Origin of the sequence: Paenibacillus sp. RUD330 (assembly GCF_002243345.2) — a bacterium.
Taxonomy (GTDB): Bacteria; Bacillota; Bacilli; order Paenibacillales; family Paenibacillaceae; genus Paenibacillus_O.
The window spans coordinates 2517071-2632413 of sequence record NZ_CP022655.2 but is presented as its reverse complement, the minus strand read 5'-3'; the positions used below and the strand labels follow the sequence as shown (position 1 = coordinate 2632413).

General features: G+C 59.9%; 107 protein-coding genes (2 of these 107 running past the window's edge). 23 read left to right on the top strand and 84 right to left on the bottom strand.

Going from position 1 to position 115343, the window contains the following annotated elements; translation table 11 throughout:
- Nucleotides 1-546, bottom strand: the 5' portion of a protein-coding gene (locus tag CIC07_RS11970) for an AraC family transcriptional regulator (protein WP_159442430.1). 357 nt of this gene lie to the left of the window's left edge; only the first 546 of its 903 coding nucleotides appear in the window; the start codon lies at nt 544-546; the stop codon falls past the left edge of the window.
- A gap of 167 nt (nt 547-713) precedes the next feature.
- Here CIC07_RS11970 and CIC07_RS11965 point away from each other — a divergent pair, with 167 nt between their 5' ends.
- Nucleotides 714-1757, top strand: a complete 1044-nt coding sequence (locus CIC07_RS11965) for a Gfo/Idh/MocA family protein (protein ID WP_076356037.1) — start codon at nt 714-716, stop codon at nt 1755-1757.
- Between the two features lie 30 nt (nt 1758-1787).
- On the opposite strand, the gene CIC07_RS11960 is transcribed toward CIC07_RS11965, so the two are convergent.
- The 5 genes from CIC07_RS11960 to CIC07_RS11940 all read right to left on the bottom strand — a co-directional run bounded on the left by CIC07_RS11960 (nt 1788) and on the right by CIC07_RS11940 (nt 7188).
- Complete coding sequence (locus CIC07_RS11960) at nt 1788-2951, bottom strand: Ger(x)C family spore germination protein (RefSeq protein ID WP_076356039.1); 1164 nt, start codon at nt 2949-2951, stop codon at nt 1788-1790.
- Nucleotides 2952-2954: 3 nt separating this feature from the next.
- Nucleotides 2955-4433 carry a spore germination protein gene (locus tag CIC07_RS11955; protein ID WP_076356041.1) on the bottom strand — a complete coding sequence of 493 codons (1479 nt, stop codon included), beginning with the start codon at nt 4431-4433 and terminating at the stop codon, nt 2955-2957.
- Complete coding sequence (locus CIC07_RS11950; protein WP_076356043.1) at nt 4423-5505, bottom strand: endospore germination permease; 1083 nt, start codon at nt 5503-5505, stop codon at nt 4423-4425. Before CIC07_RS11950 ends, CIC07_RS11955 begins: the two co-directional genes overlap by 11 nt.
- A 217-nt stretch (nt 5506-5722) precedes the next feature.
- Nucleotides 5723-6661 carry a tyrosine-type recombinase/integrase gene (locus CIC07_RS11945; protein WP_234992916.1) on the bottom strand — a complete coding sequence of 313 codons (939 nt, stop codon included), beginning with the start codon at nt 6659-6661 and terminating at the stop codon, nt 5723-5725.
- Nucleotides 6662-6768: 107 nt separating this feature from the next.
- On the bottom strand, nt 6769-7188 hold the full coding sequence (locus CIC07_RS11940; RefSeq protein ID WP_083687993.1) for an ArsR/SmtB family transcription factor: 420 nt from the start codon (nt 7186-7188) through the stop codon (nt 6769-6771).
- A gap of 193 nt (nt 7189-7381) precedes the next feature.
- Between CIC07_RS11940 and CIC07_RS11935 the strand changes: the two genes are divergently transcribed.
- The 3 genes from CIC07_RS11935 to CIC07_RS11925 all read left to right on the top strand — a co-directional run bounded on the left by CIC07_RS11935 (nt 7382) and on the right by CIC07_RS11925 (nt 11496).
- Nucleotides 7382-9685, top strand: a complete 2304-nt coding sequence (locus CIC07_RS11935; protein WP_076356047.1) for a heavy metal translocating P-type ATPase — start codon at nt 7382-7384, stop codon at nt 9683-9685.
- A 204-nt stretch (nt 9686-9889) separates the two neighbouring features.
- The gene (locus tag CIC07_RS11930; RefSeq protein ID WP_076356049.1) at nt 9890-10774 is read left to right on the top strand and encodes an ATP-binding cassette domain-containing protein; all 885 of its coding nucleotides are present in this window, start codon (nt 9890-9892) and stop codon (nt 10772-10774) included.
- A 2-nt stretch (nt 10775-10776) separates the two neighbouring features.
- Nucleotides 10777-11496 carry a hypothetical protein gene (locus CIC07_RS11925; RefSeq protein ID WP_076356051.1) on the top strand — a complete coding sequence of 240 codons (720 nt, stop codon included), beginning with the start codon at nt 10777-10779 and terminating at the stop codon, nt 11494-11496.
- Between the two features lie 39 nt (nt 11497-11535).
- On the opposite strand, the gene CIC07_RS11920 is transcribed toward CIC07_RS11925, so the two are convergent.
- Nucleotides 11536-12042, bottom strand: a complete 507-nt coding sequence (locus CIC07_RS11920) for a hypothetical protein (RefSeq protein ID WP_076356053.1) — start codon at nt 12040-12042, stop codon at nt 11536-11538.
- A gap of 218 nt (nt 12043-12260) precedes the next feature.
- Between CIC07_RS11920 and CIC07_RS11915 the strand changes: the two genes are divergently transcribed.
- Both CIC07_RS11915 and xerS read left to right on the top strand, forming a co-directional pair.
- Nucleotides 12261-13394, top strand: a complete 1134-nt coding sequence (locus CIC07_RS11915; RefSeq protein WP_076356055.1) for a metallophosphoesterase — start codon at nt 12261-12263, stop codon at nt 13392-13394.
- A 156-nt stretch (nt 13395-13550) separates the two neighbouring features.
- Entirely contained in the window at nt 13551-14636 is a 1086-nt protein-coding gene (xerS, locus tag CIC07_RS11910; protein WP_076356057.1) for a tyrosine recombinase XerS, read from the top strand.
- Nucleotides 14637-14681: 45 nt separating this feature from the next.
- On the opposite strand, the gene CIC07_RS11905 is transcribed toward xerS, so the two are convergent.
- A complete protein-coding gene (locus CIC07_RS11905; RefSeq protein ID WP_076356059.1) occupies nt 14682-15188 on the bottom strand; it encodes an ADP-heptose synthase in 507 nt (168 codons plus the stop codon).
- A gap of 156 nt (nt 15189-15344) precedes the next feature.
- Between CIC07_RS11905 and CIC07_RS11900 the strand changes: the two genes are divergently transcribed.
- Complete coding sequence (locus tag CIC07_RS11900) at nt 15345-16322, top strand: YpdA family putative bacillithiol disulfide reductase (RefSeq protein ID WP_076356061.1); 978 nt, start codon at nt 15345-15347, stop codon at nt 16320-16322.
- A 116-nt stretch (nt 16323-16438) separates the two neighbouring features.
- Here the strand turns inward: CIC07_RS11900 and CIC07_RS11895 are convergent, their stop codons facing one another.
- From CIC07_RS11895 to CIC07_RS11880, 4 genes are all read right to left on the bottom strand, one after another.
- Nucleotides 16439-17092, bottom strand: coding sequence for an MOSC domain-containing protein (locus tag CIC07_RS11895; RefSeq protein WP_076356063.1), 654 nt, complete (start codon nt 17090-17092; stop codon nt 16439-16441).
- 232 nt (nt 17093-17324) lie between these two features.
- Complete coding sequence (locus CIC07_RS11890) at nt 17325-18941, bottom strand: amino acid permease (RefSeq protein ID WP_076356065.1); 1617 nt, start codon at nt 18939-18941, stop codon at nt 17325-17327.
- A gap of 111 nt (nt 18942-19052) precedes the next feature.
- Nucleotides 19053-19661 carry a DUF3298 and DUF4163 domain-containing protein gene (locus tag CIC07_RS11885; protein ID WP_076356067.1) on the bottom strand — a complete coding sequence of 203 codons (609 nt, stop codon included), beginning with the start codon at nt 19659-19661 and terminating at the stop codon, nt 19053-19055.
- A gap of 68 nt (nt 19662-19729) precedes the next feature.
- Nucleotides 19730-20452, bottom strand: coding sequence for a phosphonate ABC transporter ATP-binding protein (locus CIC07_RS11880; protein ID WP_076356069.1), 723 nt, complete (start codon nt 20450-20452; stop codon nt 19730-19732).
- Nucleotides 20453-20629: 177 nt separating this feature from the next.
- On the opposite strand from CIC07_RS11880, the gene CIC07_RS11875 reads away from it, so the two are divergent.
- The gene (locus tag CIC07_RS11875; RefSeq protein WP_076356071.1) at nt 20630-20848 is read left to right on the top strand and encodes a hypothetical protein; all 219 of its coding nucleotides are present in this window, start codon (nt 20630-20632) and stop codon (nt 20846-20848) included.
- A 291-nt stretch (nt 20849-21139) separates the two neighbouring features.
- A complete protein-coding gene (locus CIC07_RS11870; protein ID WP_076356073.1) occupies nt 21140-21889 on the top strand; it encodes an HAD family hydrolase in 750 nt (249 codons plus the stop codon).
- A gap of 93 nt (nt 21890-21982) precedes the next feature.
- Here CIC07_RS11870 and CIC07_RS11865 read toward each other — a convergent pair whose 3' ends face one another.
- The gene (locus CIC07_RS11865; protein WP_076356075.1) at nt 21983-22177 is read right to left on the bottom strand and encodes a hypothetical protein; all 195 of its coding nucleotides are present in this window, start codon (nt 22175-22177) and stop codon (nt 21983-21985) included.
- 202 nt (nt 22178-22379) lie between these two features.
- On the opposite strand from CIC07_RS11865, the gene CIC07_RS11860 reads away from it, so the two are divergent.
- Nucleotides 22380-24176 (top strand): ABC transporter substrate-binding protein, encoded by a 1797-nt coding sequence (locus CIC07_RS11860; RefSeq protein ID WP_076356077.1) that lies wholly within the window; start codon nt 22380-22382, stop codon nt 24174-24176.
- 81 nt (nt 24177-24257) lie between these two features.
- Here CIC07_RS11860 and CIC07_RS11855 read toward each other — a convergent pair whose 3' ends face one another.
- The 9 genes from CIC07_RS11855 to pdhA all read right to left on the bottom strand — a co-directional run bounded on the left by CIC07_RS11855 (nt 24258) and on the right by pdhA (nt 36517).
- Complete coding sequence (locus CIC07_RS11855) at nt 24258-26792, bottom strand: DNA topoisomerase 3 (RefSeq protein WP_076356078.1); 2535 nt, start codon at nt 26790-26792, stop codon at nt 24258-24260.
- 45 nt (nt 26793-26837) lie between these two features.
- Complete coding sequence (locus CIC07_RS11850; protein WP_076356079.1) at nt 26838-27962, bottom strand: glucosaminidase domain-containing protein; 1125 nt, start codon at nt 27960-27962, stop codon at nt 26838-26840.
- 236 nt (nt 27963-28198) lie between these two features.
- Entirely contained in the window at nt 28199-29686 is a 1488-nt protein-coding gene (locus CIC07_RS11845; protein ID WP_076357014.1) for a glutamate synthase subunit beta, read from the bottom strand.
- Nucleotides 29687-29895: 209 nt separating this feature from the next.
- Nucleotides 29896-30390: a dihydrofolate reductase gene (locus CIC07_RS11840; RefSeq protein ID WP_076356081.1), complete on the bottom strand. Its 495-nt coding sequence runs from the start codon at nt 30388-30390 to the stop codon at nt 29896-29898.
- Nucleotides 30387-31181 (bottom strand): thymidylate synthase, encoded by a 795-nt coding sequence (gene thyA / locus CIC07_RS11835; RefSeq protein WP_076356083.1) that lies wholly within the window; start codon nt 31179-31181, stop codon nt 30387-30389. The genes CIC07_RS11840 and thyA overlap by 4 nt, the downstream gene beginning before the upstream one ends.
- Nucleotides 31182-31556: 375 nt before the next feature.
- A complete protein-coding gene (gene lpdA / locus CIC07_RS11830) occupies nt 31557-32972 on the bottom strand; it encodes a dihydrolipoyl dehydrogenase (RefSeq protein ID WP_076356085.1) in 1416 nt (471 codons plus the stop codon).
- 3 nt (nt 32973-32975) lie between these two features.
- Entirely contained in the window at nt 32976-34316 is a 1341-nt protein-coding gene (locus CIC07_RS11825) for a dihydrolipoamide acetyltransferase family protein (RefSeq protein WP_076356087.1), read from the bottom strand.
- Nucleotides 34317-34433: 117 nt separating this feature from the next.
- A complete protein-coding gene (locus tag CIC07_RS11820) occupies nt 34434-35411 on the bottom strand; it encodes an alpha-ketoacid dehydrogenase subunit beta (RefSeq protein WP_076356089.1) in 978 nt (325 codons plus the stop codon).
- A gap of 41 nt (nt 35412-35452) precedes the next feature.
- The gene (pdhA, locus tag CIC07_RS11815) at nt 35453-36517 is read right to left on the bottom strand and encodes a pyruvate dehydrogenase (acetyl-transferring) E1 component subunit alpha (protein ID WP_076357016.1); all 1065 of its coding nucleotides are present in this window, start codon (nt 36515-36517) and stop codon (nt 35453-35455) included.
- A gap of 402 nt (nt 36518-36919) precedes the next feature.
- Between pdhA and CIC07_RS11810 the strand changes: the two genes are divergently transcribed.
- Nucleotides 36920-37651, top strand: a complete 732-nt coding sequence (locus CIC07_RS11810) for an alpha/beta hydrolase (protein WP_076356091.1) — start codon at nt 36920-36922, stop codon at nt 37649-37651.
- A 94-nt stretch (nt 37652-37745) separates the two neighbouring features.
- Here CIC07_RS11810 and CIC07_RS11805 read toward each other — a convergent pair whose 3' ends face one another.
- Nucleotides 37746-38258 carry a low molecular weight protein-tyrosine-phosphatase gene (locus tag CIC07_RS11805; protein WP_076356093.1) on the bottom strand — a complete coding sequence of 171 codons (513 nt, stop codon included), beginning with the start codon at nt 38256-38258 and terminating at the stop codon, nt 37746-37748.
- Nucleotides 38258-38902, bottom strand: a complete 645-nt coding sequence (locus CIC07_RS11800) for a trimeric intracellular cation channel family protein (protein WP_076356095.1) — start codon at nt 38900-38902, stop codon at nt 38258-38260. The genes CIC07_RS11805 and CIC07_RS11800 overlap by 1 nt, the downstream gene beginning before the upstream one ends.
- Nucleotides 38903-39036: 134 nt before the next feature.
- Here CIC07_RS11800 and CIC07_RS11795 point away from each other — a divergent pair, with 134 nt between their 5' ends.
- The gene (locus CIC07_RS11795) at nt 39037-39696 is read left to right on the top strand and encodes a thiamine diphosphokinase (RefSeq protein ID WP_076356097.1); all 660 of its coding nucleotides are present in this window, start codon (nt 39037-39039) and stop codon (nt 39694-39696) included.
- A 52-nt stretch (nt 39697-39748) separates the two neighbouring features.
- On the opposite strand, the gene CIC07_RS11790 is transcribed toward CIC07_RS11795, so the two are convergent.
- The gene (locus CIC07_RS11790; protein ID WP_083688113.1) at nt 39749-41854 is read right to left on the bottom strand and encodes an endonuclease MutS2; all 2106 of its coding nucleotides are present in this window, start codon (nt 41852-41854) and stop codon (nt 39749-39751) included.
- 573 nt (nt 41855-42427) lie between these two features.
- Between CIC07_RS11790 and CIC07_RS11785 the strand changes: the two genes are divergently transcribed.
- A complete protein-coding gene (locus CIC07_RS11785; protein WP_076356101.1) occupies nt 42428-44173 on the top strand; it encodes an ABC transporter ATP-binding protein in 1746 nt (581 codons plus the stop codon).
- Nucleotides 44157-45989 carry an ABC transporter ATP-binding protein gene (locus CIC07_RS11780; RefSeq protein WP_094248027.1) on the top strand — a complete coding sequence of 611 codons (1833 nt, stop codon included), beginning with the start codon at nt 44157-44159 and terminating at the stop codon, nt 45987-45989. The genes CIC07_RS11785 and CIC07_RS11780 overlap by 17 nt, the downstream gene beginning before the upstream one ends.
- 75 nt (nt 45990-46064) lie before the next feature.
- Here CIC07_RS11780 and CIC07_RS11775 read toward each other — a convergent pair whose 3' ends face one another.
- Genes CIC07_RS11775 through CIC07_RS11760 form a run of 4 tightly spaced genes read right to left on the bottom strand, consistent with a single transcriptional unit; the run spans nt 46065 to nt 49143 of the window.
- Nucleotides 46065-46874 (bottom strand): MBL fold metallo-hydrolase, encoded by an 810-nt coding sequence (locus tag CIC07_RS11775; protein WP_076356105.1) that lies wholly within the window; start codon nt 46872-46874, stop codon nt 46065-46067.
- Nucleotides 46874-47542 carry a GNAT family acetyltransferase gene (locus tag CIC07_RS11770; protein ID WP_076356107.1) on the bottom strand — a complete coding sequence of 223 codons (669 nt, stop codon included), beginning with the start codon at nt 47540-47542 and terminating at the stop codon, nt 46874-46876. The genes CIC07_RS11775 and CIC07_RS11770 overlap by 1 nt, the downstream gene beginning before the upstream one ends.
- A gap of 34 nt (nt 47543-47576) precedes the next feature.
- Nucleotides 47577-48251 carry a GNAT family N-acetyltransferase gene (locus CIC07_RS11765; RefSeq protein ID WP_442953338.1) on the bottom strand — a complete coding sequence of 225 codons (675 nt, stop codon included), beginning with the start codon at nt 48249-48251 and terminating at the stop codon, nt 47577-47579.
- 31 nt (nt 48252-48282) lie between these two features.
- On the bottom strand, nt 48283-49143 hold the full coding sequence (locus tag CIC07_RS11760) for a carbon-nitrogen hydrolase family protein (RefSeq protein ID WP_076356111.1): 861 nt from the start codon (nt 49141-49143) through the stop codon (nt 48283-48285).
- A 197-nt stretch (nt 49144-49340) separates the two neighbouring features.
- Between CIC07_RS11760 and CIC07_RS11755 the strand changes: the two genes are divergently transcribed.
- On the top strand, nt 49341-49823 hold the full coding sequence (locus CIC07_RS11755) for a C40 family peptidase (RefSeq protein ID WP_076356113.1): 483 nt from the start codon (nt 49341-49343) through the stop codon (nt 49821-49823).
- 97 nt (nt 49824-49920) lie between these two features.
- On the opposite strand, the gene CIC07_RS11750 is transcribed toward CIC07_RS11755, so the two are convergent.
- The 15 genes from CIC07_RS11750 to metH all read right to left on the bottom strand — a co-directional run bounded on the left by CIC07_RS11750 (nt 49921) and on the right by metH (nt 69170).
- Complete coding sequence (locus tag CIC07_RS11750; protein ID WP_021877466.1) at nt 49921-51294, bottom strand: HAMP domain-containing sensor histidine kinase; 1374 nt, start codon at nt 51292-51294, stop codon at nt 49921-49923.
- Nucleotides 51291-51989: a response regulator transcription factor gene (locus CIC07_RS11745; RefSeq protein ID WP_049867304.1), complete on the bottom strand. Its 699-nt coding sequence runs from the start codon at nt 51987-51989 to the stop codon at nt 51291-51293. The genes CIC07_RS11750 and CIC07_RS11745 overlap by 4 nt, the downstream gene beginning before the upstream one ends.
- A gap of 148 nt (nt 51990-52137) precedes the next feature.
- A complete protein-coding gene (locus CIC07_RS11740; protein WP_076356115.1) occupies nt 52138-53697 on the bottom strand; it encodes an ABC-F family ATP-binding cassette domain-containing protein in 1560 nt (519 codons plus the stop codon).
- A gap of 177 nt (nt 53698-53874) precedes the next feature.
- Nucleotides 53875-54183, bottom strand: a complete 309-nt coding sequence (locus tag CIC07_RS11735) for a hypothetical protein (RefSeq protein ID WP_139334418.1) — start codon at nt 54181-54183, stop codon at nt 53875-53877.
- Nucleotides 54184-54251: 68 nt separating this feature from the next.
- The gene (locus tag CIC07_RS11730) at nt 54252-55820 is read right to left on the bottom strand and encodes a serine/threonine-protein kinase (protein ID WP_076356120.1); all 1569 of its coding nucleotides are present in this window, start codon (nt 55818-55820) and stop codon (nt 54252-54254) included.
- Nucleotides 55821-55944: 124 nt separating this feature from the next.
- Complete coding sequence (locus CIC07_RS11725; protein ID WP_234992917.1) at nt 55945-56961, bottom strand: SAM-dependent methyltransferase; 1017 nt, start codon at nt 56959-56961, stop codon at nt 55945-55947.
- Nucleotides 56958-57740, bottom strand: a complete 783-nt coding sequence (locus tag CIC07_RS11720; protein WP_076357018.1) for an ABC transporter ATP-binding protein — start codon at nt 57738-57740, stop codon at nt 56958-56960. The genes CIC07_RS11725 and CIC07_RS11720 overlap by 4 nt, the downstream gene beginning before the upstream one ends.
- Nucleotides 57741-57751: 11 nt before the next feature.
- The gene (locus tag CIC07_RS11715) at nt 57752-58123 is read right to left on the bottom strand and encodes a cyclic-phosphate processing receiver domain-containing protein (protein WP_076356124.1); all 372 of its coding nucleotides are present in this window, start codon (nt 58121-58123) and stop codon (nt 57752-57754) included.
- Entirely contained in the window at nt 58120-58959 is an 840-nt protein-coding gene (locus CIC07_RS11710; RefSeq protein ID WP_076356126.1) for a deoxyribonuclease IV, read from the bottom strand. The genes CIC07_RS11715 and CIC07_RS11710 overlap by 4 nt, the downstream gene beginning before the upstream one ends.
- 3 nt (nt 58960-58962) lie before the next feature.
- Nucleotides 58963-59781, bottom strand: coding sequence for an Fpg/Nei family DNA glycosylase (locus CIC07_RS11705; RefSeq protein WP_076356128.1), 819 nt, complete (start codon nt 59779-59781; stop codon nt 58963-58965).
- A gap of 34 nt (nt 59782-59815) precedes the next feature.
- Complete coding sequence (locus CIC07_RS11700) at nt 59816-60655, bottom strand: HAD-IIA family hydrolase (RefSeq protein WP_094248026.1); 840 nt, start codon at nt 60653-60655, stop codon at nt 59816-59818.
- Complete coding sequence (locus CIC07_RS11695; protein WP_076356130.1) at nt 60652-61995, bottom strand: ribonuclease H-like domain-containing protein; 1344 nt, start codon at nt 61993-61995, stop codon at nt 60652-60654. Before CIC07_RS11695 ends, CIC07_RS11700 begins: the two co-directional genes overlap by 4 nt.
- Before the next feature lie 40 nt (nt 61996-62035).
- The gene (locus CIC07_RS11690; protein ID WP_076357022.1) at nt 62036-64282 is read right to left on the bottom strand and encodes a DEAD/DEAH box helicase; all 2247 of its coding nucleotides are present in this window, start codon (nt 64280-64282) and stop codon (nt 62036-62038) included.
- A 458-nt stretch (nt 64283-64740) separates the two neighbouring features.
- Nucleotides 64741-65697, bottom strand: coding sequence for a ribonuclease Z (gene rnz, locus CIC07_RS11685; protein ID WP_076356132.1), 957 nt, complete (start codon nt 65695-65697; stop codon nt 64741-64743).
- 32 nt (nt 65698-65729) lie between these two features.
- Nucleotides 65730-69170 (bottom strand): methionine synthase, encoded by a 3441-nt coding sequence (gene metH, locus CIC07_RS11680; RefSeq protein ID WP_076356134.1) that lies wholly within the window; start codon nt 69168-69170, stop codon nt 65730-65732.
- A 155-nt stretch (nt 69171-69325) separates the two neighbouring features.
- On the opposite strand from metH, the gene CIC07_RS11675 reads away from it, so the two are divergent.
- On the top strand, nt 69326-69868 hold the full coding sequence (locus CIC07_RS11675) for a 1,2-dihydroxy-3-keto-5-methylthiopentene dioxygenase (protein WP_076356136.1): 543 nt from the start codon (nt 69326-69328) through the stop codon (nt 69866-69868).
- 174 nt (nt 69869-70042) lie between these two features.
- Here the strand turns inward: CIC07_RS11675 and CIC07_RS11670 are convergent, their stop codons facing one another.
- From CIC07_RS11670 to CIC07_RS11650, 5 genes are all read right to left on the bottom strand, one after another.
- On the bottom strand, nt 70043-70828 hold the full coding sequence (locus CIC07_RS11670) for an HAD family hydrolase (protein ID WP_076356138.1): 786 nt from the start codon (nt 70826-70828) through the stop codon (nt 70043-70045).
- A 53-nt stretch (nt 70829-70881) separates the two neighbouring features.
- Nucleotides 70882-71397: a hypothetical protein gene (locus tag CIC07_RS11665; protein ID WP_234992918.1), complete on the bottom strand. Its 516-nt coding sequence runs from the start codon at nt 71395-71397 to the stop codon at nt 70882-70884.
- A 96-nt stretch (nt 71398-71493) separates the two neighbouring features.
- Nucleotides 71494-72480: an aldo/keto reductase gene (locus tag CIC07_RS11660; protein WP_076356142.1), complete on the bottom strand. Its 987-nt coding sequence runs from the start codon at nt 72478-72480 to the stop codon at nt 71494-71496.
- Nucleotide 72481: 1 nt separating this feature from the next.
- Nucleotides 72482-72673: a DUF896 domain-containing protein gene (locus tag CIC07_RS11655; protein WP_076356144.1), complete on the bottom strand. Its 192-nt coding sequence runs from the start codon at nt 72671-72673 to the stop codon at nt 72482-72484.
- A gap of 161 nt (nt 72674-72834) precedes the next feature.
- Complete coding sequence (locus CIC07_RS11650; RefSeq protein ID WP_094248024.1) at nt 72835-73299, bottom strand: LysM peptidoglycan-binding domain-containing protein; 465 nt, start codon at nt 73297-73299, stop codon at nt 72835-72837.
- A 210-nt stretch (nt 73300-73509) separates the two neighbouring features.
- Here CIC07_RS11650 and lexA point away from each other — a divergent pair, with 210 nt between their 5' ends.
- A complete protein-coding gene (gene lexA / locus CIC07_RS11645; RefSeq protein ID WP_048745894.1) occupies nt 73510-74133 on the top strand; it encodes a transcriptional repressor LexA in 624 nt (207 codons plus the stop codon).
- Nucleotides 74134-74279: 146 nt separating this feature from the next.
- Here the strand turns inward: lexA and CIC07_RS11640 are convergent, their stop codons facing one another.
- From CIC07_RS11640 to CIC07_RS11630, 3 genes are all read right to left on the bottom strand, one after another.
- The gene (locus tag CIC07_RS11640; RefSeq protein WP_139334419.1) at nt 74280-74852 is read right to left on the bottom strand and encodes a hypothetical protein; all 573 of its coding nucleotides are present in this window, start codon (nt 74850-74852) and stop codon (nt 74280-74282) included.
- Nucleotides 74853-75023: 171 nt separating this feature from the next.
- On the bottom strand, nt 75024-75479 hold the full coding sequence (locus CIC07_RS11635; RefSeq protein ID WP_076357026.1) for a GNAT family N-acetyltransferase: 456 nt from the start codon (nt 75477-75479) through the stop codon (nt 75024-75026).
- A gap of 246 nt (nt 75480-75725) precedes the next feature.
- Nucleotides 75726-76271: a TetR/AcrR family transcriptional regulator gene (locus tag CIC07_RS11630; RefSeq protein WP_076357028.1), complete on the bottom strand. Its 546-nt coding sequence runs from the start codon at nt 76269-76271 to the stop codon at nt 75726-75728.
- A 209-nt stretch (nt 76272-76480) separates the two neighbouring features.
- Between CIC07_RS11630 and CIC07_RS11625 the strand changes: the two genes are divergently transcribed.
- Together CIC07_RS11625 and CIC07_RS11620 are read left to right on the top strand one after the other, a co-directional pair.
- Complete coding sequence (locus CIC07_RS11625) at nt 76481-77419, top strand: SDR family NAD(P)-dependent oxidoreductase (RefSeq protein ID WP_094248023.1); 939 nt, start codon at nt 76481-76483, stop codon at nt 77417-77419.
- Nucleotides 77358-77783 (top strand): cupin domain-containing protein, encoded by a 426-nt coding sequence (locus CIC07_RS11620; RefSeq protein WP_076356154.1) that lies wholly within the window; start codon nt 77358-77360, stop codon nt 77781-77783. The genes CIC07_RS11625 and CIC07_RS11620 overlap by 62 nt, the downstream gene beginning before the upstream one ends.
- Before the next feature lie 247 nt (nt 77784-78030).
- Here the strand turns inward: CIC07_RS11620 and glnA are convergent, their stop codons facing one another.
- The 27 genes from glnA to CIC07_RS11485 all read right to left on the bottom strand — a co-directional run bounded on the left by glnA (nt 78031) and on the right by CIC07_RS11485 (nt 109357).
- On the bottom strand, nt 78031-79359 hold the full coding sequence (gene glnA, locus CIC07_RS11615) for a type I glutamate--ammonia ligase (RefSeq protein ID WP_076356156.1): 1329 nt from the start codon (nt 79357-79359) through the stop codon (nt 78031-78033).
- A 35-nt stretch (nt 79360-79394) separates the two neighbouring features.
- Complete coding sequence (locus CIC07_RS11610) at nt 79395-79808, bottom strand: MerR family transcriptional regulator (protein ID WP_094248022.1); 414 nt, start codon at nt 79806-79808, stop codon at nt 79395-79397.
- 92 nt (nt 79809-79900) lie between these two features.
- Nucleotides 79901-81136 carry a methionine gamma-lyase family protein gene (locus tag CIC07_RS11605; protein WP_076357030.1) on the bottom strand — a complete coding sequence of 412 codons (1236 nt, stop codon included), beginning with the start codon at nt 81134-81136 and terminating at the stop codon, nt 79901-79903.
- Between the two features lie 19 nt (nt 81137-81155).
- The gene (gene hflX / locus CIC07_RS11600; protein WP_175619167.1) at nt 81156-82481 is read right to left on the bottom strand and encodes a GTPase HflX; all 1326 of its coding nucleotides are present in this window, start codon (nt 82479-82481) and stop codon (nt 81156-81158) included.
- Nucleotides 82482-82503: 22 nt separating this feature from the next.
- Nucleotides 82504-83520, bottom strand: coding sequence for an AAA family ATPase (locus CIC07_RS11595; RefSeq protein WP_076357034.1), 1017 nt, complete (start codon nt 83518-83520; stop codon nt 82504-82506).
- 122 nt (nt 83521-83642) lie between these two features.
- Entirely contained in the window at nt 83643-84353 is a 711-nt protein-coding gene (locus CIC07_RS11590; protein WP_083687998.1) for a YdcF family protein, read from the bottom strand.
- Nucleotides 84350-84907, bottom strand: a complete 558-nt coding sequence (locus tag CIC07_RS11585; protein WP_048745902.1) for a ribonuclease FAU-1 family protein — start codon at nt 84905-84907, stop codon at nt 84350-84352. Before CIC07_RS11585 ends, CIC07_RS11590 begins: the two co-directional genes overlap by 4 nt.
- A gap of 230 nt (nt 84908-85137) precedes the next feature.
- Entirely contained in the window at nt 85138-85482 is a 345-nt protein-coding gene (cyoD, locus tag CIC07_RS11580; RefSeq protein WP_076356158.1) for a cytochrome o ubiquinol oxidase subunit IV, read from the bottom strand.
- On the bottom strand, nt 85483-86088 hold the full coding sequence (gene cyoC / locus CIC07_RS11575) for a cytochrome o ubiquinol oxidase subunit III (protein ID WP_048745903.1): 606 nt from the start codon (nt 86086-86088) through the stop codon (nt 85483-85485). It lies immediately after the preceding gene.
- Complete coding sequence (locus tag CIC07_RS11570) at nt 86088-88058, bottom strand: cbb3-type cytochrome c oxidase subunit I (protein ID WP_021879846.1); 1971 nt, start codon at nt 88056-88058, stop codon at nt 86088-86090. The genes cyoC and CIC07_RS11570 overlap by 1 nt, the downstream gene beginning before the upstream one ends.
- A gap of 25 nt (nt 88059-88083) precedes the next feature.
- Nucleotides 88084-89070 (bottom strand): cytochrome aa3 quinol oxidase subunit II, encoded by a 987-nt coding sequence (gene qoxA, locus CIC07_RS11565; RefSeq protein WP_076356160.1) that lies wholly within the window; start codon nt 89068-89070, stop codon nt 88084-88086.
- A 195-nt stretch (nt 89071-89265) separates the two neighbouring features.
- Nucleotides 89266-89520 carry a hypothetical protein gene (locus CIC07_RS11560; RefSeq protein ID WP_076356162.1) on the bottom strand — a complete coding sequence of 85 codons (255 nt, stop codon included), beginning with the start codon at nt 89518-89520 and terminating at the stop codon, nt 89266-89268.
- Nucleotides 89521-89604: 84 nt separating this feature from the next.
- Complete coding sequence (locus tag CIC07_RS11555) at nt 89605-90294, bottom strand: peptidylprolyl isomerase (RefSeq protein WP_083687999.1); 690 nt, start codon at nt 90292-90294, stop codon at nt 89605-89607.
- A gap of 196 nt (nt 90295-90490) precedes the next feature.
- Nucleotides 90491-93130 carry a transglycosylase domain-containing protein gene (locus CIC07_RS11550; RefSeq protein ID WP_076356166.1) on the bottom strand — a complete coding sequence of 880 codons (2640 nt, stop codon included), beginning with the start codon at nt 93128-93130 and terminating at the stop codon, nt 90491-90493.
- 162 nt (nt 93131-93292) lie between these two features.
- Nucleotides 93293-93538 carry an RNA chaperone Hfq gene (gene hfq, locus CIC07_RS11545; RefSeq protein WP_021879853.1) on the bottom strand — a complete coding sequence of 82 codons (246 nt, stop codon included), beginning with the start codon at nt 93536-93538 and terminating at the stop codon, nt 93293-93295.
- Nucleotides 93522-94520, bottom strand: coding sequence for a tRNA (adenosine(37)-N6)-dimethylallyltransferase MiaA (miaA, locus tag CIC07_RS11540; RefSeq protein WP_076356168.1), 999 nt, complete (start codon nt 94518-94520; stop codon nt 93522-93524). The genes hfq and miaA overlap by 17 nt, the downstream gene beginning before the upstream one ends.
- Nucleotides 94513-95295 (bottom strand): class I SAM-dependent methyltransferase, encoded by a 783-nt coding sequence (locus CIC07_RS11535; protein ID WP_076356170.1) that lies wholly within the window; start codon nt 95293-95295, stop codon nt 94513-94515. Before CIC07_RS11535 ends, miaA begins: the two co-directional genes overlap by 8 nt.
- On the bottom strand, nt 95292-97502 hold the full coding sequence (gene mutL, locus CIC07_RS11530) for a DNA mismatch repair endonuclease MutL (RefSeq protein ID WP_094248021.1): 2211 nt from the start codon (nt 97500-97502) through the stop codon (nt 95292-95294). The genes CIC07_RS11535 and mutL overlap by 4 nt, the downstream gene beginning before the upstream one ends.
- Nucleotides 97503-97531: 29 nt before the next feature.
- Nucleotides 97532-100318, bottom strand: coding sequence for a DNA mismatch repair protein MutS (gene mutS / locus CIC07_RS11525; protein ID WP_076356174.1), 2787 nt, complete (start codon nt 100316-100318; stop codon nt 97532-97534).
- Nucleotides 100319-100681: 363 nt separating this feature from the next.
- Nucleotides 100682-102304 (bottom strand): putative amidoligase domain-containing protein, encoded by a 1623-nt coding sequence (locus tag CIC07_RS11520; RefSeq protein ID WP_076356176.1) that lies wholly within the window; start codon nt 102302-102304, stop codon nt 100682-100684.
- 177 nt (nt 102305-102481) lie between these two features.
- Entirely contained in the window at nt 102482-103051 is a 570-nt protein-coding gene (locus CIC07_RS11515; RefSeq protein ID WP_021882315.1) for an outer spore coat protein CotE, read from the bottom strand.
- A 146-nt stretch (nt 103052-103197) separates the two neighbouring features.
- A complete protein-coding gene (locus tag CIC07_RS11510; protein ID WP_083688001.1) occupies nt 103198-104190 on the bottom strand; it encodes an aromatic acid exporter family protein in 993 nt (330 codons plus the stop codon).
- 78 nt (nt 104191-104268) lie between these two features.
- Nucleotides 104269-104442, bottom strand: a complete 174-nt coding sequence (locus CIC07_RS11505; RefSeq protein ID WP_157741899.1) for a hypothetical protein — start codon at nt 104440-104442, stop codon at nt 104269-104271.
- A 244-nt stretch (nt 104443-104686) separates the two neighbouring features.
- Nucleotides 104687-105589 (bottom strand): ABC transporter permease, encoded by a 903-nt coding sequence (locus CIC07_RS11500; protein ID WP_083688002.1) that lies wholly within the window; start codon nt 105587-105589, stop codon nt 104687-104689.
- Nucleotides 105582-106379 (bottom strand): ABC transporter ATP-binding protein, encoded by a 798-nt coding sequence (locus CIC07_RS11495; protein WP_076356178.1) that lies wholly within the window; start codon nt 106377-106379, stop codon nt 105582-105584. Before CIC07_RS11495 ends, CIC07_RS11500 begins: the two co-directional genes overlap by 8 nt.
- Before the next feature lie 86 nt (nt 106380-106465).
- Nucleotides 106466-107464 carry an ABC transporter substrate-binding protein gene (locus CIC07_RS11490; protein ID WP_076356180.1) on the bottom strand — a complete coding sequence of 333 codons (999 nt, stop codon included), beginning with the start codon at nt 107462-107464 and terminating at the stop codon, nt 106466-106468.
- Nucleotides 107465-107839: 375 nt separating this feature from the next.
- The gene (locus CIC07_RS11485; RefSeq protein ID WP_076356182.1) at nt 107840-109357 is read right to left on the bottom strand and encodes a carboxypeptidase M32; all 1518 of its coding nucleotides are present in this window, start codon (nt 109355-109357) and stop codon (nt 107840-107842) included.
- A 123-nt stretch (nt 109358-109480) separates the two neighbouring features.
- Between CIC07_RS11485 and CIC07_RS11480 the strand changes: the two genes are divergently transcribed.
- Both CIC07_RS11480 and CIC07_RS11475 read left to right on the top strand, forming a co-directional pair.
- Complete coding sequence (locus CIC07_RS11480) at nt 109481-109816, top strand: iron-sulfur cluster biosynthesis family protein (protein ID WP_076356184.1); 336 nt, start codon at nt 109481-109483, stop codon at nt 109814-109816.
- A gap of 32 nt (nt 109817-109848) precedes the next feature.
- Nucleotides 109849-110439 carry a beta-class carbonic anhydrase gene (locus CIC07_RS11475; RefSeq protein WP_076356186.1) on the top strand — a complete coding sequence of 197 codons (591 nt, stop codon included), beginning with the start codon at nt 109849-109851 and terminating at the stop codon, nt 110437-110439.
- 79 nt (nt 110440-110518) lie between these two features.
- Here CIC07_RS11475 and CIC07_RS11470 read toward each other — a convergent pair whose 3' ends face one another.
- Nucleotides 110519-111067, bottom strand: a complete 549-nt coding sequence (locus CIC07_RS11470; protein WP_234992919.1) for a DUF309 domain-containing protein — start codon at nt 111065-111067, stop codon at nt 110519-110521.
- Between the two features lie 194 nt (nt 111068-111261).
- On the opposite strand from CIC07_RS11470, the gene CIC07_RS11465 reads away from it, so the two are divergent.
- Both CIC07_RS11465 and CIC07_RS11460 read left to right on the top strand, forming a co-directional pair.
- On the top strand, nt 111262-111693 hold the full coding sequence (locus tag CIC07_RS11465; protein WP_076356188.1) for a hypothetical protein: 432 nt from the start codon (nt 111262-111264) through the stop codon (nt 111691-111693).
- Between the two features lie 6 nt (nt 111694-111699).
- Nucleotides 111700-111978 (top strand): DUF2653 family protein, encoded by a 279-nt coding sequence (locus tag CIC07_RS11460; RefSeq protein ID WP_048749306.1) that lies wholly within the window; start codon nt 111700-111702, stop codon nt 111976-111978.
- A gap of 77 nt (nt 111979-112055) precedes the next feature.
- Here the strand turns inward: CIC07_RS11460 and CIC07_RS11455 are convergent, their stop codons facing one another.
- The 4 genes in view from CIC07_RS11455 to CIC07_RS11440 are tightly spaced (at most 38 nt apart) and all read right to left on the bottom strand, a layout consistent with a single transcriptional unit that may run on beyond the window.
- Nucleotides 112056-113288, bottom strand: a complete 1233-nt coding sequence (locus CIC07_RS11455; protein ID WP_076356190.1) for a beta-ketoacyl-[acyl-carrier-protein] synthase family protein — start codon at nt 113286-113288, stop codon at nt 112056-112058.
- Nucleotides 113285-113749, bottom strand: coding sequence for an SRPBCC family protein (locus CIC07_RS11450; protein ID WP_076356192.1), 465 nt, complete (start codon nt 113747-113749; stop codon nt 113285-113287). Before CIC07_RS11450 ends, CIC07_RS11455 begins: the two co-directional genes overlap by 4 nt.
- A gap of 38 nt (nt 113750-113787) precedes the next feature.
- Nucleotides 113788-115011 (bottom strand): NAD(P)/FAD-dependent oxidoreductase, encoded by a 1224-nt coding sequence (locus CIC07_RS11445; RefSeq protein WP_157741898.1) that lies wholly within the window; start codon nt 115009-115011, stop codon nt 113788-113790.
- Nucleotides 114938-115343: the 3' portion of a methyltransferase domain-containing protein gene (locus CIC07_RS11440; protein WP_157741897.1), read on the bottom strand. It continues 293 nt past the right edge of the window; the window shows 406 of its 699 coding nt (coding positions 294-699); its start codon lies beyond the right edge, outside the window; it ends in the stop codon at nt 114938-114940. Before CIC07_RS11440 ends, CIC07_RS11445 begins: the two co-directional genes overlap by 74 nt.

The following is a 115343-nucleotide window of genomic DNA, read 5'->3' as shown; positions in this document are numbered from 1 at the left end:
GTCCCTTGCCCGGCCCGCCTGGCCAGGAGGCAGATGCGTCCGAGCGAGCAAAGCAAAGGCAAGGAACAAATAGGTTTTGGCGATCATCCGTCCGGAAGCGGAAAACCCCGTCCCGGACTCCGCAACAGCCTTGCCGAGCAAGCGAGACGCTTCTTCTCCGCATTGACCCGGACAGGCAGGCAAGGAGGCTCTTCCTTCCAGATAAGGGACAAGAAACGCGTCATAGTCCTCTTCCTTGGCCCAGTCGCTGAACAGCGCCCCGTTGAACACAATGGAGACATACTCCACCTGCTCCGGACTGCGGCTGAATCCCGTATGCAGATCGCCCGCCTGCACGACGAGCAGCGTTCCCGGCTCCGCCTCGCATACCTGGCTGCCGATATGGAAGACGGCCCGTCCCCGCCTCATCAGGATGAACTCGAAATGTTCATGCCAGTGCAGGAACAGGACGCATTGGCCAGGCTTTGTTTCTCCGGAAGCGTTGAAAAACAGTTTGAACGGATAGCTGCGGTCCAGAGGGTTGTTCTCCCAATGTTCCCGGTTCATCTCCATCGGCTTCACCTGCACAAGATAAGAGTGGTTTTGCGCAATTTTGGATCGAGATTATAGGGGTGAAATGCGTTACAATTCACTTGACAGCGTTTACTATAGCTCAAAATCAGAGTGGATGACAAGCCCGACAGGAAGGGCTTGGCTTGAGGAGGCTGGTACAAATGGAAGAGAAGGCGTTTCGAATTGTCGTCGCCGGATGCGGCGGCATGGCGAATACTTGGGTGGAATACGCAATGGGCAGACAGGATGCGGAGATTGTCGGACTCGTCGACATCCGTCTGGAGTCCGCGGAGCAAATGGCCGAAAGGCATGGGCTAAGCTGCGGGAAGCATGTGTCGCTTGAGGAAGCGATCCGGGAAAACGGAGCCAATCTCGTGTTCGATGTCACCATCCCGGCCAGCCATCACGAGATCGGGACGGCTGCGATGAAGCTTGGCTGCGACGTATTCTCCGAGAAGCCGCTCGCCGAATCGCTCGACGGCTGCCTCGATCTCGTCCGGGTATCGGATGAGACGGGACGATGTCATGCCGTCATGCAGAACAGGCGCTTCGACCCGAATATACGGGCGCTGCGGCATCTGATCGAGGAAGGAACGATCGGCAAGCCGGGCTTCGCCGGAGCGGACTTTTTCATCGGCGCTCACTTCGGCGGCTTCCGGGATGCCATGGAAAGCCCTCTCATTCTGGATATGGCCATCCATACGTTCGATCAGGCGAGGCTTATTCTCGGCGCCGACCCTGTATCCGTCTATTGCCATGAATTCAACCCTGCCGGGTCCTGGTATGCGGGAAGCGCGGCTGCCGTCTGCATCTTCGAAATGTCCGACGGCTCCGTGTTCAACTACCGGGGCTCCTGGTGCGCAGAAGGCGCCCCCACCTCATGGGAAGCCCAGTGGCGGATTACAGGCTCTGCCGGAACGGCGATATGGAACGGCGCGGACCGCCCTTACGCGGAAGTCCTCGCCCCCGAGCAGGAGGAGCAAGCCTTCTTGAAGGCGACGAAGCGGATCGAAGCCTCCCCGGAAGCCGGCGGAGCCTCCTGGCATCACCGCTGCCTGGACGAAATGTTCGCCTCCCTCCTGCAGGAACGCCCCGCCGAAACGGACTGCCGGGACAACCTTTTCAGCATGGCGATGGTGCTCGGCGCTATGGAAAGCTCAAGAAGCGGGCGGAAGGTGCTCCTATCGGAGCTTCTGGGACGCTAGCTGCACTTTCTCTATGATGAGATGGGTCCGTCACCGGGCGACCTCTCCGATCATGGCATTCTTGAGAGCGCCGGAATGGCTGATTCGCGAATTCACCTTGATCTCCACAACCGGGTTCATGTCGAACAGAGACGTATCGTTCCCCAACGCTTTCCACGCACGGTTGGCTTTTTTGTACATCGCATGCTCCAAATTCAGGAGGTCCGTCTTGGTGCGGATGGAGTGCTCGACCATCTGGCGGACCTCTTCTTCAATTTTTATGTTGGAAGCTGCCTCCAGCTGGGACAAGGACAAGTACCTCTCGTTTTGCCGCGACGAAATGTATCCTTTGGTCTGGATTTCGACCTCGAATGTGGGGGTCGGACCCGGGCGGACGGAAATGCTGGATTTCGGATCCAGAAAAATAATCTGCACATCCGTTTTGTCCTCCGAAGGCACAAGCACTGATATCCGGTTCGATTCCTCGGTAAGCCAGCGCATTCCTTGCAGCTGCTTGATCGGAACGAGCGACTGCAGACGCTTTTCCTTGATGAAGTAAGCCCCGCTCACATACGGCTTTTCCTCTTTTCCCTTCTGGTCCTTCCACTGCGTCTTGTTAATGGACACCGCCGGTATATAAGCGGTCTCTCCCGGCTCGAATGCGCTCCGCATCAGCTCGAACAACTGCACGGGCTCAAGCTGGGAATTCTGAATGAAGATGGACTTGGGCTCATGCAAAATCGTATTCAGCGCCGATTGCCGGAAAAATCCGTTCATCATGAGGATATCCTCCATCTTGTCCTTCGTCGCGTATACCCAAGGCGTCAGCCTGATTTCATGGTATCGGGGCAAGCTGTCGAACACATGCTCGAGTCCATGCCGGATAGCCCCTTCGCCGAAAATGACAGCCGTCATATGCGACCAGACAATCATGGATTGGCTCGTTTTATAGATCTCAAACATCGCGTCGTTCAGCGTGGAGCCCTGTCCATGGCCGACCCAGATCATCGGACTTTGGTCGTTCGCGTTCGTTTCCGTCTTGGCGACGGAAGCGAAGTCGAGCATCTGATAATACCCGACGTACCTTCCGTCCACGTAATCGATTCCGATGGCAGTAACATAATTCAGATCCTGGGGATCGACGATATCCGTGCTTCCCGAGCAGGAGGTCATCGTCAGCAGGACCGCGAGTCCGCCCAGCGCGCGCCGCAGCATAAATTATCCCCTCTTCCGTTTTTTCAGCATTGTTGCCGTATAATTGCGCCTTTGGCGCGGGTTCAAGGCCAAGGCGGACATCCATTCCCGGAATCGCAAGGAAGCGATCGGCTCCAGATAGTTGAGGCCGAACGAATCGAGCCGGCAAAGATAGATCAGGATGCCGATGCCGGACAGCATGAATCCGTACACGCCCAAGTAAGAGGAGAAGAGCAGGACGAACAGCCGAATGACGCTCACTGTGCCGGAAAGGGATTGGTTGACGAGCACGAACGTCGCGACGGCCGAGGTCGAGATGACCACGAGCATCGTCGGCGAAGCCAGTCCTGCGCGGACGGCGGCATCGCCGATGATGATGCCGCCGACGATGCCGACCGTTTGGCCGACCGCTTTGGGGAGCCTGACCCCCGCTTCCCTCAGGAGCTCAAATAAGATCAAGAGAGTCAGCGCCTCCAGCGCCAGCGGGAGCGGAATGCCGCTTCGGGAGACAACCACCGTCGCCAGCAGCTGGAAAGGAATTTGGGATACGTTCACCGAGCCTATCGCAACCCAGAAGCCGGGCAGGAAAATGGCGGTCAGAAACCCGACCATCCGGATCAGCCGCTGAAGAATGACGAAATGATACGGGTAATGCACATCCTCCGGCGACTTGAGCACCTCGAAGAAATTGATCGGACCGATGAGCACCATCGGAGACCCGTTGACGATGACGATGAACCTGCCTCTAAGCAGGCATTCCGTGGCGAAATCGGGCCGGGCAATGTAATCGAAGAGAGGAAACAGGGAAAAAGACCGGTCCGACAGCCACTGCTCCAGCTGGCCGCTCCCGATGATGCTCTCCGTCTCGAAGCTGGAGAGCCGTTTCCTAATTTCCTCGATAAGGACCGGATCGGCTTTATGGTCGAGATACACCAGGTATACCTTCGTGCGGCTCAAGGACCCGATATCGAACTGCTCGCTGAACAGATGGGACGTCTGCAGCCTTTTGCGGATCAGGGCCAGGTTCGTATTCACCTCTTCGGTGAAGGCGTCCTTGGGTCCTTTGATGGAAATTTCCGTATTGGACTCCGCAGGCTGCCGCTTCGGAATATCCGCGATGTTGAGAGCGTGGAACCTGCGCTCACCCGCTTGATGAAAGAGGACATAACCGGTGAACAGCAGATCGATCATCCGGCTGGCGGTATCCGCCTCGATGATCGGCGGGGCCGCCGGCGGGCCGCCCTGCCCGCTCCCCCCTTTGTCGAGCCAAGCGATAAGCGGGTTCATATACTCGTTCAGCTCGGCATTATCGATCATTCCATCGCAGTAGAAGACAGCGAACTTGGATGCATAGCTTTCCGGAACGGGAGCAAAAAAAAGATCGGAGTAGACCGAGAGCCCTTGCTTCAGGTCCTCTCCCTTCAGCCCGCCCGCCGCAAGCAGCTCCTCCAGACGCATAATCGCCGGCGGCTGCTGCTGCTTATCCTTCTGCTTATCCTTCATTTCGGCTCATCCCTCTTCCAGGCGGAATGAAGCTGGCGATGAACAAGATCAGCAGCATGGCAAGACCGAATAGGACGAGTCCCGGAAAATAAAGGAACTCCATGAAATGCTGCATCGTGATGTCGCTGATGGGCATCAAGATCATGACGACGAGCGCAAGCGCCACACCCGAAGTCCACCAACGGCGGAATCGGATCGATTTCGTCTCCAGAATATCCGTCAGCAGGAACAGCATGAGAGCGATCCGGACGAGAGAGCCGCTCATCAGCTGCAGGATGGCCAGGAAATCGACATGGGAAATCCGCTTGCCGACAATGAGCAGCCTCCATTGCTCGAAGGCGGGAAAACGCAGGCTTGCGGCCACCGACGGACCGAACGCGGCGAGGCTTCCTGTTACGGGGCCGATGACGAGCCCGCACAGCAAGGTGATCAGGATGACGAGACCGATATAGTTGAGAGGTTTTTTGAGCTTATGCTGCAGCAGGAGCAGCAGCAGCAGATCCGTCGTTCCGCCCACGACGATCATGCTCCCCTTGAGCACTGGACCCGCTCCGTTGGCCAGGACGGGCAGCAAATAGCCGTAATCCTTGGCGTAGAACGTAAACGCCGACACGAAATGGCCCAGCAGCCAGACGATCGGCAGAAGCATCGCCGACATTTGGAACAGCGTGCTTCCTCCCTTGTAGGAGGCGCCAAGGGCGAACAGCATGAACATTACGGTAACAATCCAGATGGGCGTGAAAGGCAGGAAAAAAATCGTCACGACCTCGATCATATCGAAAAGGGCGATGTACCCCGCGAGAAAATAGTTCACAGCCAAAACCGCGATCAGCGGAACGGCGATCCAGATGCCCATCCGCGACTTCAGCCAGCCATACAGCTTCTCCTTGCCGATGGATTTGGATATCCGCACAAAGAACAGGCCCGACACAAGCAGAACTACATAGGCGACCAGGACGCTGATCCAGGAATCCCTGCCGGAAGTCTTCAGCAGCTGCGGCAGAATGAGTACATGATTCGATATGCCCAGAGATAACAGGAGAAGGAAAATAACCTGCGTCCGTGAGTACATGTTGTTTTCGCCTCCTATGCAGCAAGTAACGCTTAGAGTATCCATTTTCATCCATGGATATTCGGCGGCGAACCCGCTTCCTTGCAGGCGAGACGACCATGCCTTCTCGCAGTCGGGCAAAAAAGAACCGCATCTTCGGCCAAAGGCGGAAGATGCGGTCGGCAGGCGTTGCCCGCTGGCACATTCAAGCGGCTATCCCCTTTTCACCCTCAAGCGGCTATCCCCTTTTCACCCACGTCGGTATTTTGCCGGCAACGGAATCCATAGCCTCGCGCAGCTGCTTGTTGTCGATATGCGTATAGATTTGAGTCGTCTCGATGCTGGCGTGCCCGAGCAGCTCCTGCAGCGTCCGGATATCCGTGCCGCTGCGGATCTGCATCGTGGCGAAGCTATGCCTCAGCTTATGGCTCGACAGCTTCTTCATCGACAGCTCCGGCAAGCTGGCCTGCAGCCGGGAGAGCGTGGAATCCGCCATGTTCTGAATCATCCGGATCGACAGGCGCCTGCCGAGCTGGGACACGAACATCGGCTGCTCCTTACCTTGCTTCATCTTGAGCTCGGAGGTTTCCATCATTTGGAGCAGCAGCCGCGCCAGCGACGACGGCAGCGGCAGATAACGCCATTTGCGCCCTTTGCCCAGAACGGACAGCATGCCTTCGGACGTCAGGTCGTGGCGGTTGAGCCTGTGGATCTCTCCGACCCGAAGTCCGGCATAGGACATCAGCAGCAAGATCGACAGATTGCGCTCGCGATGCTTGCCTTCGACATGCTCGAACAGCAGCTGCAGCTGCTCCTCCTCCAGATAGACCGGGATGCGGTTTTTCTGCTGCCTCGATTTGGCCGTCAGCGCGGCCGGATTCACGTTCAGCTGCTCCATCTCGTTGAGCGCCTTGTAAAAGGCGCGCAGAGAGGACAGCTTCCGGTTGCGCGCTTCATCCCCCGCCCCCGCTTCCCGCGTGCGCGACAAATAACGCATAATGTCGAGCTTGGTGGACTGCTCCAGCGGAGCGGGATGCAGCATCGCGAGATATTGGCCGACATCGGCCTTGTAGGCTCTTTCGGTCGAGGCGGTCATGCCCTGGTTTTTCATCCAGATGCCGAACAGCTCAAGTTCCGTTCCATAGGTGTCCAGAAGCTCATGATTCGTTGCGTACAAGTCCTCCAACCTCCCGCTTTGACTGCTTTTATCGCTTTAAAATCGAAGTTGCGTAAAATATGTATTTCACGCCATTTTGAAGGCAAGAAAAATCGGCAATCCTATGGCTAGGAATGCCGGATATGCTGCAGCGTCTGCGTGAATATTTGCTCTACATGGTCGTCGTCCAAGGAGTAGAACACGGTCTTGCCTGCCTTGCGGCGCTTGACGATGCGCATGTTGCGGAGATAACGAAGCTGATGGGATACAGCCGACTGGTTCATATCCAGCAGCACGGTCAAGTCATGCACGCATAATTCGGCATGAAGCAGAGCGCCGACCAGCCTCACGCGCGTAGGATCCGAAAAGGCCTTCATCCAGTCGGCCAGCTGGCCGGCGGAATTCTCATCCAGCATCGAAGCGCGCACCGCATCCAGATTGGCTGTCGACTCTTCCCCGAAGTCCTCGTCGACCACTTCGGCCGTCTCCAACCGCCCCTCGCCGGAATCAGGCCGCTCAGCCGAAGAATAGGATGGTTCATCGGTCATTCTTCATCACTCCGGTTTCTCTAGGGTTGTTTCATTATAACAAACGTGGAGTTAAAGCGGAACTTTTACGGATAATAAAAAAAGACAGCCTTCAAAGGGCTGTTTGCATTGACACCCCATTGGTTTAATCATATTATATGAGCAAGTGATCATATGTTATATTAATTCTCTTACTGGAAAGCAGGTAGCGACGATGACGGAATACCGCGTGAAAGGCCTCAGCTGCGGCAATTGCACGCTCGAGCTCGAACGTGAAATTCGCAAGCTTCCTTACGGCGATACTGCTGCGCTTCATTATTCCTCGGCCCGGCTTGTCATCGACGAGCGGGTGCCGCTCGATAAGCTGCGCAAAATTTTGAAGTCCGACGGAGCGGCTTTGATCGGTTCAGCCGTGCCTGCTTCAAGCCCTGCTGCAGAAGCTTCCTCTTCTTGCGTTTTGCCGGAATCCGGCCAGGATCCCTCCTCGGAGCATGTGCATGGCAGCAGCAGCCATAACCGCTCCGGCTCAAGCCGATCTCCAGGCGATGCGCCGGCTGCTTCCGATGGTTCCCAAGCTGCCGGCCCTGCTGCCGAAGCTGCTCAACCCCTCAGCCATGACCACTCCCATGATCAGAATGGGGATCACCATGACCATGACCATGGAGGCGCAAGCCGCTTGACCATATCTCTATTAGGCGCCTCCTTCCTCCTGTTCGCTGTGGCGGCATGGTCATCGCTTCTCTCCGACACGATGCAGGTCGTCTTTTATGTCGCGGCGATCGTTCTGAGCGGCTGGTCGACGTTCTGGAGAGGGCTCCGCAATCTGCTGCGCTTTCGCTTCAACATCGATACGCTCATGACCGTCGCCTTGATCGGAGCGGCCGCGATTCAGGAATGGAAGGAAGCGACGCTCGTCGCCATTCTGTTCGGCATCAACGAGCTGCTTGAGGGCCTCGGCATGAACCGCGCCCGCCGTTCCATGGACCGGCTGCTGCAGGCGGCGCCGAAGGAAGCCGTGCTGCTGGCCGGCGGCAGCCAGCAATCCGTCCCGGTAAGCCGGCTTCGCGAGGGCGATCTCGTGCTCGTCAAAGCAGGCTCGCAGATTCCATCGGACGGGACGATCGCAAGCGGGCAGAGCTCTGTCAACGAAGCGGCGATCACAGGCGAGTCGCTCCCCGTCGACAAGAGGATCGGCGATCAGGTTTTCGGCGGCAGCCTCAACAACGAAGGCATGCTGACAGTCCGGATCGACCGGGCTTACCAGCAGTCCTCGCTGGCCAAAATCCTGCAGCTCGTGCAGGAGGCCCAGGAATCGAAAACGCCGACGGAGCTGTTCATCAACCGCTTCTCCCGGTATTACACGCCCTTTATCATGCTTGTTTCCCTGCTCGTCATCCTCATCCCTCCGCTGCTGCTCGGAGGTTCATGGAACCACTGGCTTTATGAAGGCCTGGCCGTCCTTATCGTAGGATGCCCATGCGCCTTGATCCTCTCCTCGCCTGTTGCCATTCTGGCCGGAATTACCCGATTGGCGCGCGAAGGAATTCTGGTCAAAGGCGGAGCCTTTTTGGAGCAGCTCGGCAAAATCGATACGATCGCCTTCGACAAGACCGGAACGCTGACCAAAGGCCGGCCGCATGTCGCTGCCGCTGAAATTTGGGATGAGCGGTTCCTGCCGATCGCGGCCGCGATCGAGAGCGGTTCGTCCCATCCGCTTGCGGGAGCGGTTCTGGATTATGCCAGGCAGCACTCCGTGCCTGTCGAGCCGCTGGAATCGGAGACGGCCGCCGGGCGCGGGCTGAAGGCCACGAAGGACGGAACGACCTATACCCTTGGCAGCCAGCAGCTCATCGAGAGTCTCGGACTTGCCGGTTATGACAGCATCAGAACATCGGTCGAAGCATTCCTGAATCAGGGGTATACGCTTGTGCTCGTCGCCGACGATACCCGCGTGCTGGGCATGTTCGGCATATCCGACGAGCTGCGGCCGGAAAGCCCGACGGTGCTGCAGGGGCTGCGGCGGGCGGGCATTCGCCGCACGGTCATGCTAACCGGCGACAACGCCCAATCCGCGGACCGCATGGCCAAAGCAGCCGGCTTGACCGATGTATACGCCGGCCTGCTGCCGGAGGATAAAGTCAAGCGGATCCAAGAGCTCAAGTCTTCCGGCAAGGTGGCCATGATCGGCGACGGCATCAATGACGCCCCAGCTTTGGCGGCAGCCGATCTCGGCATCGCCATGGGAAAAGGCACGGACAGCGCCATTGAAACGGCCGATCTGGTGCTCATGCAGGACAATCTGACGAAGCTTCCCTCTGCTGTCCGGACCGCAAAAACGACGAATCGGATCATCCGCTTCAATCTATCCGTCGCTCTCGGCCTCAAGCTCATCGCCCTTTTGCTCACCATTCCGGGCTGGCTGACCCTGTGGATCGCGATCCTGTCGGATATGGGCGCCACGATCTTCGTGTCGCTGGTCAGCCTGACGCTGCTCATTCCGGCACGAAAAACAAGATAATGCCGCTTCCCAGACATCATTAAAGGCGCCTTTCCCACAGGAAATGCGCCTTTTGCTGTTCCGATTATATGGCAAGGCAAGCGGCTTCGATTCATCCGTTTCCCTATCGGTGGAGCCGCGGAAACTTCCAGACATTGCCTCTCGGCGGTCAAATAAGGTACGCTGGATACAAGCGGAAGCGAAAACTCAAGGGAGGCAAGGCTTGTGGAGCAAGAACCGATCATCACTCTTTCCAATATCTCCAAATCCTATGAAAAGCGAAAAATATTATCTTCGGTCAACTTATCCATTCTTCCTGGACATGTCTATCTGCTGCAGGGGAGCAACGGCTCCGGCAAGAGCACGCTCATCAAAATCGCCGCGAACCTGGTGGCTCCTTCTTCCGGCATACGCAAGGCTGCCGCAAGCAGAGCCATTCGGATCGGTTACGCGCCCGACCATCTTCCCAAGCTGAAATTGTCGTCGTCTGAATACCTCCGATATATGGGACGGATTGCCGGCATGGACAAGCAGGTCTTGGCGGACAAAATCCTCGAGCTCCATCGGCTCTTTCAGCTGGATCCTGATTCCTCCGCCTATCTGCTCCACTATTCCAAAGGAATGCTCCAAAAAGTTAACCTCATGCAGGCTTCGCTGCAGAAGCCGGATCTGCTTTTGCTGGATGAACCGCTGTCCGGCCTGGATGCGGAATCGCAAGCTCATCTGCTGGAAGCGCTGCAGAAGATCCATGGGCAAGGCACAGCGATCGTGGCAGCCGTGCATGATTCCTTGCTGATCGAGGCTCTTGGCGGCACCCTGCTGCAGCTGAACGAGGGCATCCTATCGGCGGAACCGGGCGTCCCGTCAAAACCGGCAGCAGCTGCCCCTGGCAGCCTGGTCGAAGTCAAAGGCAAAGCCGAGCCGGACGTGCTGGCCGAAATTCTGATGAGATATCCGCAAGCCAGGCGCAAGCCTGTCGAGTCCATGGATTCGACCGGTTCCGATGATTACACTGTCCATCTCCCCCATGTACAGTCGCAGGCGTTCCTGCTGGCCTTGCTGCAAGCCGGGGCCGTCGTCGACCGCATGATTCCGATCAAGGAGGGCTGAAAATGCGCCACCTGCTGGCCTACCATTACCGCTGCCATGTTCGTTCTTACCGCTATGCGGCGCCGCTCTCGCTGTTCCTGCTCGCTCTTTTGTTCATCTACGCCCAGGTTCCGAATCCGGTCATGGGCAGCTATGCGTTTTCCTCCTCCTTATTGTTCCTGATTATGATTTGGGTGTGCATCGGAGTCATGGAAGGAGAAGAAGCCAATCAGGACATGATCCTGTCGCTGCAGGCGGGCTCGTTCCTGCGGCTGTTCGCTTCCAAGCTGCTCTACGCTTGGTTCTTTTCGCTTCCCTTGGCAGCATTCGCCGTTTTATATCCCGCCCTGTTCCACAAGTTCGCCAGAGCTCCCGAGCTGTCCGAATTGGCCTTTTCATTCGGAAGCCATATGGTGATGTCCGTGCTCGGCGTCGGACTTGCATCGTTGTTCAACAGCAGATTGATAGCATCCCGTTCGATCTCCTATCTGCTGCTGCTGGCCGCCATTGCCCTGTCTTTCTCGGGACAAGGCATCCGGGACAAGCTTCCGATGCCGGCAAACAGCCTGGCTTGGCTTTCTCCTCCCGCTTGGAGCATGGTTCGCACCCTGACGCAGTACGACGGCGCAGCCCTTGCGGCCAGGATAGCGGCGCTTGCTTATCCTTTGCTGTACGGAGCCGTCGCGGCTGCCTTGGCGGGCCAGCTCATGAACCGCCGCAAGCTCGATCTTCCAGCCAAATGATCCGGAACAAAAAGCCCCGCTCATAGGCGGGGCTTCTCATTAAGGCACGAATTGTTGAACAATCTTCGTTACGACACCGTCCTTGACGGTGATATGATAAGGGAAATAGCTCAAATCCAGCACGTCGGTCTGCGGATAAAGCTTGGCGAATTTCTCGAGCGGGATCGGCTCGTTCCACTCGGTATCCGCCGCGTCGTTTCCTTTGTCATAGATCTGCATCAGGATTTCTGCGTCCGGAGCCACCTCGTAGGTTTTGACGGAAGGATCGTCATTGACGATGTAATAACCGTCCGGAGCTCCGTCCAAGCCGGAATCCGGCTCATGCTTGAGGAATTGCTCATCGGCCTGAGCGCCTTCGTACCAGTCGATCTTATCGGCGGTTATGTACCATTTGCCGTCTTTATGAGTCATTCCATTAATGTAGTCCGTTTGGGTATCGGCGGTCTTCTTCACGGGCTGATAATCGCCGCCGACCGCGTTGGCCGTGGAGATGAAGTAGAATACGATTGCCGCTGCAGCCATCATGCTGAACATCGTTTTTTTCATTGGGGTTCGACTCCCTTTCTCTTCGCAGGCCGATTCATTGGCATATTACCCGTTCTCGTCTCCCCTGAATCATTTGCCCTTGTTCCCTATTATAAACGGCTCATCTCCCCAAGAAGTTGCAACAAAGTTACAAATGGCTGTAACCTGTATCTAAAGACTATGTTCTTGTCCAAAGGGATTTCAGCGCGGACAATGAAAAGGAGCTGCCAGAGGTCAACATGAATGTTAAAAGAAGCGCAGGCGCCGCCGTATTTATCCTCCTCTACGCGGCCATTACCTATTATATCGGGTGGTCCGCATCCGCATTCATGGGATCCTACCATGTCCAGACAGGCTGGATTTGGCTTCCCGTCATCTTCTTCGCCCTTTCCTACTTTGCCGCCATGGGGCTGATCCGCGTGTGGGATTCTGCGCTGGTGCGCGGAGTCAAAGTCGTTTCTTCCTTCTATGTCGCGATTCTAGAATACTTGATTTTACTCCTTCCCGCCGCCGGGTTGATCGGGCTCGTATGGAACGCCGCTGGCGGCGATACGGATGCTTATGTCCATGCAGCCGGGTGGACGGTGCTGGCGCTGCTTGCGATGCTGCTCTTCTGGGGATCCCGCAACGCATGGAGTCCTGTCGTCAGGGAACATACGCTTGAGATCGCCAAATCCGTGCCTGGACGAACCAGCATCCGCATCATGGTCGCATCGGATATCCACCTGGGCAACATCGTCGGCAACAGGCATCTGCGCAAGCTCGTGCGCAAGGCCGAACAACTGAAGCCGGATCTGATCCTGCTCCCCGGCGATGTCATCGACGACAGCGTCAAGCCGTTTTTGCGCAACAATATGGCCGATACGATCCGCGGGCTCAAAGCCCCGCTCGGCACCTACGCCGTGCTCGGCAACCACGAGTATTACGGCGGCCATATCGATGAGTATGCGGCAGCCATGGCACAAGCCGGCATTCCCGTCCTGCAGGACGAGCTGGTCGAGACCGGCGGCGTCTTCATCGCCGGACGCAAGGACAAAACCGCGGAAAACCCGGCCTTCGGCGGCCGTCTTTCCGTACAGGAGCTTGTAATCGGCGCCGATCCATCCGCCCCCTTGATCGTCATGGACCATCAGCCTTACGCCTTCGACAAGGCCGCGGCTGCCGGCGCCGACCTCCTGTTGTGCGGCCATACCCACCGGGGCCAGTTCGCTCCCAACCATCTTGTCACCCGCCGCCTGTTCGAGCTGGATTGGGGATACATGATCAAGTCCCGGATGCATGTGCTCGTTTCTTCCGGCTTCGGAACCTGGGGTCCGCCGATCCGGCTGTTCAGCCGCAGCGAGATTCTTCATATTACCGTTCACTTGGTTTAAGCGTTGACTTGAATACGATGTTCAGGTACAGGCCTTTTTCCGGCCTGTTTTTTTATTCCTTCAATATGGTTTACATAACTATCCTTACAATTAGATGATTGTTGGAAATGTCCGGGCTTGATAAAATAAAGTTCAAGACTGGAGGCCATTCATGCCATGAATATTTTAAAGATAAAAGACCGTCAAGAGCTCGACCGGCGCGTCCCCTCCATGCCCTGGTATGTGGAGAAGTTCATCAACTACAAGCTGCCCGATCTCTCCCCCTCTTCCTTACTTGAATACGTGCGGGATTACGAGACCTTCTTCGGATGGATGATCGCTGAGGGCTTGTCCAACGGCCCCGCCCTTCGGGATGTTGCCTTGGTGGAGCTGGAGAAGCTGCACATGGACAGCATCGACCATTACCGGATGCATCTGGCTTCCCGCCCCGAGCACGCCAATACGCGGACGACGATATCCCGGAAGCTGAGCTCTCTCCGCTCGCTGTTTCATTACTTGAGCCAGATCGCCGAGGATGACGACTTCTACCCGCTGCTGAAGCGGAACATCATGGCCAAGGTCGCGATCAAGCGCACCCACAAGCCCAAGGATACAGCGGCGAAGCTCGAGGGAAAGCTGCTGCAGGAGGAGGAAATCTCCGAATTCCTCCACTATGTCCGTGCCGGCTACGGCGCCGATGTGGCGAACAACAAGCAGGCTTTGTCGGCCTACGAGCGCAATTCCGTCCGGGATGCATGCATTGTCAGCCTCATCCTCCACTCCGGACTGCGTGTCTCCGAGGTCGTCAATCTCAACGTCGATGACATCGATCTCAAGAAAAAGCTCACCTACGTCTACCGCAAAGGGAGCAACGACGACACCTTCAAGACGCCTGTCTACTTCCGCCAGGAGGCGCTCGACGACCTGGACGGTTATATCCAGCTCCGGGACAGCCGTTATAAGGCGCCGCGCCGCGAGAAGGCGATGTTCCTCGCCATCGCGAACGGCAATCAGGAGGGCTCGCGCATGACGAAGAGGGCCATCCAGCAGATGGTCCTCAAATACGCCAAGCGGTTCGGCAAGCCTTATTTGTCCGTCCACAAGCTCCGGCATTCGTTCGCCACCGACTACTATTTGCGCAACGACCTGTACAAGACGCAGGAGCAGCTCGGCCATGCTTCCCCGGACACGACTCAGATCTACGCGCATCTGACCGACAAAACGATGTCCGAGGCGATCGACCGGAACAAAAAAGAGGAATAGCCCGCGCTCCGCGGGCTGTTCCTCTTCGTTGGCGCTTCCGCCCCGTTAAAGCTGCGGCGCCTCTTCCAGCGCATAATCGAAATCCTCGATGTCGAATACAAGCACCGGCACCTCGGCCTCGATCAGCTTATCCTGGAACTCGTACTGATCCGACAAGAGCGGAATCTGCAGCTTGGATGCCGTCAGCAGCAGCTCTGTCTCCACAGGATCGAAATAATCTCCGTAATGCGCATTGTCTACGGCATTCACGACCGTGAATTGAATCCGTTCATCCAATATAAGCGGAGAGCTTTCCCTCCACGGCACTTGGAGAGCCCTCTCGATTTTTTTGCGGTTCAGCGAATCCTCGAAAAATTGGATCAGCTCGGCCACTTTGCCTCGTACGAACACATCCTCGGCCGGATCGTCCATGATCGGCTCCGTGCTGTCCTTCATTTCGTAGAGTTCCAGAATGGTGGAATAAGGCAGCACGAAGTCGACCGGCAGGCTCGGAACGAGCAGCTGTCCGTAGGTCGCTACCATGACCGCTTCAATGACGAATCTCCGCCGCATCCCAGATCCCCCCTCACCCAATAAACTTTTGAAATCAATGAATTCATTATACATGAAATAGAGGCGCCGTACACAGAGGCGCTTGCACAGCTTGCCCCTCCCCGGCTTGAATTGTACAATATAGGTTACAGTTGCAGGATCGGAGGTCGTCAGCAAGTGCAAGAAGAAGAAATCATCATCGTCGGAGCCGGCCCCTGCGGCTTGGCCGCAGCGGTCGAATTCCAGAGCCGCGGCATCGGCTCCTTGATCATCGAGAAGGAGAACATGGTCCATTCCATCTCCCAATATCCTACTTACCTGCAATTTTTCAGCTCTCCCGAAATGCTCGAGATCGGCGGCATGCCGTTCACGACCGCGATGGAGAAGCCCTCCCGTCTGGAAGCGCTGAATTATTACCGGACCGTGGCGCTGCGCAGCGGCGTACGCGTGAATGCCTATGAAACGGTCACATCGATTACAGTCCGGCCGAATGGCGGGTTTGTCCTGGAAACCGATGACCGCTGCGGGGAAAAGCAGGTTTATTCAGCCAAAGCCGTCGTCGTGGCGACCGGATATTTCGATCATCCGAACCGGCTCGGCATCCCGGGAGAGGAAATGGGCAAAGTATCCCATTTCTTCCGGGAAGCCCATCCTTATACCGGCATGGAGGTCGCCGTCATCGGCGGCAGCAATTCCGCCATCGACGCGGCGCTCGAGCTGAACCGCGCCGGCGCCAAGGTGACGGTCGTCTACCGCAGACCGGACTATTCCCGATCGATCAAGCCGTGGGTCCGCCCGGTCTTTGAAGGCCTGGTCGCCAAGAAGAAGATCCGCATGCTGTTCAGCTCCCAGGTCATCGAGATCAAGCCCCGCGCCCTCGTCGTTCAGGATGAGGCCGGCATCCGCGAGCTCGACAACGACTTCGTGCTCGCTCTCACCGGCTTCCATCCCGACCGCGAGTTCCTGATGTCGGCCGGCGTCGCTATCGAGGCAGAGGGCTACCCCCGCTTCGACGAGGAGACGATGGAAACCGATGTTCCCGGCATCTATCTCGCCGGAGTCGTCGCTTCCAAGCATCAGGCCAATGAAATCTTCATCGAGTCGGGGCGTTTCCACGGGCAGCGCATAGCGGATCATTGGCTCCGCACACGCTGAACCAGAGTTTGGACCGTTTTTCGTCTCACCCGGGTTCGATTCAGGGCTGATTTGGATTTTCTTCCTTTTCAGCCCTGGTTTTTTTATTTGGACATATAAGGTTTACATAATTATGCTTACTTGTTCATCTTATCGATTCGCGTCGTCAAGGTTTCTTTCCAGCTGCTGGAAAGCTCGGGGATCGCTGCCAGCCTGCCCATTTCCGCCTCATCGGTTTTGTGCAGGTAATAGATGACATTGGCTGCCGCCACGCTCATCCCGTGTTCCGGCCTGCCGACAAGCGTCAAGATGTCTCCGGCCTGAATGTCCCCTTCCCGAAGAACGCGCAGGTAGAATCCTGTTTTGCCTGTCTGCTGCACCTTCGCCGGCAGGTCGGCTTGTCCATGCCGCAGGCCGAGCTTGAAGCATGGCTGCCGCGGCTGGCTTGCCTGCAGCAGCGCCGTTCCGGCCGCCAGAATATCCCCGATGACGATATCCTGCTCCGTAACCCCTTCCAGGGTGACGTTTTCCCCGAAAGCACCAAACTCGAGCCGCTTGGCCAATTCCTTCTCCCAATAAGGATAATGATCATAAGCATAAACGCATATGGCCTTGTCAGGTCCCCCATGATGCTCAAGATCTCCTTGGCCGTCGCCTTCCGGGCCTGTCCATCCGACTCGGACCGCTCCCTCGCGCGGAGTTTTGCGTATTGCCGTCGTGATTGTCTGCCTGCCGTAGGCCATCTCGACCGGCAGCCCGGTATTGACGGATGCGATTGTTCCCAATTTCATGCAATTCCCCCCTTTTTCAGGCTTCATTATAATGGATTGACGGAGGGAAAGATATGGCTGCGGGCAGCCGAGCTCTCTCGTTTCGACATTCAGGCCGGATTGACGACAACGGCTGTCGAACTTTTCTCCATCTTGTTGCTTTGTGCGCTTCCCCGGGAAATAGAGAGCGGGAAATGAGCCATTTCCCGCTCTCTCGGCGGTCCGCGCCGCGCCTTGTCCCGTTCTGGCTGGGTTATTGGGGATGATACCTCTCCATCCGCAGCAGCTCTTCCTGGCTGAGCCTCATTCCCTTCTCCATGCCCTCGTAGCGACGTCTGCCCAGAAGCAGGAACATGCTTCCGGAGACGAGCAGCCATGCGGCAGCGGCTGCAGCCGCGGCAGGAGCCGCAAATACCGCTGCGGCCATCATCGCGACAAGCGCCGCGACGGCGAGAGGCTTCGCATAGGAGCCCGCTCTCCCGAGCGACCAGAGCGGCTGCATCGCCGCCAGCTTATCCTTCCCTTCCCGCGTCATCGACAAGACGAGCGGAATCAGCTGGGCACCATGCTGAAGCAGGATCGCCAGCGCCAGCAAAAACAGGACGGCGCCCGTCATCGCATTCATCAGCATGCCGGCCGCCAGCGCCAGCAGAGCCGCGCATGCCGCTGCAGCGCATGCTCCCCAGGCGAAGGTCCTGCCCTTGCGAACGATCGAGGACAGCTTCCTGCTGAAGGGCAGCGCCTCGTCACGCGAGAGGCTTCCGGCCAGCCTGCTGGCAGCGAACAGCACCGATCCGCCGGATGCGCAGAGGCTGATCCCCACTGCGGCGGCCGCTGCCGCCCTCCAGCCGCCTCCCCAAGGCGCTGCCGCCTGCAGAAAGAAGTCATGCTCCGCTCCAAGCGGGAGCTTGAGAAGCGCCATGGCAGCCAGCCCAAGCAGGATGAACCCGCTGACGTATACATAAGCCCCCGACAGCACATGCCCCCAAGGAAGCCTGATTCTCGGCTCGACCGTCTCTTCCGGCAGATGCTCCGCCGTCGCCGACCCCATGAACATCCGGTAGAGCAGGAGCAGCCCCATGGTCCATCCCGCTCCTGCGGCTCCCGGTTCTCCGGCTGCCGCGAGCGACCCGGCGGAATAGAGCTTCTCCAATCCGAAGGAGGGCCACAAGTAGGCCGTCATGACGGCGATCACCGCTGCGACCGCTGCGATTTGCAGCAGCGCTGCGTTTTTTTGCAGCATAGAGAAGCCGTAATTGCCGAACAGGCACAGAGACAGCTGGATCAGCATCAGGACGGCAAACAGCATGGCCGCGCCTGCTGCATGGCTCCATCCGTTCCAGGGAGCCAATAAGCCCTGAATCCAGTCCGCTGCCGCCAGATTCACGAACGCCAGCATGCTGATCTGGCCGCCAAGCTGCAGCCAGCCCGTCAGGAAGCCCCTCCCTTTGCCGCCCAGAAGCAGCGCCGCATGATAGCCGCCCCCGGCTGAAGGAACGGCCGACATCAGCTCCGCCTGGGCGGAATGGACCGAGAGCGCCAGCAAGCCGAGGACGGGCCAAGCCCATACGAGCAGCCATTCGCTGCCTGTGTTCCATGCGTAAGCGTAGAACAGCGCCGCTCCTCCCAGCAGCGACAGGGCATTGAACGAGACGCCGAAGGCGGCGAACGGTCCGAAAGCGCGTTTCAGCTGCTGCGGGATGCCTAGCCTGTTGAGCTCCCTCTTGTCCTGCATGAACTGGATATAAGCAGCGTAGCGAGTCATGGAACGATACCCGCTTTTCCTGAGTCCGTTCTCCGCCGCTGCTGCGGCGGCGAGCCAAGCGACCGCCACCAGGCAAAACAAAGCAAATCCCGTCCACATCAGCATGCTCCATGCCCCCTGTCCGTATCGAGTGTCTTTCCGTCGTCTTCAAGCAGGCGCTCGCGGCAAACAACCCGTCGCCTGTCGACAGGCGCGGGCAAGCAGGAATTCGGACCGTTAATTTTCATTCATCACGGATAAGGGGCCTTCGTCGGCGACAATGTCGGACAGGTCATAAACGGAGATCGGAAAATAGGGGAAGCCGTACACGTATGGGGTGATTTCGTAAATGCTGAACCAGATCACGAGGGCGCGGTCCGCGATGTAGTAATCCTGATCGGCCCGGATGCCCTCGAACGGCTGCAGCAGCTCGATCTGCCGGCTCTTGATCTGCGCTGCCACCAGCGCGCTCAGCCTGGCTCTGTAATCGGATCCCGGCTTGAAGAGGCTGGCGAGCTTGCGCGGATGGCCGTCTGCAGCCATGAAGGTAAGCGACTGCTGCAGCGTCAAGCCATGGGCTCCGCCCGTGAAGGCATAGTTGAAGAGAGAAAGGCTGAATACGCCTCTCTCATTGGTTTTGACTTCATAATAAGCGATCATTTGGGAGGACGGGTCGGCCAGGGAGCCTTGATCTTCGATCATCTGGCGGACGGATCTGCGGATGGCGGAATTCATATGCGCCGCAGCCAGCTCCCCGCCTTCCAGGCTGACGACGGGAATGAACAGCTCTGTGCGGAGCCTGGTAACCTTGGTCGTGTGGACCGATACGGGAGGCTCGAATGCCATGGGCGCCACCTGCTTCCTGCATGGGATCTTTGCTCCTATCCTATGCGGAGCCGATCCCCATTCATGCTCTAGAGCAGCATTTTCTCCTTGCTCGTCAGCCGTCTCCCGCTCACTTGCAGCACCAGCTTGCCTCCGCTCAGACCAAGTATCCGGTCGGCGAACCTCTCCGCCCAGTCGCCTTGGTGAAGGACGGCTATGACGATGAGGCCTTGATTTTTGCACAGCTGCTTGAGGTCGGCCAGCACCTGTTCACCGGCATGCGGATCGAGGCCGGAAATCGGCTCGTCCAGCAGCAGCACCTTGGCGCCGTGCACTAGAGCGCGGGCGATCGCGACCCGCTGGCGTTCGCCTCCGCTCAGCTTGTCCGCCTTGCTGTGCGCCTTGTCCAGGAGTCCCACCTTCTCGAGCATGTCCATGGCTCCCATGTAATCGTCATTGCGGACCATGCCCGTGGCGCGGCGCAGAAGCGAAGCCTGTGCGGCCGATCCGATCAAGACGTTTTTGAGAGCGGTCCGGTTGGCGCTGAGGAAAGGCTTCTCTTCGACGAGCGTCACTTCCTTGCGGATGCGCATCCTTCCGATCGCCGATGTCGGTATTTGCCTGCCGTCCATCTTATAAGAGCCCGATGTCCAGCCTTCCTGGAGAGCCAGGCATTTAAGCAGCATCGACTTGCCGCTCCCGCTGCCGCCCTTGATCGCGATGAATTCGCCTTCATCCGCGCGGAAGCTGATATCGTCCAGCACGAGAGGTCCCGCCGGAATCTGTTTCTTGAGATGGGCTATATGGATCATGGAAGTTGAAGCACTCCTTTGGCCGCTTCCGGACAATTGCCGGCAAGCTCTGGGTTGTCCAGCTTATTCCTTCAGTGTACGGGATAAAAATTCCTCTTTCCACCCGAACAAATGTTTGCTATAATAAAAACAGAACAAATGTTCCTAAACCTCTCTTTCCCGAAGGAGTGAGTTCACATGAGCTGCGAGCATTTCCGCTTTGTTGAGCGTCATCGCCCTTTCCGCGATCTGACCTTCAAGTTCTATGACGACGGGCGTCTCACCATTATCGACAACGAATCCGAATCCATCGTAACTCCCAACGACCTTCGCGGCGACAGCCGGGACTTCTATGTCCGCAAGCGGATCGCCTTCATCAAGAAGGATCTGCAGAGCAAGGTGCAGAAGTACGCCTGATTGTTGCCGAGCCTGCGCCGGGATTCGTATTTCAAGCTTCTCACCGATTGAGCTTCCTTTCTTCAATCGTCCTCATAGATCGGCACCATGACCTAGCCCCATTCGGGGCTTTTTTCCGTTCTCCTTCCTTCTATCCTGTCGCTTGCTCGAGCTTGCAGCGGCTTCCCGCGGACAGGGCGGCATCTGCATTCAGGAGGCCATCCCCCAGGCTGGAATTGACTGCGCGCATTCCCTTGCTGTAGATTGGATGAAAATAGATCCACGCAAGCTTACAAAAGGGGTTAGACCATCATGAACGCGCCAATCAGACAAACGATCCTGTTCGATCTCGACGATACGCTCATCCATTGCAACAAATATTTCAATCTGGTCATCGACCAGTTCGTGGATGCCATGAGAACCTGGTTCCACGCTTATCCGGACATGACGGAAGCTGCAATCCGCCGCAAGCAGATCGAAATCGACATCGCCGGCGTGCAGGCATCAGGGTTCAAGAGCGACCACTTTCCGCAATCCTTCCTCGACACCTACGTCGACTTTACCCGGTTGACCGGCAGGCCGGAGGATTCCGACGAGATCGACCTGCTCTGGAGCATGGGACAGAGCGTCTACGAGCAGGAGGCGGAGCCCTATCCCGATATGGAGGAGACGCTTCTGCGGCTGAGGGACGAAGGACATGACCTGCATCTCTATACCGGGGGCGAGCCGGCGATCCAGCGCCGCAAGGTGGACAGGCTTCGCCTGGACCGCTACTTCGGGGACAGGATCTATATCCGCCAGCATAAGAATATCGCGGCGCTGGAGCAAATTCTGGCGGATGGGCAGTTCGACCGCCCGAACACTTGGATGATCGGCAATTCCATCCGGACGGATGTCGTGCCTGCATTGACCGCAGGCATCCATACGATCCATGTGGAAGCGCAGACCGAATGGGAATACAACAACATCACCATCGAGGTCGTGCCGCAAGGCGCTTTCCTGCAGCTCCATCATCTGAGAGATGTTCCGGATGGCATCCAGCGCTACATCCTGGGCAACTAAAAAAACGAAGGGCATGGTTCAACCGGTTTTATCGGTTAAGCCATGCCCTTCGTTTTTTGCTTGCTTTCGCTTCGGCTTGCCGCATGCGGCCGCTCATTTCTTCATGCCCATGAACAAGATCATGGCGTGGACCGGTTTCCATACTTGGCGGCTAGCTTTGCCCATATAATCGGTCCGGTTGGGTTCGACAGCCTGTTTCCAGATCGAATCCGCGTGTTTCCTCTCGTGGTTGGACTGGTGGAATCGTTTGATTTCCAGTTCGCTTCGGTATACCTGCTCGTAATTCATTGTCAGCGACACTCCCTGTTTTCGTTATCGGCCGAATCTGCATCGTTCCTGCCGTTGAATCAAGTATCTCATGACATAACAGGAACAAAAAGTGTACAATAATTTCAAATGACTTCCTCTTTTACAGCTTGGAAAGGGCTTCCATTCCTTGATGCCGCTTGCATGAAGGGTCATATCGAGCGAAAAGGAGAAATCTGCGCGCATGCTCAACGCCGAACGATACTTGCTGCTGCTCAACCGGTTCCAAATCGAAGAGCCTGACACTGAAGCCGAAACCGCTCTGGACGAGCTGGCCGAGCTGTTCCACTGCACCGAGCGCAATGTGAAGCTCATCGTGCGCAAGCTCGAGGAGGAAGGGTGGATCCGCTGGATTCCGGGCAAAGGAAGGGGCAACCTCTCCAAGATCTCTTTCCTGAAAAGCCGGGAACGCTTCCTGCTCGACATCGCCAAAGAGCTTGCTTCGGATGGGGATTACCAGAAAGCCTTCCAGCTGCTTCAAATCCATGGCGAGCATACTTCCGTTCGCGACCGCTTTGTCGAATGGCTCAGCGGACATTTCGGATCGGACCGGATCGAGGAAGGCTCTCCCGCGCAGCGGGATGTGTTCCGTCTTCCCGTCTACCGTCCCCCTTATTCCCTTGATCCCGGGAAGCTGTTCTTCGCCTTCGACTCCCATTTGATCCATCAGATTTTCGACCGGCTGCTCGGATTCGAGGCTGACACCAAATCGCTCGTACCCGGTCTGGCCCATTATTGGGAAAGCAACGACTCGGCGACGGCATGGACGTTCCATCTCCGCAAAGGCGTCCGCTTCCATCATGGGCGGGAGCTGAACGCATCCGACGTCTGCTTCACGCTGAGCAGGCTGGCCGACGGGCAGCCCAACCGCTTCCTTATGGAGTCGGTCGAGGCCATCACGGCTCTGGATTCGCGGACCGTCCGGATATCGCTGAACAAGCCCAATCGCCTCCTCCCCCGCCTGCTGTGCTCCGGGGCCGCTTCCATTCTCCCGGCCGATCTCGTCCAGGAGGACGAAAGCCGCTACTGGACGCTTCCATCCGGCACAGGTCCGTTCCGGGTCGACTGCTGGACATCCGACCGGATCGACTTGTCTGTCCACGAGTTGTACTACCAGGGAAGAGCTTATCTGGACGAGGTTCAGATCGCCTTCATGCCCGAGGACATCCCGCCCGAATTGAGGCTTAAATGGGGGCAGATCATGGCCAGCGATTCCCGCATGGCTTCCAAGGACGAGCAAGGCTGGGGCATGATCAGAACCGTCCATCAAGGATGCACGCTGCTCAGCTGGAACCGGCTCAACGGCGGGCCGCAGCAGTCGCTCGCCTTCCGGCAGGCCGTCGGACTTTCCATGGATCGGGTCGGCATGATCGGCGCCGGCGGCGAACTGAGCTATCCGGCGTATGGCTTTTTCCCTGTTCCAGGCGCAGAGCTGGCGGCAGAGCGCTACGAACCGGATACAGCCATCCGGATGCTGCAGGAGGACGGGTACGACGGCGCTCCCATCAAGCTGCTGACAACGAACCAGCATGCCAAGGAAGCGCTTTGGATCAAGGACCGCTGCGGGGAGCTCGGCATTCCCGTCGACATTCGCTGCGAGCCGCACAAGATCGTGCATACGAGCGATATCGTCAAGGAGGCCGACTGCATCCTGATGAGCCTGGTCATGGCCGAGGAGGAAGTCGGAGAGCTGGAGACCTACCTGCAGGAGCACAGCTATATCCGGCAGCATCTGGATCCCGCACTGGAACGATGGATCCGCCGGGTGACCGATGCCATTCTTGCTTCGGATCGGCGCGAAACGCGGCGAACCCTGTTCAACCAGATCGAGCAGCGGCTGATTCAAGAAGGCCAGGTGCTGTTCCTGCAGCATCGCTCCCTCAACACCTATGTGCATCCTTCGGTCCGCGGAATCGGCATCAATACGTTCGGCTGGATGGACTTCAAGGATATCTGGCTTGTCTCCGATAATCCGGTCTGACTTCACCATGAAAAAGAACCTCATCCCCTCTTCTTGGATCAAGAAGAGGGGATGAGGTTTATTTATGGCCTTAAATGTCCGTCATGTCCATTCCACGACGGTATCGCCGGTGCGGGCATCCTTGATCCGCAGCCGGCCCTTGGCGCTTCCCTCCGGACCGGGGAACGCGGCTGCGGCCGTGCTGCCCTTGGCGAGAAGCGATTGCAGCATGGCCGGCGTCAGCGTCCGGCCATGCTGTTCTTTCCAGAGGACGAACTTGCAGCCGTCCCGGAACCGGGAACAGCCGTAACCCCGCTTGCCTTCGACGATGCTGCCGCCGCAGCTCGGACAAGTTCCGAGCGGCTTCAGACCGGCGGATGAGGTCTGCTCTGGCGAGGAGGCTTGTCCGGATCGGTATGCTTCATTGGAAGAGGCTCTTCCTGCTCCTGACGAAGGACCGACTGCCCCTGCGGGAGCTGCCCGCGCAAATTCATCCTTCGGCAGATATGAATCGGTTGCCGCAGCGGACGATCGGACGGAGACGGAATCCTCCGACTTCCCGCTGCGCCCGGCACCTAAAGACGCTGAGGAGCTTGAGCCCGTCCCGGAGCGGGATGTCCCCGCTGCTGTGCGGCTCGTGCCTGTTCCGGAGCGGGAAGCTCCGGCTGCTGTGCGGCTCGTGCCTGCTCCGGAGCGGGAAGCTCCGCTCCCCGCAGCCGCCTTGCCTCGCCGCGAGCCGCCGCCCTTGCCGGCCGGCTTGCCCCGCTCCGGCTCGGCGAACGTTCCGGCCGGCGCTGGCGCCTGCTCCGCTACCTTCTGGACGATCATCCGGGCGAACTGCTTGACCTGCTCCATGAACTTTTCATCGGAGGCCTCGTCCCTGGCGATCTGGCTGAGCCGGCGCTCCCATTGTCCGGTCATGACCGGCGAAGCCAGCAGCTCCACGCCGGCTCCCCGAATCAGCTCGATGGCCGCGCAGCCTTTCGCTTCGATCTCCAGTTTCTTTCCGCTGGCACGGATATAACCTACCGTCTTCAGCCGCTCGATCGTCGCCGCGCGCGTCGCCGGAGTTCCCAAGCCGCTGTCCTTCATCGTCTCGCGCAGCTCTTCGTCCTCCATAGCCCTGCCGGCGCTTTCCATCGCTTTGAGAAGCGTTCCTTCCGTATAGGACTTGGGCGGCTGCGTCGACTTCTCTTCGGCTTTGGCCTGCCTGCACAGCACCGGCAGCGATTCGTCGACATGGAAGGACGCATCGGTCAGCTCCTGCTCTTCCTCGTCTCCGTCCTCGTCCTGCTTGACCTTGCCCTTGCCGCGCTTGGGCTTGTCCTCCGTCTCGACAGCTCCCTGGGTCACCTTCCATCCGGGATCGAGCAGCTGCTTGATGCGGGTGCGGAACGTCTCTCCCTCCACCTCGGTCAGCACCGTATGATTGAGGTACAAGGCCGGTCCGTAATAATGGGACAGGAAACGGCGAACGATAAGATCATAGATCTTTTTTTCGTCCGGACTCAGCGCGCCTGGTTTTTTGGGTGTCGGCAAAATCGCATGGTGATCCTCCACCTTGGCCGGATTGCAGACGGCTTTGTTGCCTTTATGTACCCGGGACCTGTCCGCCCCGGCGGCAAGCTCCGCATACTCGGTTCCCCGCAGCATGTCGAGCGCCTTGCCCATGACGGGAACCGTTTCTTCCATCACATAGTTCGAATTCGTTCTCGGATAGGTGATGACCTTATGCTTCTCGTATAAGGCCTGCGCCACATCAAGCGTCTTTTTGGCGGGAAAGCCGTATCGCCCATTGGCCTCCCGCTGCAGCAGCGTAAGATCATGCAGGCGGTAAGGATATTCCTTGCTCTCGGCCTTGTCGTAACGCATGATTGTCCCTTTTTTTCCTTTGACCTTGGCTGCGATGGCTTCCGCCTTGATCCCGTCCGCAAGCTTGTCGCCTTGCCAGATCCCGCTGTATTTGGAGCTTTTTTGATCAAAGGAAGCCTTGATCTTGTAATACGTTTCCGGCTTGAACGCCGCGATCTCCTGGTGGCGGTCGTACAGCAGCGCCAGCACCGGCGTCTGAACCCGTCCTACCGACAGCAGCGACTTATGGCGGATCGTGAAGGCGCGCGAGGCGTTCATCCCGATCAGCCAGTCGGCCTCGCTGCGGGCCTGAGCCGCCCTCGTAAGCGGCGCGTACTTCTCTTCGCTGCCCAGCTGGTCGAATCCCCTGCGGATCGTCTCCGGCGTCAAATCGGATATCCACAGACGGTCTACGGGCTGATGGAGCTTCAAATACCGGCGGATCAAATGGAAAATAAGCTGCCCCTCCCGCCCTGCATCGCATGCATTGACGAGACGTCCGCATTTGCGGGCGAGCTCGCCGATGACCTTAAGCTGGTCGCGGGTGCGGGGATTGGGGGACAGCCTGAACGTATCGGGAATGATGGGAAGATCCTGCGCCTGCCATTTTTTGTACCGGGGATCGTAATCATCCGGTTCCGCGAGGCCGACCAGATGCCCGATCGCCCACGTGATGATATAACGCTCGCCTTCGAGATGCGTGCGGCGGTTCGTCGCCCTAGGCTCGATCGCGGACGCGATATTGCGGCCCATATCCGGCTTTTCTGCGATAATCAATGTCTTCAAGGAACCGCCTCCTTTTATTCCGGGTGGTCCTTGGCCAACAATTCGTCAAGCGGCAACCTTTTCCTGAAGCATCGCGAAAATCTGGCGGACGCCGCGGGACCACTTCGGGTCTTCCGCGTATTTGCGGTTGATCCATGTCAAGGGATCGGCATTCTCCGGCCTGTTCTTGCTCAGGTTGACGACGGTCTTGGCTGCGATCCGCGAAGACTCCTCGATGCTCGTGTTGAAATCCTGCCAGCTGTAATGCACATTGAACGGATTGTTGGCCATCTTGGCCGCGCGCTTATGGTCGTCGGGCACGAAGCTCTGTTCTTGGCCGGTAATGGCGAACAGCAGCAGCGGATGCACGTTGTACTGCTTGGCGGCCGCGATAATGGCGTTCATGTAACGGGGCTTGGCCAGCATCGACGAGCGGCTCTCCAAATAAGCCGTCAGGCGCTCCACTTCTATATCGGCATATTGCAGCGACTGTGGAAGCTCGTTCTTGGCTAAAGGCGCAGCAGGCGCGGATTGCGCCTTCTTGGCGGCAGGCTGCGCCTTGGGAGCCGGGACGGCCGCCTCTGCGGCGGCCGCGACGGGAATCGCGGCGGCATGATGATGGAACAGCGACCAGCCATATACAAGTGTACCTCCAAGAAGCATGACGGACAATACCGCCATCATCAGAACCCGCGTGCTGCTGCTTCCCAGCAGGGAGGATTCTCTTTTGGCGGACGGCTCGGAGACGGTCTCCGGCAAGTTGAGATGATCCGCCACGGCCGCCAGCAGCGCTTCTTCGCGTGACGCCGCGAACGGCCTGACGCGTCTGAGAATGCGCTCGAATTCGGCATGCTCGAGCGACACGTCCAGCTTTTTCTCCACCCAGTTCATCAGTGGACGGGCGATGCGCTGATCGCGGAAGTTGAGGTTCAGGCAGGCGGCAAAAATATCGTCGCTTTTGACTATGCCCTCTTTGGAGACAATATGGGTACGGATCAATCTTGCCGTCAGCTCTTTCTTGATGGTTTCGGCGAAATCAGGGAGCTGTTGGAAGATGATTCGGCGAATGGCGTCGGATAGAATTTCAGAACGTTCACTTTGAGGTTTGTCAAAGTATTTCACATCGATAAAGGTTCTGATATGGTGAATATCCGCCGGCGTCAAGACAGATGCGCCTTCGGTTGCGTTCACGGGCAGTCTCTCCTTTAGGTATATAGACTTATGGACAATACGAATATTGTACCATAGGTCCCGCCGTGCAGGCTGCTCCACATTCTGGCTCTTCTCCCGTCTCTCCTCCTGGACACCCGGACGCCATTCCATCTGGCCACTCCATCTGACGCCGGTTTTCTTATCTTCCGTTCCTTTTCGATGGAAAAAGAAAAAGCGCCGGGAAGGCGCTTTTTAAAGCCGTGCAGAGAGAATCATTAAGGCAGCATCGTCGTTCCCATCAAATAACGGTCCACTTCGCGTGCGGCTTCACGGCCCTCGTTGATGGCCCAGACGACGAGGCTTTGTCCGCGGCGCATGTCGCCTGCTGCGAATACCTTGTCCACGCTTGTGCGGTAATCGCCTTTGCGGGCCTTGACGTTCGTGCGGCGGTCCTGCTCGACGGAGAACGCATCCACAAGCGTGGATTCCGGTCCTTCAAAGCCAACGGCGACGAATACGAGATCGGCCGGCCATACTTTTTCGGTGCCGGGAATTTCCTTGTAGATCTTGCGTCCGGTCTCGTCGACCGTGCGCTCGATCTGAACCGTATGCAGCTCCTTGAGCTGGCCGTTCTCGTCGCCGACGAACTTCTTCGTCAGGACGGAGAAGGCGCGAGGATCTTCGCCATAGACCGCCTTGGCCTCCTCATGGGCATAATCGAGCGTGTACACGTTCGGGAACTGTGGCCAAGGGTTGTTGATGCTGTCCCGCTCCAGCGGAGCCTTGGCATGCGTGCCGAACTGGGTGACGGACTTGCAGCCATGTCGCAGAGCGGTCGCGACGCAGTCGGTGCCGGTGTCCCCGCCGCCGATGACGATGACATCCTTGTCCTTGGCCGAGATGTAGTTGCCGTCTTCCAGACCGGAATCCAGGTAGCTCTTGATCGTTCCGTTGAGGTAGTCCATCGCAGGGTGGATGCCTCCGAGGGTGGAGCCTTCGATGTCTACTCCGCGGGCTTTGGTGGCGCCGCCGCAAAGGACGATGGCGTCAAAGCCTTCCAGAAGCTCCTCCGCTCCGATATCCTTGCCGATCTCCGTGTTCGTGACGAAGCTGACGCCTTCGGCTTCCATCAGATCGACGCGGCGCTGCACAATGCCCTTGTCGAGCTTCATCGTCGGAATGCCATAGGTGAGCAGGCCGCCGATCCGGTCCGCGCGCTCGTAGACCGTCACGGTGTGGCCGGCTTTGTTGAGCTGCGCGGCGCAGGCCATTCCGGCAGGTCCGGAGCCGATGACCGCAACTCGCTTGCTCGTGCGCATCTTCGGAGGCTGCGGGACGACCCAGCCTTCATCGAAGCCGCGGTCGATGATCGCCTGCTCGATCGTCTTGATCGTCACGGAGTCGCCGATCAGGCCGACCGTACAAGAGCCTTCGCATGGCGCCGGACATACGCGTCCGGTGAATTCCGGGAAGTTGTTCGTTTTGTGGAGGCGCTCCAGCGCTTCGCGCCATAGGCCGCGGTAGATCAGATGGTTCCATTCCGGAATCAGGTTGTTGACAGGGCATCCGGAAGCTCCTCCGGCGATCTCCATGCCGGTGTGGCAGTAAGGAGTGCCGCAATCCATGCAGCGGGCTCCCTGCGTGCGCAGCTGGTCTTCCGGCAGATGCTTGTGGAACTCTTCCCAATCCTTGACCCTCTCGAGCGGGCTGCGGTCCGCAGGCAGCTCGCGCTTGTATTCCATAAAACCAGTAGGTGTCGACATCTTGCCCATTCCTCCATCCGTAAGGTCCCTATCGTTAAGTCATCTGTCTGTCGGCTCTAAAGGACGCAGCCCCGAATGCCGCTGCCGGAATAAGCATAAAGTTGCATTCCGGCGCATACTTTGTACCTCATCGTAGCATTGTTGACCGGTCGACCATAATGGAGAAAGCGTACAATCATTTGCACTTTGTCGCATGACAGCAATAAAGACTATTCCTTCACCCGTTCATAACGGTTGAAGCGGTAGGCAACTCCCAGCCTCTCGTCGCCCTTGCCGGGACAGGAATCCGCGAGCTTCCATTCTTCCTCGCGGAAGGAAGGAAAGAAAGCGTCTCCGCCCCCGAAAGAAGCGTCGATCTCCGTAAGCAGCAGGCAATCGGCATGAGGCAGCAGCAGCTCGTAGATCTGCTCGCCGCCGATGACCATCAGCTCCTCGCCCTCCGTCTCCAGCTGCAGCGCCGCATCCAGGGAATGCACCGTCTCGGCTCCTTCCGGCTTGAAGCCGGCATCCCGGGTCAGAACGACGTTGCGCCTGTTCTTGAGCGGCCGGCCGCCGAACGACTCGAACGTCCTGCGTCCCATCAGCACCGTCTTGCCCATCGTCCGCTCCTTGAAGTAGTTCATGTCTTCGGGAAGCTTCCACGGAAGGTCGTTGCCGCGCCCGATCAGGCGGTCGCGGTCCATGCAGGCGATCATCGTGATCATATGGCGACCTCGGCCTTGATCGTGGGATGATGCTGGTAGCCTGCGATCTCGAAATCCTCGTAGCGGTAATCGAAGATGGATTCCGGACGCCTCTTCAGCACCAGCTGCGGCAGCGGATGCGGCTCCCTGGTCAGCTGCAGCTTCACCTGCTCCAGATGATTGCTGTAGATGTGGACGTCTCCGCCGGAATAGATCAGCTCGCCGGGCTCCAGATCGCATTGCTGCGCGATCATATGGGTCAGCATCGCATACTGGGCGATGTTGAACGGAAGTCCTAGGAAGGTGTCCGAGGACCGCATCGTGAACATGCAGTTCAGCTTGCCGGCAGCAACCTGGAACTGAAAGACGAAATGGCATGGCGGCAGCTTCATATTGTCCACCTCCGCCACATTCCAGGCGCTCACCATGTGGCGGCGCGAATCGGGATTGGTGGAGATGGATTCCACGACTTTCTGGATCTGATCGTGGACCGTGCCGTCCTTCCCTTCCCATGCCCGCCACTGGGAGCCGTACACAGGCCCGAGATCGCCGTTCTCGTCCGCCCATTCGTTCCAGATGCGCACTCCATTCTCCTGCAAGTAACGGATATTGGTGTCTCCGCTCAAAAACCACAGCAGCTCATGGATGATGGACTTCACATGCACCCGCTTGGTCGTCACCAAAGGAAATCCCTTCGACAGATCAAAGCGGAGCTGCCTGCCGAAGACGGCGATCGTTCCCGTGCCCGTCCGGTCGGAACGCTCCGTGCCGTTGTCCAGGATATCCTGCAAAAGCTCCAAGTAATTTTTCATGCAACCTTCCCCTTTGTCCCAATCTGTCTATAACCCGGCTTTGAAAACCTTTTTCCTATTCTACCATCAGCAGGCGAGTTTTGTCTCCATTATGCAAGGAAAAGTCGCAAGAAAACGATCGAATCGACTTATAATCCTTTGGCGCGGTAACGATTAGGGGCAATAAAGGATTTTTCGCAGGAAGGAATAGCCAAATAAGAAAAACCGAACAAGCAGCATCATGCGCTCCAGGCGCATCGAAGCGTTTTGAGGCAGCCGCCCTCTCGCAGGCCAGGCACATCGCCCTACCCGCCTGCTCCCCGACAAAACAAAAAACAGCCGGCACGCGGGGTGCCGGCTGTTGCTGCATGCCGCCGGAAATCGGCGGCGGTTCGATTACTTGACGAAAACGTGGATTGGGTGGCCGAGAGCCACTTCCGCCGCATCCAGCACGATTTCGCCGAGCGTCGGGTGGGCATGGATCGTAAGAGCGATGTCTTCAAGCGTAGCGCCCATCTCGATCGCCAGGCCGAGCTCGGAGATCATGTTGGAAGCTTCGATGCCCGCGATGTGGGCGCCGAGCACGAGGCCGCTGTCTTTGTCGGCTACGATTTTGACGAAGCCTTCTCCAGCGTTCAGGGAAAGAGCGCGTCCGTTCGCTGCAAACGGGAATTTGCCGACTTGGACGTTGTAGCCTTTGTCCTTGGCTTCCTTCTCCGTCAGGCCGACGCTTGCGCATTCCGGATCGGAGAAGCAGACCGCTGGCATGCACTTGTAGTCGACTTTGCTCGGCTCTCCGCCGATGACTTCAGCCGCGACGCGGCCTTCATACATCGCTTTGTGGGCGAGCGCAGGACCGGCAACGATGTCGCCGATGGCGAAGATATGCGGAATGCTCGTGCGTCCTTCGTCGTTGACTTCGATGAGGCCGCGGTCCGTCATCTTGATGTTGATGAGGTCAAGGCCAAGCTCTCCATCGGTGTTCGGACGGCGTCCGACCGTTACGAGCAGATAGTCGGCAGTGATCTTCTCTTCCTTGTCGCCGACCGTGTACGTGACCGTGACGTCCTTGTCGGTCTGCTCGGAGCTTTTCGCCATTGCGCCGGTGATGATGTCGGCTTTTTTGGCTTTGAGCTTCTTCGCCACGAGCTGGGACATGTCTTTGTCGAAGCCGGGCAGGATGGAGTCGGAGCCTTCGAGGATCGTCACCTTCGTGCCGAACTTGCTGTACATCTGGCTCAGCTCGATGCCGATGTAGCCGCCGCCGATGACAACGAGGCTCTTCGGAATCTCAGGCAGCGTCAGAGCTCCCGTGGAGGACACGATGCGTCCGCCGAACGGGAATGCCTTCAGCTCGATCGGACGGGAGCCAGTCGCGATGATGCAGTTCTTGAACCGGTAGCGCGGCGCTTCCTGATCGTTGAAGACGCGGGCTTCGTTTTCGTTGATGAACATGACTTCGCCGGCAAAGTACTGGACTTTGTTGGCTTTCAGCAGGCTGGCTACGCCGCCGGTCAGCTTCTTGACGACGCTGCCGCGGAACTCCTGGATTTTGGACCAGTCGACCTTCACGTCGGCGGCCGTGATGCCGATCGCTTCGGAGTGGCTGACCGTGTCGTACTGATGGGAAGCCGAGATCAGAGCCTTGGAAGGAATGCAGCCGACGTTCAAGCAGACGCCGCCTACATATTCCTTATCCACGCAGAGGACGCTCTGGCCGAGCTGAGCGGCGCGAATCGCCGCTACATACCCGCCGGGGCCTGCACCAATTACCAGTGTGTCGATATCGAGAGATGGATCTCCTACTACCATGAGTTATACCTCCATAACGAGCAGCTGAGGGTCGCCCAGAAGCTGTTTAATGTAGTTGAGGAAATTCTGAGCCGTCGCACCGTCGATGATGCGGTGGTCGAAGCTGAGGGACAGAGCCATGACGGATGCAGGAACGATTTCGCCGTTCTTGACGACAGGCTTGTCGGAAATGCGGCCTACGCCGAGAATCGCGACTTCAGGGAAGTTGATGATCGGCGTGAAGAACATGCCGCCGGCGGAGCCGATGTTCGTGATCGTGATCGTGCTGCCTTTGAGCTCGGCGCCGGTAAGCTTGCCGTCGCGTCCGCGGATGGCCAGGTCGCGAATGGAATCCGCGATCGTCCATACGTTTTTGCGATCCGCATGCTCGATGACCGGAACGATGAGGCCGTTGTCCGTGTCCGTCGCAATACCGATGTTGTAGTATTTGCGGAGCACAATTTCCTGGGATTCCTCGTCCAGCATCGCGTTCATGATCGGGAACTCGCGGCAGGCCGCTACGAGGGCTTTCACGATGAACGGCAGGTAAGTCAGCTTGACGCCTTTTTTCTCGGCGACAGGCTTCGCTTTTTGGCGAAGCTCGACAAGGGCGGTCACATCGACTTCATCCATCAGCGTGACATGCGGAGCCGTGTAAGCGGACTTCGCCATCGCGCCCGCGATGATTTTGCGGATGCCCTTGAACGGCAGGCGTTCTTCCGGACGGTCTCCGCCTTGGGACGCCACCGGAGCGGCTTTCGCTTCTCCTGCGCCTTTGGCTGCAACGGCCGCATTGTCCGCAGCGGCTGCCGGTGCGGACTTGCCGCCGCCCGCTGCAAACTGCTCGACGTCCTCACGGGTTACTTTGCCGTTTTTGCCCGAGCCTTGGACGGCCGTAATGTCCACGCCTTTTTCGCGGGCGAACTTGCGCACGCTAGGCGTAGCGAGCACGCTGCCCTTGGCTGCGCCTTCGGCCTTGGCAGGCTGGGCGGCTGCGGGAGCGGCATCCTTCGCCGCGACCTCGGCATCGGCCTTGGCTGCGCCGGGAGCGACGCTGGCCGCCTCGTCCTTCGCCACTTCCTTCGGGCTGTCCTCGGCAGGCGCCGCGCCTTCCGGGAGATCGCCTTCGGCATCGATGATCGCGACCACTTCGCCTACATGGCACACCTGTCCGTCCTTCGCGAATACTTCAAGAACGGTGCCGTTGACGGGACAAGGCACTTCCACGACGGCTTTGTCGTTCTGGACTTCCATAATGATGTCATCGTCGGTCACTTTGTCGCCCGGCTTGATATGCATGGTCATGATCTCGCCCTCATGCAGGCCTTCGCCGAGCTCCGGGAACCGGTATTCGAATTTTGCCACGGATGTACCTCCTTTTGCGTTTAGAGCTTGGAGATGGCCGCGGGCGGGACAAGCTCCGGCTGAGCCGGGCCACCCCCTCCCCCGCCATCGGTAACGGCCGCAAGCCGGCCGGATGGATTAGAAGTCGAGAACTTTCTTCACGCCAGCGACGATGCGGGCCGGTGTCGGAAGCCATTGATCCTCGATCTGCGCATACGGGTACACCGTATCCGGTCCGGCTACGCGCAGGACAGGAGCTTCCAGATGGAGAATGGCCTTCTCGTTGATCTGCGCGATGACCTCGGCGGCAGCGCCGGATGTCTTTTGCGCTTCCTGGACGATGATGACGCGGTTCGTCTTCTTGATGGACTCCACGATCGTATCGATGTCAAGCGGCATCAGCGTGCGCAGGTCGATGACTTCGACCTTGACGCCTTCCTTCTCCAGCTCCTCGGCTGCTTTCACGGAGGTGTGGACCATCATGCCGTAGGTGACGATCGTCACGTCGCTGCCCTCGCGGACGACGTTGGCCTTGCCGAGCGGAATCGTGTACTCCTCTTCCGGCACTTCGGCGCGGAAGGCGCGGTACAGGTTCAAGTGCTCCATGAAGAAGACCGGATCGTTGTCGCGGATAGCGGAAATCATGAGGCCCTTGGCATCGTATGGATTGGAAGGAATGACGACCTTGATGCCCGGAGTCTGCATCGCGAGGCCTTCCAGGGAATCCGTATGCAGCTCGGCTGCCTTGACGCCGCCGCCGAACGGGGTGCGGAATACGATCGGCGAGTTGTAGCGGCCGCCGGAACGGTAGCGCATGCGGGCCGCTTGAACGAACATTTGGTCCAGAGCTTCATAGATGAAGCCGACGAACTGGATTTCGGCAACGGGGCGGAAGCCTTGGACGCCGAGGCCTACAGCCATGCCGGCCAGAGCGGATTCCGCGAGCGGCGTATCGAATACGCGCTCCTCGCCGAATTCCTTCTGCAGTCCTTCCGTCACGCGGAAGACGCCGCCGGTATGGCCGACGTCCTCCCCGAACAGCATTACATTATCGTCACGCTTAAGCTCGGTCCGCAGAGCGTCGCGGATTGCTTCAAGCATATTCATTTGAGCCATGTTAACAGGTTCCTCCTTCGGTGGATCGGCCGCTTGGCCGCTTAGAAATCGGCTTTTTGTTCTTCAAGATGCGCAGGCGTGTTCTCGAACATCGAGTCGATCAGGCCGCCGACCGTCATTTTCTCGGTCGCTTCGGCTTTTTTGATTGCATCGTTCACGGCTGCTTTGGCTTCTTCTTTCACGCGAGCCGTATCTTCCTCTGTCCAGAGGCCTTTTTTGTCGAGATATTTGCCGAAGCGGATGATCGGATCCTTTTGGGTCCACTCGCTTTCCTCGTCCTTGGTGCGGTACTTGGTCGTATCGTCGGAGAGGGAATGCGGACGGAAACGGTAGGTCAGAAGCTCGATCAGCGTCGCGCCCTCGCCGTTGCGGCCGCGCTCGGCCGCCTCGGATACAGCCTTGACGACAGCCAATACGTCCATGCCGTCAACCTGCACGCCCTTGATGCCGGCGGCGAGAGCCTTGTGGGCGATCGACTGGGCGGCCGTCTGCTTGGAGTAAGGAGTCGTAATCGCATAGCCGTTGTTCTGAACGACGTAGATCGCCGGCAGCTTGTAGGCGCCCGCGAAGTTCAGGCCCTCGTAGAAATCGCCCTCGGAGGAGCCGCCGTCGCCGGTGTACGTGATCGCGACGCGCTTCTCGCCGCGCTTCTTGAACGCCATCGCAACGCCGGTCGCATGGAGGATCTGCGCGCCGATGATGATTTGCGGCATCAGGACGTTGACGCCTTCGGGAATCTGGCCGCCATGCTGATGGCCGCGGGAGTACAGGAACGCCTGGTACAGCGGAAGGCCGTGCCATACGATCTGCGGCATGTCGCGGTAAGCCGGGCAGATGAAGTCTTCCTTGTTCAGCGCGTATTCGCTGCCGATCATGGAAGCTTCCTGGCCGGATACCGGGGCGTAGAAGCCGAGACGGCCTTGACGGCCGAGATTCACGGCGCGCTCATCCCAAGTGCGCGTGAAGACCATGCGGTACATCAGTTCCTTCAATTGTTCGTCGCTGAGCTCCGGCATGAGATCCGGGTTCACGACTTCGCCCTCCGGCGAAAGAATCGTAAGCGACTCTACGTTATCGCTGTGGACTTCGTAAGAATGCTTGTTCATGAGCTTGCTCATCAGGGAGGTTCACCTCGATTTGTTATTTGAATCTTGATCTGCTCTGTTATAGAATTATTATAAACCTGTTACCTTGAAACGGTCAAAAAAAATTGCGTGAAAGCGGCGCTTTTTCATGATTTTCAAGAAATATGTGCATGAATTGTATGTGTAACAGCCTTGCAATTTCAGTAGTACAGGATAGTACAACAAGCGTTTTCATAAGCGGCGGACGTTCTGAATTCCAAGCAGCGGCGAGAGCCGGCTGCGACGGGATGGGATTTCCAGCCATGGGATCCGCTTTTCAGAAAAATGAAAAACAGCTGCAGGCCGGAACGGCGGGGAGCGGGACATCTCCTTATTGTTTACCCTAAGCTCCGCTTCCCCATGCAGCCCAAGGAGGACATAAGCATGACCGACGACAAATACTTGAAACGGACCATTGTGAAGGAGACGGTGCCGAGCGCCTATCTGGAAACGGGCTCCCGCGATCTGCGGATCTACCTCCCCCCCAGCTACAACGAAGTGCTGAGCTATCCCGTCGTATACGGCCAGGACGGCGAGGATCTGTTCAACTTCGGACGGATCGCCACGCTCGCCAACAAGCTGATCATCGACGGCGACATCGAACCCTTCATCATCGTCGGAGTCGACGTGGACAAGAAAAAGCGCACGGCTGAATATTCTCCGGACGGAAGCCTGCACGAAGCCTACGTCCGCTTCTTCGCGGAAGAGATGCTTCCGTTTGTCGAGGAACGCTACCCCGTCCGGCGCGAGCGCTCGGAGCGGCTGCTCGTCGGCGATTCGCTCGGCGGCACGGTCTCCCTCCATCTCGCGCTCCGCTACCCGGACATTTGGAGCCGCATCCTCTCGCTGTCCGGGGCGTTTTATGCGGCTTCCCAGCAGCTGGCAGCCCATGAGCAGCAGCTGGGCTGGCTGCAGCTGTACCAATATGTCGGCCTGCAGGAAACCGACTACCAGACGGATACGGGCATCTACGACTTCGTCACGCTGAACCGCGAAATGCGAGACCTCCTCGAGGAAAAGGGCGCTTCGATCCGTTATACGGAAAAAGACGGCAAACATCAATGGGGCTTCTGGCAGCGGGAAATTCCCGATGGCCTCAAGCATTTCATCCGCTGATCGGCCGGCACCGCGCAACAAAAAAGGGAAGCGGCATGGAAGCCGCTTCCCTTTTTTGTTGTCATCCGCCCTTTCGCAGGCTGCTGCTCTCTATCTAGCCGCGCGCATGGCCGGCATGCGCGGCCTGCTCGCCCCGAATCCGATACAGCAGCCGGTCGCAGCCTTCGCTCACAAGCCGGAACGTCTCCTCGAAGTCGCCGGTATAATAAGGATCCGGCACGCCGGTACCCTGCCGCCCGGGAAGCAGCTCCATGAACCGCAGCAGCTTGCCGTCCGCTTCCATGGACCACTTCTGGAGCAGTTCCCTTACATCCCGCTCGTTGTTTTCGTCCATGCAGACGATATAATCCGCCTGCTCGAGAGCCTGGCGGCTGACCAGCGTCGAGATCATGCCATCAGAGGATATTCCGGCCGAGTCCAGCATCCGCCGCGTGCCTTCATGAGGGGCATGGCCGAGATGCCAGTCTCCGGTGCCGCAGCTGCAGGCTTCGACGCTGCCGCTCAGCTCCGCTTGCGCGGCCTTGTGCCTGAGGACCGCCTCGGCCATCGGAGAACGGCAGATGTTGCCGAGGCAGACGAACAGAACCGTCGCTTTCTTTTTAGCCATCAGAACAATCCCCCTTTCCTCATGTCGCCGGAGGCGGGACGCAGCGACCTTCTCGGGAGCCTCCACTTGAATAGGACCGAGAACATCCGCATGACGATGATCAGCACGAACAGGACGATCAGCCCGACCGTGCTTCCCGGCCATCCGAGGCCGATCGCGGCGCCGCCGAGAATGGCCCATACCGCATAGATCTCGTCCCGCAGCACGAGCGGCTTGCGACCGGCCAGCAGATCGCGGATGATTCCGCCTCCGATGCCCGTAAGCGTGGCGGCGACCATGACCGCGCTGAGCGGATGCTTCATGCCCGTCGCGTACAGGGCGCCCTGGATGGCGAAGGCCGACAGCCCGATCGCATCGAACAGCGCCTCCATCTTGCGCCAATGCTGGATCCATCCGACCGGCAGCAGGAAGGCGATCGTCATCGCCGCCAGCGCAACCTTAATGAGCAGGCCTTGATTCCATAATGTCGTGACCGGAACCCCGATGAGCAGGTTGCGGATGACGCCGCCTCCAAATGCGGTTACCAGACCGAGCACGAAGACGCCCAGAATGTCATACTCTTCCTCCATGGCGACGATCGCTCCGCTGACTGCGAACGCAATCGTGCCGATAATGCTGAATACGGCAAAAATATCGGTATACAAGTTCTAACGCCCCTTAAGTCTCCATCATCCTACCTATAATAGCCGCGAGGGATGCGGGACGCAACCGTCATTGCGGCATCATCTCCGGACAAGCTATAATGTCGGCAGATTCAATACCGAAAGGATGGAAAACCTTGGAACCGTCAACCTTCTATAGCCGGGTCGTCATCGTATCCGGAGGAAGCCTCGGCAGCTGGGCGCTCGATCTTCTTCGAGAAGACGACTACATCATCGGCGCCGACGCCGGAGCCCTGTTCCTCGTACGCCAAGGCATCAAGCCTCATCTGTCGCTAGGCGACTTCGATTCCGTCAGCCGGGAGGAACGGAACGATATTCAAGCCGGGAGCCGGGAACTGGCTTCCTTCGATCCCGTCGACAAAAACTACACGGACACGGAGCTGGCCTTCCGGCGCGGCCTGGAGCTGAAGCCGTCCTCCCTGCTGCTTCTGGGAGCGACAGGAAGCAGGCTCGACCATACGATGGCCAATGTCCACTTGCTGCGGACGGCAGCGGAAAAGGGCGTCTCCGCCTCCATCGAAGACGCTGCGAACCGGGTCCGCGTCCTTCCCCCGGGCTCCGCGCTGGACGTCCTCGGCAGCCGCTTCGAGCATATCTCGCTGCTGCCGCTCAGCCTGCGCGTGACCGGCATCCGTCTGATCGGATTCCAGTATCCGCTGACCGACGCTACTCTGGATCTGGGCCAGTCGCTCGGCATCAGCAATGCGCTGGCCGCCGAAGCCGGCACCGTATCCACGGCGGATGGCTGGCTCCTCGTGATGGAAAGCATCGGCTGATTCACCGGTCGGCCGAATTCGCGGCTGCTTCCGTCAGCCGCTTCCCGTTCCCTTAATCCTTGACGCCGTCGCCCGGCGTCTCGATTTTCAGCCCGTCCACATGCTTGCGCGACATCAGCTTTCTGGCCTTGCGGTTTTCCTTCGAATCGAACACGATGTCGAGATCGTACTCCCCTCCCGGATAAAGCTGCTCCTTCTCGATGTGCAAGGCCAGCCGCTTGCGGTTGAAGGTTCTCTTCTCCTTTTGGACCTGAACCCCGACCTCTCCCCGTTCATCCGCCTCACGGAAGACGATGCCCGTTCTCCGGAGCGGGTAGATCCAGACGCAATCCCCGACGCGGAGCGGCATCTTCTTCTTCCCCTTGCCTTTTTCCGCCTCCCGATCCGAAGCGTGTTCCGGCTCGCTCCGGCCACTTCCGGCAGTCTCCATTGAAGCGGTTGTCGCAGCGCCATCCTTATGGCCATGATGGAGACGGCCGACTCCTCCCTGCAGGCTGCCGGAATCCGGCCGCTTGCTTCCAACGGGCTCGACTGCAGCCCTTTCCTGCTCCTGTACGGCTGGAGGACGGATGCCTGCCTCCTCCTCAGCGGCCGGATTCTCTGCTCTCGCAGGCAGCCTCTGAAGCTCCGGAGCTCGCTGCGGCCTCAGCTGCTCCGCACGGTCGAGGATGGACTCCGGCAGTCCGTACCGCTTGGCGATCGCCAGCGCATAGCTGTCGCCCGCCTCTCCCGGCTCCAGCCGGTACAGCGGCTGCAGAGATTCCGGATCGAAGGCCATGCGGGCGTTCATGCAGCGTCCGGTGCGAGCGGCGTACGCTTTGATTTCATTGAAATGAGTCGTCACCGCAAGCTTCGAGCCTCTTCGTCCCAGCTCTTCCAGCACGGCGATCGAAAGCGCGATTCCTTCGCCCGGATCGGTGCCCGCAGCGAGCTCATCCAGCAGGACGAGCGTTCTCCGTCCCGCCTTGTCCAGCACCTCGCGAAGAACGGCGAGATGGGCGGAGAAGGTGCTGAGCGACTGCTCGATGCTTTGCCCGTCGCCGACGTCGGCGAGCACGTCGTCGAAGAGGCCGACTGCCGTTCCTGCGGCCGCGGGCAGGAACAAGCCTGCCTGGGCCATGAGCACGAACAGGCCGATCGTCTTGAGCGCCAGCGTCTTGCCTCCCGTGTTGGGACCGGTAATGTACAGCTGATCCCAGCCCAGGCCGAGCTCCGCATCGATCGGAACCGCTTGCTTGCCGAGCAGCGGATGACGCCCGGAGACGATCCTTACGGCGGGCTCGGCTTCCAGAACGGGCGCCGTCCCGTCGTACGAGAGGGCCAGCTTGCCTCTGGCGAGAATGAAATCGAACATCGCCATCGTCTCCAGGTTGATGCCGAGCTGCGGCCCATGCTCCTCGGCCAGAGCCGACAGCCCGGCCAGGATGCGCTGCCGCTCCTGCTCCTCGGCCGATTTCCATGAAGACAGCTCCGCTTGCAGGTCGGCAATGTCGGCCGGCTCCACGAACAGCGTCTGGCCGCTGGCGGATTCATCCCACACGGTTCCCGGCACGAGCTTGCGATGCTCGCGCCGGACCGCCAGGACGAACCTGCCGCTGCGCTGGCTGACGACGGCTTCCTGTAGGGCGTTCCGATATTTGGCCAGCGATGCGTCGAGCTTCCTCCGTATCCGGTCCTCCGTCACTCCATGAGCGCGCCTGATCCTGGACAGCTCGGGCGAAGCCTGATCGTGAAGCCATCCTCCCCGGATGCAGCGGTCCAGCTCCGCCCTCAGCTCCGGACAGTCCCTCATGGAGGAGGCATATCCCGACAGAAGCGGCGAGGCATCGCTTTTCGCCTCCATGTACCGCTTCATCTGCGCCACGGAGCCGAGCCATGCCGACAAGCCCGACAGCTCGCGCTCGTCGTAGATTCTTCCCTTGCCGAGCAGCGCCAGAAAGGGCTCGATTCCTTCCATCGCGGACAGCGGAACGCTGGCTCCGGCCGCCAGCAGCGACTCCGCCTCGGCCGTTTCGCGCTGCCATAGCGACGCTTGCCTCCAGATGGAGCTGGGACGATGCTTCTCGGCCAGCCTCAAGCCGGGAGCCGATACGGTAAATCCGCATAACCGCTCGTGGATGGCGTTGTATTCGAGTCTTGCCATGGATGCTTGATTCAACTTGATTTCCTCCCCGAAAATGCTCATGTCCATATCGACCCAGCCGCAAGAAGGCGTTCAAGGACACAAAAAAAACAGGAGGGAACGCGGAAGCGCTCCACTCCTGTCGGGCTAGGTACCTGCTGCCGTCTTTGCCCGCATACGCCTCCCATGACCGGCTGCCGGAAGCCTCGGTCGAACAGGCTTCAGGCTGCAGGTCATCGGAAACGAAAAAATCCGTGCTCGAAGGAGCACGGAATACCGGTAAGACGATTGTCCGCAGACCATCGCTCAGGGTGAGTATCCACATGTTCTCAACTCTTCATAAGCGCGCCCGAATAACCTCGTGAATGATTCCATTCAAAAGGGTAATGAGTCCGAGAAGCGCCATATAAAATTTAAGAGTTAAGAACACCTGTAATCATCAATAGCTCCCCTTTGGATAAAAGTCGGCTGGAATCGTATAGCTTCCATGAGCATACAAACTAAATCGGCTTTCGTCAAGCGGCTGCGCCCGCCCTTTTTCGTTTAGTAGTGAATTATCCTCAGGGCCCCCTTATAATGGAATCAACGATACATCGCAGGAGGTACGAGATGAAATTAAGGCTGCTGACCCCTTACCTGGCTTCAAGAGGCTGGCTCTACGCCGCCTCGCTGCTGCTTATCGCCGCCGGAAACATCATCCAGTCCTATTACCCGCACATTCTCGGAGAATTCATCGACCGGCTGAAAAACGATGACATCGCGATGAACGACATCCGCATGTACGCGCTCATGCTCGTCGCCATCGCCGTCTGCTACGGCTCCATGGCCGGGTTCGGCCAATACCTGATCATGAGGCTCGGCCGAGGCTTCGAGCGGCTGATGCGCAAGCGGCTGTTCCGCCACTTCACCCGGTTGAGCGAGTCCTACTACGCCAAGCACGGCGTGGGCCAAATGCTGAGCTACGTCATGAACGACGTCACCTCCGTCCGGGAGGCCATCTCGGTATGCCTCAACCAGACGGCCAACGCCGTCATCCTGCTCCTGTCGGCCTTCGTCATGATGGCCGCATCGGGGCTTCCCTGGGGACTCATCGTCCCTTGCGTCTCCCCCCTGCTGCTGATTCCTTTCCTGGTCGTCTACTTCGGACCGCGCATCCGCAAGCGCTCGCGGATCGTGCAGAACGCGCTCGCGCGCATGACCGAATCGGCCGAGGAGCAGTTCGGCGGCATGCGCGTCACCCAGAAATTCGCCGCCGAGGACGTCATGGCGGAGAGATTCGGCGGCACCGTCGACCGGATCAGGGAAAGCCAGCTGGGACTGGTGCGGATGTCTTCCTTTTTCCAGGCGCTGCTTCCGTTTCTCGGCGCCCTGTCGCTTGTCGTCACGATCGCCTACGGCGGCTACCAGGCTCTGAGCGGTGCCATTACGATCGGAATGTTCGTCTCCCTGACGCTCTATGTGCGGCTGATGATCAATCCCCTGCAGCAGATCGGCAACGTCATCAACACGATGCAGCGGTCGCGCGCCAGCCTTGAGCGGCTGCAGGAGCTTCTATCCATCATCCCGGACATAAGCGATGCGGAGCAATCCGTCCCGCTCTCCGGTTCCGGAATCGAGCTGCGCGGACTCAGCTTCAAATACCCCGGCTCGACAATGGAAGCGCTGCATGATATCCGTCTCTCCGTTGAGCCGGGCATGACAGCCGGAATCATCGGCCGCACCGGCAGCGGCAAAACGACGATCGCCAAGCTGCTGCTGCGGATCTACGAAGCTCCCCCGCGCACGATCCGGATCGGCGGGGCAGACATCCGGGAGCTCGGCCTCGGCAGCCTGCGCGAGAATATCGCTTACGTCCCGCAGGACGGCTTCCTGTTCAGCACGACGATGCGCGACAACATCGCCTTCTCCAGGCGCAACGCCGAGCAGAGGGATGTCGAGGACGCCTCCCGCCAAGCCGGCATCTACGAGAGCATCCAGCAGTTCAGCGAGGGCTTCCAGACCCGTCTCGGCGAGCGCGGCGTCACGCTTTCCGGCGGACAGCGGCAGCGCACGAGCCTGGCCAGAGGCCTGATCAAGGACGCTCCGATCCTCATTCTCGACGACAGCGTCAGCGCCGTCGATGCCGTCACCGAAACCGCCATCATCCGCAATATCCAGCAGCTCCGCAAAAACAAAACGACGCTGATCATCGCGCATCGCATCAGCGCGCTCAAGCATGCCGACGTCATCGTCGTCATGGACGAAGGCCGGATCGTCCAGCAAGGAACGCATGAGAGCCTGCTGGCGGAGGAAGGCATCTATGCGGAGCTGTTCGCCCTGCAGCAAGGAGGGACCTCACATGGCCAAATCGGCTGAGCATGCCGAAGCAGCGGAACAGCAGCGGCAAAACCCGCCCCGCTCCAAGGAAGCCCGAAAAGGCATCATGATCTATGCCAAGCCGTACCGAAAGGCGTTCACAGGCGTATTCTTCTGCACGCTGATCGCGGTATTCGCAGACCTGCTCCAGCCCTATCTGGTGAAGATCGTCATCGACGACCATCTGATGCAGGGCAAGACGGAATTCCGGCCGCTGCTGCTCATCGGCGTCCTGTATCTTCTTCTGTCCATTCTCGCCCTGCTGTTCTCCTATCTGCAGAACAACCTGATCCAGCGTACCGGCCAAGGCATCGTGGCAAGCCTCCGCAAGGACTTGTTCCGCCATATATCGCGGCTTTCCCCGTCTTTCTTCGACCGGACGTCGAGCGGCAGCCTCGTGACGCATGTATCCAGCGACACGGAGACCGTCAGCCAATTTTTCACCCAGGTGCTGATGAGCCTCATGCGGGACGGAATGACGCTGCTGCTCATCATCGTGCTCATGTTCCAGCTCGACCCCGTGCTCGCGTCGTACAGCATGGTGCTGCTTCCTGTCATCGGCATCATCGCGTTCTCCTTCCGCAGCTACATGCGCAAGACGTACCAGCTGTCGCGCAGCCGGCTGTCGCGCCTGATCGCCTTCACGGCGGAGAACCTCTCCGGCATGAATCTGGTTCAGGCTTTCCATCAGGAGAAGGAGCAGGAGCGCCAGTTCGCCGAAAAGAACGAAACGTACTTCGAGGCCAATCTGAGGGAAATCCGCACGAACGTGCTGTTCAACCGCTCCTTCGATCTGCTGGGCAACCTGTCGGTCGCCTTCATCGCCTGGCTCGGAGGCCGCGCCGTCTTGGGCGAAAGCCTGGAATTCGGCATTCTGTACGCCTTCATCACCTATATCCGGCAGTTCTTCCAGCCGATCAATGCGATCACCCAGCAATGGAACACGCTGCAATCCGCCTCCGTCTCCATGGACCGGATCTGGGGCCTGCTGAGCACGAAGCCCGAGCTTCCGGATGACGGGGACGCTTCCTTCCCGGCCTTGAACGGCGCCGGCAGTCCGCAGGTCAGCGGCGCCATCGATTTCCGCAACGTGACGTTCGGTTATGGGGATGGCGAGCCGGTCATCAAGGGACTAAGCCTGAGCATCCGTCCCGGAGAGAGGATCGGCATCGTCGGCACGACAGGAGCCGGCAAAAGCTCTCTGATCAGCCTCCTGTGCCGGTTCTACGACGTGCGGAAGGGATCGGTGCAGATCGACGGAATCGACGTGCGGAAGCTCCCTCTCGCCACGCTCAGCCGGACGGTCGGGCTGGTCCAGCAGGAGCCGTACCTGTTCTCGGGCTCGATCATCGACAACATCCGGCTGTTCGACACCCGCTTCAGCCCGGAGCAGGCGATGCAGGCTTGCAAGTTCGTCGGCGCCGACGCCCTGATCCGCCGTCTGCCGGACGGCTACGACACGATGCTGAGCGAAAAAGGCAGCGGGCTGTCCACCGGGGAGCGGCAGCTGCTCAGCTTTGCCCGCATCGTGCTCTATCAGCCTGCCATCCTTGTGCTGGACGAAGCGACGGCGAATCTCGACTCCAGCACCGAGCAGCTCGTCCAGCGGGCGCTGGACGCCGTTGCGGCGGGAAGGACGACGCTCGTCATCGCCCACCGCATATCGACCGTCATGGATGCGGACCGCATCATCGTCATGCGGAGCGGCGTCATCGCCGAGCAGGGCAGCCATGAGGAGCTGGTCAGGCAGCGCGGCTACTACGAGCAGCTGTTCCGCCATTCCCAGGGACGCCCGGAAGAACGCGGAGCCGGCTAGACTATTCGCAGACAATCAAGCAGCCCCCGACGGATGCGTACGCCGCATCGTCGGGGGCTGTTCGATTTTTAGATTCTATTTATCGAGAATCCGGCGCATTCCCGCCTCGGCGAACTTCACGTTGCCCGGCAAGCCGTACTCGCGGTCCAGATCGATATCATGCGACATATGCGTCAGCAGCATTTCGCCCGGCTGCAGCTCCTCCCGCAGCTCCAGAGCTTCCGTGACGTCGTATACGGAGCGTCCGGCGTAAGGATAGGGCTCATGGTAAAAGCTCGTCCCGAGCACGATCAGATCGGCGCCGCGCAGCGGCGCCTTCTGCATCTCGTCCAGGCCGATGGAGTCGGAGCAGTACGCCCAGGCGTATCCGGTCTCGCCATGGTCGAACCGATAGGCGTACGAATAGCCGTTGTAGCCATGATGGACACGCCAGCTTCGAATGCTCCAGCTGCCGATCGCGAGCGGCTCTTCGATCGGCATGAAATCGATCCATCGGTCCAGCCAGGGAAAGCGGGCCAGAATGTCGGGAATGACTTCGGCGGGAGCGTAGGCTTTGCCCCGCTGCTTCGTCCACCTGCATGCATCCGCCCATTCCACGAGGCCGCCGATATGATCGAAGTGGGCATGCGTGATCAGCATTCTCCCGACCGAGCGCAGCCCGGCCGCTTCCATCTGCCTGCCCCAATCGGGTCCGCAGTCGATCAGCGTCACATCGTCCGGAGAGCCGCCGCCTTCCAGGCCGTCAATCCGCACGAGGGAACGCAGCCTCCTGTTCCTGCCCGTCGCCCGCGCTTCCTCGCATACGGGACAGCTGCAATAAACCCGCGGCACTCCAAGCGAATCGCCGGTGCCGAGAAAGGTCAGCACCGCCGGCGAGTAAGCCATCAGAGCGGAAGCAGGGCGATCTTTTCCCGTTCGCGGATGCCCTGGACCATGTCGTACCATTCCTGAGGCTTGCGCTCGATCGCCGAATAGTAGGTTTCCAGAAACTGCGCAGCCAGAGCTCCCGGAATCTCGTCTTGCCGCTCTTCCTTCGGCAGGAAGCCGAGGTCCAGGCCGCTTACCGCTCCGCCCTCCAAATCCCAGGATGGATGGACATAGGCGAGATCCAGCCGCTTGTAGCCGATATGGGACAGCACCTCGCGCCTGACGATCGGATTCATCGGGCTGACGCCTCCGAATTCATGCCCGGTGAGGTAAGGATCGTAGATCTCCGCGAACATGCCGAGCGGCTCCGACCCGGATTGCTCGGCCAGCCGGTCCAGCTCCCGCTCGCGGCTGCGCATCAGGAAGCGCCCGATGCCGAGACCCGGCCTGCCGATGATCGTGAAATCCGTCATGGCGACGCGCATGTCCGGATAATAGCGGAATTCCGTGGCGCCGACCGCCTCGCCCTCATGCAGGGCGACGCAGACATGGATGGAGCGGTCGAGCAGCGGCTCGCGCCACAGGTCGTAGGCGAGCACCTCCTCCGGCGGAAACACCTCCTGCAGCAGGCGGTGGAGCTTGGGGAACTGCGGATCTTCAATGGACATGATGCGGTGGAATTCCATCGTGGTCATCAACTCCTCATCGGTTTCATTACAATCAGTTCTTCGGCTCCCGGATGAGGAACGGATTGCGCCATTCCATCAGGGCGGCATAGTGGCATGATTCCTCATCCTCCAAATAGTTCTCTGCAATTCCGGCCGGCATCCTGCCGCAGCGAAGCAGAAAAGTCAGAACCGGGTCATGGAGGTCGCCCTTCAGCACGGCGTCCACATACTGCTGCGGCTTCAGCTCGGCCGCATGACGATGATAGCCCGGCAGCCGGCCGCCCCCGAGCAGCCGGGCCTTGCCGAGATGCACGACCGTTTCGTACATCGTCTGCATCAGCCACTTGCCGATGCCGCTCTTGCGGTACTCGGGGGTGACGCATATATCCACGACATAGAGGGTGTCCCCCTGCGGATCATGATTCCGGATATAACCGCTGTCGGTGACGGCGGCCCAGTCATGGTCTCCGGCGAGTCTTCCATCCGTCAGCATGCCGGTCATGGACCCGACGATCTCCCCTTCCACGACGGCGCACAGCGCTCCTTCCGGGAAGCGGGCGGCATGCTGACGGATCTGCTCCCTGTTCCAGAGCAGCTCGTGAGGATAAGGAGGCGGGAAGCTCGCTTCCTGCACCCGGATCAACCCTTCGGCATCTTCATCGCCGTAGCGGCGGATCGTCGCTTCCACCGGCTTCCCTGCGCGGATCACATACAGTTTTTTCAGCATCGGATGCATACCTTCCCTTCCCCCGCTGCAATCAGCTCCAATCGCGATACAGATCCGTACGCCGGTCTCTCCACGTCGTCACGGAGCCGCTCCGGCGGACGTCCTCGAGCAGGGACAGGTCAAGGTCGGCCACGATCAGCATATCGCGGTTTTCCGTCCCCTCGCACATGATGCCCTTCGGAGGGAACGGGATATCGTTCGGAGTGATGACGGCGGCCTGGCCGTAGTTGGCTCTCATGAAGTCCACCCGGCGCAAGGAACCGACCGTTCCCGTCGCCACGATATAGATCTGGTTCTCGACAGCCCGCGCATGGCAGCAATAGCGCACGCGGTAAAAGCCGTGGCGGTCGTCCGTGCAGGAAGGGCAGAAGATGACGTCCGCCCCTTTGGCCCGGGCCATGCGCACGATTTCGGGAAACTCGATGTCGTAGCAGGTCAGCATCGCGATTTTTCCGTACGGAGTGTCGAACACCTCCAGGCCGTCTCCGGCGGACATGTTCCATTCCTCCACCTCGGTCGGCGTCAGATGGATTTTGGCTTGCGTGCGCATGCCCCCGTCGGGTCCGAACAAATACGCCGTGTTCCTCAGCTTGCCTTCCGCCGTGCGGACGACGTGGGTGCCTGCGACGATGTGCATGCCGTATTCACGGGCAAGGCCGGCGAACAGCCCTTCGTACGCCTCCGTGAAGTCCGGCAGCGACTGGATGCCCCGCGCCTTGCCGTCCTCCCCTCGGATGCTGAGGAGCTGCGTCGTCATGAATTCCGGGAACAGCACGAACTGGGTGCCGTATTCCGAGGCGTTGCGGACATAATGGGCGGCTTGAGCGGCGAATTCGTCAAAGGAATCGATATCGGCCAGTTCATACTGGACCGCGCTTACGCGGAATTTCATCATTAACCTCCTTTAATAAACTGCCAACCAATTATGAGAGGATTCTCACCGTATTCTCATAAAGCCTTTTGCATCGCGATTTGGTTGGGTTTTCTTTCTTTCTGGAAATGTTTAGGATACAAAAGGTGTGTTATGATCCTTTTTGTAAGCAACACTACATAATCAACGTACACCATGATGGAGGGACACCACAAGACATGCGCACAAGCAAATGGAAAAAGACAATCATGAACATCGGCCTCTGCGCTGTCCTTGGAGTGTCGGGACTCGCTCTTGGCTCTGCATCGACAGCACATGCCGCGACGCCGCAGGCGGAAAAGCTTCTCTCCTACGGCAAGCAGTACTTGGGCGTTCCTTACCGCCTCGGAGCTCCTAGCGGCGTTACATACGCATTCGACTGCTCTTCGTTCACCCAATACGTCTACAAGAAAACCGGCGTCTCCCTGCCGAGGACTTCCAGCGAGCAGGCGGCCAAGGGAGTGAAGGTTACCCGCGGCTATCTCAGCAAGGGCGATCTCGTCTTCTTCACCGGCAGCTCCGGCAAGAGCATCGGCCATGTCGCCATTTACGCCGGCTCCAACAAGATCCTGCACACATACGGCAAAACAGGCGTGACGATCTCCAGCCTCGGCACCTCTTACTGGAACAATCACTACGTCACCGCCAAGCGCATCCTGTAGACGATACCTTACGAATGATGATAAAAGCCGCATCGCCTTCGATATCGAGGGCGATGCGGCTTTTTTGCTTCCCGCGGCGGCCAGGAGGCCGGCGACGCTACCGGCCGCCGTTGCCCTTCAGCGTCTGCGGGAATTGGAGCGTGATCGTCGTTCCCTTGCCCGGCTTGCTGAACACGTCGATCTGGCCTTCATGAAGCTCGACGATCCTCTTGGCGATCGAGAGGCCGAGCCCGACGCCGCCGGTCGTGCGGCGCCGCGCCCCGTCCACGCGGTAAAACCGCTCGAACAGGTACGGAATCTCGTTCTCGGGAATGCCGATGCCCTTGTCCGTCACATGGACGCGCACGGACTGCTTGACCGCGCTCACCGTGACGTCGATCGGTTCCTTGCTGTACTTGATGGCGTTGTCCAGCAGGATGACGAGCAGCTGGCGGATCTTGTCCTTGTCGCCCGACATCTTCAGTCCGCCAGCGGAGGTATGGACCCGGATCGGGCGCTGGAACGTCGCCTGCAGCATGCCGGCCAGCTCGTCGACCATCTGGACGACGTCGAACGTCTCCAGATTGAGCCAATCCTCCTGCTCCGCTTCGGCCAGCATGAGCATCGACTTGGTGAGGTTCTGGAGGCGCTCCGCCTCCTTGGCGATCGCATCGATCGCCTCTTCGCGGATCGCGGCGTCGTCGCGGCCCCAGCGCTTCAGCATGCCCGCGTAGCTGACGATGACGGTCAGCGGCGTCTTCAGCTCATGCGACGCATCCGCGACGAACTGCTTTTGACGGGCGAACGTGCGGTCCAGCCTCTCGATCATCTGATTGAAGGCGCGGAGGAGCTGGAGCAGCTCGGCCGACTCCTCCTTGTCCCCCATCTCGATCTTCCGCAGCTTGCCGCTGCGGTCGATCTCCCTCATCGTCTGCACCATCTGCTGGATCGGGGCGGTCAGCCTCGAGGTGAACCAGTACGTGCCGAAGATCGCGAACAGGATGGCGCCGATGCTGGTCACGGACAAAGCCGCCACAAGCACCTTCATGTAGCTGTCCTGCAGGTTGAGCTTGCGCTCGATCTCAAGCATGCCGATGATTTCGGAATCCTGGTACAGCGGCACCTTCATGAACAGAACCCTCGTGCTGCCGACGAACCTTTCTCCCGACTCCCGGTAGGCGACGAACTTGACCGGCAGCGCCAGCAGATCGGTGTCGGAGCCCTGCAGATTGACCGTCTTGCCCTCCGGACTGATGATCCGGATCAGCTCGTTGACGTTGTAGAACTCCCTCAGCAGCCCTTCGTCCGCCAGATGCGTCTTGTCGTTCAGCTTGTTGTTCTCCAGAATCAGGTTCACCTTGTTCATCATGACCTGCTGCTCGCTGCGCGTCGTGATCTTCGTCATGAACAAGTAGACGAAGATGTTGAACAGGATGAGGATGAAGATGAGCCAGAAGATCGTGAAGAGGGTGAACCGCTTGCGGAGAGTCATGCCTCCGGCTCCTTCATCATGTAGCCGACTCCGCGCACCGTATGGATCAGCTTGTGGCGGAAGCCCTTGTCCAGCTTCTGGCGGAGGTACCGGATGTACACGTCGACGAGATTCGTCTCGCCCATGAAATCGTACCCCCATACTTCGGACAGGATTTCTTCCCGGGACTTCTCTTCGTTCTTATGCTGCGCCAAATAGACGAGCAGCTCGAACTCGCGCGGCGTCAGGTCGATGGCGAGCTCCTTGCGGAACACCTTGCGCGTGCGCAGCTCGACCGTCAGATCGCCGATCTTGAGCAGGTCGGAGCCTTCGGATTCCTTCGGATTCTGCTGGAAGATGCGCAGCAGATTGCGCACGCGCGCCAGCAGCTCCTCCATCGCGAAGGGCTTGGTGATGTAATCGTTGGCTCCGTGCTCGAAGCCGCTGACCTTGTCCGGCACCGTATCCCGGGCTGTGATGAGAATGACGGGGATGGGATTGCCTGCCTGGCGGAGCCGGCGCAGCACCTCGATGCCGTTCAGCTCCGGCAGCATGACGTCGAGCAGGACCAGGTCCCACTCTCCCGAGGATGCCTGCAGAAAGCCGCTGCGCCCGTCCGGAGCATGGCCGACATGATAGCCTTCATGCTCCAGCTCCAGCTGGAGGATGCGCGCGATGCTTTCTTCATCCTCGATAACCAGCACACGTTCATTCATTCTTGGATGTCACCTGCTTTCCGGTAGATTGGCGGCGCCGCCGCCTGGCTGCCAAGACGGCTGTCGAAGATCCGGAGCCGCGCTCGGCGGTTCCTGGCTCCTGACAGCCGGATATTTCATGATGCCCGCTTGAACAGCTTGCCCTATATCAGCTCTGGGCCTGCTGCTCCATCGACCAGGCTTCGACATCCCAGGTCTTCGTCACCCAATCCTCATAGAAATCAGGTTCGTGGGAGACAAGGACGATCGTGCCCCGGTAGGACTGGAGCGCGCGCTTGAGCTCGGCCTTGGCCACGACGTCCAGATGGTTCGTCGGCTCGTCGAAGAGAATCCAGTTGCTCTCGCGCAGCATCAGCTTGCACAGCCGCACCTTGGCCTGCTCGCCGCCGCTCAGCTGGCTCAGGCTGCGGGTGATATGCTCGTTCTTGAGGCCGCAGCGGGCTAGAGCCGCGCGGACCTCATGCTGGTTCATGAACGAGAACTCGTTCCATACATCCTCGAGCGGCGTCAGCCCAGGAGCCTTCGCTTCCTGCTCGAAGTAGGCCGGCAGCAGGTAATCGCCGCGGTACACCGTTCCGTCGAGCGGCTCGATGCGGCCCAATATGGTTTTCAGGAGCGTCGATTTGCCGACGCCGTTGCAGCCGACGATGGCGATTTTGTCGCCGCGCTCGATGAGCATGTCCATCTTCGGAAGAAGCGGGCTGGAATAGCCGATGGAGAGGCCTTTCGCCTCGAAGATCGTCTTGCCGCTCGTCCGCCCTTCGTTGAAGCTGAACGTCGGCTTCGCCGCTTCTTCCGGCTTGTCGATGCGGTCGATCCGGTCCAATTGCTTCTCGCGGCTCTTCGCCCGGCCGGAGGTGGAGGCCCGGGCCTTGTTGCGCTGGATGAAGTCTTCCTGCTTCTTGATGAACTCCTGCTGCTTCTCGTATGCTCCCAGATGCTGGGCTTTATTCATCTCGGCCATTTCCAGGAATTTCTCGTAGTTGCCTGTGTAGCGGGTCAGGCGGGAAAATTCCAGATGGTAGATGACGCTGACGACGGCGTTCATGAAGCCGGTGTCATGGGAGATCAGGATGAACGCATGGGGATAATTGCGCAGATAGTTCGCCAGCCAGGATATATGCTCATCATCCAAATAGTTCGTAGGCTCGTCGAGCAGTAGGACCGTAGGCTTCTCCAGCAGCAGCTTGGCGAGCAGTACTTTAGTCCTTTGTCCGCCGCTGAGCGCCGTGACGTCGCGGTCGAGGCCGATGGCGCTGAGCCCGAGGCCGTTCGCCATTTCATCCACCTTCACGTCGAGCAGGTAGTAATCCCCGATCTCGAGCTCTTCCTGGATCTCGCCCATGCGTTCCAGCAGCACGTCCAGGTCGGCGTCCGGCTCGCCCATGGCGGCCGTCACCTCGTTCAGCTCCTTCTCCAGCTCAAGCAGCGGCCCGAAGGCGTCGCGCAGCACGTCGCGGATCGTCTTGCCCGCTTCCAGCTTCGTATGCTGGTCGAGGTAGCCGTAACGGATCTTGGGCGTCCATTCGACTCGGCCTTCGTCCTTCAGCTGCTTGCCGGTCAGGATGTTCATCATCGTCGACTTGCCGGTGCCGTTCGCACCGACCAATCCTACGCGCTCGCCTGCGAGCAGGCGGAACGACACGTCCCTGAACAGGACGCGGTCTCCGAATGTATGCGATAAATTTTCAACGGTCAGTAAGCTCATGTAAGTTCCATTCTCCATTCCTGTCTTTATGCAGAGAAAATATCCCGATTAGGGTTCCTAATGGGATATTGTATCACATTATGGGGCTGCTTGGCTTCCCCTTCCGCGAAGAGGCGCCGGATCGCCATGCTGGAAGCGGATTACCGTCCGCCGCCTGCGGCGGAACCGGCCGGATGACTAGGCCGCTGCCTTTTTTTTGTTGAAAAAGAACATCATCGAAGCCGCCAGCAGAAGGAGCAGAATGCCGATAGCGACGCTCGCGGTGCCGTTTTCATAGGCAATCATCAGCATCAGCTCCCAATCGTTTCTCGGGCCGGAGTCGGGGCCGCTGCTGTAAGGGTACGCATAAACAGCGGGCAAAAGCCCGAAAACGATCAGGGCTATCCCTAGAGCCGCCATCAGAATGTAGCCTGCTTTCATTTTCCCACCCCCTGCCTCTCTTTTCATTATATTACCATAATATGGATGAATTACGAGCGGATTCATTCCAGGAAACAACCGCGCTCAGCCTTGCCCGAACCGGGCTCGCTTCACGAAGCTCCATGCAGTAATCGTTAGGTCTTCAAACCCGGAAGCATGGCCGCCAAAGCCGCCAGCGCCTGGCGGAGCGCAGCGGCCGATTTCCCCTTTCGCGGCAGCGGCATCCCTCTCCAGAGCAGCGCGTACCATTCGGACGGCTCCAAATAAGGGATTACGATGGCTGGCTTTTCCGGAAGCAGCGCCAGCCATTCGGACCTTTCCGGAAAGGGAGCGTCCTTGCATGCCGCCCACACCGTACGGAGCCCGGCAGCTTCCCTTATCCGCAGCAGCCGGTTCAGGCCGGCGATCCTTGCTTGGCTCCACCGTGCGGGGTTGGGATCCGCGCAGACGACGAGCAGCCCGGAACCGGAAGCCCACTCTTCCGCCAGGGCGGCCTCATGCCAGCGGGACGACCAGTCGACGATGACGGCGCCCTCCCCGCCTCCGGAAGCCATCAGGCGGAAACGCGCATCCTGGTCGGCGGCGGCGGGCGCAGGCTCGGGATGAAGCACCTGCCACGATGCGCGGACGCCTCCGAGACGCCGGTAGCGAGAGTCGGGCCCGTCCGGGGCAGTCGGCAGCGCCGGGCTTCCGATCAAGGCGCAGTATTCCGGCTCTCCCCCGGGAGCCTCGATCAGCTGGAACGGCAGGCCCGTCTCCTCCAAATGCCGCGCAAGCATCAAGCTCAAAAACGTCGCTCCGCTGCCCGGCGAGAGAGACAGCACCGATACGGTTCCGGACAAAGCGCCTCCGGTAAGGCCGAACGCCGATGCCCTGCCCTTATCGGCCGAGCCCGCGCCGGCGCTGTCGGCCCAAGACCGGATCTCCCTGGCCGCCTCCTCCATGGACGGCAGCCGGTCTTCCGGCCGCCGCTCCAGCATGTGCAAGAGCCATGGAGGCAGCCTTTCCCCTGCGCTCTCCGCGTGGAGTCCATCGGGAGACTCGCCGCCCAGCATCAGCCAACGAATGAGACTTCCAAGTCCGTATATGTCGGTACGGGAATCGCTCTGCCCTCCCGATTCCTGCTCCGGAGCCGCAAAACCCGGCGTTCCCAGACGGCGCGTGTCGGATCGGCTGCCCGGCTTGTAGCTGCGAGCGATGCCGAAGTCGATGAGCCTGACCCGCCCCTCCCTGTCGATCATGACGTTGGACGGCTTCAAGTCCCGGTGGATGACCGGCGGCTGCTGGCGGTGCAAATACGACAGCGCCGAGCACAGCTGCAGCGATATCGCCGCCGTTTCATGGGGCTCCAGCCCTCTGCCCCGGGCATGGACCGCTTGCTGGAGCGTCTGGCCGTCGATATAGTCCATGACGAGTATTTCTGCGGAACCCGAGCCCGGAGGATAATAATCCAGCAGCTGAGGCAGGTGGGGGTGCTCGAGCCGCATGAGCATGAAGGCTTCCTCCGCCGTCAGCGCAGCATGGTTGGCCGCATTTATTTTCAATGCCCGTAATTTATGGTTCAGCCGGATATCCTCCACGGCGTACACTCGGCTCATCCCCCCGCGTCCGATTTGCGCCGCCACCCTGTACCGGCCGCCGACCAGGCTGCCAGCAGCCAAGCTCTCCCCATGCGGATGAATATCGGCCGTATCCTCTTCCATACCGCTCCGCCTCCCTCGCTAGGCAGCCTGGAATGCAAAAACCCGGCTATGGCGCAGCCTCTCCAAAGAGAGCCTGCGCATAGCCGGGATGCTTTCCCGCTGCCGCTTCGCATAAATTGATCGGTTATTTCTTCTTCAAATACAGGGTCATTTCCTCCCTGTTGTGGAACAGCTGCCTGGCGCCGAGAATGTCGAAAGCGGCGGACAGGCGGCTCTTCACTTCCCGGATCGTCTGCAGCGGCTTGCGGTGCATCAGCTTGACCGTCACGATCGCCGTCCCGCCCTGTTGCAGAGCCGGAACGAGATCGAGGACGAGCTTCGTCATCTGCATCGGGCTCCAGCTCATATCGCAGACGAGCAGGTCGAAAGCGCCAGGCTGGAAGCTCACTTCGGCCGCGTTTTTGCGGAGCACGGTCAACGTCCGGTAAGCCAGCAGCGACGGATGGAGCTCGGCGGGATCGATAGCGGTCACCCGCAGCCCGCGCTCCAGCAGGAGCGACGTCCACCCTCCCGGAGCCGCGCCGATGTCGACCGCGTTCCGGAAGGAGGCATAATCGAGCCCGAACTCTCTTTCCGCCTCCAGCAGCTTGAACTTGGCCCTGGAGATCTGGCCTTCCTCCTTCTGGAAGCGCACCGCTCCACCCGGCCAATCGGACAGCATCTCGGCAGGCGTTCCGATGCCGGCATACAGCGTATCCCGGGATGCATATACCGCGACTAGAATCTCGGTGTGCTTCTGTTCCGGCTCAGCTCCGCACTGCTCCAGCATCGCGGCCGCGACGGCTTTTGTATCGGCCGCAGAATAGGGATAAGGGCTTCCTTCCGCTTTGCGTACGTGGACGCCCGCGCGCTTGCCCTCGAGCTTGCCGCGGGAGAGCCGGATCCAGTCGCTGAGCCAGTCCAGGTCATCCGCATCGGCCGAGATCGACCGAACCGCGTCCACGGGCTGCAGATGCCTCAGGAAAATCGGCTGCTCCGCCTTGATGGACGCCAGCACCGCCTCTTGCTCAAGCGGCACTTCGAACAGAAAAGCTTCCCCAGGGGAAAGCTGCGTGATGGAGATGCCTTCGAATTGCCTGCGAAGCTCTTCCATCGCATAGGATGCATAACTTTTATTCGCCGTTCCGATCCACTGACTCAACCTGCCGCACCATCCGTTCCTACTTTGATCCAAGGCCTGCCATGGGCCCATTCCACCGCCAACGGAAGCTCATAGGCATCGCCGAGCACGCGTTCCGTCAACACTTCCTTCTTGGGTCCGGATGCGATCAGCCTTCCGTCCTGCAGCAAGGCCACATGAGTGAACATTGGCATGATTTCCTCCATATGATGCGTGACATAAATGACGGTCATGCTGCGGCTTCCGAGCTTGCCTGTCTCCGCCAGCAGCTTCTCGCGCTCGTACAGATCCAGCCCGGAGCAAGGCTCGTCCAGGATCAGGATGGCCGGATCGCTCATGAGCGCTCGCGCGAGCAGCACTTTCTTGCGCTCCCCCTGCGACAGCGTTCCGAACGGCTGCAGGGCGGCATGGCGAAGCCCGCACTCCTCAAGGAGCCTCAGCGCCTTGCCCTGCACCTCTTCCGGGATCTCTTGATAAAAGCGCAAAAAAGCATACTCCCCGGTAGCGACCACTTCCCATACGGGGTCGGCAAGAGCGAGCTTCTCCACGAGCGACTGGCTGATGTAGCCGATTCTCTTGCGCACCTCGCGGACATCGCATTCTCCGTACCGGTTGCCCAGCACCTCGACCGTTCCGGATGTCGGGAACATATAACCCGTCAGCATTTCGAGAAGCGTCGTTTTGCCGGAGCCGTTGCGGCCCAGCACGACCCACTGCTCGCCCGGCTGTACGGTCAGGCTTATGTCCTGCAGAATTTCTCGTTCTTCCCGCTGCAGCCTCAAATGATGCAAGGATATGATTGCCATGCTGCTCACCCGTTCTTCTCTTGAATTGATGCGGCATCGGCCGCTCCGCCGCCTGCCGCTCTGGCAAGCGTCTCTTCCGGCATGGAGGCGTAGGAAAGACGGCTTCCTGCCGGAAGCGAGTCCGACAGGAGCTTGTACATCATCTGCCTGCCTTCCGTACTGGATGAATGCAGATAGGTTTCCTGCGGATAACGGCCGCTCTCCGCGATGTGGCGGGCAACCTCGAGTCCCGTAGGCTGGCCCCAGCCGAGATCGAAATCCAGGGAGAGGATGCCGATGTCCTCGGAAGCGATGAGGGCGATGCACTCCTCCGCATTCCGGGCATGGACGAAGCCTTCCGGACAACGGCGGAAATCATCTAGATAGACATGGATCAAGTCCGTTCCTCCCATGACTTCATGATGTGCAGCTGCTCCCGGTGCGTTCCGTCTGCGCCGGAAGCCGTCTCCAGGACGGCAGGAATGCCGGGAAGCGCTTCAAGCAGCCAGCGGAGTCCGGCTTCCCCTACAACGCCTTCGCCCAGCCGGGCATGACGGTCGCGCCGCGAGCCGCTGCCGTATGCGGAGTCGTTGAAATGAAGGGCGGCGATAGGCTCCAGGCTGCCGGCCTTCTCCGCGTCGGCATGCCACTGCGCGCCGGGATCGCCTTTCCAAATTCCGCTGGCGAACAGATGGCAGCTGTCGAGGCAGAAGGCGATCTTGGCGGGCTCGCGGCAGAGCGAGCGCACTTGCGCCAGCTCCTCCAGCGTCATGCCCATGAAGCCGTGATTGCCGGCTTGATTCTCGATGAGCAGCTTGCATTTTCCGTCCCAGCGGCTAGTGATATCATCCAGCGTACCGATCATCAGCCGATAGCCTTCCAGCGGATCCGAGCCTTTGTAGATGCCGAAATGGACGACGACGCCAAGCGATCCGCATGCCTCCGCGATGTCGAGATCGTTGAGCAGCGATTCGGCTGTCCGATCGCGGACGGAGGCATCCTCCGAAGCCAGGTTGTTCGGATACGGGGAATGGGCGATGGACGACAGTCCATGCTCCCGACACCATTCCTTGCAGCGCTGGGCGTCGCGGCGATCGAAGGCTTTGACGCCGAGACTGCGCGGATTTTTCGGGAAGTATTGAAAAGAGCCGCAGCCGAGGGCCGAAGCCCTTTCCGCCGCGGCCCGATAACCGCCTCTAGTACTGAGATGGCAGCCGATCCGGTTGTCTGGCATGGCTCAGGATTCCTTCTGGCATTCCGGACAAAAGAATACTTTGCGCGAAGACATTTCATGCTGCTCGATCGTCCCGCCGCAGCGGCAGCATTCGCCGCCCGGACGGTCGTAGACTTTGCAATCGTCGTTATAGCCGCCTGTCGCCTCGTCGCCGGTCTGGAACGGATGCTCCATGTAGCCGCCTCGGGTGCGCGCCTCCAGCAGCATGGAATGCATCGCGTCGTACAGCCGCGAGAAGGACTCCTCGCTCAGCCCGCCGAGCTTGGCGTCCGGGCGCAGCTTCGCTTCCCAGGCGATTTCGTCGGAATAGCAGTTGCCGATGCCGGCGATGACGCTCTGGTCCACCAGCACCGTCTTCAAGGCGCTCCGCTTCTTGGCCTGGAGCCTGGCGGTGAAAGCGGCGAGCGTCAGTCTCGGATCGAAGGGCTCGGGACCGAGCGCGGCAAGCTTCCCTTCGGTTTCCTTGGCGGAGAGCAGATGCAGGTAGCCGAGCCTCAGACCGATGAAATACAGGTTGCCGCTGTCGAGGTCCAATTGGACCTGAACGGTTCTGTCGGGCCGCTCCTCCTCGGAGCCGTAGAACATCCAGCCTCCCAGCATGAGATGCAGGAGCAGCCTTTCTCCGTTGTCCAAATGAAAGATCAAATGCTTTCCGCGCCGCTCGACGAACCAGATCGTACGGCCCTCCAGCCGGGAGACGAACTCGCCGGCCGGCAGATTGACCGACTTTTCCCGCTCGACGGCGACTTTGCGGATCCGCTGTCCGGCGACGGAAGCGCCCAGCAGCATCCGATAGTGGTCCATTTCAGGATATTCCGGCATGAAGTCTCGCTTCCTTTCCCTCGTGTTGTTCTTTTTATCGCCCTATGTACTTCAATATATACGATTGCAAATCGGCGAGCGAGCCGCAGACGGCATCGGGCTCGGCATCCGCCGCTTCCGCGTAGCGGGCGTAATTGTCCGGGGTCGTCAGTCCCGTCAGCACAAGAATGGTGCCGCAGCCGCTCTTCTTGCCCGCGGCGATGTCGGTCGCCAGGTTGTCGCCGACGACCGACACCTCGCCAGCCGCCAGACCGATCCTCTCCAGCGAATAATCCATCAGGATCTTCTCCGGCTTGCCGATGACGACAGGCTTCACTCCCGAAGCGGCGGCCAGCATCGCCCCGATGGAGCCCGCCCCCGGAAAGAGGCCTCCATGGGAAGGCAGCAGCAGATCGGGATTCGTCAGGATGTATTCCGCTCCCGCCAGCAGCTCTCTCACCGCCTCGGAAGCCTTGGCGTAGGAGAAGGCGCGGTCGATGCCCTGGACGACGAGATCGGCATCCCGTTCGACCAGCACCAGGCCCGCTTGCTCCAGCTCTTCCGCCAAGCCTTCCTCGCCGATCAGAAATACCTTGCCGCCCGGAAAGCGCTCGGCCGCATACCGCGCTGCCGCCTGGGAAGAAGTGCATACTTCATCCGCTTCCGCATCCACGCCCATATCCCGCAGCCTCTTCGCGACGGCTTCGGGACTGGAGGAGGAGTTGTTCGTCACATATTTGTAGGGAACTCCGGCATCGCGAAGCGCCCTCACAAGAGAACCGGCCCCATCGACAGCCTGCCCGCCCCGATAGATCGTTCCGTCGAGGTCGAGCAGGAGGCCGCCGATCGGCCGGTCCGGCGCCGGCATACCCGGCAAGCTGTATGTCTTCGTCATCTGTCAACCTCCAGCATGGCGCCGCCCCCTCCGCATTTGCGGCGGAGCCTGTCGCGCCGCTTGAGCAAGGCTTCCTGCTCGGCCCGCCGCTTGGCGCTGCGGTAATCATGCGGCCTGCCCGCGAACAGCTCGATCGCTTCCTCCGCATAGGCGAGAGCCGAGTGGACATCCTTGCGCTTGTGCTCGTAGAACATGGCCAGCTCCACATGGGCGTCCACGTTCGGAATAAGCGCCGTCCTCATGCAGGCGGCGGCTTTCTGCCACAATACCACAGCCCGGTCCCAATTGCCAGTTTTCTTCTCCCTCATCGCCAGCGCATGCCAAGCCGATGGAGCCGGCTTCTCCGAGGCTTCCACCAAGGCGAAAAGACGCTCGGCGTCAGCCGTCCGCCCCATCTTCTCCAGCCACAATCCGGTGCGCAGCCGCTCCTCGTTCTCCTCGGGCATCGGCATCCGCTCTCCGACAGCCCCGGCGAGCAGATGGCCGAAGCGGATGCCCAGGCAGGCAAGGGTGATCATATCCTGCTCGTTATGGCGGAATACGCCCTCCAGCACATCGGGATCGCCTTCGGCCAAATATTGGAAATAGAGCGCCGGCGCCAGCGATCCCGGCACATCGTCCGCACGGAAGATGCCGAGACGCTCTTCTTCGACATGGCTGAGCTTGCAGGAGACAAGCGTATTTTTCCATATGCTCCTCGACGGGTGGAGAAAATCCAGATGCAGCAGCTCAGGCGTCCCGCGGAAGCCGTTCATGATGAACCGGGATTGAACGAGCGGCCAGTCGAAGGAGCGCCCGTTGTACGTGCCGAGCCAGCGGAAGCGCGGCAGCAGGAGCAGCAGCTCCTGCAGCATCGCCCGCTCCTCGGCGGGATGGCGGATCAGGAACTGACGCAGGATGAAGGCTCCGTCCTCGAAGTACGCCAGCCCCATCATGAACGGGACGTTGCCCGTCCCGGCCCCGAGGCCGGTCGTCTCCAGGTCGAGGAAAAGGACGTTGCCGGCATGGGGCGCCTCGCCCGCCTCCGGATGGAAGGCGCCGAGCTGACCGGCCGTTCCCGCCCACTCCGCGAGCGAATGATGCCCGCTGCGGTGGCCGAGCGGCAGCAGGAGACGCCTCTCCAGGCAATCGCCGGCTTCGTTCGCGACGAGCTTCACGCCGTGGCGGTCCCATTCCGGTCCGGCGGAGGCGAGCCCGCCCGCTGCCGCTTCGGATGGAGATGCGTCCTGCACCGGCTGTTTCACCGGAAGCTCAGCGGCGGCAGGAAACCCGGCCGCTTGATCCGCCTCTGCGGTCTTGATTCCTTTCAGCCGGTTCATTTTCTCGCGCAGGCTGCTCATGAGCCGCCTCCTCTCTTCTGTCTGGCGATCCCATAAGGTATCACAACCGCTCCAGAAGCCGGATGCTCCTTCGCTTGAGGTCGCTTCCCTCTATTTCCGTGCCGATGCAGGAAGGGCATCCGTCCTTGCACGGGCAGCCGGAAATCATGTTCAGGGCCGCGTCCCGAACCTCGTCGAACCGCTTGTACACCTCGTCCGCCAAGCCGATGCCACCCGGATAGTGGTCATAGACGAATATCGTCGGCAGCTGCGTATGCGCCGCCTTGATCTGCGGCACGACATGGATGTCGTTCCGGTCGCACATCGCCAGCACGGGCACGATATGCTTGAGCACATGGGCGATGCCGAGCAGGAGCTGCTCCAGCGTCTTGGCGCCGATGTCGTCGTCGACCTGCCTGAGCTCGACCCAGGCCGATGACGTATGCAGCTCCTCCTCGGGAAGATGGATCGGCCCCGATCCGATATTCTCGAAGGTCGACATCTTGATCTTCTTGAAGATCGTCGGAATGGCATTGACGGTGACATCTCCGAAGTGCAGGGAGCCCGCCCGCCGCTCCTTCGTCTTGTCGATTTCCAGCACCTTGAGGTTGATGGCGAGATTGGCGTCGGTATAATACTCCACGTCCACTTCGCGCACATAAGCTTTCTTGTGGTCCCAATCGAGCTTCTCCACCTGGAACTGGACGCCCTCATGAAGGTAGATCGCCTCGTCGTGCAGCAGCGTCATGGCGCTGAACCGGTCCATCTCCCCGATGATGCGCACGTTCGCGACGTCGGACTGGTCGACGATGACGACATTTTCCTGGGAAGCGGAGCGCAGGCTGATGCCGCTGGCAGGGAACGACTGGTTCGCCCAGTAGAACGTATCGGCGTTTTTGTGCAGGACGCGCTCCTCGACCAAATACTCCATGATGTCGCCGACATCAAGCGGACCGTACTCCTCGCTTTCCTTGAAGGGCAGCTCGTACGCCGCGCACTTCAAGTGATCGACGAGGATGATCAGATTCTCCGGGTTAATCCGCGCCGCCTCAGGACTCCGCTCGAAAAAGTAGTCGGGGTTGTGCACCATGTACTGGTCGACCGGCGTCGATCCGGCGACCATGACGATGAGCGACTCCCCGTGGCGCCGTCCCGCCCGTCCCGCCTGCTGCCAGCTGCTGGCGATGCTGCCGGGGTAGCCCGTCATGACGCATACCTGGAGCTGTCCGATGTCGACGCCGAGCTCCAGCGCGTTCGTGCTGACGACGCCGAGAATATCGCCGCTGCGGAGCCCCTTCTCGATCTCGCGCCGCTGGTTCGGCAGGTAGCCGCCCCGATAGCCGCGGATCGACTTCGGCCCGATCTCTTTTTTCACGAGCTCCTGGATGTGGCTCAGAATGATTTCGACCCGGACCCGGCTTCTGGCGAAGATGATCGTCTGGATCTTGTTCTTCAGGAATTCCTTGGCGAGGTTGTTGACCTCGACGGTCGCGCTCCGCCTGATGTTGAGCGCTTCGTTGACGACAGGCGGGTTGTAGAAGACGAAATGCTTCCGCCCCCTCGGAGCGCCGTTGTCGTCGATCAGCCGCATCGGGCTTCCAGTGAGATGCTCCGCGAGCTCCCGCGGATTCGCGATCGTCGCCGACGTGCAGATGAACACCGGATTGCTGCCGTAAAAAGCGCATATCCGCTTCAGCCGCCGGATGACGTTGGCGACATGGCTGCCGAATACGCCGCGATATGTATGCAGCTCGTCGATGACGATGAATTTCAGGTTCTCGAACAGGCTGACCCACTTCGTATGATGGGGAAGGATGGCGGAATGGAGCATATCCGGGTTGGTGATGACGATATGCCCGGCCTTGCGCACGAGCTGCCGGATCGCAGGGGAAGTGTCTCCGTCGTACGTATAGCTTTTAATGTCGATGCCCATTTCCCGGATGATTTCGTTCAGCTCGCTCTTCTGGTCCTGAGCGAGAGCTTTGGTCGGGAACAGATACAGCGCCCGGCTGGAATCGTCGTCCGCGATCTCCTGCAGCACGGGCAGATTGTAGCAAAGCGTCTTGCCCGAGGCGGTAGGCGTCACCGCGACGACATTTTCCCCTTTGCGGACTGTCTCGTACGCGCTGCTCTGATGAGTGTACAGCTCCGCGATGCCCCGCTTGCCGAGGGCGTCCTCGATCCGCGGGTCGACGCTCTCGGGCATCGGCCGGGTCCGCGCCTCCTGCGGCTCGATTTCATGCCAATTGGCTATATGTTCATTTCCGCGCAGCTCCTGGATCAGCTCGGAAAGAGTTTTCTTTTTCATCATGATGCCGTCACCTCTTCTAGTGACATTTTAGCGAATATCTGTTCGTTTTGCCAGAACAATAGAAAGAGTTTCCGAGAGAGGCGAGAGCTTCGAGCGTCTTTCCGCGCTCCATACCTTTCGCATCATTTATATTTAATTGCATAAATTATTAATATCGACAAATGCAGACTCGATTTCCGCTTCCCGCAGAACCATCCATGCCTGTTGATGCTGCGTCTCGACAGCCTTCCGCAGCGCGCCTGCGCCGGAACGTCTCGATCCCGCTTGATCCCAGCCGCCTGCTTCCGCTGGCGGTCCGGATCCCGCCCGGCAAGAACAGCACTGCGGCATTCCCCTCCTTCACAGGGGCAGGTGAGCCGCCGCAAGGCAAACAGCCATTTCCCGCCGATACGGAAAATGGCCGTTCTTGGAACTCTATAGATAAGCTCATCGCGGCAGTGCTGCCGCCCTCCGGCTCAAATCCAGCAGGAGCCCTCCGGCTCGTCTTCACCCTGTCTGGGAATAGGGACGGTCAGAAGGTCGGCTCCCGCGTAGGATTCCGCAAAGATGCCGCGCGCCTCGGCGACCAGCGCCGGCATGTCCTCGTCGCGGTAGCGGCTGCTGAAATGCGTCATGACCAGCCTGCGCGCGCCCGCTTCGGCTGCGGCGGCGGCCGCCTGGAGCGTCGTGGAATGCCCGTACGCCTTCGCTTTGTCCGCCATCGCCCCTTCAAACGTCGCCTCGTGGACAAGCAGATCCGCATTCTTGGCCAGGCGTGATATCGCCGGGCAAGGAACCGTATCGCCGAGGACGGTGACGATCCGCCCCGGCAATGCAGGTCCAAGCACGTCGCCGCTGCGGATGACGCGTCCGTCGTCGAGCGTGATGTCCTTTCCTTGCTTGAGCAGCCCGAGCTGAGGGCCGAACGGGACGCCTAACGAGCGCGCCTTGGCGGAGTCGAGGGCGCCGGGCTTGTCCTTCTCGACGATCCGGTACCCCCAGCTCGCCACCCGATGATCCAGCCTGTCCGCTTCGACGGCATACAGCTCATCCTCGTAGACGACGCCGGGCGCCAGCTCGGTGATCTCGAGCTCATAGTCCAGATGCGAGGCTGTCAGCCGGAAGACGGCCTGCACATACTCGCGGATTCCTTCCGGTCCGAACAGACGGAGCTTGCCTGCCCCGGGGTGGTAGGAGCGGCTGCTGAGCAGTCCGGGCAAGCCGTTGACATGATCCCCGTGCATATGAGTGATGAACACGGCTTCGACCTTGCTCATCTTGAGCGGAGTGCGCATCAGCTGATGCTGGGTCGCCTCTCCGCAGTCGAACAGCCACACCGAGCAGCGCGGCTGCGGAAGCGTCAGGGCAACGGAGGTCACGTTGCGCAGGCGCGAGGGCCTGCCGGCGCCGGTTCCCAATAACGTCAGTTCCATTTATGGCGGCTCCCCCTTCCATTCCATTTCCGTTAAGCTTTGTCGACGTTGAAATACTTGGCCTCGGGATGGGCGAACACCATCGCCGACACCGATGCTTCCGGCTCCATCATGAAGCCCTCGGTCAGCTCGACGCCGATATCCGCGGGATGCAGCAGCTCGAACAGCGGGCCCTGATCCTCCAGATTCGGGCAGGCCGGGTAGCCGAACGAAACCCGGATGCCCTGATAGCGGGCGCCGTGGCGCTGCTTCATCGTCATGTCCGGAGAATCCGGAATGCCCCACATATCCCTCATCATATGATGGACGCGCTCCGCCATCCCCTCCGCCACTTCGAGAGCGACCGACTGCAGGGCATGGGAGCGCAGGTAGTCGCCTTTGTCCTTCCATTCTCCGGCCAGATCGCGGACGCCTTCTCCCGCCGTCACGACGAGGAATCCGACATAGTCCATGATGCCGCTGTCCACGCTCTTCAGATAATCGGCCAGGCAGAGGTAAGGCTCGACCTGCTGCCGCGGGAAGCTGAAGCGCTTGAGAACCCGGGAAGGCTCCTGCGGATCGTACACGACGATATCGTCGCCTTCCGATTGGGCCGGGAAAAACCGGTACATGCCGTGAGCCCGGATAATTCCTTCTTTAACCGCTTCATGCAGAATGGAATCGACCGTATCCTTGAGCTGCATCACCTTGGGCTCGCGGGCCGCCAGCAGCTCCTCCACCTTGCCGCGCACGCCGAGATGATGGCCGAGCAGCATCTGCATGTTCACATAAGGAACGATATGCGGGATAGGGACGTTGCGCAGAATATGGCGGTCCAGATCCGGCGGCAAATACACGGGAGCATCGCGGTTGATGGAAGAGCGGACCGCGCGGGTCTGCTGCGGCAGCTCCGGCTTCTCCTCCACGGCGACGGCGCCGCCGGCCTTCGCTTCGGCATGCTCTTCATTCATGCGGGCGCGATGGTCCTTGTCCATCAGCTTGTTGGCGAGGTCGAGGCCTTCCATGGCGTCCTTGGCGTAGAGCACCAGGCCGTCATATTCCGGACCGATCCGCGTTTTCGTGAACTTGCGGGTCAAGGCGGCTCCGCCGACCATGATCGGCACGTCGATGTCGGCATTGCGGAGATCCTGGGCCGTGATGACCATCTGCTGCGCGGACTTCACCAGCAGACCCGAGAGGCCGATGGCGTCCGCCTTTTCCCGGCGCTGGGCTTCGATCAGCTGCTCCGGCGGCACTTTGATGCCCAGGTTGACGATATGGTACCCATTATTGGAAAGAATAATTTCGACCAAATTTTTGCCGATGTCATGCACGTCGCCCTTGACGGTGGCCAGGATGATCTTGCCCTTGACCGACGACTCTGTCTTCTCCATGTGAGGCTCGAGATGCGCGACGGATGCCTTCATGACCTCGGCGCTCTGAAGCACCTCGGCGACGATGAGCTCATTGTTGTTGAACAGCCGTCCGACCTCGTCCATGCCTTTCATGAGCGGGCCATTGATGATCTGCAGGGCGGAGTATTTGCCGAGAGCTTCGTCCAGATCGGCGGACAAGCCTTCCTTGGTCCCTTCCACCACATAGGAAGCAAGCCGCTCTTCCAGAGGGAGACTGGACACCTTCTCCTTCTTCTCGACCTTCTTCTCGCGAAATGCCGCGACGAAAGCGGCCAGCGTCTCGTCGTTCGTGCGGTAGATCAGGTCCTCGGCCAGCTTGCGCTCATGCTCGGGAATGGATGCGTACCGCTCCAGCTTCTCCGTATTGACGATCGCATAATCGAGGCCCGCCTTGGTGCATTCGTACAAATACACGGAGTTGAGCACCTCGCGTCCGGCTTCCGGCAGCCCGAAGCTGATGTTGCTGATGCCTAGGATCGTATGGCATTTGGGCATCGCCTGCTTGATGAGCCGGATGCCCTCGACGGTTTCCTCCGCCGATCCGATGTACTGCTCGTCGCCCGTTCCGACAGGGAACATGAGGGGATCGAAAATGATATCCTCCGGACGGAGGCCGTATTTGTCCACGAGCAAGTCGTAGGACCGCTTGGCGACCTCGAGCTTGTCCTCTCTTGTGATGGCTTGTCCGCGCTCGTCGATCGTGCCGACGACGACGGCTGCCCCGTAACGGTGGATGATCGGCACGACCTGCTCGAATTTCTCCTCGCCGTCCTCCAGGTTGATGGAGTTGATGATGGCTTTGCCTTGGCTGTACTTGAGCGACAGCTCGATGACCGCGGGATCGGTCGTGTCGATGACGAGCGGCGCCTTCACAAGCTTGACGACGATGTCGAGGAACTTCTTCATGTCCTCGCTTTCGTCGCGGTCCGGATCCTGGAGGCAGACGTCGATGACATGGGCGCCCTTCTTGACTTGGGCGCGGGCGATTTCAGCCGCTTCCTCGTATTTGCCTTCCACGATGAGGCGCTTGAACTTGCGCGAGCCGAGCACATTCGTCCGTTCGCCTACCATGTAGGGACGGTTGTCGGATTCGATGTAGACCGTCTCGATGCCGGATACGGCTGGAGGATGGCTGCCGCCGCGGCCGCGCGGGGCGTACCGGCTCATCGTTTCCGCCATCGCCCGGATATGCTCCGGAGTCGTGCCGCAGCAGCCGCCGGCGATGTTCAGCCAGCCGTTCTCGGCGAACGCGCCCATCTTGAGGGCGAGCGACTGGGGAGATTCATGGTAATGGCCGTTTTCGTCCGGGAGGCCCGCATTGGGGTAACAGCTGACGGCCGCCAGCGAGATATCGCTCAGCGTGCGGATATGGTCGCGCATGAATTCCGGGCCTGTCGCGCAGTTGAGCCCGATCGAGATCGGATTGAGATGCTCCAGGGAGATGTAGAAGGATTCGATGTTCTGGCCGGCCAGCGTCGTGCCCATCGGCTCGATCGTGCCGGATATCATCAGCGGCAGCGTCTTGCCTGTCGCCTCGTAGGCGTTGCGGATCGCGATGCTGCCCGCCTTGACGTTGAGCGTGTCCTGGGATGTCTCCAGCAGCATGCAGTCGACGCCGCCCTCGATCAGAGCGACCGCTTGCTCGAAATAGCTGTCCACCAAGCCTTCGAAGGTGACGCCGCCTGTCACCGACAGCGTTTTCGTCGTCGGACCGATCGCGCCCACGACGAAGCGCGGATGCTCGGCGGTGGAGTACTTGTCCGCCGCTTCCCTCGCGATGCGCGCTGCCGCGAGATTGATCTCCCGGGCCCGCTCCGGAATGTCGTACTCGGCGAGAACGATGCTCGCTCCCCCGAATGTATTGGTCTCGATGAGATCGGCTCCCGCCTCCAGGTACTGCTCATGGATGCTGCGGATGATCTCCGGCCGGGTCAGCACGAGCATCTCGTTGCAGCCCTCCAGCTCCTCGCCGCCGAAGTCTTCGGCCGTCAGATCGACCTGCTGGATCATCGTGCCCATGGCTCCGTCCAGTATCAAGATGCGCTTCTCAAGCATTTCCTGCAAACTTGGCTTCGACAATCTTCTGCACCTCTCCGTCAAAAATCGTTATCCTTTAGTCTATCAGATCAACGCTGGAGTGAAAAGAACTGTAATCGACAACCCCCGAAAGTTGATTTATAATAGGAATTAGCGCTATATTCAATTCATTTCAATGGGAAAAGAGGGAATTGCCGATGGCTGAAATCCGCATCCGCAATACGAACGAACGCATTTCCGGCGATGATCAGGTGAAAGCATTTTTGGACTCCCAAGAGGTGCTTTACGAGCACTGGGACATGAGCAAGCTCGACGCGTCCCTGCAGGAGAAGTTCACCCTGAGCGACGACGAAAAAGCCTCCATCCTGGAAACGTTCGACTCCGAAATCCGGGATCTGGCCGGCCGCCGAGGCTATCAGATCTGGGATATCATCACCCTGTCCGAGTCGACGCCGAATCTGGACGAGCTGCTCCAGAAATTCGAGAACGTCCACACCCATACCGAGGATGAGATCCGCGCCATCACAGCCGGCAAAGGCATCTTCATCATCAAGGGCTCCGATGAAGTCGGCTACTTCGACGTCGAGCTTGAAGCCGGCGACGTCATTTCCGTGCCGGAGAACAAGCCCCACTTCTTCACCTTGATGGACAACCGCAAGATTGTCGCGGTACGCCTGTTCATCGAGAAGGACGGCTGGATCGCCCACAACTATTCCGATCCTGAATTCCAACAAGCTTGATTGCCGGCGCCAAAAAAGGCTGCCGCCCGCCGTCTTCGATCGAAGACGGCAAGGGCGGCAGCCTTTTTATTAGCGGATGGTCATTCCTATCGCCGATTTGCGCTGCCGGCCGCATTTCCGCACCGGTCGCTCGGGACGCGGATGATTTGCGTATCGGCACCGGCATGCGGCGCTTCATGCAAGCAGCGGTATGAGCTGATCCAATCTCGTAATTTCATGGCTGGGCACGATTTCCGGATTCTTCGCCTTGCCGCCCCGGTTGATCCATACCGATGTCATGCCGATCGTATTCGCTCCGAGAATGTCGGTCGTAAGCTTGTCTCCGACCATGATGCCATCCTCCGGATCCACTCCGAGCAGCTCAAGCGCATGGCGGAATATGCCGGCATCCGGCTTGCCTTTGCCGTAATTGCCGCTGATGACGATCTCATCGAAGTAGGAGGTCAGCTCGGGCACGCCGAGCAGCTTCTCCTGCTGCAGATCCGGGGATCCGTTCGTAAGCAGAAGCAGCTTGTACTTGCCTTTGAGGGCTTCAAGCACCTCGAAGGTCTCTTCGTATACGATCGGCCGCTCGCGGCGTTCCTTCGGGAAGCGCTCGGCAAGCTCCGCTCCAAGTAACGGATCGTCGATCCCGACAGCCGAGAGGCCGCGGGTCCACGCATCCTTCCGGTAGCCTGGAGCGAGCTGCTCCAGCTTGCGGAACGATTCCAGCTCTCCCTCCGCAAAGCGGGCCCACAGCCCTTCAAGCGGATTGATGCCGATTTGCTGCGTGAACGGGAACGTTTCATAAGAGCTGTACAGCTCTCTCGCCTCCCGCTTCACCTCCGCCTCCAGACGCTTCGGATCTGCGCCGGACTGCTCCTGCGCCCATTCGCAAGTGGCCTGGAAGGCTTCGTCCACGCTCCGTTCGTCCCACAGGAGCGTATCGTCCAGATCAAACAGGACCGCTTTCTTCGCCATCTCTCTCTTCCCCCCGAACCATTATGTCCCTGCTGACGGCTGCAAGCCCGATGTCACTTCTGCGTAAAAGGAATGCCGTTGCGGGCGGCGAACTGCTCCAGGCTGGCCGCCATCCGGTCCGTAGGATATCGGTTCAGCACCCGGGAGAACACCCAGTTCGCCCCTTTGACCTGCTCGATGACGACATAGCTTTTCATGACCGAGATGCCTTTGATGGCTTCTTTATTCAGTCGCTTGTCGCCGGTCATGCGGCGTGTCTGCACAAAATCGGCTCCGACCGCCAAATAGGGGCGCCTCAGGAAGAACATCAGGGCCAGGAAGACGTACATCGCCACGACGATCCAGTTCCAGTTCGTCGCTCCTTCATCTTTTGGAAGGATCAGCACATACAAGGCGACGAACAGCACCAGCATGATCGGGGAGATGTAGTTGCGGCCCTTGAACCGTTCCGTACGATCCCCGGATACCGCGGGCTTGATGGCGGTCTGTCCCCTCTTCTTTCTCGTTGCATTGATCTGCGCCGAATTGCGGCGTACTTTGCGTTCCCAGGAACGAGACAATAGGGTCACCTCTGCGTTTGATTTTGTCGGCCTGGTTAAGGCGGCTTGTCCATATACGTAAGCGGGGCGCCTCCCGTTTCGCGTGGAGACGCCGACGGCCCGCTGTCAGAGAGGCCTGCGGAACTTCTCCAGGAATCGCGCCGGATATTCCGAAGGAAGGCGGCTCGCCTCGTCCAAAGCTTCGAATTGCTCCTTCGTAAGCTCCCAGCCCGCAGCTCCCATGTTTTCTTCGTACTGCGCGTAAGTGCTCACTCCGAAGATCGGCGATGTGATGCCCTTCTGCTGGATGAGCCAGCGGAGAGCCGTTTGCGCCGGCGTCTTGCCGGCTTGCGCAGCGACCTCCATCAAGACGTCCAGGATGCGGAAATTAGAATCCGTATTCCGGTATTGCCAGGAGCTCTCGCCGGCATTCGCGGTCAGCCTGCCTTCTGTCGGCTCCTGGCGCCCGTAACGGCCGGTCAGGAAGCCTCCGCCGAGCGGCGCCCATGGAATGATGCCGACGTTCTCCTCCAGGCAGAGAGGCACCATCTCCCTGTCCATCTCGCGGTTCAGGAGGCTGTATTGCGGCTGCACGCTGATGAAGCGCGACCAGCCCCGGCTGTCGCTCATGGCGAGCGCCTTCATCATCTGCCAGGACAAATAATTGGAGCATCCTATGTATCTGATCTTGCCGGCGGAGACGAGATCGTCCAAAGCGCGCAGCGTCTCCTCCAGCGGTGTCGCGTGATCCCATACATGGACCTGATAGAGGTCGATATAATCGGTTCCGAGCCGCTTCAGGCTCGCTTCCACGTTCTGAACGATATGCTTGCGCGACAGTCCGGCTCCGTTGATATGCTCCTCCGTCTGCATGCGCACCTTGGTGGCCAGCACATATTCGTCCCGATTGCCTGCGATCGCCCGTCCGACGATCTCCTCCGACCTGCCCCCGGCATAAACGTTGGCCGTATCCAGAAAATTGCCGCCCTCGCCGCGAAAATGGTGGATCATGCGTGCCGCCTCTTCTTCGGATGTCGTATTGCCGAACATCATCGTGCCGAGGCACAGCTCCGATACGGCCAGCCCGCTTTTGCCGAGCAATCGGTATTCCATGTTATCGGCCTCCCTTTTTCTCGTCATCCACCCATTCAATGGTGTCCAGCTGCTGCTTGAAATTGCGCTTGAAGTTGGCCAGATACTGCTGTCTGAGCTGCGTCCGTTCTATGACTTCCTCAGGCGTCAGCCCGACAGATTTGTGCTTGCGGGAAAGCTCGTTGATCCTCGCGATCAAGGCATCGATATCCACTAGTCGTTCACCTCTGTTCCTTGACGTTTCCTTCTAACTTTGAACTACGGAGAAGAGCTTGTCAAGAAAGCCAAAAAACCCCGGCGATGTCCGCCGGGGCTGATATCTGCGTAGATGGAATTAGACGCTCATAAGCAGGCCGAAGCTCCGATAGAAGCCGTTCAAGATTGCTTGGGAATGATCAAGGTCTGTCCCGCCTGCAGATCGGAATCCTTCAGCCCGTTGCGCTCCTTGATCATGAAGACGCTGCGCCGGATGTCGTTGGAGAGGCCGGAATTCCCGGCGATGGACCAGAGCGTGTCTCCGCTCGTCACCGTAATGGTAAGCTCGCCTTCCGCTGCGGGGGTGATGTGAGATGAGCTCGCTCCGGAAAATCCCCAGAAGCTGGAGAAGGCCAGAAGGAACAGGAGCGCTGCCGCTGCATAAGGAAGCATTCGGCGCGGACGGCTGCTTCCGGCTGTCCTTGCCGAGACGGAGGAGGAACGGGTGATGAATCTGGAGTCGCCGGCGCCTGCTCCGGGACGGAAGCATTCCTTGAGATAAATATGTTCCTGCTTCTTCTCTTGCCTGCGGACCGTTGCCTCAGAGCCGCGCTCCGGCGTGCTGTATCCAGATAAAGTCATCATGACCGTTCACTCCCCAAACGTTTGTTCTTATTCACAGAATAACACGAACATTTGTTTTGGTCAACGCTTATTTGGAACGTATGTTCGCAGAACGCACCCGCCCTATGCGAACGGCTGTTTCTCGAACTTATGTTTGTACGAACTCGGGTTCTGTGCTATACTTTCCCTACATATTTCTTTCTACTAATTTCTAGTTTTGGAGTGATTGCGATGTCTAAAGTGTCCAACCGCCAGCAGGCCATTCTTGACTTCATCAAGAACGAAGTCCGGGACAAAGGCTATCCACCTTCAGTACGTGAGATCGGCGAGGCGGTAGGCCTGGCATCCAGCTCCACGGTGCATGGCCATCTGGACCGCCTGGAGAAGAAGGGCCTGATCCGCCGCGACCCTACCAAGCCGCGCGCCATCGAGATCCTCGACGGCGACGATGCCGCCATGCTGCCCTTCCCCGTCTCGATCAGCCGCGTTCCCGTCGTCGGCAAGGTGACGGCCGGAGTGCCGATCATGGCGACCGAGAACATCGAGGAGTACTTCCCTTTGCCGGCTGATTATGTCGGCGACCACGAGGTGTTCATGCTGAGTGTCGTCGGGGAGAGCATGATCGAGGCGGGCATACATAATGGCGATTACGTCATCGTCCGCCAGCAGCCTTCCGCCAGCAACGGCGATATCGTCGTGGCCATGACGGAAGATGACGAAGCGACCGTCAAGACATTCTACAAGGAACGCGACCATATCCGGCTTCAGCCCGAGAACGCCTCCATGGAGCCGATCCGGCTCAAGAATGTGACGATTCTCGGCAAGGTTATCGGATTGTTCCGCAATCTTCACTGAGGCTTGTCCCATTCCAGAGAATAGGAAGTCCCTTCCATTACCCCCCTATATTCCGCTTTATTCAGTCATTCGCGCACTCTGACAGAGTGCGCGTTTGTTTTTCAAAGGTTCTTATTTTTCGCTGTTATTCGCTGCTTCTCGCCACGTCAACGGAACTTCTCATGGAAAAATTCGTTCAGGTAAATATGCTTGGAGCCAGGATATTGGAAGCTCATGTAGAACCCCGAGGATTCAAGATGAATTCCGGCCAGGTACCGGCTTCGCACATAGGGCCTGATCAATCGGCGGAACCTTTCCTCCTGCCCGCTTCGAATCAGAACCGCCGCCTCCCTGGCGAAGGCGCCGCTGCCGGCCAGCTTCCGGTAGAGCGGCAGCACGGCTGCCGAAAGCCTGCGGAGCACGGCTGCCGAGAAAGCGAATTGCGCCGTTCCGGGAGGAATGGTCGTCGCATTCGTGTACGCCTGGACAGGCGGCGGATATTTGAAGTCCACGAAAAAGCCGATGCCGTTCGTACTGAACGAATGGACCGGCGCAAGCGGAACCTCCTCCCTGAACAGCTTCAACAGCGTATCGAGATCCGCTGCCCGCACAGCCGCGCTCCATTCCTCGGCGAACGGACGGCTCCGAACAAACCTGGCGTACAGCGGCAGCATGCTGGAGGCCGTCCGCGCGAGCACGATTCCCGACACCCGAGCCCGCGGCTTTGATTGTCTTGCCACGCTCTTCCCCCCTGTGGACCGGATTAGGATCGACATCCTCCGGCAAGATGCCTATGAGTATGAGCCTATGCCCCTCTAAGATTGTCTGAGAACAAGAAAAAACGGCTTGTCCGACAGGACAGCCGCTGATAAAGGCATATTGAACAAGAGCAAAGCACCAGGAAATGTCGTTTATAACGGTTTTGTCATGAATACGCTGTTCGGGTCCTCCACATACTCGGCGAACGGTCCGCATTCCATGAAGCCAAAGCTGGCATACAAATCCCGGGCTGGAATGAAAGCCGCCATGGAGCCCGTCTCCAAGCTGATCCGCCCGTAGCCCCTTCGTTTCGCTTCCGCGATGATATGCTCAAGAAGCTTTCGCGCAACCCCTTTCCTCAGATGCCTCGAAGCCGTCCTCATGGACTTGAGCTCGCCATGACTGTCGTCCAGCTCCTTGAGAGCGCCGCAGCCGAGCAGCTCATCCCCTTCCCATACGCTCCAGAACGTAATTTCCGGCTTTTTCAAACCGCTGAGATCCAAGGCATGCATGCTTTCAGGCGGAGAATTGCCGGCCATCGCCTGGAGATGTTCCCCGATCAAGGCCTGGATTTCAGGTCCGTTCAAGTCGTCCACAGTCATGCGCATCATTCGCTTTCTCCCCCAACCAATCCGTTTACCGTATTATATCGGCGTTCAGCCCAGGAAAAAAGGGAAATGCGGAAACAAAATGTTCCTCTTTTAGGCCTTGCTTTTAGAACGGTTTGGCTGATCATCAACGCCATGTATGCGTTCATTGCCATCCCGGCAGCTTCCGAACGCATCCGAGGTCTCCTTGTATCGTTGTTCCCATTCGCGCTCCGAGCGCCGGCAACCGCATCAGCCTCTGACTGCCTATAGGTTCCTGTCCAAGAGCAGGCCTACTTGTTCGGCAATGCTTTGAGATGAACCGGGTATTTCTTCTTTGAAATATGACTCCACAATTCCGACTACAGCCGCACCAAAAAACTGCAGAACCACCTCTTTGCTCAGACCGGCATTTCTCCCTGCCGCAGCATCCGCTTCGCTTTCCAGTTCCTCGATGACGAAATCATGGAAGCGGCTCCGAAAAAAAGGAGCTCCCTTGCTCGACAGCATCGCGGAAAAGAAGGAATAGTGCCGTTCAAAATAATCGAACCAAAGTGAATTTCCTTCTGCAAATGAAAGATCGGACCCGACTGCGCACAGCTTTCTCAGCTCGCCGATATGCTCTTCAATCAACTGGTCCAGCAAGTCGTATTTGTCCACATAATGATGATAGATCGTTCTGCGGCCGACGTTGGCCCGGTCAGAAAGATCTTGCATGGTGATCTCATCGAAGCTTTTCTCGGAAAGAAGCTGAATGAAAGCATTCTTGATGGCCTCTTTAGACTTTAGTATTCTTCTGTCCACGGTCGACACTTTAGCCATCACCATACTTTTCTTTGAATTTATCGCACCATTCACATCGCCTTGTGCAATAAGGCGCAAACGCCTCCAGATTGATCCTTGCAGACAGTCAGCCGCCATCTTATATTATACACATATGTGCGATATCGCACTATAATGCCGTTTATTGCTCCATTGGCTATACCAGCTTACACAATAAACTAGACCAGGAGGCAGTCGGTATGTCGAAACAAAAAGTATGGTTTATTACAGGTGCAGGACGCGGTATGGGGGTTGATATTGCAAAGGCAGCCTTGGCAGCGGGACATAAAGTCATCGCTTCCGGACGCGATACAGAAAGAGTCAAGCAAGCAATCGGAGATGACGGCAATCTGCTCGTTGTCAGATTGGATGTTACCAGCCTTGAGGAAGCCAACTCAGCCGTCCAGGCAGCCGTTGAGCGTTTTGGCACGATCGATGTCCTCGTCAATAATGCGGCCAGCTTTTATGCAGGCTTCTTTGAAGAGCTGGCCCCGACGCAAATCCAGAAGCAGCTCGACACCAACCTCATCGGACCGATGAATGTCACGAGAGCCGTTCTTCCCGTCATGCGCAAAGCTCGCTCTGGACATATTATTTCAATCTCTTCGCTCGCCGGCATCGTCGGCCAAGACTTTTGCGTGGCGTATTCGGCTTCGAAATTCGGTCTTGAGGGCTGGATGGAATCTCTCCAGCTGGACGTCGCTCCATTCGGAATCCACACCACCATTGTCGAGCCCGGCTTCTTCCGGACCGAGCTGCTTGAGCCGGAGTCGACCATTTGGGCCGAGCTGAGCATTGACGATTACGCCAGCCGCACAGCCGCAACACGCTCCGGATGGGAAGCAATGAACGGGAAACAAAGCGGTGATCCTTCAAAGCTTGCCCATGCGCTGCTGACCATCGCCGGCGAGAAGCAGCCTCCGCTGCGCTGGATTGCCGGCGCGGATGCCGTCGCTGCTATTGAGCAAAAGGTGAATGAGCTCCAGAAGCAGATCGATGCTTATCGCGGGTTGTCCACATCTCTATCCTATGAGCAAGGGAATGAAAATCATCTGAACAGAGGAGACATCGATACCAATGACGGCAAAATACGAAGAAATAAGACATGGAGTCATCTTTCCCGCCGGAGAGAAAAATGAAGCCTATGCAAACTATTTCATAGGCCAAAGCTATCTCAAAACCTTGGTTGCCGATCCTAAAGTGAATGTCGGCGTAGGCAACGTCACCTTTGAACCCGGATGCCGGAACAACTGGCATATCCACCGCGATGGATTTCAGCTTCTGCTCGTTACGGGGGGCGAAGGCTGGTACCAGGAAGAAGGGAAGCCCGCTCAACGGCTGAAAGCCGGCGATGTCGTCGTTACTCATGATGGCGTAAAACATTGGCACGGCGCTGCCAAAGACAGCTGGTTCGAGCACCTTGCCATTACGGCCGGCAAGCCGGAATGGCTGGAGCCCGTATCGGATGAAGCTTACGAAAAGGCATCCCGGCAGAGGCCATAGAGGAACGGGGATCCTATGCTTCGTATTCCCCGCTTGATGGTTGCAGCCATGGATACGAAACGACAAAGCCCGCCGACCATTAGGTCGGCGGGCTTTTGATTTTGCATGGAGAATCCGGCCGCATGGACACCTCGGCCGCAACGATGCGCTCATGGAGCACATAGGCAGCTTGGACGGCGTCATTGCCGCCGCAGCAGTTGGCCTTCGTTGCGCCTTTGGCGCCTTCTAGCGATAACGCGTTCCCGTCTTAGTACAGAGTCAGGTACTGATCGCGTTCCCACTCATGCACTTGCGTTTTGTACATGTCCCATTCGATTTCCTTGAGCTCGTAGAAATGCGCCAAGGCGTGGTCGCCGAGAGCTTCTGTAATGATCTCGCTGCGCAGCAGCTCGTTCAGAGCTTCGCGAAGATCCTCCGGCAAGCTCGGAATGCCGTCCTCCAGCCGCTCTTCGTCTGTCATGACGTAGATGTTGCGGTCGATCGGAGCCGGAAGCGGCAGCTTGTTCTTGATGCCGTCCAGGCCGGCCTTCAGCATGACGGCCAGAGCCAGGTACGGATTCGCGGCCGGATCCGGATTCCGCACTTCGACCCGGGTGCTGAGGCCGCGGGAAGCCGGAATGCGGATCATCGGGCTGCGGTTGCTCGCCGACCAGGCGACGTAGCTAGGCGCCTCGTAGCCCGGCACCAGACGCTTGTAGCTGTTGACGGTCGGATTGGTGATGGCGGTCATCGCGCGGGCATGGCGCAGAAGGCCGGCCATGTAATAACGCGCTGTCGGGCTGAGTCCGAGCTGGTCGTCCTCGTCATAGAAGGCGTTCTCTCCGCCGCGGAACAGCGATTGATGGCAGTGCATGCCGGAACCATTGACTCCGAACAGCGGCTTCGGCATGAAGGTCGCGTGCAGGCCGTGCTGGCGCGCGACAGTCTTGACGACGAGCTTGAAGGTCTGGATCTGATCGGCCGCTTTAATGGCGTCCGCGTATTTGAAGTCGATCTCATGCTGCCCGGGAGCGACCTCGTGATGGGAAGCCTCGATCTCGAAGTCCATCTCCTCGAGCGTCAGCACGATTTCGCGGCGGCAGTTCTCGCCAAGGTCCATCGGCGCCAGATCGAAATAACCGCCCTGGTCGTTGAGCTCGGTCGTCGGCTCGCCCTTCTCGTTCGTCTTGAACAGGAAGAACTCAGGCTCGGGGCCGACGTTCATCGCGGAGAAGCCCATCTCCTCGGCTTCCTTGAGCACGCGCTTCAGGATGCCGCGCGGATCGCCGGCGAACGGCGTGCCGTCCGGCATGTAGATGTCGCAGATCAGGCGGGCGACGCGGTCCTGCGTAACCCACGGGAATACGACCCATGTGCTGAGGTCGGGATACAGGTACATATCGGATTCCTCGATGCGGACATAACCTTCGATCGAGGAGCCGTCGAACATCATTTTGTTGTCGAGGGCTTTCTCGAGCTGGCTGACCGGGATCTCGACGTTCTTGATCGTGCCCAGCAGATCCGTGAATTGGAGACGGATGAACCTGACGTTCTGTTCCTTGGCGATGCGCTTGATATCTTCTTTGTTGTAACTCACCGTATCTACTCCTCACATCATAAAATAGGTTAAAGTTAGCGTTTGTTCGGGAAAAAGCGGCTCAGCTGGCCTTGGATAAGCGAAGCCTTGCCGGGGCGCTTCTCTTGCAGCTGCTGCTTCAGGAGCAGGCGGAGCTGGGAATCGCTGAGCTCTCGGCGCTTCACTTCGGATATCTCCGTCATGATGGTCGCATCCTCGGATTCCTTGGAGACCGGGTTCATCACCTGCTTGATTCCGGCGATGTTGACTCCCTTCTCGATAAGGGATTTGATCTCCAGCAGCCTTTCCGCGTCGTTAAAGGAAAACAGCCTTTGGTTGCCCGAGGTGCGCGCCGGGACAATCAATTCATGCTGCTCGTAATAGCGGATTTGGCGTGCGGTCAGGTCCGTGAGCTTCATCACGATTCCGATCGGAAACAAAGCCATATTGCGGCGTATATCGTCAGCCATGTTCACATCAACCTTCCAATCGCGATAAGTTATGAACCTATTGTAATCGCGCGACATAAAGGTGTCAAGTCATGTTAGGTTCTTGTGTAAGTTTAACTAACAATAATACCCTGCTGCTCCAGTCTTTGAAGCGACTGCAGCAAAGCGTACTTGACATGGGAATAGGTCAATCCACCCTGCATATAAGCGATATAGGGCTCGCGGATGGGCGCGTCGGCAGACAGCTCCAGGCTGCCTCCCTGGATGAACGCTCCGGCCGCCATGATGACCGGATGCTCGTACCCCGGCATGTCCCATGCCTCCGGCACGACATGCGAGTCGACAGCCGCCGCCGCCTGAATGCCTTGCACGAAAGCCGTGAGAGCGTCGGGCGAGCCGAATCGGATCGCCTGAATCAGGTCCGTGCGCGGATCGTTCCAGGCCGGGGACGTTTCGAACCCGAGCTCCTCGAACATCGCCGCCGACAGCACGCTGCCCTTCAATGCCTGTCCGACGAGATGCGGCGCCAGAAACAGTCCTTGATAAATGCCGCGCAGCGTATCCAGCATCGCTCCGACCTCGGAGCCGATGCCTGGCGCCGTAAGCCGGTAGGCGGCCGCCTGGACGGCATCGGCCTTGCCCGCTATGTATCCGCCTGTCGCGGCAAGTCCGCCGCCGGGATTCTTGATGAGCGATCCTGCGATGAGATCGGCTCCGATCTCGGTCGGTTCCGACAATTCCGTGAACTCGCCGTAGCAATTGTCGACGAACACGAGCACATCCGGCTTGATGGATTTTACTCGGCGGACCATCTCTCCGATCTGAGCGACGGTGAACGAAGCTCTCCAGTCGTAGCCCCTCGAGCGCTGTATGCCGATGACGCGGGTCCGCTCCGTGATGAGCGTCTCGACCGCTTCCCAATCGACGCCGCCATCCGGCGCCAGCGCCGCCTCCTTATAGAGGATTCCCCAATCCTGGAGGGAGCCAGTGCCGTCTCCGGGCTTGCCGATGACCTTGTGCAGGGTGTCGTAAGGGCGCCCCGTCATGTACAGCAGCTCGTCCCCGGGACGGAGCAGTCCGAACAGCGCCGTGCTGATCGTATGCGTCCCGGACGCAAAATGAGGCCGCACGAGAGCGGCCTCGGACCGGAAGACGTCGGCATAGACGAGATCGAGCACCTCGCGCCCCCGATCGTTGTAGCCGTATCCGGTAGATCCGTTGAAATGAAAATCGCTGACCTTATGCTTCTGAAACGCTTCGATGACTTTCCACTGATTGCGCTCGGCGACGAGATCCAATTCCGCGAACCGGGATTGAACCTTCGCCTCTGCCGCCTGCGCAAGCTTCATGAGCTTGTCCAACTTGTATTCAGTCTCCTTGCTGTGTCGTAATTCCGGCGCTGGTCCGCGACTGGCGGTATGGCTCCAGCTTATGTCCGTTCACTTCGTAATCCGCGCGGTTGAGCTCCACCGTCAGCCATAGGACGTCGCCGTCCGCTTCCCGCTCCAGTACCTCGCCGCAACGGTAGGCAAGCGCGATCAGGTCCCCGCGGTCGGCCGGCAGGGCAAACGACCGGGTCTCCCCCGAAAGCTCGTCCTGGATCGCCTGCAGCAGGCGGCTCCGGTCTTCTGCGTCGTAGGCGCTGATGAGCAGCTGCCGAGGACCGCTGGACGGAAGCAGGCTTCTGAGCGCTCCTCCGACCAGATCCTTCTTATTATACACGAGCAGGAGCGGCTTGTCCGATGCCCCGAGCTGCTGGAGCAGCTCCTCGACGACGCGCATCTGCTCGCGCCGCATCGGAGACGAGCTGTCCACGACATGCAGGATCAGGTCCGCCTCCGCGACTTCCTCCAAGGTGGCGCGGAAGGCGGCCACGAGATCATGGGGCAGGTTCTGGATGAAGCCGACCGTATCCGTGAGCACGACTTCATTGCCGCTTGGCAGCGCCAGAACCCGGGAGGTCGGGTCCAGCGTCGCGAACAGCCGGTTCTCGACCAGCACGTCGGCGAGCGTGAGCTCATTCATCAGCGTCGACTTGCCTGCGTTCGTATATCCGACAAGCGCGACTTGGGTCACGCCCGTCTTGCGCCGTCGCTCCCGGTGAAGCTCGCGGGTGCGCGTCAGCTCCCGCAGATGGGCCTTGAGATCGGAGATGCGTCCCCGGATATGCCTCCGGTCGGTCTCCAGCTTGCTCTCTCCCGGCCCGCGCGTGCCGATTCCGCCGCCGAGGCGGGACAGATTCTTGCCGTGTCCCGACAGGCGCGGCAGCAGGTAGCTCAGCTGGGCGAGCTCGACCTGGATGATGCCTTCCCGGGTTTTCGCCCTTCCGGCGAATATATCGAGAATAAGCTGGGTCCGATCGATGATCTTGGCATCGAGCGATTCCTCGAGATTGCGCACCTGCGCTCCCGACAGCTCCTGGTCGAAAATGATCGTCGTCGCGCCGAGCTCCTCCTTGACGGCGCGGATCTCCTCGACCTTGCCTTTGCCGACGAGCCATTTGGGATCCGGCGCTTCCTTGTTCTGTATGACGGTGGCGAGCACCTCGACGCCGGCCGTATCGGCCAGGTTGGCGAGCTCTTCGAGCGAATGCTCCGGATCCGAAGGGCCGCGCTTCGCCTCCTGGGTGACCAGGCTGACGAGAACGGCCCTGTCGGGCATGCCGTGATCCGTTCTATAGGTAGTCGTATCCAAACTTCGCGAAGCTCCTTTCGCCCTATCCGAGCTCACCAGGCACCTTGCCCTTCCCCTCCCAGCGCATGTCCTCCGGACGGATGCTCATGAGCTCCTGCCTGCCGGGACTGGCCGACGCATATTGGTTGAGGAGCCTGACGGCCTGGTGGCGGATGGATTTTTCGATGAGATTGCGGACATAACGGGCATTGCTGAAGGAATAGAGCGTAGCGGTCTTTTCCTGCATCAGGTGGCTCCTCAGCTTGAAGACGGTCTGCGGGAGCAAGGAATAGTCCCGGTCCTTGGCCATCAGCTCCGCGATCTGAATGAGCTGGTCCACCGAATAGTCCGGAAAGTCGATCTGGATCGGAAATCTCGAAGGCAGGCCGGGATTCGTCAGGAGAAAATGCTCGATCTCGAGCGGGTAGCCGGCCAGAATGAGGACGAACTGGCTGCGGTAATCCTCCATCGCCTTGACGAGCGTATCGATCGCTTCCTTGCCGAAGTCCTTCTCCCCGCCTCTTGCCAGGCTGTAGGCTTCATCGACGAACAGGACGCCTCCCAGCGCCTTCTTCACGAGGTCGCGGGTTTTCTGAGCGGTATGCCCGATATATTCGCCGACCAGATCCGCCCGCTCGACCTCGATCAGATGTCCCTTGGACAGCAGGCCCATCTTCTGGAACAGCTTGGCGACGATGCGGGCGATCGTCGTCTTTCCGGTGCCGGGATTGCCCTTGAATATCATATGATAGACTTGCGCTCCGCCAGAGAGCCCGGCTTCCGAGCGCATCTGGCTGATCAGAAGCAAGGCATAGATTTCATAGATCAGCGATTTGACCCCTTCCATGCCGACCATATGCTCCATTTCCTTTTGGATCTCGGCATATGGATCGGCAGCGGGGGCCTGCCTGGCCGCCCCCGCAGGCTCGGGATAATCGACCTGCTGCTGGGCGGCTGCAGAGGATGCTCCGAGACCGTACGTCTCATGGCTTCGCAGCACGACATTTATTTGGCGGGAGGGCCTAGCGCCCTGATGTCCCGAAGCGGCGTGTCCGTTCATCCGCGGCATCACCTGTCCTTCCTGCAATTGAATGGCTCTACCAATTGTATTCGGGACAGCAGAGCCATATTAACAGAATCAGACAGACTTCAGATCGGACCTTGACCGGATGCGGACGGACTTCATACCGGCTTGAGACCGACCAGCATGAGCAGCTTGTCCAGCTGCCACTTGCCGTAAGCGAGCGTCTCCCGGGTCTCGTTGGCTGCCGCGTTGAGCACTTTGGATTTGACGGAGCTCACGACCGGATCGGGAAATCCGAGGAAGCGCGCCATGTCGAGCGCCCTGGAGGCATGATACTCATGCGTAATGATGAGATAGGACTTGATGCCGGCGGCCTCGCCGGCTTCCCGGCTGAACACCAGGTTCTCGTAGGTGCTTGTCGCCCGGTTCTCGAGAATGACGGCTTCCTTGGGCACGCCGCGCGAAACGAGGTAGACCCTCATCCCCTGTGCTTCCGTCAGCTTGGAACCGTTGCGATCCAGCCCTCCGGAGACGATCAGCTTCTCCACTCTCCCGGCTTGGTACAGCTTCAGCGCCTGATCCAGCCTTTCCTTCAGTCCAGGGCTCGGCGCATCGTTCCAGAGAGCGGCTCCGAGCACGATTCCGGCCTGCCGCTGCGGCACCGGATTGGGTGGAGAATAATGCGTGATCTGCCAGAACAGGTACCCCGCCGCAAATACACCGAGAGCCCCGACAAGCAGGCAAGCGCGCACAAGGCGGCCCAGCAGGCCGCCATGTCGGTTTTTTTTGCGCCGGGCGGCAGGCTTCTTCGCCGCCCCGGTCTTTTTTGTCGGCTTCGGCTTGTTCGTACCCGCCTCTGCCGCCTTCATGATTCGCTGACCTCGCCCATCCGTTCGGCCAGCGTCTTGCGGTGGCGCAGGCTGAGCGTAAAGTAGCGGAAGCGGCCGTTCTTGATGGCGGCAAGCAGCCTTCCCGCCGTCTTGCGCGCCATCGCCGCTTCCTTGCGCGTCACATCGCCGTCGCGGATCGCATCCTCCAGCTCATCCTCGTCCATCAGGAACACTTCTCCCGTAGGAAGCACGACGATATCCAGATAAAGATCGTCGAACCAGGGAACCTGCTGGTCCGTTAGGCCTTGCGTCTTGCAGATGTCGATGTACCACTGCACGACCTTGCCCTTGTCGTCGAACATGGTCGTGACGACGAAATGCTCGCCGCGGGGAAAATGCTGCATCCAAAGATAGCCCCGGTCGGCCAGGCAGAGCCTCCGTCCGTTGTACTCCTTCCAGAGCGGTTCCCGGAGGTCGTGAATCCGGTAAAACGTGACCAGCCCTCTGAAATCCTCTCCGTCAAGCGTCAGGCATGTGTAGCTTTTGCGCAGGATACGCCGCCAGTTGGCCCGATCCGAAAATTTTCGTTTCATATGGAACGTACCCTTTCCCTTAAGATGCGGCAATGGCGCTGCGACTATGCTCGGTTCGCCCCTGCCTTTCTTCCGTGTTTCCTTTAGTTGACAGCTTACCACATCTTACTGTCCATCTCCAGCGGTAACGCCAAATAAGACCAACCTGCCTTGGCCATGTCAAGTCGGTTCCAACCGCTTGAAAAGAAAATATCCCCGCTCCTGATTGGAGGCGGGGATAGGAATGACGCTTATTGGACGACCGAGTTGAAAGACATGATCCATACGGAGCCGGCAACGATCGTGATGACGATGACGAAGCCGAGGACCAGCGCCATGACGTTGTACCGAGGCTTCTCGCCTTCGTTGATATGCATGAAGAAGAAAAGCTGGACGAGAAGCTGCAGGATCGCTGTGACGAGGATGACGAGCAGTGTCCCCGTCCGGGACATCAGGCCGTTGAATACGACGAGCATCGGGATGACAGTCAGAACGATCGAGATGATGAATCCGATCGTATAGGACTTGAGCGACCCGTGATTATGCTCTTCGTGATGGCCATGTCCATGGCCGTGGGAATCGGAATGCTGGCTCATCTACATCACCCCCATGAGGTAAACGACGGAGAACAGGAAGATCCAGATCACGTCGAGAAAATGCCAGTACAGGCTGAAATTCGAGATCTTGCGCTTGGTTACCGTTGTGATTCCGTGCTTGCGCAGCTGGAAGATCAGGCCGATGCACCAGAAGATGCCGACGGTGACGTGGATTCCGTGGGTGCCGACCAGGGTGAAGAAGGCCGACAGGAACGCGCTCGTGCCGATGTTCGCTCCTTCATGGACGAGGTTCACGAACTCCGTGACCTCGAGGTAAAGGAACGCCGCTCCGAGCAGGAGCGTCATGATCAGCCAGAAAATCATGCCGCTCAGCTTTTTGGCCTGCATCTGGAGAACGGCCAGGCCGCTCGTGAAGCTGGACGTCAGCAGGAGGAACGTCGAGGCGACGAATCCCGGAATCTCGAAGAGCTCCTTGCCCGAAGGTCCGCCGTTCGTATGGCCGACCAGGACGACATAAGTCGCGAACAAGGTGCCGAACAGCAGAGTATCGGATACCAGGAACAGCCAGAAGCCCGCTGTCTTGAGCGACTCCTGTTCCTGGGTATGATGCTCGTGGACCTCAGGAGAGACGATATGCTGCTGCATTAGTACGACCTCCCTAATTTCCGTTCCGTCTCGATGACTTCATCGACCGGAATATAATAATCCACATCGTAGCTGAAGGAACGTGCGAACAGGCTTCCGAAGACGCCCAGCGCGCCGACGATGATCATCCAGGTCCAATGGAACGTGAAGCCGAAGCCCACGAGGAAGAAGAAGCTTGCCATGACGAATGGAATGGCGGAGTTCTTCGGCATATGGATCGGCTCCAGCTGCTGCTTCGGACGCTCGATTCCTTTCGCCTTGTCTTCCTTGACATGGAACCAGTCGTCGGCATGCTTCACCTGAGGCACAACCGCGAAGTTGTATACCGGAGGCGGAGATGGAATCGACCATTCCAGCGTTCTGCCGTTGCCGCCCCACGCATCGCCGGTCGCCCGTTCGCCCTTGCGGACGCTGTAAGCAATCTGCCATACCTGGAACAGGAAGCCGATGCCCATCATGAAGGCGCCGATCGTGCTCGTGAAGTTGAGCGCAGCCCAGCCGCGGTCCCAGCCGTACGTGTAGACGCGGCGCGTCATGCCGTCAAGGCCGAGGAAATACTGCGGGAAGAAGCAGACGTAGAAGCCGATGTTCCAGGTCCAGAACGCCCAGCGTCCGCGCTTCTCGTCGAGCTTGAAGCCGAACAGCTTCGGCCACCAGTAGTAGATGCCGGCGAGGTAGCCGAACACGACGCCGCCGATGAGCACCTGGTGGAAGTGGGCGATCAGGAAGTAGCTGTTGTGGTACTGGAAATCCGCCGGTGCGACGGCGAGCATGACGCCCGTCGCTCCCCCGACCAGGAAGCAAGGAATGAAGCCCATCGTCCAGAGCATCGGGCTCTGGAAGCTGATTCTCCCTCGGAACATGGTGAAGAGCCAGTTGAACACCTTGACCCCGGTCGGGATGGCTATCGCCATCGTTGTGATCGCGAAGAACGAGTTGACGTCCGCGCTCGAGCCCATGGTGAAGAAGTGATGGACCCAGGTGAAGAAGGACAGGACGCTGATGACCATCATCGCGAAGACCATCGACTTGTAGCCGAATATCGTCTTCTTCGAGAAGGTGGCCACGATCTCCGAGAAGATGCCGAAGGCGGGAAGCACGACGATATACACCTCGGGGTGACCCCACATCCAGATCAGGTTGACATACATCATCGACATGCCGCCGCCGTCAAGCGTGAAGAAGTGGGCCCCGAAATAGCGGTCCAGGAACAGCAGCGCCAGCGTGATCGTCAGGATCGGGAAGGCGAACAGAATGGTGATGCACGCCGAAAGCACCGACCAGGAGAACAGCGGCATTTTCATCAGCTTCATGCCTGGCGCGCGCATTTTCAGAATCGTGACGATAAAGTTGATGCCGGTGGCGAGGGAGCCGATACCGGAAATCTGGATGCCCCAGATATAGAAGTCCTGGCCGACGCCGGGACTGCCCGATAGCTCCGACAGAGGCGGATAGCTGAGCCAGCCCGCATCGGGAGAGCCGCCGATGACGAACGATACGTTCAGCAGCATCGCTCCCATCAGGAACAGCCAGAAGCTGAGCGCGTTCAGGAACGGGAACGCGACGTCGCGGGCTCCGATCTGCAGAGGCACGACCATGTTGAAGAGAGCGAACATCATCGGCATCGCCATGAATAGGATCATGATCGTGCCGTGCGTGGTGAAGATGGCGTTATAGTGGTCCGCCTGCAGGAACTCCACGTTCGGGAGCGCCAGCTGCGTCCGCATGAGCAAGGCGTCGACGCCGCCGCGGAACAGCATGAGCAATGAGGCGATCAGGTACATGATGCCGATTTTCTTATGGTCGACCGTCGTCAGCCATTCGCGCCAGAGCCATTTCCACTTCTTGAAGTAGGTCAGGACGAACACGATGGCAATGCTGACGAGAGCGATGGATACATCCGCGCCATAGATGAGCGGATCGCCGGTGACGAAGAAATCGGCGGCAAAGTCTTTTATCGAATCCAACATGGATGAATTTCCTCCCCTTGGCCGCCTAGTGGTTCATTTCGGGCTGCGATAGGCCCGATGTCTGATTTGCTGCATCCGGCTCGGAGCCGGAGCTTTCGTTGTTGCCGTCCTTCACCGGATAGGCGCCGCGGATATCCAGGCCGTTGGCCGGATGGTGATGCCCGCCGTTCTTGATGACGATCGAGTTGAACAGGTTCGGGTCCATGGAGCCGAAGGTCTGAATGTCCGCCGTTCCCTTGACCGAAAGCTTGTTGTAGGCGGCGTTGTCCAGCTTCGCCGTCTCCTGCTGAGACTTGCCGACCCAGTCGTTGAAGTCGTCCTGGGACATCGACTTCACGGTGAAGTTCATCTTGGCGAAGTCGGTGCCGGTGAAGTTGGCTCCGGAGCCGAAGTACTCGCCCGTTTCATCCGCCTGCAGCCACATCCTCATCGCCATGCCCGGCATCGCGTACGTCTGGCCGCCGAGCTGCGGAATCCAGAAGGAGTTCATCGCCGCGCTGGACGTAAGAACGAACTGGATCGGAGTGTTCTCCGGAATGTTGATGTAGTTGATCGTGGCGATGTCCTGATCCGGATACTGGAACAGCCATTTCCAGTCCATCGACGTCACCTGGATCGTCACCGGCGCCACATGGGCGGTTTCGGCCGGCGGCTTGACCAGCTTGTACGTGTCGCGGACCGTGAAGTACCCCAGCAGCACGACGATGACGATCGGGATCCCCCACCAGATCGCCTCCAGCTTCGTGCTGTGAGACCAGTTCGGCTCGTATGGCGCCTTGTTGTCCGGCTTATCGCGGTAGCGTACGATAATGAACGCAAAAATGCCGAGCACAGGCACGATAATGACCGCGCACAAAATGACGGAAATCCAGATCAGGTTTTTCTGAATCTCCGCGACCGGACCTTTCGGATCCAGCACCATGAGGCTGCCGGACCATACCACCACGATGGCCACAGCAGCTATGGCGAGGGCAATCCCGAGCCCCCATAGCCACTTGTGTGAATTTTTCATCGTTTCATCTCCTTTTGGCCATCTCCATACTGCTATTACCCATTAACCGAGTATGCTCTTGACAGAACATTTCCTCTCTCGTGATACAGCATAGCAAAAAGGACGCCTTTCGGCGCCCCCGTTAACGAATCCGTCTTATTTTTGTGCGATTTCCGTAAAATGTTGTTCATTGAATGTCCTTATATTTGCGAAATATTACCGTCGCCTGCCGAAACGCTCCCCGCCTTCGCCGGAATCGCTGCCGATGTACTCGTCCGCCAGCGGAAACATGAAGGACGCGATATAGACGACTGGCGCGGCTATGAGGCAGCCGACGCCTGCCATGAGCGCCATATTCCCGTCGTTGAACGGATAGAGGAAGCCTCCGCACAAAACCGCCCCTGCCGCCAGCACCGCCCAGGCGTAGATCCTCAGCCATCTTCCCATACCCGCCGCGCCATGCTTGCCCATATGAGATCCCTCCTCTGCCAGTACAGCATATGAGGGAAATTCACATCATGTTCACATAATCGGCGGAACCTCAGACAACGGGAATCAGCTTTCCTTGATTTCGACGCTTTGGATGCTCACCGTTCGAGTCGGCTTGCTGGACTCGCCTTGGGCATTGCCCTCGACGGGAGTCGCGGCGATCTTGTCCACGATATCCATTCCGCCCGAAATCTCTCCGAAAATCGTGTAGTTCGGGAGCTGGCTCAAGCCCTCGACGCTTGGACCCGTGCCGATGAAGAACTGGCTGCCTCCCGTGTCGGCTTGTCCCGTATTGGCCATCGCCACGACGCCCTTTTTGTAGGCATGGCCGTTGTCCAGCTCATCCGGTATCGTATAGCCCGGTCCGCCTGCCCCCGTGCCCGTCGGATCGCCCGTCTGGATCATGAAGTCCTGAATGATCCGGTGGAAGACGATGCCGTCAAAAAAATTCTGCCGGGCCAGAAAGACGAAGCTGTTGACCGTTTCAGGCGCATCCTTCGCGAATAGGTCGATCGTGAATTCGCCATCCGTCGTGGTGACGACCGCCTGATAGGTTTTGGAGGTGTCGATCGCCATGTCGGGCTTTTTGCTCCAGCTTTTGGCGGCCGATCCGCCGGCATTCCCCGAAGCGTTGCTTGCCGGCGTATTGGTTCCTGCGCCAGAGGATTCGTTGCCCGCAGACTTCGCTCCGCAGCCAGCCGCAAGAATAGCGGTGCCGAGCAGAAGGACGGACAGGGCTTTGAGGTTCTTTTTCATGGTTGTCATGACTTCCTTTTCCGTGAAGGTTATTGTTGCCGAATGCGGGTTCAGGCGGAACGTGCATCGGAGCCAGCATGGAACGAGGCTCTGACGTCATAGGGAACATACTCCGGAGCCCTCGTGGAAGGCGGCTCTGATCTCAATGGAACGGGCATCGGAGCCAACTTTACCGCAGCTCCGATGCCCGCTTGGACTAAGGTCCGGTCGATTCAGCCGGAACCGAAGGGAGTGCGGCTGCATCGCCGGCGGATGAAGTGCCGGCCGCTCCGTCGCCGCTGCCCGTCCCTCCGGCATCGGCCGGAGTCGAAGTCGGCGTCGGGGTCGGCTGGGAAGTCGGCTCCCCTCCCTGCTGTCCGCCTCCTTGGCCGTTGCCATTGCCGTTGCCGTTTCCGTTGCCATTGCCGTTGCCGTTTCCGTTGCCATTGCCGTTTCCGTTGCCGTTATTTCCGTTCCCATTTCCGTTGCCGTTGCCGTTTCCGTTGCCGTTTCCGTTGTTGCCGCCTTCGTTCCCTTCCCCGCTCCCGTCATTCCAGCCGTCATCGGATGGAGTCGGCGAAGGGCTGATCTCGACCGCAGGAACTTCAATCGCGATCCGGGCCGAAGGGGGTCCTTCCAAGCCGGATTCGCTGTTATAGGCCGTTACGTAATATTCGTACGACATGCCGGGCGCCACGCTCATGTCATCGGCGCTTCCCGCCGCGGCGGAATCAAGCGCGCGGCTGAACTCCGCCTGGGAGGAATCCTTGCGGTAGATCCTGTAGCTGATCCCATCTCCTTCCACAGGAGTCCAGCGCAGCGACACGAGCATCTGGTTCGGATCGTAGGAGCCCGTCAGATTTTTGACCTGTTCCGGCGCATCCGCTGCCGGCGGCGTCGGAGTCGGCTCCGAAGGGGCTTTACCAAACGAGCCTTTCGGCACGTCCTTCATCGCCTTGGTCATGACCTTCGAGAACAGCGCCGCGGCTGCGGAGCTGCTCTTCTTGAGCAGATGCTCCTTGTCGGTCTTGTCATAACCCATCCATACCGCGGCGGTCCATTCCGGCGTATAGCCGACGAACCAGGCGTCGCGGTTGTAGCTGGACTTCAGGCCGCTGATGCCATGCTGCGTCGTACCGGTCTTGCCTGCCAGCGGCCGGTCGATGGCCGCACCCCGGCCCGTGCCGCCCGGACCGACGACGCCCTGCAGGAGCTCCGTCATGTAAGCCGCCGTCTGCTCCTTCATGAGCTGCTTGGGCTTCGCTGCGGCATACTGGTATCTCGTCTCCTGGGAGTGGTCGACGATCTTGACGATCGTATGGGCGTCCACCGACTTGCCGTCATTGGCGAATGCGCTGTACGCTGTCGCCATCTGCAGCGGGGTTACGCCATGAGACAGGCCTCCCAGCGCGATCGCCAGATTGCGGTCGTCCTTGTCCAGCGGCATGCCGAGCTTGCCGGAGAAGCTTACGCCCTTGCCGACTCCAATTTCGTTGAGCAGCCATACGGCGGAGGCGTTGCGCGACTCCATGATGGACTGGCTCATGCTGACAGGACCGATATACTTGTTTTTGTTGGAATCGGAAGGACAATAGCTGCCGTAGCATTTCTTGTCGTCCCGCAGAATCGATCCCGGCGTGTAGTCGCCTGTCTCCAGCGCCGGGCCGTATACGGTGACCGGCTTGAAGGAAGAGCCCGGCTGCCGCGGAACCGTGACGCGGTTGAGCCCCTTGCGCACATAATCCCGGCCGCCGATCATCGCCTTGATCGAGCCGTCGCTATGGTCCATGATGACCATGGCCGCCTGCTGCTTCTGCTCGTCCGGACTTTTCTCGAAGTTGCTGTCGTCGTCGAACTCGTCCTCGATCGTCTGCTGGGCCGTCGCGTTCAGCGACGTGTAGATCTTGTATCCGCCCAAGCGGATCTCATCCTCGGACATATCCATGACCTGCATCGCTTCCTTGACCGCATAATCGACATAGGTCAGGAATTTGTTGCGGTCGCTGCCGGAGTTGAACTCGCCCGGCGGCTTGTAGACGACCGCCTTGGCTTGGTCCTCTTCCTCTTGCGTAATGTAGCCCTGGTCGTTCATCAAGCTGAGGACGACGGCCCGGCGCTGCGTCGAGCGCTCGATGTCATCCTTGGGATTATAATAGCTTGGCGCCTTCGGAATGGCGGCAAGAGTAGCCATCTGCCACAGCTTGAGGTCTTCAAGGCTGCTGTTGAAGTAATATTTGGCGGCGAGCTTCACGCCATAGATGCCGTTGCCGAAGTAGATCCGGTTCAGGTACATCGTAAGGATCTCGTCCTTGGTCATCTGGTTTTCCAGGGCAACGGCAATCGAAGCCTCCGTCGCTTTGCGGAAAAACGTCTTGTCCTGGTTCAGGAACAGGTTGCGCGCCAGCTGCTGCGTGATCGTGCTCGCGCCTTCCTTCGCGCTCCGCGCGATGACGTCCTTGACGAGCGCGCGCCCGATGCCGAGCATGTCGATGCCGGAATGCTCCTCGAAGCGCTTGTCTTCCGTCGCGATGAACGCCTCGCGAAGCTTCTGGGGAAGCTCCGAGAACTCGGCGTTCTGCCGATTGACGCTGGCCAGGCTCGCGATCTTGTTGTTGCTGGAATCATAGACGACGGAAGCCTCCGTCAGGCTGAGCACATCCTTGTTGGCGGCGAGGATCCGCTCGCCGTTGAGGATGACCAGCAGGTAGCCGACAATGCCGGCTACGACGGCGAGAGCTCCCGCGAAGAACAGGCCGTAGAACCATTTCCGCTTGCGGCTGATCCGGCCTTTTTTCCTCTTGCCCTTCTTGGTTGCCGGCTGCGCCGGATGATCCCCTTTTTTTCTCTGGTCTGGCATGTCTCTCGTTCTCCTTCCGGTCGGTCTCTTCTGTCCCGATATAGGTATACCCTGGAAACAGAAGAACAACCCTGCCGGAGAGCGGGTTGTTCTTCGGACCGATATTTCCTTAACGAAGCTGCTGCAGGAAAGGTTTCACCGCTCGCGGCGGCAAGGCCTGTCCTAGGATTCCGAAGAGCTGTCCTGCGGCTGCATGAGCGATACGTTGCGCTGAGGCGTGAACGTCGAGATCGCATGCTTGTACACCATTTGCTGGCGTCCGTCGGAATCGATGATGATCGTGAAATTATCGAAGGCGCGGATGACACCGCGGATCTGGAAACCGTTGGTGAGGTAAACCGTGACCGGGATGCTGTCCTTGCGGAGCTGGTTCAGGAACGTATCTTGAATATTAATGGATTTGTTCATTGGAAGTTACCCCCGTCAAAAAGGATTGGTTAGTGGTATATTCAAGATCGACTGCAAACTTTCCTGCTAGTATAGCATGGATAAGCTCCAAATTGTTGTGAAAATTTTCCCCGGCGTCGATCCAATGAATGTCCTTCATATGCCGGAACCAGCTCAGCTGGCGCTTGGCGAATCTTCTCGTATCCCGCTTGAGCAGCTGGACGGCTTCCTCCTTCGTCGTCCCGCCTTTCAGCCAAGGAACAAGCTCCTTGTATCCCAGCCCCTGCATGGCCACGGCGTTCTCCGGCACGCCTTGCTCCAGCAAGCGGGCGACCTCCTCCGGCAGCCCGGCCTCCATCATGAGATCGATTCTCTCCTCGATTCTCCCGTACAGCTCCGCACGGTCCATTTGCAGTCCCAGAACAACTAATTCGTAGGGAGACTCTTTTTTCTGTCCGGCGAGCTGGCTGCTCATCGTTTCCCCCGTCACATGGAAAATTTCAAGCGCGCGGATGACTCTCCGCACATCGTTGGGATGCAGCTTGGCCGCGGACTCGGGATCGGCGGCCGCCAGCCTGGCGTGCAGGGCATCGACGCCGTCGGCTTCCGCGAGCCTCTGGAGCTCCGCCCGGAAGGCTTCGTCCGATCCCGCCTCGGAGAACTGGTATCCGTAGCAGACCGACTCGATGTAGAGCCCGGTGCCGCCGACAATGAAGGGAAGCTTGCCGCGGGCTGCGATCTCCGGAATGAGGCGGCCGCAGGCTTCCTGGAAATCGGCAGCCGAGTACGGCTCGTCCGGATTCCTGACATCGATGAGATGATGGGGAATCCCCTCCATCTCATCGCTGGGAATCTTGGCCGTGCCGATGTCCATTCCCCGGTATACCTGCATGGAGTCTCCCGAGATGATTTCCGCGTTCCATGCCTTGGCAAGCTCCAGGCTCAGCTTCGTCTTGCCGACCGCCGTCGGCCCGACCAGAACCAGAAGCGGCTGTTTAGTCAATTCGAATCACTCCGTATCCGACAGCGGATGTCTTTTTCCTCGGACAGCGCTCGAAGCCGAGCCGCTGAAACTCCGGGCTGTTGTTTTTTTCCTTGAGCAGCACCGTTCTTCTCGCTACCCGCACAGCTTCGCGGACGGTCTCCGCCGCAAGCGCGCCGTGGTTCGCCAAGCCGCGCAGAGGCTCGATCGAGCTCGATTCCTGAACCGGATCGCGGAACATGGGATCGAAGTAGACGATGTCGAAGCTGTCGTCCGGCAGCGACTTCAAATAGTCGGCATGGCCGGCGAGCACCGGCCTGATGCGCCGGAAAGCTTCATTCACGTCCTCGAGAGGCGTCTCATAACGCTGAAGCCCCTCACGGACAACGGCATGCAGCACCGGCTCGCTCTCCAGCGCCGTCACGCTTCCTTCCGGTCCGGCCGCGTAGGAGAACACGATGGAATCGCCGGCAAGTCCGGCCGTGCAGTCCAGGACGCTGTCTCCCGGACGGCAGCCGGCCAGCTCCACCAGCGGATCGGGCTCTCCCTTGCGCAGCCGCTTTACGCGGACGTAGGCCATGCTGGGATGGAAATAAAAGGGCGGCTCATCGGGGCCGCCGTAAAAACGGAGCTGCATGCTCGTGGCGACCAGCAGCTCCTTGTCGCCGTAATGGGCCGTCAATTGGCCGAGCGTGCGTCCTCTGCGGCTGACGAGCCGCGCGCCCAGCTCCTCCGCAAGGCGGGCGGCATCGTCAAGCATGGCTCCGCTCGGCTGATCCGTCGTCGTGACGATCATGACATCACCCGTTTGAACATTTTCTCTAGCTGATAGTTGGAAATATGAACCAGAATGGGCCTGCCGTGCGGACAAGTATAGGGCTGAGCGCAGGCGGCCAGCCTGGCTAGAAGGGCTTCGCCTTCCTCGCGGCTGAGCCGGTCGTTCGCCTTGATGGAAGCTTTGCAGGAGCACATGATGGCCGCTTCCTCCCTAAGCTTGGCGATGTCCACCGCCCGCTTCTCGCGCAGCACCCACTCCGCCATCTCCTCGACGAGCTGCTGCTCCTCGCCCTTGGGGAACCAATGAGGATGGGAGCGGACGAGGAACGATTGGGGCCCGAAGGGCTCCATCTCGACGCCTGCTTCCGCCAGCAGCTCCAGCCTCCCGGCCAGTTGCTGGGCGTCGGCGCTTGTATATTCGAGCGTGAAGGGAACGAGCAGGACCTGGCTCTCGCTGCCCGGCTCGCCGAACTTGCGGTAGTAGTATTCGTAATTGATCCGCTCATGGGCGGCATGCTGGTCGATCATGTACATGCCTTCCTCGTTTTGCGCGATCAGATAGGTGCCGTGCATCTGGCCGACCCAGCCGAGCTCCGGGAAGCCCGTTCCGCCATCGGGGGCATCGGAGAGGCTGCCCGCCGCTGCAGGGAAGGATTCGGACGGACCGTCCGGACCTCCGGGTTCGGCAGAGCCGGCTTGAGAGTACGGAGCCATGCCGCTGACCGCCGGCTCGGGGACGGAAGCTCCGCCTGCAAGGCCAGCGGGCTCGTCGCCTGCGGGAGCGGGAACGACGCCTGCAGGAGCGGGAACGGCGGCATTGGTTCCGCCTTCGGGAGCGGGAACGGCGGCATAAGCTCCGCCTGCCTGTTCCCGCACGGCTCCGGCGCGGTCTGCCGCCATGCCGGCGGCAGGCGCGTACAGCCGCCGAGCGGCGTCAGGCGGAACGGCGGGGCCGCCCGAGGCGGCCGCCGCCGGGCGCCAAGGCCCCGCCGCCGCGCTGCCCGGAGACAGGCCCTGGCGCCCGCTGCCGGCAGGGCGGGCCTGTGCGGGCCATGCCGCAGGCGCCGAGCCCGCGGCTGCCTCGCGCGCCGCGGAAGCCAGGCCAAGCGGCGGTTCCGCCGCAGCGCCGCCGGCGGAGCGTCCCGCATCCGGCTCCGGCTGATGGAAGCGCAGCTGCTCCTGGCGGTACAACGGGCCGGAACGCTCGGAGCGGCCGGACTCCGGGCCCGGAATATGCCGCCTGCCGCCGAGCGCTTCCTTGACCGTCTCCTCCAGGAACGCCTTCAGCTCCGGCTCCTTGCTGAAGCGCACCTCCATCTTGGAAGGATGCACGTTGACGTCGACGAGACCGGGATGCATCCCAATCTCCAGGACGGCGATCGGGAACCGGTTGATCGGCAGCAGCGTATGGTAGGAGGCCAGGAGAGCCTGCTGCACGGTGAAGCTGCGGATGTAGCGTCCGTTGACGACGGTCGTGATTGCGCTCCGGCTCGCCCTCGTCATCTCCGGCTTGGAGATGTAGCCGTTAAGCTCGTAGTCGGGATGCGTTCCCCGCAGCGGCAGCATCGCCTTGGCCGTAGCGGTGCCGTAGACCGCCGCGATTACCTGCAGCCGATCCCCGTTGCCGAGCGTCCGCAGCAGATTGCCGCCGTTGTGGGTCAGCGAGAAGGCGATCCCGGGATGCGCGAGCGCGATGCGGTAAATATAGTCCGATATATGTCCAAGCTCCGTCTGGATGCTCTTCATGTACTTGAGCCTGGCGGGCGTGTTGAAAAACAGATCGCGCACGAGCATGTCGGTGCCTTGAGCGGCTCCGGCATGCTCGTCGGCGGTCATCCGCCCGCCTTCCATCACGATGCGCCGGCCGAGTCCGCTGTCGCTTCCCGCCGACGTGCAGTCGACCCTGGCGACAGCCGCGATGCTCGGCAGCGCCTCGCCGCGGAAGCCGAGGCTCGCGATGCGGAACAGATCCCGGCTGTCCAGCAGCTTGCTCGTGGCATGCCGCTGGAACGCCGTCTCCATGTCCTCCGCTTCGATGCCGCCGCCGTCGTCCTGGACGCGGATCAGGCTGAGTCCTCCCTCTTCGATCGTGATGTCGATGGAGGTTGCTCCGGCATCGACGGCGTTCTCCACCAGCTCCTTCACGACCGACGCGGGCCGCTCGACGACTTCGCCAGCGGCGATCTGGTTCGCCAAATGCTCGTCCATCACTTGAATTCTGCCCATGCCCGGTCTCCTTTCCTATGCTGCTGTTCTTAGCCCAGCTTGGCTTTCATGTCGCTCAGCCATTGGATCGCCTGAAGCGGAGTCATGTTCAGCAGGTCCAGCTTGCGAAGGCTGTCTGCAAAGGCATCGGCCGCATCCTCGTGCTTGCCGGCCTTGCGCTTGGACGGCGCATCCGGATGCGCAGCCTCCTCGCCGAAGATCGACAGCTGGACCGGATCCGCAGCGGCGGCGCCGGCAGCCGCTTCGGCCCGGTAGGCTGCGGCGCCTTCCAAGGCTCGCTCCGCCTTATCCGCCCCTTCAGGATGCCGCATCTCAGCTCCAGCCGCTCCGGCCGGGCCCTGCGGAGCCGGCATCGCACCGGCTTGCCGGTCTGGAGCCGCCCTGTTCCCCTCGCCCGGATCGCCCTTCTTCGCCGGAACCGGCGAATAATGGCTCTCCGCCGACTCGAGAAGCTCGTAGGCGCGTCCGATGATGCTCTCGGGCAGTCCGGCGAGACGGGCGCAGTAGATGCCGTAGCTGGTGCTGGCCGCTCCGGGCACGAGCCGGCGCAGGAAGGTGACGTCGCCGCCGCTTTCCTTGACCGCCATGGAGGCGTTGCTCAGATGCTCCAATGACTCTTCCAGATGGGACAGCTCGTGGAAATGCGTTGACACGAGCGCCTTGCAGCCCGTCCGGTCGTGCAGGTACTCGATGACGGCCTGCGCGATCGACATTCCTTCCGCGGTCGAGGTGCCCCGTCCCAGCTCGTCGATGATGACGAGGCTGCGCTCCGTCGCCTTGTCGGTCATCTGCTGGATGTCGCGCATCTCCACCATGAACGTGCTCTGGCCGCCGACGAGGTCGTCGGCCGCTCCGATGCGGGTGAAGATCCGGTCGACCAGAGGCAGCCTGGCCGAGCGGGCCGGCACGAAGCAGCCGATCTGGGCCATGACGCAGATCAGAGCCGTCTGGCGCATGTAGGTGCTTTTGCCGGCCATGTTCGGTCCCGTGATGAGCAGGACTCGGGCGCCGCCCTGCGACAGGTCGGCTCCGTTGGCCATGAAGCTGACGTCCTCCATGACCGCTTCCACGACGGGATGGCGGCCGCCTTCGATGAGCAGGTCGTACCCGTCCGATACTGCGGGCCGGACGTAGCGGCGCTCGGCGCTGACCGCGGCGAGCGACTGCAGCACATCGGCGCAGGCGATCGTTTCCGCGAGCCGCTGCAGCCGGTGCAGCTGAGCCGACACGGCGTCGCGGAGCTGCAGGAAGAGGCTGTACTCGAGATCCGTCATTTTCTCCTCGGCCTCGAGAATGAGCCTCTCCTTCTCCTTGAGCTCCGGCGTGACGTAGCGCTCGGCATTCGCCAGCGTCTGCTTCCTCTCGTACCGCCCTTCCGGCAGCGCGGATATATTCGCCTTGGACACCTCAAGGAAGTAGCCGAACACTTTGTTGTAGCCGATTTTCAGCGTCTTGACGCCCGTCGCCTCGCGCTCTCTGCGCTCCAGCTCGGCCAGCCACCTCTTGCCCCCCGTGCTGGCTTCGCGCAGCTGGTCGAGATAGGCGTCGTACCCGGCGCGGATCAGTCCGCCCTCGCGCACGGACACCGGAGGCTCGTCCACGAGGACGGTGTCGATCATCTCTCTGAGGTCGGCGCATTCGTCCACGCCGCCCGCGAGCTGCCGCAGCGTATCCGACGGAGAGGCGGCAAGCAGCTCCAGCACCGCCGGCACGCGCTCCAGGGATGCCCTCAGAGCCGCCAGATCGCGGCCGCCCGCCGTGCCGTAGGCGACCCGTCCGACAAGCCTCTCCAGATCATAGATTCCATCCAGCTCGCCGCGCAGATCCTCGCGCAGGATGAGATTTCCGTGCAGCGCCTCCACCGCCTCCAGCCGCTCCTCGACCGCAGCCGCCGACAGCAGCGGCTTGTCGATCCAGCGGCGCAGCAGCCTGCCGCCCATCGAGGTTTTCGTCCGGTCGAGCAGCCAGAGCAGCGACCCCTTGCGGCTGCGTCCCTGCACCGTCTCGGTCAGCTCCAGGTTGCGTCGGGTGAACGGATCCAGAATCAGATACTGGTTCGGCTCGTAACTTCGGATGCTGCGGACGTGGCCGAGCGACCTCTTCTGGGTTTCCACCAGATAGCCGGCGAGAGCGGAGACGGCCCGAAGCCTCGAAGAAGCAAGCCCGTCAAGCGCTCCGTCCGGAAACAGCGCCGCCAGCTGCGGTGCATCCATAGGCTCGCGAGCGGTGTACAGAACCGGTTTCGCGCCTGCCGACAGCTTCTGCTTCAGGCTGTCCAGCACGGCAGCGTCCCCGACGATTTCGGCCGGCACGTAGACGTTGATCTCGTCCTGGAGCAGCTCGAGCCCGCCCGTGAACGAGGTGGCGTACAGCTCTCCCGTCGTCAAGTCGCAGGCTGCCAGAGCGAACTGGCCGCCCTCCTGAGCGACGGACACGATGTAGTTGTTGGTTTTGTCGGCCAGCGATTTGGTCTCCATGACCGTTCCCGGCGTCACGACGCGCACGATCTCCCTGCGCACGACGCCCTTTGCCGCGGCCGGATCCTCCACCTGCTCGCAGATGGCGACCTTGTAGCCCTTTTCGATCAGGCGAGCTATGTATCCCTCTGCCGAATGATACGGCACCCCGCACATCGGTATCCGTTCCTCGCCGCCGCCTGCGCGGCCGGTCAGCGTTATTTCCAGTTCCCTCGAAGCCAGAACGGCATCGTCGAAGAACAGCTCGTAGAAATCTCCAAGACGGAAAAATAGGAAAGCGTCTTTCGCTTCCTGCTTGATGGACATGTACTGCTCCATCATCGGCGTAAGTGCAGCCATTGGGCCCTCCCGGTCAAACTCCAGTATTTTCTCTTCCCGCCGCAGCGGCCTTATGAACACAATCATCTCTCATTATAGCAGTTCAAGAATTGCCGTACAAAAGGAGAACGCCGGAAAAGGCCGGGCGCTGGCGCGCTTCGGCCGTCATCCAGGACAACGAGGATGCCTGCTCTTCCTCCATGGCCCGTAAGAATTCCAGACAACTTCCATAATAAGGGGGCGGATATGCTCCTCCCGCGCTTCAAGCCGAGCCTTAAGCTCGGTCCGGTCCAGGAACCTTTCTTGATTTCACACCGCTTCATATCCCCACCCACTGTCATCTGGAAAATGCCGATAGCTGCTGGACTTCAACCATCGCCACTCTCATGTCGGCGCGGAGTGTTCGGGGACGGGGATTCCCCAACGGATACGGAGGTCTCTGCTCTCGTCCCAGCTCGCTCCGCTGCCGGCGGCATCCAGGAACGGCTCCAGCCAGGCCTGATGCATGGGGTACGAGGGAACCTTCTCCAGCGCCGTCCGAAGTCCCGAAAGGCATTCCCGGAGAGTCTCCTTGTCTCCCTCGTAATACGCCCTCACATACCGCCCGTCCATGGAAGGCAAAAAATCAAGGCGGCAGCCGTCCTCCGCCGCCAGCATGCTGACGGCCAGAGCGTAGCGCGCGGCGGCCGGCGAGACGAGCCAGCTCGGCAGCGTGCGGTATTCGAACCCTCCATGCGGCTGCGCCCTGCTGTCTCCGAGCGTGCCGTACCGCGGCCGGCGGGCCCGGCCGCGCGGATCTTCCGCCAGAGCCATCGGAAAGGCGGCATAGCTGTCCAGCACGCGGAGCAGGCGCGAGGTCAGCGGGAGCCCGCTGAGATGGACATGGCCTCCCAGCGGTAGGCCGGGCAGCGGCATCGCTCCTGCGAGCAGGCGCATGCCGGGCTTCGACGCTCCCCGCCTCGAAGCCCGCAGCAGCAGGAGGCGGATGTTCTCGGCCAGACCTTGCGCCGTCGCCGAGGGCTCCGGCCGAAGCTCTCCGACCGGCTGCCTGATCTGCCGCCCGGTCAGCAGCACGTCGCTGCCGACGGCGCTGCTCAAGCCTCCGAGATGGGAGGCCGAGTGGATCCTTCCGTCCGGCCTCATGATGACGAACTCCGGATCGGCTCCGATCCGGATGCCCGGTCCGTCCGGCCGCGCCGCAGCGTCCAGCAAGCCTTGGATTCGGCTGCGGATGGGGCTCCACAAGCCCGCCGCCGCTTCCGGCACGGCATCCGCCTCCGCAAGCTTTCCTGCGCCGGCAATCAAAAAGCGGCGGCAGCCGGGCAGACGGATGCCGGCGATGGACGCACGGCCGCCGTCTGCCGCGCGGACCAGCACCTCGGCGGCATCAAGCCCGAGCTCGTACGCCGCTCTCAGCGCCGCGCGCACGGAACGCCGCATGGCCGGATCTTCGGCATACCGCCATAGGCCTGCGGGACCGGCACTGGCGGCAGCATGGCTGCCGGGCACAGAGCCCGGCAGACCGCCGCTGTCCGCCGGCCCCGACGGCGGCAAGCCGCCGCCTTCCTCCATGCCGCCTGCCTGGCTTCCGGAGAGCATCCCCTTGCGCCAGAATTCGGAGCGGATCCGATGGGCAAGCAGAGGCTCTCCCTCTCCGACCGCAACCCGGTACAGCCTGCCGGTCTCGGCAGCTCCTCCCGCATGCAGGCCCGACGCCTCCAATTCCCTTTGCAGCCGCTCCGGCCCCATCGCCGCCACGCGGGCGGCATTGGCATTGAGCAGCCATGGCAGGCAGGCCGCATCGGCCGCTTCGACGGCTCCCGGCGCCTCGCCGCGCAAGAGGGCGCTCCAACGCTCCGGAAGCCGCGAGCTTCCCCAGACAAATACGGCATCCTGCCGGCTCGGTCCGGCTTCGCCGTCTTGGCATAAAGGAATGCCAAGACGCATGGACAACGCGGCGGCATCGTCTTCCTGGCCGTCGCACCATAGCCACATCCTGCCAGCCATGGCATCGCCTCCCCCAGTCATTTGCCGCAGCCTCATGTAGCCTTGACGCTGCAATTCGCCCTGCAACCATGAAGCGAGAAGAAATTATGCCCTTGGCCTACAAAAAAAGAGGGCTTTCGCCCTCGAATTCCTTCGTATGCCTGCATACCCTGCAGTAAGAACCTTGAGGCCCGGCTTTTACAGCTCGTCGTCGAGAAGATCGGGATCCAGGTCGTCGAATCCGCTGTCCCCGTCGTCAAAACCATATTTGCCGTCTTTGCCGTCAAAGTCGTCGCAGCCGCCCGGAACGACCGCCACGCATACTTTGGTCTCGGCAATCATCTCGACCGCGAATTCGCGTTCGACCCGCACGACTACGGAAGAGCCGTTCGAAGAGATGTTCGCTTCGATGCAGTTGGGCTCCTGCGTCGATTCAGCCGAAACTTCCTCCGTGGCTGCCCGGTGCTTCGGGTCCACGTAGGAGAGCGGGATGTTTTCGACATAAGAGACCGTTTCCTTCGCTACGTCGGTTTGAGAGTTCTTGTTGTACGAATACCAGATGTTGATGTCGTAAGATCCGACGACCTCAATGCCGTCCCCCGACCGAACCGCTTCATACTGGTGGTTGATGACCCAAGCGCCCAGTATGCTGGTGGGGCGGTGAGGGGGCGTGACGGTATGCGATACCGTCGAGAACTTGCGACCTTTACCGCAGACAGCTTTCGTGATGATTTCTCTAGTCTGAAGCTGTTTATCTGCAATCGTCATTTCTTAACCTCCTCCATACAATCATTCCTTACAAGTGTATGCAGGACATTCGTCTAGGGTGACTCCTTCTTTTCCGGGCGCCGCAACGAATTTTCCCTGATTCATTGTATGGGGCAGGCATGGAGAAGATGACACTGCGCGGCAAATTATTCCCTGGACGTCCCGCTGACGGGGCTGCCGCCGGCAGTGCGGCGCTTTTTGTGCCGGCTTGCCGTATCCAGAAAGCGTTCAAGCTCCAGGCACAGCTGAAGCAATGCCGAGCGGGCTTCGAATTCGTCCCGTGTCCGGGGCAGCTCCATCGTCCGGTAGTTGCGCCGCAGCTCGGCCAGCGCGAGCCGGGTCCGGTCCTCGTAATAATCCGACGAGATGTCGCCTTCGATCTTCTCGAGCAGATCGGCCAGCAGCTCGCCTTGCGGCAGTCGCCCGTATACATACGATAGAAGCTGCAGCATCGAGGCGAGGCTCTCCAGCTGCCTCCGGCGCATCGCAAAATAAACGGTCCAATAAAAGTCCGGCTCCCAGGGCCGGTTATGCTGCTCCCGCTGCGACCTCCGCTCTCCCTCGGCGACGTCCGCCTCCAGCTCCAGCAGCTGCGAGCCGCTCCAGACACGGCCGGGATCGCGCAGGACAGCCGCCATTTCGGCGAATATTTCCCCGAACTTCCTCTCTGCGGAGGTCCGAAGCTGCTGCAGCCGCTTCGTCTCTCCGGGCATGTAGACATGGTTGAACAGAGCCGACCATCCGAGACCGACGAGCAGCAGCAGCAATTCGTTCAGCAGCAGGCCGGCCGTAACCTCCCCGGCGCCATATACGTGGAAGACAAGCACGCTGCCCGGCACGATGCCGTCCCGAAGGCGGAGCCTCGACAGCAAGGGGAACACGAGCAGGACATAGATCGCCGCCGTCCAGATCCGGTATCCGATCAGCTCGAACAGAACCGAGGAAACCAGCAGCGCGATCACGCCTGCGGTCAGCCTTTCGAACAGGCTGCGGAAGCCTTTGCGCCGGGTCGTCTCGACTCCGAGTATGGCGAGCACCCCGGCGAACAGCGGCTGCGTCAGGTCCAGCAGCTGGGCCGTCCAGATGGCGGCCGCGACGGCAGCAGCCGTTTTCGCCACTCTAAGCCCGATTCCTTTCACGACCTTTTCTCCCTGCCTTTCCGATTCCGTTTGGCGCGCAAGCCTTCTTCTGCGGCTTGGGCGCGGCGATTGCGGGCATCACCGCCCGCGCTTGCCCACGCGGGATGCGGAGCAGGAGGACGGCCGCACTGCCGCTTGCCTCGCATCGGCATGCGGCAAGTCCGCCCGCCCTCCCGTTCCCATGAAAAAAAGCGCTTCGGCCAGCCGGGCTTCCGCCCGGATGCCGCCGAAGCGCCATGCCTGTCGTATCATCCTAGACCTTCCTGCCCCGCGCGTCAATTGCGGCAGCGCAGCCCGGACCCGCAGCTTCTTCTCTCGTCCGGCTGCTGGCTGTCGATGCGGCAGCCGGCCGGCAATCTCCCCCTGCGCGCTCCGTCCTCGGAAGGCGGCTCCATGCTCTACCTCTCCGCATTTCACCGCTGCTCCGCTCCGAATATTTCACCGCTGCTCCGCTCCGTACTGCTCCGCCCCGTTTCACCGCTGCTCCGGGTCCACCTTACGAAGGCTCTCTCCCGCCGGATATGAGCTTCTTCTCCAGCAGCGCCACGCCCTGGTACATCAAGGTCGCCGCAGCCGCGATCACGACGAGCGTCGATAGGACGAGCGTGAAGTTGAACACCTGGAAGCCATAGATGATCAGGTAGCCCAGCCCTTCCTTGGCGACCAGGAACTCGCCGACGATGACGCCGACCCACGCCAGGCCGACATTGACCTTCAGCGTCGAGATGATGACCGGGAACGATGCCGGCAGGATGACGAGCCGGAAAAGCTGCAGCCGCGTCCCTCCGAGCAGGCGCACGACCTTGACAAGGCCGGGCTCGATATCCCGAAACCGGTTGTAGATGCCGATCGTCGTCACGATGACCGTCATCGACAGCGTCACCGACAGGATCGACAGGAAGCCCTGGCCCATGGCCACGATGAAGATCGGCCCGAGAGCGACCTTCGGAAGACTGTTGAAGACGACCAGATAGGGATCGAATACTTTCGATACGAACGGGAACCACCATAACAGCGCGGCAAGCGCTGTCCCGATCAGCGTCCCGAGGACGAATCCCGCCGCCGTCTCCGCCACAGTGACGCCGACATGCGGCCACAGCGTGCCGTCCGCGCTCGATGAAGCCAGCTGGGCGGCGATTTTGGTCGGGTAGCTGAACAGGAGCGGATCGATCCATCTCAAGCGGCCTGCCGCTTCCCACAGGAGGAGGAATGCAGCCAGCAGAAGCAGCTGCACCGACAGTACCGCCGCTCCGATGCCCCGCTCGCGGCGGCGGTAGGCGGCATGGAGCGCCTGCAGCCATCCTGCCCGATCCTCTCCGGCAAGCGGTCCGCCATTGTCTCCCGCAGAAGCCGCCTTGTTGTCTCCGCCTGCCGGCTGGCAGGCTTTATCGTCACTCATGGGACCCACCTTCTCTTTCTCCGGCGTTCAAATCTTCCCACAGCGCATCGAACAGCGCCTGAAAGGAAGGATGCTTGCGCGCCTCCGTCGGCGCCAGCTTCCTGATGGCTTCCGGCACAGCGATTTCCTTGCGGATCCGGCCCGGATTCCGGCCGAGCACGATCACCCGGTCGCTCATCGCCGCCGCCTCGGCCAAATCATGGGTGACGAGCACCGCTGTCTTGCCCAGCTTGCGCAGCGTCGTCTGCACAAGATCCTCAAGCTGCATCTTGATATGCATATCCAGAGCCGAGAACGGCTCGTCGAGCAGCAGCACATCGGGCTCCGGCGCCAGCGTCCTCGCCAGCGCCACCCGCTGCCTCATGCCGCCGGACAGCTCTCCCGGATATTTGCCCCCCGTTCCGGCCAGGCCGACTTCCTCGAGCAGCATTTCGACCCGATTCCGTTCCGCCGCCGAGCGCCTGCCTGCGATGTCCAGGCCGAGCCCGGCATTGTCCCGGATACTGCGCCATGGCAGGAGGCAGTCCTGCTGAAGCATGTAGCCGACCTTGGCGGACGGCTCCGTCACCGGCTTGCCGCCGAGCAGCACCTGGCCCGCTGCCGGCGGAAACAAGCCCGCTAGAAGGCTGAGAACGGTCGTCTTGCCGCAGCCGCTCGGACCGACCAGGCTGATGAATTCTCCGTGCCTGACAGCCAGCTCCATCCGGTCGACAGCCAGGGAAGCCCCTTTCCTGCCGACATAGACATGCGAAACTCCCCGCAGCTCCAGCATCGGTGATTTGTCGTCCATGTCCTTGTCCTCCTTTCCAAGCGTCGCCCCGAAACGCAGCATGCAGGCCGGACGTGTCCGCCGGCCTGCCGTTCAACGCCGGACAGCTACTTGCCGGCCTTTTGAGCAAATGAATTGTCCACCAGCTTGTCGTGATCGGGACGCTCCTTGAGCTCTCCGGCGGATGTCATGACGTCGAGCAGGTTGTTCCATTCTTCTTTGTCGATGACAGGATTATCCGCATAGGATCCTTGCTGCTTGTAGCGGTCGATGGAGCTTACGATGATCGCTTTGTCCGTGCTCGGGAAGTAAGAGCCGACGGCATCGGCGATTTCCTGGGCGCTGTGATCCTTGACCCAGGTTTGCGCCTTCTGGACCGCATTCGTGAACTTCTGCACCGCAGCCTCGTTTTTCTTGATGTAGCTCTGCTTGCTCATGAAGACGGTATAAGGCAGATGGCCTCCCTCTACGCCGAACGATGCGACGACCTTGCCCTTGCCCTCCTTCTCCATCATCGAAGCCTGCGGCTCGAACAGCTGCACATAGTCGCCGGTTCCGGAAGCATAGGCCGCGGTAATGTTGGCAAAGTCGATGTTCTGGATCAGCTTGAGGTCTTTTTGCGGATCGATGCCTTTTTTCTTGAGGGTGAATTCGCCCGCCATCTGCGGCATGCCGCCCTTGCGCTGGCCGAGGAAGGTCGATCCCTTGAGGCCGCTCCAGTCGAAGGCGGCACCCGTGCGGGACATGAGGAACGTTCCGTCTGTCTGTGTCACCTGGGCAAAGTTGATGACGGGATCGTCGGAGCCTTGCTGATAGACATAGATGGACGTTTCGGAGCCGACGAGAGCGACGTCGATCGCGCCGGACAGCAAGGCGGTCATCGTCTTGTCGCCGCCCGCGGTCGTCTGCAGCTCGACTTCAAGCCCTTCGTCCTTGAAAAACCCTTTGGACAAGGCGACATATTCCGGAGCGTAGAAGAGCGAGCGCGTCACTTCGCCGATGCGGATCTTCACCGGACCGCCGCTCTTGCTTCCGCAGCCGGACAGCGATGCCGTCAGAAGCAGCGAAGCAGCCAGCAGCAGGCCTCCGATAGCTTGTTTTTTCATATGGATGTTTCCTCCCATGTGGACCTTTGTGTGCTACAGCCTATGCTTGCGGCGGCCAGGTGGTGAATCGCGGGAGACGGCAGGCGTTCGACGGCAGGCGGAGCGGCATCTGCCAAGACCGCGGTCCAGATCCAGCAACGATAGGGCATGGCAAAAAAACCCCTCCTCCGCCATGTGAACGGCTGAAGGAGAGGCTTGGTTCAGGTTTGGGTCAGGCTTGGTTCGGCTTGGATCCGGCTTGGTTCAGGTTTGGGTCCGGCTTGGTTCAGGTTTGGGTTCGGCTTGGTTCAAGCTCTAAGGGCCAAGCGCGCCGGAGCTTGAAGCCGGCAAGGCATACTTGCCTTGGAGCCGCTGCGGCTCGGCGCAGCTCGATCTTTACAGCTTGTAGATGTCCGTGTATTTGGCCCGCAGATACTTCACAAGATAGCTCGGGTCCAGCGGCTTGCCCGTCGCTCCGAGAATGATTTCCTTCGGCGTCTTGAGCTTGCCGTATTTGTGGACGCGGTCTGTCAGCCAGGATTTGATCGGCGCCAGCTCGCCGCGCGCGACCAGCTCCCACAGCTTCGGAAGCTGGGCTTCCATCGTGTCGGCCATCTGCGCCGCGTACATGTTGCCGAGGGAATAGGAAGGGAAGTAGCCGAACAGCCCGGCGCTCCAGTGCACGTCCTGCATGACGCCCTGCGCGTCGTTCGGCGGCGTGATGCCGAGGTATTCCCGGTACTTGTCGTTCCAGATCGCCGGGAGGTCGGATGCCTTCGCTCCTTCGTTGAAGATCATCTTCTCGATCTCGTAGCGGATGATGATATGCAGGTTGTAGGTCAGCTCGTCGGCCTCGATGCGGATGAGCGAAGGCTGGACGGTGTTCTGCGAACGGTAGAATTCCTCCGGGCTGATGTTGAGCTGGCCGGGGAAGCGGCTCTGGAGGTCGCCGAAATAACGGTGCCAGAACGGGCGGCTGCGGCCGATCGTGTTCTCCCAGAAGCGCGACTGCGACTCGTGGATGCCCATCGACGTTCCGCCGCACAGGGATGTTCCGGCGAGCTCCGGAGAGACGTTCTGCTCATACAGCGCATGGCCGCCCTCATGGATCGTGCCGAACAAAGCGCTTGTCACGTCATCGGCCAGATAGCGGGTCGTGATCCGCACGTCGCCGAGATTGATTCCCGTAGCGAACGGATGCGCGGTTTCGTCCAGACGTCCGGCTTCGAAGTCGTAGCCCATCTGGCCGAGCATGAACAGGCTGAAGTCCTTCTGTGCGCCTTTGTCGAACAGCTGGTTCAGGAACTCGCGGGAAGGCTTGTGCGCCGAGTCCGCGATGGCCGAAGACAGCGGGACGAGCTCGTCGCGCAGCGAGCTGAAGATCGAGTCCAGCTCGGCGACCGTCATGTCCGGCTCGTAATCGTCGATCAGCGTATCATACCGGGTGGCCTTCGGCCCCCATAGATCGATGAACTGGTTCGTATAGCCGATCACCTTGTCCAGGAACGGCTCGAACGAAGCGAAGTCGTTGTTGCCGCGGGCGACCTCCCAGGCGGATTCCGACTGCGAGATCAGGACGACGGCTTCCTCGTACAGCTTGGCCGGAATCCTGACGCTGCGGTCGTACTGGCGCCGGACTTCCTGGACCAGCTTGAGGTCGATCCCGCCCAGGCCGCCCTGCGCCTCCTTCTGCTCGAGAGCCTGCAGCAGCTCTCCCATCTCGGCGGAGGTGGAGAGCTTGAACGCTTCGCCGGCCAGCTGGCCGAGCACCTCGGAGCGGGCGTCCATTCCTTTGCGGGGGGCGCCGGTGCGCAAATCCCAGGCGAGAACAGCCTGGGCTTCATGGTAGTTCCGGATTTTCCGGTCCAGAGCGCGGAAATCGGCCAAAGTCTTTTCGTATGTAGATGTCGTCACAGGTCGTCACCCTTTCTTCTATACGTCCTATACTTGATCATAGCGGGGACAGACCTTATAATCAACGGTAATCAAACGGGGCCGCCGGCTGCACGGATGCCGCGGACAAAGGAGTGACGGAAGATGCGCATCACATTCAAGACAGCCGCCGTCGAGGCGCTGAAGCCTTATCTCGAGGACGGGAAGGGCATCCTTAAGCTTGTCTACGATACGGAGGGCTGCGGCTGCGTCGTCAGCGGTGTGTCCGCCCTTCATATCGTCGCCCAAGCGAGTCCCGGCGATGTCATCGGCGAAGGCGATCCGTTTCCTTTCCTCTACGAGGAAAGATACGAGGTGTTTTTCGAGCCCGAGCTGAAGCTGGACTACAACCCGGCTCGACAAGCCTTCATCCTTGCCAGCGACAGCCAGATCTACAGCCATGACCTGCGGTTCTTCCCGCAAGGAATTGCCACCTTCTAAAACCACTGCGCGAAAGAGAGGTCGGGAGCATCATGAACAATCTCCAGGAAATGCTTGCCTATAACGAAAAATTTGTCGAGGACAAGAAGTACGAGGAATATTTGACCGACAAATTCCCCGACAAGCGCATGGTCATCCTGACATGCATGGATGCGCGGCTGTCGGAGTTGCTGCCAAGGGCGCTCAATCTCCGCAACGGCGACGCCAAGATCCTCAAGAACGCCGGCGCCATCATCACGCAGCCATTCGGCAACATCATGCGCAGTATCCTGGTCGCGCTCTATGAGCTGAACGCGGATGAAGTGTTCATCATCGGCCATTACAACTGCGGCATGACGGGCATCAACCCGGACAGCATGATCGGCAAGATGGTGGATCGGGGAGTGCCATCCCAGACGATCCGCACGCTGAAGCATTCCGGCGTCGATTTCACCCGCTGGCTGACCGGCTTCGACAATGTGCGGTCGAGCGTCGAGAAGAGCGTGAGCATCGTCCGCAACCACCCGCTGCTCCCCCCTGGCACGCCCGTGCACGGCATGATCATCCATCCTCAGACAGGCAAGCTTGATCTCGTGACGGAAGGGTACGAATTTTTGAGAAACGCGGAGCCTGCCGCGGAATAACCCTCAAACCAACAAAGGCTTATCCGATATCGGGCCGCTGCCCGATTCGGATAAGCCTTTTGGTTCCGCATCGAAGCGGTCAGCCTCCGCCTCGCGCCGCTTCTCTCTTGAGTCGGAGCGACTGCTCCCGCGCTTGTACGACCTCGCTGCGGTCGCGCGTCAGATGGCGGTGAACCAGCTCGTCGCCCGCCACGATATCGCCGCACCAATCCAGCCCTTCCGCGGCGCAGCGCTCCCTGCAGGCAGCCGCCAGCTCGCGGTCCCGGATCGGCAGCGTCCAGCAGGAGTAAGGAATTCCCTCGCCCCGCTCCAGCAGCGAGGCGGCTTCGTCCAGCTGCCTGCGGAGCAAGCCGCCGTCAAGGCCCGCCTGCTCCAGCAGCGGCGGCGACAGCCTTTGCCAGGCGGAGCGCAGCATTTTGCGGGCTCCCTCCCGGTTGCCTCGCCGCAGATGGTATTGGCCGACGGCAATCTGAATCAGTCCGTGCCAGAGCTGGGCCTGCTCGTCACCGGGATGCTCCTTCCAGTATTCCTCCAGAATCTCGTGGCATTCGAAGTAATCTCTCGTCCCGTGGAACTCGGCGAGATATCGGATATAGGCATCGGGGTATTTGTGGGAGATCAGCATCATGCTCGCCAGCCTTCCTATCTATTATGGTCCAACCTGCCGACGGCAGATTGTGAAATAAATCTCAAGCACATCTACATAAAAATGAAACCTGACTATCATCATAGACGTATACACACCCAAACGCAATGGAGGTTCATGCCGAGAACCCGGCGTTCATACCATCACTTACCACTCGGAGGGGGACTCTTCACGACATGAAAAAAGGATTTATTCTGATGCTGGCCTTTACGGTTCTGTTCGCCTTCACGGCGGCGGGAACGGTTGACGCCAAGCGCGGCGGCATGAAATCTCCGCGCCAGAGCTTTACGCAGACTCCAAAAAAATCGACCGAGAACGTACAGCGGGCGGACACCAATAAAACCCCGGCCGCAGGCGCGGCAGCCGGCACGACGGCGAACCGCGGCTTCTTCAGCGGCGGCGGCATGATGAAAGGCCTCATGATCGGCGGCCTGGCAGGACTGATGTTCGGCAGCATGTTCTCCGGCATGGGCTTCATGGGCGACTTCCTCGGCCTGATCATCAACCTGCTCGCGATCTACATCCTGTTCATGGTCATCCGGTCCATCGTCGTCCACTTCCGCAACAAGCGCAAGGCCGCGACCGACGACCGCCGCGGGCCTTACTGATCGCCGATGCGGATTCTGACGGACGAAATCATCAACGCCGTATGCCTCAGCGAATCCAGCCGGCGCGGGCTCCAGCCCTCGCAGGTCGAGGTGCAGCTCGGCTGGGACGAGGAATACGGCTTCTCCGCCGAAGTATTTATCGGCGACCGATCGCATTACCTCGTCGAGGCCAACCTCAAGGAAGCGATCGAGCAGTACATGTTCAAGGAGTACGGCATGCGCGTCTATCGTTCCCAGATTACGCTGGACGCCGACGAAGAGTTCTGGGCGGATATCGCCGAATAGAGCTCCAAGCCGAAAAAGCTTCCCCTTCATCTCGGATGAGATGGTCAGGGGAAGCTTTTTTTCGTGTTCCGATGGAACTATCTGCTGCGGAAAGCGAGCGTCGCATTGATGCCGCCGAAGCCGTAGGAATTGGACAGCGCCGCATCGAGTCTCTTGTCCCGTCCATGCCGGTAGACGAGATCGAGATCGGCCGCCTCGTCGGGTTCCGTCAGGTTGGCCGTCGGCGGCAGCCATCCATGATGCAGGGACATGCATGTAATGGCCGCCTCGATCGCTCCCGACGCTCCGAGCGGATGGCCGTACAGCCCTTTCGTGCCGCTGACCGCCACCGGACGGCTGCCGAATACGCTGCGGATGACCTTCGATTCGGTCACGTCGTTGAGCAGCGTCGAAGAGCCGTGGGCGTTGATGTAGCCCACCTCCTCCTGCAGCATGTCGGCGTCGCTCAGCGCAAGCCTCATCGCCCGCTGGGCCTGCGTGCCGCAAGGGAGCGGAGCGCTCATGTGATGGGCGTCGTTCGTCACGCCGAAGCCGCTGATCTCCGCCAGGACGCGGGCTCCCCGCGCTCGGGCATGGCCTTCCTCCTCGATGACGAGCACGGCGGCCCCTTCCCCCATGACGAAGCCGTCCCGCGTGCGGTCGAACGGGCGGCTGGCCCTTCCCGGCTCGTCGTTGCGCGTAGACATCGCGCGCAGCAGGTCGAAGGCTCCGAACGACAGCGGAGAGAGCGGAGACTCCGCGCCTCCCGCGAGCATGACGTCGGCTTCGCCGCGGCGGATCGCCTGGAGCGCCCTGCCTATGGCCACAGCGCCCGAGGCGCAGCTCATCGCGTTGGTCTCGTTCGGTCCGTTGAAGCCGAATTCCATCGCCATGTTGCAGGAGGAAGCTCCTCCGAAGACGGAGAAGCCGAGCGTCGGCGATACGCTCCGGTAACCGCCGGCCATGTACTGGCTGCACTGCTCCTCGGCGTAGGAGATGCCTCCCAGCGCGCTTCCCATGAAGATGCCCGTCCGCTCCGGATCCAGCGCTCCGGCCTCGATGCCCGCATGCCGCAGCGCCATCCGGCCGGATGCGATCGACAGCTGCGAGTACCGGTCCGTGCGATGCGCCCGTTTGCGGTCCATATAGTCTTCGGCCCGAAAGTCCTTGATCTGGGCTGCGATCCGGCTTTTCAAGCCTTCCGGAACGAAGCGGTCGATCGGCCCGACGGCGCTTTCTCCCCGGCGCACCCCTTCCCAAAGAGCTTCGGCTCCAGTGCCGATCGGCGTCACGCATCCGATCCCCGTAATGACTGCCCTGCGGTCGCTCATGAACGATGCCCCATTCCGGCGGCTTCCGCCGCGAATTTGATTCCTGCCAAGGTCCGGTCCGCGATGACTTGCACGAAGGCCGGTCCTATGATGCCTCTCGCAGCCAGGCCGCCTACCGGCGGACGATCCCATTCATGCACGATCGACGCCCTCGTGCCCGCGCCGCTCGGCTCCAGCTTCCACTCCACGTCCATCCCCTTCGTCACCCCTTCGATATGCCGGTACAATACCCGGCGCTCGTCTTCTCTCGACTCCATCCTGCTCACCCACCACACCGGCCATCGCAGCCTGCCGAAATGCCTCCATGCGGCCATTTTCACGATGCCGTACTCAGGAGCTCCGGTTCGAAACGACACGGAGCGGTAGTGATGCAAATGAACCGGCCACTGATCGACGTCCCTAGCGAAAGGAAACACCTCGTCGGGCGCTCTGTCGATGTAAATTTCATTATACGTATGCATAGCTGCACTCCTCCTTCGGGATGGGCTGTCTGATCGGGTCAAGTAACGCCGCCGCAATCGCCGATCCATGCAGCGAGCCGGCTCCCGGCTCCGGGCGTCCGGCCCAATACGCGGATGGAAGCTTCGAACAGTCGGGGCCGCGCCGACCCGAATTCGATCACCCGCTGCAGGGCCGCGGCAGCCGCGAATTCCTTCCGATAGAGCCGGCCGTACACGCCGAGCTGACGCTCGTCTCCGGTTTCGACCGCCCGCAGCAGCAGCGGCGCGGCCAGCTCGGCGCTCCTGAGCGCCCGATAGATGCCCTGGCCGGTGAGCGGATCGTAATATCCGGCCGCATCTCCGACAAGCACGATGCGTCCGGAGGCCGGCTGCGGAATCGGCTGATGGAACGGACCGCATGCGAGAGGCTCGTCCTCTAGGACGGCTTGACGGCAGCGCTCCTCCAGCTGGGGGCGCCTCGACAACTCCCGCAGCATGGCGGCGCTCTTGTTCCTGCCTTCCTCCGCCCATGCCGAGCCTGCCGGCAGAACAAGCGTCACATTGGCGGCATCTCCTTTGAGCGGGGCGATTCCAAGCGTCGAGCCTTCCTTCAGATGCAGCTCCACCCTGTCGCGAAGCTGCTCGATGCCGCTCATCCGCGCCGTAATGGCGATTTTGCGCAGCGCTCCCCATGGAGCTCCAAGTCCGGATGAACGGGCGACGGCGGAGCGGATGCCGTCCGCGCCGGCCACATAACGGGCTCGAATTTGGAAGCTGCCGCTGCCCGCCTCCCCCTCCACGAGGCAGCCGCCTTCATCGTCGCGCATCGCCCTTCGTACGCGATGCTCCTGCAGCACTTCGGCACCGGCAAGCTCCGCCTGCTCCAGCAGCCAGCCGTCCAGCTGATCGCGGCGGCAGGAAAACCCGGCCGCGCCGCCAGGGAACTCCGCTTCCATGCTTGCGGTCCCGCAGTGCAGCAGCCAGCCGCGAAGCGGATGCCCGAACGTCTCGGCCGGACCTGCCGCCCCGCCCTCGCGCCGTTTCCCGGTCAGCCTTTCCAAGGCGGCTGCCGCGCCTGGATTCAGCGACTCTCCGCAGGGCTTGCCTCTGGGATGCCGCCGCGCCTCCAGCAGAGCCGTCTTCAGCCCGGCTCTCGCGAGCGTCCACGCAAGAGCGCTTCCGGCAGGACCTGCTCCCGCCACGAGCACGTCATACACGGCTGAGCAGCGCCAGCCGGCAAGGAAAGTGGCGCTTGACCGTCGCTTCAAGCCCTGCAGCGGCAAGCAGCCGCCGCGCCTCCTCCGCCGTGAACGATCGCTGGACGGACAACGGACCGTCATGCCGCGTCACCGGGCTTCGCCACACCACCTTGGCGAGCAGCCTCGCGAGGCCGTATGCCGTGCGGCTCCGTTCCAGATCCGTGACGATCCAGCCCTTTCTCGCCACGCGATCCATCTCCCGCAGCATCGACACGGCATCCTCGTCGGTCATATGGTGCAGGGCGAGGTTGCTGAACGCAATATCAAAAGCTCCGTCGCCATAGGGAAGCTTGCGCCCATCCCCCTCATGGATGATGATGGAGGCGTGGGCTCCGATCCGCTTGCGGGCCAGCTTC

Excerpts from the sequence above, each read along its gene's own strand:
- CIC07_RS11965 (WP_076356037.1), top strand. The coding sequence starts at position 714 with ATGGAAGAGAAGGCGTTTCGAATTGTCGTCGCCGGATGCGGCGGCATG.
- CIC07_RS11960 (WP_076356039.1), bottom strand. The coding sequence starts at position 2,951 with ATGCTGCGGCGCGCGCTGGGCGGACTCGCGGTCCTGCTGACGATGACC.
- CIC07_RS11955 (WP_076356041.1), bottom strand. The coding sequence starts at position 4,433 with ATGAAGGATAAGCAGAAGGATAAGCAGCAGCAGCCGCCGGCGATTATG.
- CIC07_RS11950 (WP_076356043.1), bottom strand. The coding sequence starts at position 5,505 with ATGTACTCACGGACGCAGGTTATTTTCCTTCTCCTGTTATCTCTGGGC.
- CIC07_RS11940 (WP_083687993.1), bottom strand. The coding sequence starts at position 7,188 with ATGACCGATGAACCATCCTATTCTTCGGCTGAGCGGCCTGATTCCGGC.
- CIC07_RS11935 (WP_076356047.1), top strand. The coding sequence starts at position 7,382 with ATGACGGAATACCGCGTGAAAGGCCTCAGCTGCGGCAATTGCACGCTC.
- CIC07_RS11925 (WP_076356051.1), top strand. The coding sequence starts at position 10,777 with ATGCGCCACCTGCTGGCCTACCATTACCGCTGCCATGTTCGTTCTTAC.
- CIC07_RS11920 (WP_076356053.1), bottom strand. The coding sequence starts at position 12,042 with ATGAAAAAAACGATGTTCAGCATGATGGCTGCAGCGGCAATCGTATTC.
- CIC07_RS11915 (WP_076356055.1), top strand. The coding sequence starts at position 12,261 with ATGAATGTTAAAAGAAGCGCAGGCGCCGCCGTATTTATCCTCCTCTAC.
- xerS (WP_076356057.1), top strand. The coding sequence starts at position 13,551 with ATGAATATTTTAAAGATAAAAGACCGTCAAGAGCTCGACCGGCGCGTC.
- CIC07_RS11905 (WP_076356059.1), bottom strand. The coding sequence starts at position 15,188 with ATGCGGCGGAGATTCGTCATTGAAGCGGTCATGGTAGCGACCTACGGA.
- CIC07_RS11895 (WP_076356063.1), bottom strand. The coding sequence starts at position 17,092 with ATGAAATTGGGAACAATCGCATCCGTCAATACCGGGCTGCCGGTCGAG.
- CIC07_RS11890 (WP_076356065.1), bottom strand. The coding sequence starts at position 18,941 with ATGCTGATGTGGACGGGATTTGCTTTGTTTTGCCTGGTGGCGGTCGCT.
- CIC07_RS11885 (WP_076356067.1), bottom strand. The coding sequence starts at position 19,661 with ATGGCATTCGAGCCTCCCGTATCGGTCCACACGACCAAGGTTACCAGG.
- CIC07_RS11880 (WP_076356069.1), bottom strand. The coding sequence starts at position 20,452 with ATGATCCATATAGCCCATCTCAAGAAACAGATTCCGGCGGGACCTCTC.
- CIC07_RS11875 (WP_076356071.1), top strand. The coding sequence starts at position 20,630 with ATGAGCTGCGAGCATTTCCGCTTTGTTGAGCGTCATCGCCCTTTCCGC.
- CIC07_RS11870 (WP_076356073.1), top strand. The coding sequence starts at position 21,140 with ATGAACGCGCCAATCAGACAAACGATCCTGTTCGATCTCGACGATACG.
- CIC07_RS11865 (WP_076356075.1), bottom strand. The coding sequence starts at position 22,177 with ATGAATTACGAGCAGGTATACCGAAGCGAACTGGAAATCAAACGATTC.
- CIC07_RS11860 (WP_076356077.1), top strand. The coding sequence starts at position 22,380 with ATGCTCAACGCCGAACGATACTTGCTGCTGCTCAACCGGTTCCAAATC.
- CIC07_RS11845 (WP_076357014.1), bottom strand. The coding sequence starts at position 29,686 with ATGTCGACACCTACTGGTTTTATGGAATACAAGCGCGAGCTGCCTGCG.
- CIC07_RS11840 (WP_076356081.1), bottom strand. The coding sequence starts at position 30,390 with ATGATCACGATGATCGCCTGCATGGACCGCGACCGCCTGATCGGGCGC.
- thyA (WP_076356083.1), bottom strand. The coding sequence starts at position 31,181 with ATGAAAAATTACTTGGAGCTTTTGCAGGATATCCTGGACAACGGCACG.
- lpdA (WP_076356085.1), bottom strand. The coding sequence starts at position 32,972 with ATGGTAGTAGGAGATCCATCTCTCGATATCGACACACTGGTAATTGGT.
- CIC07_RS11820 (WP_076356089.1), bottom strand. The coding sequence starts at position 35,411 with ATGGCTCAAATGAATATGCTTGAAGCAATCCGCGACGCTCTGCGGACC.
- pdhA (WP_076357016.1), bottom strand. The coding sequence starts at position 36,517 with ATGAACAAGCATTCTTACGAAGTCCACAGCGATAACGTAGAGTCGCTT.
- CIC07_RS11810 (WP_076356091.1), top strand. The coding sequence starts at position 36,920 with ATGACCGACGACAAATACTTGAAACGGACCATTGTGAAGGAGACGGTG.
- CIC07_RS11805 (WP_076356093.1), bottom strand. The coding sequence starts at position 38,258 with ATGGCTAAAAAGAAAGCGACGGTTCTGTTCGTCTGCCTCGGCAACATC.
- CIC07_RS11785 (WP_076356101.1), top strand. The coding sequence starts at position 42,428 with ATGAAATTAAGGCTGCTGACCCCTTACCTGGCTTCAAGAGGCTGGCTC.
- CIC07_RS11780 (WP_094248027.1), top strand. The coding sequence starts at position 44,157 with ATGGCCAAATCGGCTGAGCATGCCGAAGCAGCGGAACAGCAGCGGCAA.
- CIC07_RS11775 (WP_076356105.1), bottom strand. The coding sequence starts at position 46,874 with ATGGCTTACTCGCCGGCGGTGCTGACCTTTCTCGGCACCGGCGATTCG.
- CIC07_RS11770 (WP_076356107.1), bottom strand. The coding sequence starts at position 47,542 with ATGGAATTCCACCGCATCATGTCCATTGAAGATCCGCAGTTCCCCAAG.
- CIC07_RS11765 (WP_442953338.1), bottom strand. The coding sequence starts at position 48,251 with ATGCTGAAAAAACTGTATGTGATCCGCGCAGGGAAGCCGGTGGAAGCG.
- CIC07_RS11760 (WP_076356111.1), bottom strand. The coding sequence starts at position 49,143 with ATGAAATTCCGCGTAAGCGCGGTCCAGTATGAACTGGCCGATATCGAT.
- CIC07_RS11755 (WP_076356113.1), top strand. The coding sequence starts at position 49,341 with ATGCGCACAAGCAAATGGAAAAAGACAATCATGAACATCGGCCTCTGC.
- CIC07_RS11750 (WP_021877466.1), bottom strand. The coding sequence starts at position 51,294 with ATGACTCTCCGCAAGCGGTTCACCCTCTTCACGATCTTCTGGCTCATC.
- CIC07_RS11745 (WP_049867304.1), bottom strand. The coding sequence starts at position 51,989 with ATGAATGAACGTGTGCTGGTTATCGAGGATGAAGAAAGCATCGCGCGC.
- CIC07_RS11740 (WP_076356115.1), bottom strand. The coding sequence starts at position 53,697 with ATGAGCTTACTGACCGTTGAAAATTTATCGCATACATTCGGAGACCGC.
- CIC07_RS11735 (WP_139334418.1), bottom strand. The coding sequence starts at position 54,183 with ATGAATCCGCTCGTAATTCATCCATATTATGGTAATATAATGAAAAGA.
- CIC07_RS11730 (WP_076356120.1), bottom strand. The coding sequence starts at position 55,820 with ATGGAAGAGGATACGGCCGATATTCATCCGCATGGGGAGAGCTTGGCT.
- CIC07_RS11710 (WP_076356126.1), bottom strand. The coding sequence starts at position 58,959 with ATGCCAGACAACCGGATCGGCTGCCATCTCAGTACTAGAGGCGGTTAT.
- CIC07_RS11705 (WP_076356128.1), bottom strand. The coding sequence starts at position 59,781 with ATGCCGGAATATCCTGAAATGGACCACTATCGGATGCTGCTGGGCGCT.
- CIC07_RS11700 (WP_094248026.1), bottom strand. The coding sequence starts at position 60,655 with ATGACGAAGACATACAGCTTGCCGGGTATGCCGGCGCCGGACCGGCCG.
- CIC07_RS11695 (WP_076356130.1), bottom strand. The coding sequence starts at position 61,995 with ATGAGCAGCCTGCGCGAGAAAATGAACCGGCTGAAAGGAATCAAGACC.
- CIC07_RS11690 (WP_076357022.1), bottom strand. The coding sequence starts at position 64,282 with ATGAAAAAGAAAACTCTTTCCGAGCTGATCCAGGAGCTGCGCGGAAAT.
- rnz (WP_076356132.1), bottom strand. The coding sequence starts at position 65,697 with ATGGAACTGACGTTATTGGGAACCGGCGCCGGCAGGCCCTCGCGCCTG.
- CIC07_RS11675 (WP_076356136.1), top strand. The coding sequence starts at position 69,326 with ATGGCTGAAATCCGCATCCGCAATACGAACGAACGCATTTCCGGCGAT.
- CIC07_RS11670 (WP_076356138.1), bottom strand. The coding sequence starts at position 70,828 with ATGGCGAAGAAAGCGGTCCTGTTTGATCTGGACGATACGCTCCTGTGG.
- CIC07_RS11660 (WP_076356142.1), bottom strand. The coding sequence starts at position 72,480 with ATGGAATACCGATTGCTCGGCAAAAGCGGGCTGGCCGTATCGGAGCTG.
- CIC07_RS11650 (WP_094248024.1), bottom strand. The coding sequence starts at position 73,299 with ATGATGACTTTATCTGGATACAGCACGCCGGAGCGCGGCTCTGAGGCA.
- lexA (WP_048745894.1), top strand. The coding sequence starts at position 73,510 with ATGTCTAAAGTGTCCAACCGCCAGCAGGCCATTCTTGACTTCATCAAG.
- CIC07_RS11635 (WP_076357026.1), bottom strand. The coding sequence starts at position 75,479 with ATGCGCATGACTGTGGACGACTTGAACGGACCTGAAATCCAGGCCTTG.
- CIC07_RS11625 (WP_094248023.1), top strand. The coding sequence starts at position 76,481 with ATGTCGAAACAAAAAGTATGGTTTATTACAGGTGCAGGACGCGGTATG.
- CIC07_RS11620 (WP_076356154.1), top strand. The coding sequence starts at position 77,358 with ATGACGGCAAAATACGAAGAAATAAGACATGGAGTCATCTTTCCCGCC.
- CIC07_RS11610 (WP_094248022.1), bottom strand. The coding sequence starts at position 79,808 with ATGGCTGACGATATACGCCGCAATATGGCTTTGTTTCCGATCGGAATC.
- CIC07_RS11605 (WP_076357030.1), bottom strand. The coding sequence starts at position 81,136 with ATGAAGCTTGCGCAGGCGGCAGAGGCGAAGGTTCAATCCCGGTTCGCG.
- CIC07_RS11595 (WP_076357034.1), bottom strand. The coding sequence starts at position 83,520 with ATGAACGGACACGCCGCTTCGGGACATCAGGGCGCTAGGCCCTCCCGC.
- CIC07_RS11590 (WP_083687998.1), bottom strand. The coding sequence starts at position 84,353 with ATGAAGGCGGCAGAGGCGGGTACGAACAAGCCGAAGCCGACAAAAAAG.
- CIC07_RS11585 (WP_048745902.1), bottom strand. The coding sequence starts at position 84,907 with ATGAAACGAAAATTTTCGGATCGGGCCAACTGGCGGCGTATCCTGCGC.
- cyoD (WP_076356158.1), bottom strand. The coding sequence starts at position 85,482 with ATGAGCCAGCATTCCGATTCCCACGGCCATGGACATGGCCATCACGAA.
- cyoC (WP_048745903.1), bottom strand. The coding sequence starts at position 86,088 with ATGCAGCAGCATATCGTCTCTCCTGAGGTCCACGAGCATCATACCCAG.
- CIC07_RS11570 (WP_021879846.1), bottom strand. The coding sequence starts at position 88,058 with ATGTTGGATTCGATAAAAGACTTTGCCGCCGATTTCTTCGTCACCGGC.
- qoxA (WP_076356160.1), bottom strand. The coding sequence starts at position 89,070 with ATGAAAAATTCACACAAGTGGCTATGGGGGCTCGGGATTGCCCTCGCC.
- CIC07_RS11560 (WP_076356162.1), bottom strand. The coding sequence starts at position 89,520 with ATGGGCAAGCATGGCGCGGCGGGTATGGGAAGATGGCTGAGGATCTAC.
- CIC07_RS11555 (WP_083687999.1), bottom strand. The coding sequence starts at position 90,294 with ATGAAAAAGAACCTCAAAGCCCTGTCCGTCCTTCTGCTCGGCACCGCT.
- CIC07_RS11550 (WP_076356166.1), bottom strand. The coding sequence starts at position 93,130 with ATGCCAGACCAGAGAAAAAAAGGGGATCATCCGGCGCAGCCGGCAACC.
- hfq (WP_021879853.1), bottom strand. The coding sequence starts at position 93,538 with ATGAACAAATCCATTAATATTCAAGATACGTTCCTGAACCAGCTCCGC.
- CIC07_RS11535 (WP_076356170.1), bottom strand. The coding sequence starts at position 95,295 with ATGATCGTCACGACGACGGATCAGCCGAGCGGAGCCATGCTTGACGAT.
- mutL (WP_094248021.1), bottom strand. The coding sequence starts at position 97,502 with ATGGGCAGAATTCAAGTGATGGACGAGCATTTGGCGAACCAGATCGCC.
- mutS (WP_076356174.1), bottom strand. The coding sequence starts at position 100,318 with ATGGCTGCACTTACGCCGATGATGGAGCAGTACATGTCCATCAAGCAG.
- CIC07_RS11520 (WP_076356176.1), bottom strand. The coding sequence starts at position 102,304 with ATGGCTGGCAGGATGTGGCTATGGTGCGACGGCCAGGAAGACGATGCC.
- CIC07_RS11515 (WP_021882315.1), bottom strand. The coding sequence starts at position 103,051 with ATGACGATTGCAGATAAACAGCTTCAGACTAGAGAAATCATCACGAAA.
- CIC07_RS11505 (WP_157741899.1), bottom strand. The coding sequence starts at position 104,442 with ATGATACGACAGGCATGGCGCTTCGGCGGCATCCGGGCGGAAGCCCGG.
- CIC07_RS11500 (WP_083688002.1), bottom strand. The coding sequence starts at position 105,589 with ATGAGTGACGATAAAGCCTGCCAGCCGGCAGGCGGAGACAACAAGGCG.
- CIC07_RS11495 (WP_076356178.1), bottom strand. The coding sequence starts at position 106,379 with ATGGACGACAAATCACCGATGCTGGAGCTGCGGGGAGTTTCGCATGTC.
- CIC07_RS11490 (WP_076356180.1), bottom strand. The coding sequence starts at position 107,464 with ATGAAAAAACAAGCTATCGGAGGCCTGCTGCTGGCTGCTTCGCTGCTT.
- CIC07_RS11480 (WP_076356184.1), top strand. The coding sequence starts at position 109,481 with ATGCGCATCACATTCAAGACAGCCGCCGTCGAGGCGCTGAAGCCTTAT.
- CIC07_RS11475 (WP_076356186.1), top strand. The coding sequence starts at position 109,849 with ATGAACAATCTCCAGGAAATGCTTGCCTATAACGAAAAATTTGTCGAG.
- CIC07_RS11470 (WP_234992919.1), bottom strand. The coding sequence starts at position 111,067 with ATGATGCTGATCTCCCACAAATACCCCGATGCCTATATCCGATATCTC.
- CIC07_RS11465 (WP_076356188.1), top strand. The coding sequence starts at position 111,262 with ATGAAAAAAGGATTTATTCTGATGCTGGCCTTTACGGTTCTGTTCGCC.
- CIC07_RS11460 (WP_048749306.1), top strand. The coding sequence starts at position 111,700 with ATGCGGATTCTGACGGACGAAATCATCAACGCCGTATGCCTCAGCGAA.
- CIC07_RS11455 (WP_076356190.1), bottom strand. The coding sequence starts at position 113,288 with ATGAGCGACCGCAGGGCAGTCATTACGGGGATCGGATGCGTGACGCCG.
- CIC07_RS11450 (WP_076356192.1), bottom strand. The coding sequence starts at position 113,749 with ATGCATACGTATAATGAAATTTACATCGACAGAGCGCCCGACGAGGTG.